The 115,343-nt window shown below is 35.9% G+C and carries 98 protein-coding genes, 3 rRNA genes, 3 pseudogenes, 1 riboswitch and 2 other annotated features (2 of these 107 cut by a window edge); of the genes and pseudogenes, 30 read left to right on the forward strand and 74 right to left on the reverse strand.

Annotated features, from left to right (window positions below; translation table 11 throughout):
- A protein-coding gene (locus tag DM447_RS13115) for a hypothetical protein (RefSeq protein ID WP_112181649.1) crosses the window boundary here: on the forward strand, positions 1-534 show its 3' portion. Its footprint begins 126 nt before the window's first position; 534 of the gene's 660 nt are visible here — the last part of the coding sequence; its start codon lies off the left edge, out of view; it ends in the stop codon at positions 532-534.
- A 73-nt stretch (positions 535-607) separates the two neighbouring features.
- On the opposite strand, the gene ligD is transcribed toward DM447_RS13115, so the two are convergent.
- The gene (ligD, locus tag DM447_RS13120) at positions 608-2,365 is read right to left on the reverse strand and encodes a DNA ligase D (protein WP_157967405.1); all 1,758 of its coding nucleotides are present in this window, start codon (positions 2,363-2,365) and stop codon (positions 608-610) included.
- An 86-nt stretch (positions 2,366-2,451) separates the two neighbouring features.
- Between ligD and ku the strand changes: the two genes are divergently transcribed.
- Entirely contained in the window at positions 2,452-3,291 is an 840-nt protein-coding gene (ku, locus tag DM447_RS13125) for a non-homologous end joining protein Ku (protein WP_112181651.1), read from the forward strand.
- 140 nt (positions 3,292-3,431) lie between these two features.
- Positions 3,432-4,691, forward strand: coding sequence for a YeeE/YedE family protein (locus DM447_RS13130; protein WP_112181652.1), 1,260 nt, complete (start codon positions 3,432-3,434; stop codon positions 4,689-4,691).
- 45 nt (positions 4,692-4,736) lie between these two features.
- Here the strand turns inward: DM447_RS13130 and pfkA are convergent, their stop codons facing one another.
- Both pfkA and tyrS read right to left on the reverse strand, forming a co-directional pair.
- On the reverse strand, positions 4,737-5,693 hold the full coding sequence (gene pfkA / locus DM447_RS13135) for a 6-phosphofructokinase (protein ID WP_117161662.1): 957 nt from the start codon (positions 5,691-5,693) through the stop codon (positions 4,737-4,739).
- A gap of 173 nt (positions 5,694-5,866) precedes the next feature.
- On the reverse strand, positions 5,867-7,135 hold the full coding sequence (gene tyrS, locus DM447_RS13140; RefSeq protein WP_112181654.1) for a tyrosine--tRNA ligase: 1,269 nt from the start codon (positions 7,133-7,135) through the stop codon (positions 5,867-5,869).
- A gap of 63 nt (positions 7,136-7,198) precedes the next feature.
- Positions 7,199-7,406, reverse strand: a binding site (T-box leader).
- A gap of 133 nt (positions 7,407-7,539) precedes the next feature.
- On the opposite strand from tyrS, the gene DM447_RS13145 reads away from it, so the two are divergent.
- A complete protein-coding gene (locus DM447_RS13145; protein WP_112181655.1) occupies positions 7,540-10,512 on the forward strand; it encodes a transglycosylase domain-containing protein in 2,973 nt (990 codons plus the stop codon).
- Here DM447_RS13145 and DM447_RS13150 read toward each other — a convergent pair.
- The 5 genes from DM447_RS13150 to DM447_RS13170 form a co-directional block, all read right to left on the reverse strand.
- Positions 10,509-12,194 carry an IS1182 family transposase gene (locus DM447_RS13150; protein WP_112181656.1) on the reverse strand — a complete coding sequence of 562 codons (1,686 nt, stop codon included), beginning with the start codon at positions 12,192-12,194 and terminating at the stop codon, positions 10,509-10,511. The genes DM447_RS13145 and DM447_RS13150 overlap by 4 nt on opposite strands.
- 251 nt (positions 12,195-12,445) lie before the next feature.
- Positions 12,446-13,246 (reverse strand): flagellar motor protein MotS, encoded by an 801-nt coding sequence (gene motS, locus DM447_RS13155; protein WP_112181657.1) that lies wholly within the window; start codon positions 13,244-13,246, stop codon positions 12,446-12,448.
- The gene (gene motP, locus DM447_RS13160; RefSeq protein ID WP_112181658.1) at positions 13,233-14,057 is read right to left on the reverse strand and encodes a flagellar motor protein MotP; all 825 of its coding nucleotides are present in this window, start codon (positions 14,055-14,057) and stop codon (positions 13,233-13,235) included. Before motP ends, motS begins: the two co-directional genes overlap by 14 nt.
- 84 nt (positions 14,058-14,141) lie before the next feature.
- Positions 14,142-15,143: a catabolite control protein A gene (gene ccpA / locus DM447_RS13165; RefSeq protein WP_112181659.1), complete on the reverse strand. Its 1,002-nt coding sequence runs from the start codon at positions 15,141-15,143 to the stop codon at positions 14,142-14,144.
- Between the two features lie 224 nt (positions 15,144-15,367).
- Positions 15,368-16,435 carry a bifunctional 3-deoxy-7-phosphoheptulonate synthase/chorismate mutase gene (locus tag DM447_RS13170; RefSeq protein WP_112181660.1) on the reverse strand — a complete coding sequence of 356 codons (1,068 nt, stop codon included), beginning with the start codon at positions 16,433-16,435 and terminating at the stop codon, positions 15,368-15,370.
- Between the two features lie 170 nt (positions 16,436-16,605).
- On the opposite strand from DM447_RS13170, the gene DM447_RS13175 reads away from it, so the two are divergent.
- Positions 16,606-18,735: a cell division protein FtsA gene (locus DM447_RS13175; protein WP_112181661.1), complete on the forward strand. Its 2,130-nt coding sequence runs from the start codon at positions 16,606-16,608 to the stop codon at positions 18,733-18,735.
- A gap of 618 nt (positions 18,736-19,353) precedes the next feature.
- Here the strand turns inward: DM447_RS13175 and DM447_RS13180 are convergent.
- The 9 genes from DM447_RS13180 to DM447_RS13220 form a co-directional block, all read right to left on the reverse strand.
- Complete coding sequence (locus DM447_RS13180) at positions 19,354-19,800, reverse strand: YtxH domain-containing protein (RefSeq protein WP_112181662.1); 447 nt, start codon at positions 19,798-19,800, stop codon at positions 19,354-19,356.
- A gap of 44 nt (positions 19,801-19,844) precedes the next feature.
- The gene (locus DM447_RS13185; RefSeq protein WP_112181663.1) at positions 19,845-20,252 is read right to left on the reverse strand and encodes a DUF948 domain-containing protein; all 408 of its coding nucleotides are present in this window, start codon (positions 20,250-20,252) and stop codon (positions 19,845-19,847) included.
- 215 nt (positions 20,253-20,467) lie between these two features.
- Positions 20,468-21,760 (reverse strand): UDP-N-acetylmuramate--L-alanine ligase, encoded by a 1,293-nt coding sequence (gene murC, locus DM447_RS13190; RefSeq protein ID WP_112181664.1) that lies wholly within the window; start codon positions 21,758-21,760, stop codon positions 20,468-20,470.
- Between the two features lie 90 nt (positions 21,761-21,850).
- Positions 21,851-22,960: a nicotinate phosphoribosyltransferase gene (locus DM447_RS13195; RefSeq protein WP_112181665.1), complete on the reverse strand. Its 1,110-nt coding sequence runs from the start codon at positions 22,958-22,960 to the stop codon at positions 21,851-21,853.
- A gap of 101 nt (positions 22,961-23,061) precedes the next feature.
- Positions 23,062-25,185 (reverse strand): DNA translocase FtsK, encoded by a 2,124-nt coding sequence (locus tag DM447_RS13200; RefSeq protein WP_232824314.1) that lies wholly within the window; start codon positions 25,183-25,185, stop codon positions 23,062-23,064.
- A 133-nt stretch (positions 25,186-25,318) separates the two neighbouring features.
- The gene (gene ytpR, locus DM447_RS13205; RefSeq protein ID WP_112181667.1) at positions 25,319-25,921 is read right to left on the reverse strand and encodes a YtpR family tRNA-binding protein; all 603 of its coding nucleotides are present in this window, start codon (positions 25,919-25,921) and stop codon (positions 25,319-25,321) included.
- A 2-nt stretch (positions 25,922-25,923) separates the two neighbouring features.
- The gene (locus DM447_RS13210) at positions 25,924-26,751 is read right to left on the reverse strand and encodes a DUF1444 domain-containing protein (RefSeq protein WP_112181668.1); all 828 of its coding nucleotides are present in this window, start codon (positions 26,749-26,751) and stop codon (positions 25,924-25,926) included.
- 78 nt (positions 26,752-26,829) lie between these two features.
- A complete protein-coding gene (locus DM447_RS13215) occupies positions 26,830-27,147 on the reverse strand; it encodes a thioredoxin family protein (protein ID WP_112181669.1) in 318 nt (105 codons plus the stop codon).
- Between the two features lie 38 nt (positions 27,148-27,185).
- Positions 27,186-28,226, reverse strand: a complete 1,041-nt coding sequence (locus DM447_RS13220) for a PTS sugar transporter subunit IIC (protein WP_112181670.1) — start codon at positions 28,224-28,226, stop codon at positions 27,186-27,188.
- 161 nt (positions 28,227-28,387) lie between these two features.
- On the opposite strand from DM447_RS13220, the gene DM447_RS13225 reads away from it, so the two are divergent.
- The gene (locus DM447_RS13225) at positions 28,388-30,625 is read left to right on the forward strand and encodes a methyl-accepting chemotaxis protein (protein WP_112181671.1); all 2,238 of its coding nucleotides are present in this window, start codon (positions 28,388-28,390) and stop codon (positions 30,623-30,625) included.
- 719 nt (positions 30,626-31,344) lie between these two features.
- Here DM447_RS13225 and DM447_RS13230 read toward each other — a convergent pair.
- The 3 genes from DM447_RS13230 to DM447_RS13240 all read right to left on the reverse strand — a co-directional run bounded on the left by DM447_RS13230 (position 31,345) and on the right by DM447_RS13240 (position 33,644).
- Positions 31,345-31,860, reverse strand: a complete 516-nt coding sequence (locus DM447_RS13230; protein WP_112181672.1) for a hypothetical protein — start codon at positions 31,858-31,860, stop codon at positions 31,345-31,347.
- 128 nt (positions 31,861-31,988) lie between these two features.
- A complete protein-coding gene (locus tag DM447_RS13235; RefSeq protein WP_112181673.1) occupies positions 31,989-32,504 on the reverse strand; it encodes a DUF84 family protein in 516 nt (171 codons plus the stop codon).
- Positions 32,505-32,576: 72 nt separating this feature from the next.
- Positions 32,577-33,644 carry a M42 family metallopeptidase gene (locus DM447_RS13240; protein ID WP_112181674.1) on the reverse strand — a complete coding sequence of 356 codons (1,068 nt, stop codon included), beginning with the start codon at positions 33,642-33,644 and terminating at the stop codon, positions 32,577-32,579.
- A gap of 146 nt (positions 33,645-33,790) precedes the next feature.
- On the opposite strand from DM447_RS13240, the gene DM447_RS13245 reads away from it, so the two are divergent.
- Positions 33,791-34,102 (forward strand): PepSY domain-containing protein, encoded by a 312-nt coding sequence (locus tag DM447_RS13245; protein ID WP_112181675.1) that lies wholly within the window; start codon positions 33,791-33,793, stop codon positions 34,100-34,102.
- Positions 34,103-34,159: 57 nt separating this feature from the next.
- On the opposite strand, the gene trmB is transcribed toward DM447_RS13245, so the two are convergent.
- A complete protein-coding gene (gene trmB / locus DM447_RS13250; RefSeq protein WP_112181676.1) occupies positions 34,160-34,795 on the reverse strand; it encodes a tRNA (guanosine(46)-N7)-methyltransferase TrmB in 636 nt (211 codons plus the stop codon).
- Positions 34,796-34,887: 92 nt separating this feature from the next.
- Between trmB and DM447_RS13255 the strand changes: the two genes are divergently transcribed.
- Complete coding sequence (locus DM447_RS13255) at positions 34,888-35,172, forward strand: YtzH-like family protein (protein WP_112181677.1); 285 nt, start codon at positions 34,888-34,890, stop codon at positions 35,170-35,172.
- Here DM447_RS13255 and DM447_RS13260 read toward each other — a convergent pair.
- The 4 genes from DM447_RS13260 to DM447_RS13275 all read right to left on the reverse strand — a co-directional run bounded on the left by DM447_RS13260 (position 35,156) and on the right by DM447_RS13275 (position 38,563).
- Positions 35,156-35,965: a phosphotransferase family protein gene (locus DM447_RS13260; protein WP_232824316.1), complete on the reverse strand. Its 810-nt coding sequence runs from the start codon at positions 35,963-35,965 to the stop codon at positions 35,156-35,158. The genes DM447_RS13255 and DM447_RS13260 overlap by 17 nt on opposite strands.
- A gap of 96 nt (positions 35,966-36,061) precedes the next feature.
- A complete protein-coding gene (locus tag DM447_RS13265; protein WP_112181678.1) occupies positions 36,062-36,982 on the reverse strand; it encodes a nuclease-related domain-containing protein in 921 nt (306 codons plus the stop codon).
- A gap of 12 nt (positions 36,983-36,994) precedes the next feature.
- Positions 36,995-37,555, reverse strand: a complete 561-nt coding sequence (gene thpR / locus DM447_RS13270; protein ID WP_112181679.1) for an RNA 2',3'-cyclic phosphodiesterase — start codon at positions 37,553-37,555, stop codon at positions 36,995-36,997.
- Between the two features lie 18 nt (positions 37,556-37,573).
- Positions 37,574-38,563, reverse strand: coding sequence for an ion channel (locus tag DM447_RS13275; RefSeq protein ID WP_241964523.1), 990 nt, complete (start codon positions 38,561-38,563; stop codon positions 37,574-37,576).
- A gap of 188 nt (positions 38,564-38,751) precedes the next feature.
- Between DM447_RS13275 and DM447_RS13280 the strand changes: the two genes are divergently transcribed.
- Positions 38,752-38,970, forward strand: a complete 219-nt coding sequence (locus DM447_RS13280; protein ID WP_112181681.1) for an HTH domain-containing protein — start codon at positions 38,752-38,754, stop codon at positions 38,968-38,970.
- Between the two features lie 68 nt (positions 38,971-39,038).
- Here the strand turns inward: DM447_RS13280 and DM447_RS13285 are convergent, their stop codons facing one another.
- Together DM447_RS13285 and DM447_RS13290 are read right to left on the reverse strand one after the other, a co-directional pair.
- Positions 39,039-39,761 (reverse strand): pseudouridine synthase, encoded by a 723-nt coding sequence (locus tag DM447_RS13285; RefSeq protein ID WP_112181682.1) that lies wholly within the window; start codon positions 39,759-39,761, stop codon positions 39,039-39,041.
- Between the two features lie 11 nt (positions 39,762-39,772).
- Positions 39,773-41,407, reverse strand: coding sequence for a putative polysaccharide biosynthesis protein (locus tag DM447_RS13290; protein ID WP_112181683.1), 1,635 nt, complete (start codon positions 41,405-41,407; stop codon positions 39,773-39,775).
- Between the two features lie 310 nt (positions 41,408-41,717).
- Here DM447_RS13290 and DM447_RS13295 point away from each other — a divergent pair, with 310 nt between their 5' ends.
- Positions 41,718-42,974, forward strand: coding sequence for a BaiN/RdsA family NAD(P)/FAD-dependent oxidoreductase (locus DM447_RS13295; RefSeq protein WP_112181684.1), 1,257 nt, complete (start codon positions 41,718-41,720; stop codon positions 42,972-42,974).
- A 175-nt stretch (positions 42,975-43,149) separates the two neighbouring features.
- Here DM447_RS13295 and rrf read toward each other — a convergent pair.
- From rrf to DM447_RS13330, 7 genes are all read right to left on the reverse strand, one after another.
- Positions 43,150-43,265 (reverse strand): 5S ribosomal RNA (gene rrf, locus DM447_RS13300).
- Positions 43,266-43,477: 212 nt separating this feature from the next.
- Positions 43,478-46,424 (reverse strand): 23S ribosomal RNA (locus DM447_RS13305).
- 356 nt (positions 46,425-46,780) lie between these two features.
- Positions 46,781-48,348 (reverse strand): 16S ribosomal RNA (locus DM447_RS13310).
- The 16S, 23S and 5S rRNA genes sit together here, the layout of an rRNA operon.
- A 330-nt stretch (positions 48,349-48,678) precedes the next feature.
- The gene (leuS, locus tag DM447_RS13315; protein ID WP_112181685.1) at positions 48,679-51,099 is read right to left on the reverse strand and encodes a leucine--tRNA ligase; all 2,421 of its coding nucleotides are present in this window, start codon (positions 51,097-51,099) and stop codon (positions 48,679-48,681) included.
- A gap of 82 nt (positions 51,100-51,181) precedes the next feature.
- Positions 51,182-51,410 (reverse strand) — a binding site (T-box leader).
- A gap of 87 nt (positions 51,411-51,497) precedes the next feature.
- The gene (locus DM447_RS13320; RefSeq protein ID WP_112181686.1) at positions 51,498-53,147 is read right to left on the reverse strand and encodes a methyl-accepting chemotaxis protein; all 1,650 of its coding nucleotides are present in this window, start codon (positions 53,145-53,147) and stop codon (positions 51,498-51,500) included.
- A 10-nt stretch (positions 53,148-53,157) separates the two neighbouring features.
- Positions 53,158-54,129 carry a BMP family lipoprotein gene (locus DM447_RS13325; protein ID WP_232824334.1) on the reverse strand — a complete coding sequence of 324 codons (972 nt, stop codon included), beginning with the start codon at positions 54,127-54,129 and terminating at the stop codon, positions 53,158-53,160.
- Between the two features lie 92 nt (positions 54,130-54,221).
- Positions 54,222-54,497, reverse strand: a complete 276-nt coding sequence (locus DM447_RS13330) for a DUF2524 family protein (protein ID WP_112181687.1) — start codon at positions 54,495-54,497, stop codon at positions 54,222-54,224.
- Between the two features lie 138 nt (positions 54,498-54,635).
- Here DM447_RS13330 and mnmL point away from each other — a divergent pair, with 138 nt between their 5' ends.
- Together mnmL and mnmM are read left to right on the forward strand one after the other, a co-directional pair.
- Entirely contained in the window at positions 54,636-55,595 is a 960-nt protein-coding gene (gene mnmL / locus DM447_RS13335; RefSeq protein WP_112181688.1) for a tRNA modification radical SAM protein MnmL/YtqA, read from the forward strand.
- Positions 55,592-56,173, forward strand: a complete 582-nt coding sequence (gene mnmM / locus DM447_RS13340) for a tRNA 5-(aminomethyl)-2-thiouridylate-methyltransferase MnmM (protein ID WP_112181689.1) — start codon at positions 55,592-55,594, stop codon at positions 56,171-56,173. Before mnmL ends, mnmM begins: the two co-directional genes overlap by 4 nt.
- 2 nt (positions 56,174-56,175) lie before the next feature.
- Here mnmM and DM447_RS13345 read toward each other — a convergent pair whose 3' ends face one another.
- The gene (locus DM447_RS13345; protein ID WP_112181690.1) at positions 56,176-57,255 is read right to left on the reverse strand and encodes a tetraprenyl-beta-curcumene synthase family protein; all 1,080 of its coding nucleotides are present in this window, start codon (positions 57,253-57,255) and stop codon (positions 56,176-56,178) included.
- Positions 57,256-57,903: 648 nt separating this feature from the next.
- Between DM447_RS13345 and DM447_RS13350 the strand changes: the two genes are divergently transcribed.
- Positions 57,904-58,776: a C39 family peptidase gene (locus DM447_RS13350; RefSeq protein WP_112181691.1), complete on the forward strand. Its 873-nt coding sequence runs from the start codon at positions 57,904-57,906 to the stop codon at positions 58,774-58,776.
- Here DM447_RS13350 and asnB read toward each other — a convergent pair.
- Positions 58,760-60,676 (reverse strand): asparagine synthase (glutamine-hydrolyzing), encoded by a 1,917-nt coding sequence (gene asnB, locus DM447_RS13355; RefSeq protein WP_112181692.1) that lies wholly within the window; start codon positions 60,674-60,676, stop codon positions 58,760-58,762. The genes DM447_RS13350 and asnB overlap by 17 nt on opposite strands.
- Positions 60,677-60,919: 243 nt before the next feature.
- On the opposite strand from asnB, the pseudogene DM447_RS13360 reads away from it, so the two are divergent.
- A pseudogene (locus tag DM447_RS13360) lies at positions 60,920-62,634 on the forward strand (IS1182 family transposase).
- Here the strand turns inward: DM447_RS13360 and metK are convergent.
- Both metK and DM447_RS13370 read right to left on the reverse strand, forming a co-directional pair.
- The gene (gene metK / locus DM447_RS13365; RefSeq protein WP_112181693.1) at positions 62,608-63,810 is read right to left on the reverse strand and encodes a methionine adenosyltransferase; all 1,203 of its coding nucleotides are present in this window, start codon (positions 63,808-63,810) and stop codon (positions 62,608-62,610) included. The pseudogene DM447_RS13360 and the gene metK sit on opposite strands and share 27 nt — an antisense overlap.
- Positions 63,811-64,037: 227 nt before the next feature.
- Positions 64,038-64,418: a thiol-disulfide oxidoreductase DCC family protein gene (locus tag DM447_RS13370; protein WP_162632654.1), complete on the reverse strand. Its 381-nt coding sequence runs from the start codon at positions 64,416-64,418 to the stop codon at positions 64,038-64,040.
- A 138-nt stretch (positions 64,419-64,556) separates the two neighbouring features.
- Here DM447_RS13370 and DM447_RS13375 point away from each other — a divergent pair, with 138 nt between their 5' ends.
- From DM447_RS13375 to DM447_RS13385, 3 genes are read left to right on the forward strand one after another with little or no spacing between them, the layout of a single operon-like run.
- Positions 64,557-65,546, forward strand: a complete 990-nt coding sequence (locus DM447_RS13375) for an ABC transporter substrate-binding protein (protein WP_112181695.1) — start codon at positions 64,557-64,559, stop codon at positions 65,544-65,546.
- Between the two features lie 13 nt (positions 65,547-65,559).
- The gene (locus DM447_RS13380; RefSeq protein ID WP_112181696.1) at positions 65,560-66,342 is read left to right on the forward strand and encodes an ABC transporter ATP-binding protein; all 783 of its coding nucleotides are present in this window, start codon (positions 65,560-65,562) and stop codon (positions 66,340-66,342) included.
- Positions 66,317-67,126, forward strand: a complete 810-nt coding sequence (locus tag DM447_RS13385) for an ABC transporter permease (protein WP_112181697.1) — start codon at positions 66,317-66,319, stop codon at positions 67,124-67,126. Before DM447_RS13380 ends, DM447_RS13385 begins: the two co-directional genes overlap by 26 nt.
- Positions 67,127-67,171: 45 nt before the next feature.
- Here the strand turns inward: DM447_RS13385 and ytkD are convergent, their stop codons facing one another.
- From ytkD to DM447_RS13440, 11 genes are all read right to left on the reverse strand, one after another.
- Entirely contained in the window at positions 67,172-67,645 is a 474-nt protein-coding gene (ytkD, locus tag DM447_RS13390) for an RNA deprotection pyrophosphohydrolase (protein WP_112181698.1), read from the reverse strand.
- A gap of 14 nt (positions 67,646-67,659) precedes the next feature.
- Positions 67,660-68,286 carry a hypothetical protein gene (locus DM447_RS13395; RefSeq protein ID WP_112181699.1) on the reverse strand — a complete coding sequence of 209 codons (627 nt, stop codon included), beginning with the start codon at positions 68,284-68,286 and terminating at the stop codon, positions 67,660-67,662.
- A gap of 754 nt (positions 68,287-69,040) precedes the next feature.
- On the reverse strand, positions 69,041-70,759 hold the full coding sequence (locus DM447_RS13400; RefSeq protein WP_112181700.1) for an IS1182 family transposase: 1,719 nt from the start codon (positions 70,757-70,759) through the stop codon (positions 69,041-69,043).
- 166 nt (positions 70,760-70,925) lie between these two features.
- A complete protein-coding gene (locus DM447_RS13405) occupies positions 70,926-71,765 on the reverse strand; it encodes an ABC transporter ATP-binding protein (RefSeq protein ID WP_112181701.1) in 840 nt (279 codons plus the stop codon).
- Positions 71,766-71,948: 183 nt separating this feature from the next.
- The gene (locus tag DM447_RS13410) at positions 71,949-72,305 is read right to left on the reverse strand and encodes a YolD-like family protein (protein WP_112181702.1); all 357 of its coding nucleotides are present in this window, start codon (positions 72,303-72,305) and stop codon (positions 71,949-71,951) included.
- On the reverse strand, positions 72,306-73,547 hold the full coding sequence (locus DM447_RS13415) for a DNA polymerase IV (protein WP_112181703.1): 1,242 nt from the start codon (positions 73,545-73,547) through the stop codon (positions 72,306-72,308).
- An 84-nt stretch (positions 73,548-73,631) separates the two neighbouring features.
- Positions 73,632-75,116 (reverse strand): o-succinylbenzoate--CoA ligase, encoded by a 1,485-nt coding sequence (locus DM447_RS13420; RefSeq protein WP_112181704.1) that lies wholly within the window; start codon positions 75,114-75,116, stop codon positions 73,632-73,634.
- A 133-nt stretch (positions 75,117-75,249) separates the two neighbouring features.
- Positions 75,250-76,068, reverse strand: a complete 819-nt coding sequence (menB, locus tag DM447_RS13425) for a 1,4-dihydroxy-2-naphthoyl-CoA synthase (RefSeq protein WP_112181705.1) — start codon at positions 76,066-76,068, stop codon at positions 75,250-75,252.
- Between the two features lie 2 nt (positions 76,069-76,070).
- Positions 76,071-76,883: a 2-succinyl-6-hydroxy-2,4-cyclohexadiene-1-carboxylate synthase gene (gene menH, locus DM447_RS13430; RefSeq protein WP_241964524.1), complete on the reverse strand. Its 813-nt coding sequence runs from the start codon at positions 76,881-76,883 to the stop codon at positions 76,071-76,073.
- Positions 76,861-78,615, reverse strand: a complete 1,755-nt coding sequence (menD, locus tag DM447_RS13435; RefSeq protein WP_112181707.1) for a 2-succinyl-5-enolpyruvyl-6-hydroxy-3-cyclohexene-1-carboxylic-acid synthase — start codon at positions 78,613-78,615, stop codon at positions 76,861-76,863. The genes menH and menD overlap by 23 nt, the downstream gene beginning before the upstream one ends.
- A gap of 3 nt (positions 78,616-78,618) precedes the next feature.
- Positions 78,619-80,010 (reverse strand): isochorismate synthase, encoded by a 1,392-nt coding sequence (locus DM447_RS13440; protein ID WP_112181708.1) that lies wholly within the window; start codon positions 80,008-80,010, stop codon positions 78,619-78,621.
- Between the two features lie 310 nt (positions 80,011-80,320).
- On the opposite strand from DM447_RS13440, the gene DM447_RS13445 reads away from it, so the two are divergent.
- Positions 80,321-81,268 carry a 1,4-dihydroxy-2-naphthoate polyprenyltransferase gene (locus DM447_RS13445; protein WP_112181709.1) on the forward strand — a complete coding sequence of 316 codons (948 nt, stop codon included), beginning with the start codon at positions 80,321-80,323 and terminating at the stop codon, positions 81,266-81,268.
- 73 nt (positions 81,269-81,341) lie between these two features.
- Entirely contained in the window at positions 81,342-81,731 is a 390-nt protein-coding gene (locus tag DM447_RS13450; protein WP_112181710.1) for a hotdog fold thioesterase, read from the forward strand.
- A gap of 133 nt (positions 81,732-81,864) precedes the next feature.
- On the opposite strand, the gene DM447_RS13455 is transcribed toward DM447_RS13450, so the two are convergent.
- The gene (locus DM447_RS13455; protein ID WP_232824100.1) at positions 81,865-82,452 is read right to left on the reverse strand and encodes an ECF transporter S component; all 588 of its coding nucleotides are present in this window, start codon (positions 82,450-82,452) and stop codon (positions 81,865-81,867) included.
- 149 nt (positions 82,453-82,601) lie between these two features.
- Positions 82,602-82,742: riboswitch (FMN riboswitch) on the reverse strand.
- Positions 82,743-82,841: 99 nt separating this feature from the next.
- Positions 82,842-83,900 (reverse strand): M20/M25/M40 family metallo-hydrolase, encoded by a 1,059-nt coding sequence (locus tag DM447_RS13460; RefSeq protein WP_112181712.1) that lies wholly within the window; start codon positions 83,898-83,900, stop codon positions 82,842-82,844.
- Between the two features lie 95 nt (positions 83,901-83,995).
- Between DM447_RS13460 and DM447_RS13465 the strand changes: the two genes are divergently transcribed.
- Positions 83,996-84,994 carry a potassium channel family protein gene (locus DM447_RS13465; RefSeq protein WP_232824102.1) on the forward strand — a complete coding sequence of 333 codons (999 nt, stop codon included), beginning with the start codon at positions 83,996-83,998 and terminating at the stop codon, positions 84,992-84,994.
- A 39-nt stretch (positions 84,995-85,033) separates the two neighbouring features.
- Here DM447_RS13465 and DM447_RS13470 read toward each other — a convergent pair whose 3' ends face one another.
- On the reverse strand, positions 85,034-86,380 hold the full coding sequence (locus DM447_RS13470; RefSeq protein ID WP_112181713.1) for a glucose-6-phosphate isomerase: 1,347 nt from the start codon (positions 86,378-86,380) through the stop codon (positions 85,034-85,036).
- A gap of 206 nt (positions 86,381-86,586) precedes the next feature.
- Between DM447_RS13470 and DM447_RS13475 the strand changes: the two genes are divergently transcribed.
- Complete coding sequence (locus DM447_RS13475; protein WP_112181714.1) at positions 86,587-86,826, forward strand: DUF378 domain-containing protein; 240 nt, start codon at positions 86,587-86,589, stop codon at positions 86,824-86,826.
- Between the two features lie 48 nt (positions 86,827-86,874).
- Here DM447_RS13475 and yugI read toward each other — a convergent pair whose 3' ends face one another.
- Positions 86,875-87,285, reverse strand: coding sequence for a S1 domain-containing post-transcriptional regulator GSP13 (gene yugI / locus DM447_RS13480; protein ID WP_112181715.1), 411 nt, complete (start codon positions 87,283-87,285; stop codon positions 86,875-86,877).
- A 409-nt stretch (positions 87,286-87,694) separates the two neighbouring features.
- Here yugI and DM447_RS13485 point away from each other — a divergent pair, with 409 nt between their 5' ends.
- Positions 87,695-88,864, forward strand: a complete 1,170-nt coding sequence (locus DM447_RS13485) for a MalY/PatB family protein (protein WP_112181716.1) — start codon at positions 87,695-87,697, stop codon at positions 88,862-88,864.
- A gap of 26 nt (positions 88,865-88,890) precedes the next feature.
- Here the strand turns inward: DM447_RS13485 and DM447_RS13490 are convergent, their stop codons facing one another.
- The 4 genes from DM447_RS13490 to DM447_RS13505 form a co-directional block, all read right to left on the reverse strand.
- A complete protein-coding gene (locus tag DM447_RS13490) occupies positions 88,891-89,463 on the reverse strand; it encodes a superoxide dismutase family protein (RefSeq protein ID WP_112181717.1) in 573 nt (190 codons plus the stop codon).
- An 83-nt stretch (positions 89,464-89,546) separates the two neighbouring features.
- Positions 89,547-90,749, reverse strand: a complete 1,203-nt coding sequence (locus tag DM447_RS13495) for a cation:proton antiporter (protein ID WP_112181718.1) — start codon at positions 90,747-90,749, stop codon at positions 89,547-89,549.
- 7 nt (positions 90,750-90,756) lie between these two features.
- Positions 90,757-91,245 carry a cation:proton antiporter regulatory subunit gene (locus DM447_RS13500; protein WP_112181719.1) on the reverse strand — a complete coding sequence of 163 codons (489 nt, stop codon included), beginning with the start codon at positions 91,243-91,245 and terminating at the stop codon, positions 90,757-90,759.
- A gap of 104 nt (positions 91,246-91,349) precedes the next feature.
- Positions 91,350-91,613, reverse strand: coding sequence for a phosphocarrier protein HPr (locus DM447_RS13505; RefSeq protein WP_112181720.1), 264 nt, complete (start codon positions 91,611-91,613; stop codon positions 91,350-91,352).
- 262 nt (positions 91,614-91,875) lie between these two features.
- Between DM447_RS13505 and deoD the strand changes: the two genes are divergently transcribed.
- The 3 genes from deoD to DM447_RS13520 all read left to right on the forward strand — a co-directional run bounded on the left by deoD (position 91,876) and on the right by DM447_RS13520 (position 93,909).
- Complete coding sequence (gene deoD / locus DM447_RS13510) at positions 91,876-92,583, forward strand: purine-nucleoside phosphorylase (RefSeq protein ID WP_112181721.1); 708 nt, start codon at positions 91,876-91,878, stop codon at positions 92,581-92,583.
- Positions 92,584-92,705: 122 nt separating this feature from the next.
- Complete coding sequence (locus tag DM447_RS13515; RefSeq protein WP_112181722.1) at positions 92,706-93,296, forward strand: biotin transporter BioY; 591 nt, start codon at positions 92,706-92,708, stop codon at positions 93,294-93,296.
- A 139-nt stretch (positions 93,297-93,435) separates the two neighbouring features.
- Entirely contained in the window at positions 93,436-93,909 is a 474-nt protein-coding gene (locus DM447_RS13520) for a divergent PAP2 family protein (protein WP_112181723.1), read from the forward strand.
- 756 nt (positions 93,910-94,665) lie between these two features.
- On the opposite strand, the gene DM447_RS13525 is transcribed toward DM447_RS13520, so the two are convergent.
- Positions 94,666-95,352 (reverse strand): 3D domain-containing protein, encoded by a 687-nt coding sequence (locus DM447_RS13525; protein ID WP_112181724.1) that lies wholly within the window; start codon positions 95,350-95,352, stop codon positions 94,666-94,668.
- A gap of 83 nt (positions 95,353-95,435) precedes the next feature.
- Positions 95,436-96,650 (reverse strand): NAD(P)/FAD-dependent oxidoreductase, encoded by a 1,215-nt coding sequence (locus DM447_RS13530; protein ID WP_112181725.1) that lies wholly within the window; start codon positions 96,648-96,650, stop codon positions 95,436-95,438.
- 191 nt (positions 96,651-96,841) lie between these two features.
- Between DM447_RS13530 and DM447_RS13535 the strand changes: the two genes are divergently transcribed.
- Complete coding sequence (locus tag DM447_RS13535; protein WP_112181726.1) at positions 96,842-97,831, forward strand: NAD(P)/FAD-dependent oxidoreductase; 990 nt, start codon at positions 96,842-96,844, stop codon at positions 97,829-97,831.
- A gap of 141 nt (positions 97,832-97,972) precedes the next feature.
- Positions 97,973-98,539 carry a CBO0543 family protein gene (locus DM447_RS13540; RefSeq protein ID WP_112181727.1) on the forward strand — a complete coding sequence of 189 codons (567 nt, stop codon included), beginning with the start codon at positions 97,973-97,975 and terminating at the stop codon, positions 98,537-98,539.
- A 59-nt stretch (positions 98,540-98,598) separates the two neighbouring features.
- Here the strand turns inward: DM447_RS13540 and DM447_RS13545 are convergent, their stop codons facing one another.
- The 3 genes from DM447_RS13545 to DM447_RS13555 all read right to left on the reverse strand — a co-directional run bounded on the left by DM447_RS13545 (position 98,599) and on the right by DM447_RS13555 (position 100,288).
- A complete protein-coding gene (locus DM447_RS13545) occupies positions 98,599-98,958 on the reverse strand; it encodes a HesB/IscA family protein (protein WP_112182750.1) in 360 nt (119 codons plus the stop codon).
- A gap of 78 nt (positions 98,959-99,036) precedes the next feature.
- Complete coding sequence (dapF, locus tag DM447_RS13550; protein WP_112181728.1) at positions 99,037-99,894, reverse strand: diaminopimelate epimerase; 858 nt, start codon at positions 99,892-99,894, stop codon at positions 99,037-99,039.
- A 73-nt stretch (positions 99,895-99,967) separates the two neighbouring features.
- Complete coding sequence (locus DM447_RS13555; protein WP_112181729.1) at positions 99,968-100,288, reverse strand: YuzD family protein; 321 nt, start codon at positions 100,286-100,288, stop codon at positions 99,968-99,970.
- 166 nt (positions 100,289-100,454) lie between these two features.
- On the opposite strand from DM447_RS13555, the gene DM447_RS13560 reads away from it, so the two are divergent.
- Positions 100,455-100,679 (forward strand): NifU family protein, encoded by a 225-nt coding sequence (locus DM447_RS13560; RefSeq protein WP_232824104.1) that lies wholly within the window; start codon positions 100,455-100,457, stop codon positions 100,677-100,679.
- Between the two features lie 2 nt (positions 100,680-100,681).
- Here DM447_RS13560 and DM447_RS13565 read toward each other — a convergent pair.
- The 6 genes and pseudogenes from DM447_RS13565 to DM447_RS13590 all read right to left on the reverse strand — a co-directional run bounded on the left by DM447_RS13565 (position 100,682) and on the right by DM447_RS13590 (position 109,717).
- Positions 100,682-102,374 (reverse strand): annotated as a pseudogene (locus DM447_RS13565) (IS1182 family transposase).
- Positions 102,375-102,537: 163 nt separating this feature from the next.
- Positions 102,538-104,577, reverse strand: coding sequence for a methyl-accepting chemotaxis protein (locus DM447_RS13570; protein WP_241964525.1), 2,040 nt, complete (start codon positions 104,575-104,577; stop codon positions 102,538-102,540).
- A gap of 804 nt (positions 104,578-105,381) precedes the next feature.
- On the reverse strand, positions 105,382-106,269 hold the full coding sequence (gene thrB / locus DM447_RS13575) for a homoserine kinase (RefSeq protein WP_112181731.1): 888 nt from the start codon (positions 106,267-106,269) through the stop codon (positions 105,382-105,384).
- Entirely contained in the window at positions 106,266-107,327 is a 1,062-nt protein-coding gene (gene thrC, locus DM447_RS13580) for a threonine synthase (protein WP_112181732.1), read from the reverse strand. The genes thrB and thrC overlap by 4 nt, the downstream gene beginning before the upstream one ends.
- 4 nt (positions 107,328-107,331) lie before the next feature.
- Positions 107,332-108,624 carry a homoserine dehydrogenase gene (locus tag DM447_RS13585; protein WP_198671300.1) on the reverse strand — a complete coding sequence of 431 codons (1,293 nt, stop codon included), beginning with the start codon at positions 108,622-108,624 and terminating at the stop codon, positions 107,332-107,334.
- 118 nt (positions 108,625-108,742) lie between these two features.
- On the reverse strand, positions 108,743-109,717 hold the full coding sequence (locus DM447_RS13590; protein ID WP_112181733.1) for a protein kinase family protein: 975 nt from the start codon (positions 109,715-109,717) through the stop codon (positions 108,743-108,745).
- Positions 109,718-109,870: 153 nt separating this feature from the next.
- Here DM447_RS13590 and DM447_RS13595 point away from each other — a divergent pair, with 153 nt between their 5' ends.
- Positions 109,871-110,380: a phosphatidylglycerophosphatase A family protein gene (locus DM447_RS13595; protein ID WP_112181734.1), complete on the forward strand. Its 510-nt coding sequence runs from the start codon at positions 109,871-109,873 to the stop codon at positions 110,378-110,380.
- A 181-nt stretch (positions 110,381-110,561) separates the two neighbouring features.
- Here the strand turns inward: DM447_RS13595 and DM447_RS13600 are convergent, their stop codons facing one another.
- Positions 110,562-111,314: a class I SAM-dependent methyltransferase gene (locus DM447_RS13600; RefSeq protein WP_112181735.1), complete on the reverse strand. Its 753-nt coding sequence runs from the start codon at positions 111,312-111,314 to the stop codon at positions 110,562-110,564.
- A 509-nt stretch (positions 111,315-111,823) separates the two neighbouring features.
- Positions 111,824-112,420, reverse strand: coding sequence for a molybdenum cofactor guanylyltransferase (gene mobA / locus DM447_RS13605; RefSeq protein ID WP_112181736.1), 597 nt, complete (start codon positions 112,418-112,420; stop codon positions 111,824-111,826).
- A 26-nt stretch (positions 112,421-112,446) separates the two neighbouring features.
- On the opposite strand from mobA, the pseudogene DM447_RS13610 reads away from it, so the two are divergent.
- Positions 112,447-112,923, forward strand: a pseudogene (locus DM447_RS13610) (Crp/Fnr family transcriptional regulator); the annotation flags it as partial.
- A gap of 8 nt (positions 112,924-112,931) precedes the next feature.
- Here DM447_RS13610 and mobB read toward each other — a convergent pair.
- The 4 genes in view from mobB to DM447_RS13630 are tightly spaced (at most 19 nt apart) and all read right to left on the reverse strand, a layout consistent with a single transcriptional unit that may run on beyond the window.
- Entirely contained in the window at positions 112,932-113,429 is a 498-nt protein-coding gene (gene mobB / locus DM447_RS13615) for a molybdopterin-guanine dinucleotide biosynthesis protein B (protein WP_157967324.1), read from the reverse strand.
- Positions 113,430-113,448: 19 nt separating this feature from the next.
- Positions 113,449-114,717: a molybdopterin molybdotransferase MoeA gene (locus tag DM447_RS13620; RefSeq protein ID WP_112181739.1), complete on the reverse strand. Its 1,269-nt coding sequence runs from the start codon at positions 114,715-114,717 to the stop codon at positions 113,449-113,451.
- Between the two features lie 5 nt (positions 114,718-114,722).
- Entirely contained in the window at positions 114,723-114,953 is a 231-nt protein-coding gene (locus DM447_RS13625) for a MoaD/ThiS family protein (RefSeq protein ID WP_112181740.1), read from the reverse strand.
- On the reverse strand, positions 114,950-115,343 hold the 3' portion of the coding sequence (locus DM447_RS13630; RefSeq protein ID WP_112181741.1) for a molybdenum cofactor biosynthesis protein MoaE. It continues 83 nt past the right edge of the window; the window shows 394 of its 477 coding nt (coding positions 84-477); its start codon lies beyond the right edge, outside the window — the gene reads right to left on this strand; the stop codon is at positions 114,950-114,952. Before DM447_RS13630 ends, DM447_RS13625 begins: the two co-directional genes overlap by 4 nt.

The raw sequence follows: 115,343 nt of genomic DNA on the forward strand, positions 1-115,343 counted from the left end.
TTCGCTTCTTACTTACAAGAAGCAACTGAAGCAAGTTCAACTTCTTCTCTAGATACATTATTACAAACGCGTACTGATTTATTAACACAACAAACAAGTACAACAGATGAAACTACGCTTGAGACTATACAAGAAGAGCTTGCAAGTATTAATGCTGAACTTGCTAACGTCTTATTAAATGAAGAAAGTACCGAGACGAATTATTATAATTACAGTAATAGCTCAGCTACAACAGATACAGCTACAGATTCACTCTCAACTTTCTTGCAAACAAGCTTTCAAGTTCAACAACTTCAACTGTTAACAGAAGCTAAGGAAAGACTTCAATCACAAGTTAGCAGTTATGAATCAGAAGTAGATGAAACGAGCTCAGAATCAGAACAACAACGTCTTGAAGATTTAACGAACAACCTAAGTTTAGTTGACTCATACGTGACAACAAAAACAGATGAGCTCTCTATAGAAAGTAGTTTATTATCGTCAATGTCTGCTTCGTCTGCACTAACAAAATATTTGATTACTAATGAAGCATAACAAATTGTGAATAAGAAACACGGATTAGATTAGCTTTCTTTAGACGAAAGCTAACTGATACGTGTTTCTTATTTTATTCCCAGGGGCAGCCTATTTCTAACAATCGCTTAGGAATTGTTTTCATTGTAAATGCTTGAGGGTCTAACTGTTCATTTACTTCGTTCCAGTATAAAGGTGTGGCTATTGTTGCTTTATTTGTTGCTCTTGGTGAATAAGCTGCAATAATTGTTTTACCCAGGGCATGTTGTACATAATCGATATATAAACGGTTACCGCGATTCTTTTTTAGACGTTCAACGGTAAATAACTGCGGATAGTTATCTACAAGAACAGTGGCCACTGTTTCCATAAAAATACGTGTCTCAGTAAAAGACATACTTTTTGGTTGAAGTGGAATATGAACTTGAAGTCCTGTTCTCCCTGATGTCTTCACAAACGGGATAAAACCTTGATGCTCTAACATCTCTTTAATTAATTGGGCAGCTGTTACTGCTAGTGGAAATTCCGATAAAGTTGGTGGATCTAAATCAAATACTATCTCATCTGGGTAGTCTGAATTTATTGTGTGAAATGGAATATGAAATTCTAAGGAAGCATGATTTCCAAACCAGAGTAAACTTCTTAAATCATTACATAAAATGTCTTCATCATTATCTTCCCCATTAACTGTTTGAATAAAATTTGGTGCATAGTCAGGTAGATGTTTCTGATAAAAGGAATGTTTTTCTATACCATCAGGATAACGAATCATCGATAATCTTTTATTTTTTAGTTTTGGTAAAATAAAAGGTGCGATAAATCGTAAATATAAAAGATAATCTTGTTTACTTACTTCCGGAAAAAGCAACTTTTCCGGTTTGGATATTTCGATCTCTTCTGGTAATTGCGCTAATCCAATTTGAACACTATTCATCGTACAATCTTCGGGTGATAAATCAAAACGAAACTTTCGAAATGAAGGTTCTCTTAATTCTCCATCTTTTGCTTCTAAACAGTTAATATCTAGGCATACGCTCGGTGTAACTTCCCATGAGAATCCATTTATCTTTTTACCGTTCTCTTGAATAAATGCAGTTAATGTTTTTTTATCATCATCTGAAAATCCATTTTTGACTTTTCCTAATGTTTCTATTTGATCATGGTGAAAAACTTTCAGGTCAAAATAGTCATTATCTATATTCCAACCGGAGATAATACCTTGTATGATGCGATAGTTTTTGACTTTAAACCAATTTGAAGTTCTTTTACCGGATAGATATGTACTGGATTTCTTTTTTGCTATAATCCCTTCACATTGATGAAGCATTACAGTTGCCATAATTTCGTCTAATGCTTTAAATGATTGTACAAGGTTAATCCTACTATTCAAATCATATTTAGCTATCTTTAGTCTTTTCGCTATTATTTCCAACTGTTTACGGCGTTCTTTTAACGTTTTTGATTCAAGTGCATTTCCTTTTAATTGAATCATATCAAAGACCATCAAAGAGGCTGGACGTTTTTGACTAGCAACTTTTATTTTATCTTTTGATTTTAATCTTCCACGTTGTTGAACAAAAGAAAACAGGGATGTAAATTCTGTATGTAATACTACAATTTCACCATCTAATAATAATGGTAATTGATCTTCTACAAGATGTTGATTCTTTTTACACCAGGCAACAATCTCTGGAAAAGATGCCGTTAGTTCATTACCATTCCTACTCCATAGCTTTACGGTTTTCTTTTCCCATTCCAAACCACAACGAAAACCATCATACTTGACTTCATATAACCAATTATCAGCTATAGGTGGGTCCTCAACTAATGTTGAGAGCATAGGCTTCCACATGATGATCTCCTCCATTCCATATTATTCTTTCTAATTATTGAATTATTATTAGTACGATGCAAAAACTATATCCGAGAGGTGATAAAATGCACACAATGTGGAAAGGAACAATAAGTTTCGGCTTAGTAAATATTCCAGTTAAATTACACTCTGCAACTGAGGACAAAGATGTGAAACTACGCAATCTGCATAAGGAATGTAAGTCCCCCGTAAAATATGAAAAAGTATGTCCAGTCTGTGAAAAAGAAATTGGGAATGATGATATTGTTAAGGGATATGAGTACACCAAAAATAAATTTGTTATTTTAGAAGATGAGGATCTTGAATCGATTAAAGATGAAAAAGATGATAAATCGGTTGAAATAGTCGACTTTGTAAAATTAGACGAAATTGACCCGATCTATTTTGACCGAAGTTATTATTTATCACCAGATGATGGCGGTGGTAAAGCTTATGCACTATTGAGAGAAGCGTTAAAGGATACAGAAAAAATAGGATTAGCAAAGATTACTATTAGATCAAAAGAACAGCTTTCAGTTGTGAGGATTTACCATAACACTTTAGTAATGGAGACTATTCACTATCCAGATGAAGTTCGCAGCTTTCAAGAGGTACCTAATGTACCTGAAGAAGCAACCGTTGTTAAAAAGGAATTAGAAACCGCAAAAATGTTAATTGATCAACTAACTGCTTCATTTGAACCAGAGAAATATACAGATGACTATCGAACAGCTTTATTAGACTTAATTCAAAAGAAAAAAGATGAAGAAGCAGTTTCTACTGCCAAAGAACCTAAAAAACCAAGTAATGTTACTGATTTGCAAGATGCATTAGAAAAGTCTTTAAATAGAACGAAAAAAAGTAAGAAAAAAGCCACACCTGTTAAAAGAAAAACTGCGGCAACGAAGAAAACATCCACAGGTTAATCAAGCACTATGAATAAGGATATTTGCTCATAATGAGTGAATGTCCTTATTTATGAGTTAAGATTCTTGACTCATAACATAATGCCCGATATTATTAACAATTGTAATTACTACTAAATTTATCGGGAAAGGATGTTTTTATGGATACAGTAGCAAATGTTCAACCTATTAATGATGTAAAGGATCCAGTAAAAAGACAAGGTACTGGTTTAAATAAACCTCAAATTAAGTTAATAGTTGCTGGGTTAATTATATCAGCGATATTAATGATTTATCTGATGGCTACGCAAAATATTGTTCAACCTTTATTACTTGTAATAGGACTTTTAATTGGTTATACGTTATTTCATGCACGATTTGGTTTCACTTCAGCATTTCGCAGATTAGCTTCAGTAGGTAACGGGCAATCCCTACGTGCACATATGTTAATGCTAGCTGTTGCAGTTACATTATTTGCTCCAATTTTAGCTTTTGGTTATTCATTTTTTGGAGATGGTGTCTCTGGTTATGTCTCACCTGTTGGGGTAAGCCTTTTGGTAGGCGCTTTTCTATTTGGTTTAGGCATGCAACTAGGAGGTGGCTGTGCTTCTGGTACACTTTACGCACTAGGTGGCGGTCGTTCTGTCATGTTTATCACGCTACTCTTTTTCATTGTTGGTTCCACAATTGGTGCTTATCACCTACCATTTTGGACCGAAGACTTACCAGCATTTGAACCTATTTCACTAGCAACCTCCACAGGTTTAGGTTATGGTGGTGCTTGGATATTATCAATTGCTTTATTTGGACTAATTGCATGGATTACCTTAGTAATTGAGAAAAAGAGAAAACCACCTAAAATGGCACCGATACCTTCAGAAATAGGTTGGAAACGTATTTTACGTGGATCTTGGCCACTATTTACTGCTGCTATTGTATTAGCAGTATTAAACGCTATAACATTAATGACTCGAGGTGCTCCTTGGGGTATTACTTCAGCTTTTGCTTTATGGGGTTCAAAAGTTGCTCAATTTGTTGGGTTCGATGTAGCGAATTGGGGTTATTGGCAAGGTGCAAATGCTGCATCACTCGATGCTTCTATTTTTGCAGACTCAACAACAGTATTGAACTTTGGCGTTATCTTAGGTGCATTTCTAGCTTCTGCAGCTGGGGGTCTTTTCAAATTCACTAAAATCACTGGCAAGAATGCCGCTGCATCTGTTATAGGTGGCTTATGCATGGGATATGGTGCTCGTCTTGCCTTTGGCTGTAATATTGGTGCTTACTTTGGTGGAATTGCATCATTTAGTTTACACGGCTATATATGGGGAGCACTCGCATTAGCAGGAACGTTTGTAGCATTATTCCTCCGCCCAATGTTTGGCTTATCTGTACCAAAAATAAAAGATACTTTTTGTTAAAAAAAGGCTCACCACAAATGTGGTGAGCCTTTAAAATTCCTTCATTCAAACTAAATCTTGAAAAATTTGATACAATTTCTTATCTACTACATTTTCAGCATTAAAAATTTCATCAAACGTGTGATAAGTGATTTCATTTTTCTCCATACCCAATGCAACACCAGTAATGTCCGCTTCAATTAATTGAATTACCTTATGTCCCATTCTGCTTGTAAATAACCGATCAAATGCTGTTGGTGTACCGCCACGTTGGATATGACCTAGAACAGTAGGTCTTGTATCTAATTTTGAATGTTCCTTTATTAATCGAGCAACTTCTTCTGCTTTTCCTGCCCCTTCAGCGACCATAACGATACTATGTGTTTTTCCTCTTTGAAAACCACTAGTAAGTTTTTTTGAAATTTCTTCAATATCCCACGCAAACTCGGGTATTAAAACAGCGTCAACTCCACTAGAAATACCTGCCTGTAATGCAATATCACCACAACTTCTACCCATCACTTCAATCACACTGACACGTTCATGACTACTCATTGTATCTCTAAGGTTGCTTATCACATCTGTCACTACATTTAATGTAGTATCAAATCCAATTGTATAATCTGTTAACGGGATATCATTATCAATCGTTCCTGGTAAACCATATGTTTTAATTCCACGTTTAGCAAGTGCCTGTGCACCGCGATAACTACCATCTCCACCAATTACAACAAGGGAATCAATTCCTTGTTCCTTTAAGTTACTTATCGCTTTATTTTGTCCCGCTTCTGTTTTAAATTCCTCAGAACGTGCAGATTGTAAAAATGTTCCCCCCCGATACAGAATATCACTCACATCATGTGTTCCTAAAGTTATAAAGTCATTTTCCATTAGACCTTTAAATCCTCTTTTTACACCAATCATCTCAAATCCATTGGCAATACCAGTACGAACCACAGCACGTATGGCACTATTCATTCCTTGTGAATCGCCACCAGAAGTCAAAACAGCAATTTTTTTCATTATACCCAACCTTTCTTTATGTATCTATACCCTACTTTATCTATAATGCTTATCTATCATTGATTCTATTATAACATGAAGTAATTCTATACAATAAACAAAGTATTGACTTATTTTTTTCCACAAATATATTCAAAAAACCACTATTCTAGTAAGAACAGTGGTTTTGATAATTATTTAAATCGTATTAAAAAGTATTTCTTCTTACCTCTACGAATAATAGTAAACGTATCATCAATACGGTCATTTTCATCTAGATTATAAGTTAACTCTTGCTGACGATCGCCATTAATGTATACAGCACCATTTTGAATATCTTCGCGCGCTTGACGTTTAGATGGTGAAATGTTTGCTTCAACTAAGACATCAATTAATGCTTTTTCTTCTTTAACTAAATCAACTGTCGGTACATCTTTAAAACCTTGTTCAATTTCTTTACCATTTAATGCTTTAATATCACCACTAAATAACGCGGCGGAAATTTTTTGTGCCTGAGCTAATGCTTCTTTTCCATGCACTAATGTTGTCATTTCTTCTGCTAGTCGAATATGCGGCACTCGTTTTTCTGGAGCTGCTTCTAATTCCCTTTCCAATTCTTCCACTTCAGTAATCTCTAAGAATGTAAAGTATTTTAAAAACTTGATAACATCACGATCATCTGTATTAATCCAGAATTGGTAGAACTCATATGGAGAAGTTTTTTCTGGATCTAACCAGATAGCACCACCAGCTGTTTTACCGAACTTTGTACCGTCTGCTTTTGTGATTAACGGTACAGTCAAACCAAATACTTTTGTTTCATCTTGTTCGGTTCTAGACCTTCGAATCAATTCCATTCCAGCAGTAATATTTCCCCATTGGTCGCTTCCTCCAATTTGCAAGGTGCAATTCTCTTTCTCATAAAGGTTTAAAAAGTCAAATGATTGAAGAATCATATAGGTGAATTCAGTAAATGAGATACCATTTTCTAAACGTGATTGAACGGAATCTTTCGCAAGCATGTAATTAATACTGAAATGTTTGCCTGTATCTCTTAAAAATTCAATTAACGTCATATTGCCAAGCCATTCTGCATTATTACGTGCTACCGCACCATTTTCATCATTACCGAAATCTAAAATAGTTGCTAACTGTCGTTTGATTTGATCACTAAAATGTTGAACCGTTTTTTCATCATTTAATTGACGTTCTGTTGACCGACCACTTGGATCACCAATCATACCTGTACCACCGCCGATTAATGCAATCGGTCTATGGCCTGCTTGTTGGAATCTTTTTAACATTAGCGCTGGAACTAAATGTCCAATATGCAAACTATCAGCAGTTGGATCAAATCCACAGTACAATGTAATGACATTTTCCTTTAACTGCTTTTCTAAGCCTTGATCATCTGTAATTTGTTGAACCAATCCACGTTCTTTCAAATCTTTTAAAATATCCATAACCCTCACTCCACTTCTTATTAGTAAATAATTGCAAACAAAAACGAGCATATCTTATCCCTAAGAAGGGGCGAGATATGCTCGCGGTACCACCCTCGTTGCAACAGTTAGTTGCCACTTCATTTCATAACGATGCATGGTAGCACCGTCTTCTATTAAAGAAGAAACTCCGGAACGTAATTCATAAGGTAATTGTGTACTGACTTACACCAAACGTCAGCTCTCTGTAACAGGGAATTATCTTACTACTGCATTCTTTCATAGCGTTAATTATTTATCATTGTGTTACATTAATATCACAGATTTATTACAATTGCAAGAGAAAGCGTTAAACTTTTGGACATATTAATTCTTAATTAAACATTTATGCTATAATATAGATTGGAATTTTAGGAGGGCTTATTATGGATTTTAAACGCATTTTTCATAAAATATATACATCCATTAGCAGTTGGTGGAAGAAAGGAGAGTTTCAGCGTATATCACGTATTGGTTATGATATAGTCTGGAATATCACACTTTTCTTCATTATTATAGGAGTTGTTGGCTTCTTTTTTGCAGGGGGGCTTGGAGCAGGATATTTTGCATCTTTAGTAAAAGACGAGCCTGTAAGAGCAGAGGCAGATATGAAAGAAGACATTTATAACTACTCAGAAACTTCAGAAGTTTATTTTGCAGATGAAGTTTATATGGGTGAAATTAGTTCTGATTTATATCGAGAAGAAGTTACCCTAGATCAAGTCTCAGAAAATGTAAGCAATGCTATTATTGCAACTGAGGATGGATACTTTGAAACACATAATGGCGTCGTTCCAAAAGCAATATTGCGTGCACTATTTCAAGAAGTAACTAATTCAGCAACAAAAACTGGTGGAAGTACTTTAACACAACAGATCATTAAAAATCAAATATTAACAAATGAAGTGTCATTTGAACGTAAAGCTAAAGAGATATTACTAGCGATGCGCGTTGAAGGATTTTTAGAGAAGGACGAAATTTTAGAAGCATATTTAAATATTGTACCTTTTGGTAGAAATGCAAACGGTCGTAATATTGCTGGTATTCAAACAGCAGCAGAAGGCATCTTTAATGTAGATGCAATAGATTTAAATATTGCACAAGCTGCATTTATAGCTGGACTTCCTCAAAGTCCAATTACTTATACGCCATTTACTAATAATGGTCAGATAAAAGATGAAGAGAGTCTGCAGGCAGGTATGGATCGAATGAAAACTGTTCTTACAAGAATGCTTGAGGAAGAATATATAAGTGAGGCAGAATATAACGAAGCGCTAGAATATGATATTGTCGCTAACTTAGCGGAGCCAACACCTACAAGTTTTTCTGAGTATCCTTATTTAACAAATTTAATTCGGGATAGAGCTACAGAAATATTACGAACACAATTAGCAGAAGCAGATGGCTATACAGAAGAAGATTTACAAGATGAAACATTGCAAGAGGATTATCAAATTAAGGCAGAAAGAGAATTAAGTCAAGGTGGTTATAAAATCCAAACCACAATTAATAAAGAAATTTATGATGCACATCAAGATCTTGCAGCAAATTTCAATAACTATGGACCAGAAAAAACGGCGATAAATCAAAATACTAAAAAAGCAATCATGACTACAAATGAAGAAACTGGAGAAGAAGAACCACTTGTTCAACCTGTTCAAGTTGGTGGTATATTAATCGATAATGCTACCGGTAAAATTATTAGCTTTGTTGGCGGAAGAGATTTTGATATATCAAATAAAAACTATGCCACTGATGTACCAAGATCCATTGGTAGTACTGCGAAGCCATTAATAGATTACGCACCAGGAATGGAAGAAGGAACGGTTCAACCTGGATCAATCATTGCAGATGTTGACTTACCAACAGATGAAGAATTCCCAGGAAACTATTCAAAAGGTTATCACGGACTCGTTACTGCAAGACAAGCGTTAACACAGTCATACAATGTTCCTGCAACAAGAGTATTTCTAGATATATTAGATATAGGTGTGAATCCTATCGAGAAGTATTACAAAAAAATGGGCTTTAGTAATGTTCCAGAAGCAACATACAATTCACTAGCAATTGGTACAACAGAAGCTAGTGTGGAGGAAAATGTAAATGCATATGCGACATTTGGAAACAACGGCAACTTTACTGATGCATTTATTATTGAAAAGATTGAGTCAGGCGAAGGTGAAGTAGCCTATCAACATGAAAGTGAGTCAGTAAAAGTATTTAGCGAACAAACAAATTATCTTATGATCGATATGATGCGAGATGTCGTGACACAGGGTACTGCGACTACAGCAAGATCAAATCTAACTAATCAAGGGGTAGATTGGGCAGGTAAAACAGGAACAGGTGATGAATTTAAAGATACCTGGTTTGTCGCAACCAATCCAAATGTTACGGTTGGAACTTGGATGGGCTATGATTATAATCAATCTTTAACAGATGGCTATAGTGGTCGCAATCAAGTTTTCTGGGCACAACTCGTTAATCTTGCCACCGAAATTGATCCAGACCTAATGGCTCCAAGTTCTAGCTTTGAACGACCAGACGGTATTGTATCAAGTTCTTATTGTAAAACATCTGGACTTTTACCTACTAGTATATGTAGTGATTTAGGGTTAGTAGGATCAGATATATACAATTCGAAATTTGTTCCGACTGAAAAAGATAATAGTCTAATTGGTGGACGTTATGTGATCGTGAATGAAGAGGCAGTTATTGCTGGGGAAAATACGCCAGAGGAATTTACAAATGAAAATGGGGTCGCCTTTAATCCCGATTGGCTTAAAGATAATGGTTATGATAACTTAAGTAATATTACTGGGACATTATTACCCAATAATAGTGCGCTTGGTTCGGATGTTGAAGTTCCTAGTACAGATGAAATAGAGAATGATGGTAAAGCACCAAACGCACCAAGTTCTGTCTCTAAATCAGGAAGTGCATTAACTTGGAACAAATCGTCCAGTAATGATGTTGTTGGTTATCGCATTTATCGTGCCAATGATCCAGACAGTAATTTCAGGCTAATTGGTAGTACAACTGACACTAATTTAAACGTCGGAAATTCAGAAGCTGTTTATCAAGTTAAAGCTGTTGATTACTTTGGTCAAGAATCCAAAGCTTCCAATGAGCTAGAGGTTGGCGATTTCAGTGAACCTGAACCTGAGCCTGAGCCAGAAAACGATAATGAACCAGAAGAAGATACTTCAGAAGATAATGAAGCAGAAAATGAGAATAGTGAGCAAGAGCAAGAGGAAAATAACGAAGAAGAAGAATCTGATCAGGGTAATTCCGAAAATAATGAAGAATCTACTCAAGATAGCAGCAACGAGGCTGATAGTAACAACAATGAGGATTAACAAAAAGAGGCTGGGACATAACTAGCCAAAATAACGAAAAAGATTCCGATCATCTTAGGAAGATGGTCGGAATCTTTTTTTGTTGGATTATTTTCAGGATTTGTTGCACCATGCGCATGCTTAGCCGTGTACTTTCTCAAGTTCACCGCCATGAATGCAAATCCTAATTCATTTTCCACTTTCTTCTTGCCTCTTACTGACATACGAGTGAAACGCAAATTAGCCTTCAAAAATCCGAAGACTGGTTCTACATCTATTTTTCGTTTGCCATAGATTTTACCGGTTTCTTTTTCTGAAAGCTGCTGTTTTGTGTATGCTTTTTGTTGTTCCCATTTTTCATTATAATAAATTTTTCGATTATTTCCTTCCTTTGCTTTTGTACAGTGGGAACGCAACGGACAATCCGAACAGTCTTCACATTCATAGACTTTAAAGGATCGGGTGAAGTTATCTTTACCTGTTCGATTAGATAGATACTGGAAAGCCACTTTTTTATCATTTGGACAACGGAAAGAATCACTCGCTTCATCATACGCCCAGTTCATTGTGTTAAAAGGGTCTTGCTTATATTTCTTTGTCTTCTCTTTTCGATACATATTGTATGTAATCAGCGGGATGCGCTCCCGATTAATGCGGACATCTTCATAATTCTGTTCACTTCCATACCCTGCATCAGCTACGATATATGTGGGAAGTTCAAAGAAGCTTTCCTCGATTTTATCTAGAAAAGGAGTGAATGTGCGTACATCAGTTGGATTGGGAAATACGTCATATGCGAGTGTATATTGTCCTTCGGTCGCAATTTGTACATTGTAACCTGCTTTTAATTGGCCATTCTTCATATAATCGTCTTTCATGCGCATAAAGGTGGCATCATGGTCTGTCTTTGAATAACTATTGCGCGCTTCAAATATAAGCCTATCCTTTTCGTATTTTTGTTTGCGTGCTACGTAATCTTTAAACTGTTTGCGGTATTTTTTTGGTGTTTTCCTTGCAGAGCGAAGCTGCTTCCGTTTGCTGACATCTTTACTTTCTTCGATCTGTTTGTCGTATCCTTCAACGGTCTTCTCTAGTTTCTCAACTACTTTTTCGAGTTCTTTAGTGGATAGTTCTTCCGTACTTTCGCGTTCTATTTCTGGAATAATTTCGTTTGCCAATAATTCATCGTACAGTTGATTTGATTTCTCCACCAAATTCGCACTGTATTTTTCAATCGCTTTTCGCCAAACAAACGTAAATTTATTGGCATTTGCTTCTATTTTGGTGCCATCAATAAAGATCGCTTCCTGGTCAATCAGCTCTTCTTTCACCAGTTGGCATCGAAATTGTACAAAACATTGGCGTAACAGTTCTTGTACTTCTTCATTGACTCGAAAACGATTAATCGTTCGATAGCTTGGCTCATAACCTTGCGCTAACCACATCATGCGTACACTATCTTTCAGTAATGATTCAATTTTTCTTCCAGAGAAAACAGATTGCGTGTAAGCACATAAAATAACCTTCATCATCATGCGTGGATGATAAGCAGGACAACCTGTTTCATGTAAGAAAACAGAAAATGCTTTATCAGGTATTTGTTCTACTAAGTCATGGATCGTATAGGCAATATCATTTTTTTGTAATTTCATTTCAAAATCTAACGGCAGAATTACTTGATTCATGTTATAATCTTTAAACATAAGGATACCTCCGATTGTTATTGTGTGGTACTTTAATTTTATCAGAAGGTATCCTTTTTTACTTACTAAAATTTTCGATTTTATAAAAAAGTTGCATCTTCCAACTACCGTTGGAAGATGCAACTTTTTATTGTTTATCTGAGTTTTGTCCCAGCCTCTTTTTGTTTCTTCACATAAAAATAGCTCCATCTCATTTAGATGGAGCCATTACTAAATTTAATATCGATCTAAGCATTCGCGATGCACGCAAACTACTCAAAATCCTGATTTAATTCTAAAATAACCATTTCAACACGTCGGTTTCTACTCCAATTTTCTTCAGAGTTATTCTCGACTATTGGTTTTGTATCTCCATAACCAACTGCCATGAATCTACCCTCATCTAAATCACTCGAATCAATAATCTTACGTATAACACTACTGGCTCGCGCACCCGATAGTTCCCAATTTGAAGGATATTGCAAAGTAGATATAGGACGATTATCTGTGTGACCTTCTACTCTTACATTATTAGGTATATTTTCAAGTAGTAAGCCTACTTTATCTAGAAATGGTTCGCCTGAAGCTTTAATTTCAGCTTCAGCTGAATCAAATAAAACTCTTTCTTGTAAAATTAAAACAACACCTTGATCAGTTCGATTTGCTGTAATCGTATTTTGTAAATCATTCTCGTTTAAAAAGGCTTGAATCTCTGCTAACAATTCATCCAGTGTATCTTGATTATCTTCTAACATTTCACTATTGGTTTGCTCATTTGAATCAATTACTTCCGTTTCTGATTCAGATAGATTATTATTCGTTTCTTCTGCTCCCTCATCTTCTACTTGCGGTTCAGCATTTTCCGTTGGATTGTCCATTTCTAACGTAGAAGGAAAGGTATCAAAAATCATACGGTTACGGAAAGATTCTGCCACAGCTTCGAATTTGACTAGATCAATTTGTGACATAGAGAAAAGTAATATGAAAAACACTAAAATGAGCGTTACTAAATCGGCGTAAGTTACCATCCACTTCGGAGAGCCTTTATCTATCCGTTTTTTACGACGCTTCATTTGCTACATCCTCCGCACCCTCATCTATTCCTTCTTCTTGTTTTTTCTTCATATTTTCAGATAGGAAAGCACTTAATTTCTCTTTTAGAATTCTTGGATTCTGGCCAGATTGAACACCGATGACTCCTTCTATAACAATTTGTTTCATGAATATTTCTTCATCTGTTTTTATTTCTAGTTTTCCTGCCATGGGTATGAATACTAGATTTGCCAAAACAGATCCATAAAACGTTGTTAATAACGCTACAGCCATATTTGGACCGAGTGTGGTTGGATCGGTTAGGTTATTCAGCATTAATACTAAACCAATTAATGTTCCAATCATTCCCCATGCCGGGGCATACTCTCCAGCCTTTTCTAGAATAATACGACCCTTTAAATGCCGATCTTCCATTGCTGTAATCTCAGCATTCATAATATCATTAATTACTTCTGGCTCAATACCATCTATTGCTAATAATACACCTTTTTTAATAAAAGGATCTTCTACACTCTCTAACTCATTCTCTAGCGCTAATAAACCTTCGCGTCTTGCTCTTTCTGATAACCGTTCAAATAATTGAATTAGATCACCAAGGTTCTGCTCATTTCTGTTAAATGTTTCTTTTAATACGCTACCTGTTAACTTTATTTGCTCTAAATTGAAATTAATCAATAGAGCGGCAACTAAACCACCTAATACGATGATAATGGAAGCGACCTGTATAAACGAAACAAATCCACTAGTACCACCACTTGAAATAATACCAAAAATTATCATAATAAAACCTAATGTTATGCCAATTGGGGTTAAAATATCTCTTTTTTTCATATGCCCTCTCCCTAACTTACGTGCAAACTTGTATGACTTAGCCTCATGCCAAGGATTTGCAATTTGATATTTTATATATCGGCATTAATTTGATTTTGTTGAGTTCCTTTCGATAATTTGGTGTGGTAAAATAACATTTGATTCTTGAACTTCTTCTTTATTCATATACTTAGTTAATAAGCGCATTGCTACAGCTCCAATATCATACATAGGTTGAACGATAGTAGACAATGTAGGTCTAACCATTGTTGCAAGACGCGTATTATCAAAACCAAATACTTCAATATCTTCAGGGACATTCAGTCCTTTATCTTGAATACCGTGTATAACACCTAATGCCATTTCATCCGAAGCAACAAATATTGCTGTCGGCTTACTTTCTAATGCAACAAGTTGTTCTGCCGCTTCTATTCCAGAATCGTACGTGTAATCACCTTTAATGACGAAGGATAGATCTACTTCTTGTTTTGACTCTACTAAAGCACGCTCATACCCTTTGTACTTCAATTCATTTATTGGTGTTTCTTCAAGAGCAGATACAAAAGCAGGTTTAGCATGTCCTTTTTCAATTAAAAATTGGGTTGCTTCATAAGCTGCATGTTCATAATCAATATTTACCGAAGATATCGTTTCTGTTGGATCGATAGTAGCGGCCAATGTTACTGGTACTGGAGATGTTTTAAATTGTTGTACATGTTCTTCCGTTATTTTTCCACCCATAAAAACAATACCATCTACTTGTTTTTCTAACATAGTGTTAATTAGTTTTATTTCTTTGTCTACGTTTTGATCGGAGTTACTTAAAATAATATTATATTTATACATATTTGCAATATCATCAATTCCTCTAGCTAATTCAGAGAAAAATATACTTGAGATATCGGGAATAATAACACCAACAGTTGTTGTCTTTTTACTTGCAAGACCACGTGCCACTGCATTTGGACGATACCCTAATTCTTGAATTGTATTTAACACCTTTTTACGTGTTGCGGGTTTCACATTCGGATTGCCATTAACCACTCGTGAAACTGTTGCCATTGATACATTTGCTTCCCTTGCTACATCATATATTGTTATATTCATCTTAATTCTACCTCCGTATATTCCTTTTAATTAGCCTGACACTCTTTATTTAATCATACGTTACTATAAGTTATTGCGCAATGATTCACTATGTATTAAAGATTTATCACATGCATGTGTTATATTATATCAAATTTTAAGTTTTTTTGTTATGAAAAGAATATATATATCTTATTTACAAAGTTTTGCCCTCTTGATTAGACTACAAACAAGAGGGCTGTTTATTATTTATAATTTGCTACTTCCTTCATAAATCGATCAAACATCTCAAAGTCCATTTGTTGTGCTGCGTCCGATAAAGCAACTGCTGGATCAGGGTGTACTTCTGCCATCACACCATCAGCTCCTATTGCGAGCGCAGCTTTTGCAGCAGGAATTAATAGATCTCGTCTTCCTGTAGAATGTGTTACATCAACCATAACAGGTAAATGTGTTTCTTGTTTTAAAATAGGTACAGCTGTTATATCCAATGTGTTACGAGTTGCTGTTTCGTATGTTCTGATACCTCTCTCACAAAGAATAATATTCCCATTCCCTCTAGAGTTAATATACTCTGCTGCATTAATAAAGTCCGCAATAGTGGCAGACATTCCCCGTTTTAATAAGACGGGTTTATTTACTTCACCTGCTGCCTTTAATAATTCAAAGTTTTGCATGTTACGTGCACCGATTTGTATAACATCAATATAGTCTAAAGCTTTTTCAATATCTGCTGGATTTACAATTTCACTCACAACTGCTAAACCATACTCATCTGCAACACGCTTTAAGATTTCTAATCCTTCAAAGCCTAGACCTTGGAAATCATAAGGAGATGTTCTTGGTTTAAACGCACCACCACGTATTAGCTTGAGACCTTTCTTTTTAACCTGCTCTGCAACTTGAGCAACTTGTTCATAACTTTCTACTGCACAAGGACCGAATATGAAATGTTGGTTTCCATCACCAAATTTTTCACCGTTTATTTCAATAATAGTATCTTCCGGTTTTTTCTTTCTAGAAACTAGTAATGCCTTGCTATGATTATCTTCTTGTAAATCTAAACCAGCTTTAAAAATTTCTTTAAAAAGATGAATTATCGTAGCATTTTCAAATGGCCCTTTATTATTTACCTTAATTAATTCAAGCATATCACGTTCACGAACTGGGTCATAACTATGATTTGCACCCTGTATTTCCTTTACCTCTCCAGATTTTTGAACTAATTCTGCGCGTTTATTGATCAATTTTAATATTTCTAAATTAATTTGATCAAGTTCTTGTCTTAATTGATCGAGTTCTTGATTACTCAATTGGACTACCCCCTGTTTTGATTTCACGTTATAATAGATATAAGACGTTTTTTTAATTAGTCACAATTATAGCTAATATTTTAATACTTGTCATTATTATGTTTAAATATTTAGTATATTCTTTATCTTTCATCATATGTAACCATGTAGTATAGAAAGGATTAAATTTTATGAATGAGTATATTTTCGCATTAGATATTGGAACACGTTCTGTTGTCGGATTAATTTTGGAACAAACAGATGAGCATTACAAACTAATTGATTATGTTATGCAAGAACACGAGGAACGTTCGATGTTAGATGGGCAAATCCATGACGTAGTTGCTGTAGCAAAGGTAATTCATCAGGTGAAAGAGAAGCTAGAACTTAAGCATACTATTAAGCTCACTAAAGTATGCGTTGCTGCTGCTGGAAGAGCTCTTAAAACAAAGCGAACGACAATTACTAAAAATATTGAACAGCACCCACTAATAGAAAAAGAAGACATTCTCTTTTTGGAACTCAGTGCCGTACAACAAGCCCAACATGATTTAGCTTTGGAGGAAGCAGATAATTTGAGTACGCATTATTATTGTGTAGGATATTCCGTTATACAATATAAATTAGATAATGATATAATTGGCTCTCTCATTGATCAACAAGGTAGTAAGGCTGAAGTTGAAATTATCGCCACCTTCTTACCAAAAGTAGTTGTTGAATCATTATTGTCCGCATTACAACGTGCGGATTTAGAAATGGAAGCACTGACACTAGAACCTATTGCTGCAATCAATGTCCTTATTCCCACTTCTATGCGAAGACTTAACGTTGCTTTAGTTGACATTGGAGCTGGTACGAGTGACATTGCCTTGACTGATAGTGGTACAATTGCTGCTTATGGCATGGTACCACGTGCAGGTGATGAGATAACAGAAGCTATTAGTGATCACTATTTGTTGGATTTTAAAGAAGCAGAACGTGTTAAGAAAGAAATTACGGGAAATAATGAATCCATTATTACCGATATTTTAGGATTTGAAGAAAAGATTCTTTTTGATGAACTTGCACAAGCAATAGATGGTGCAATTGAAAAGCTCGCAGATGCGATAGCACAAGAAATTTTAGAGTTAAATACAAAGGCCCCTAAAGCAGTTATGTTAGTTGGGGGTGGAAGTTTAACACCTAATTTGACAATCAAATTGGCTGAAAAGTTACAGTTGCCAGTAAATCGTGTTGCCATTCGTGGAACAGATGCTATTCCGAATTTAAAATTTGCTGCTGAAGTTCCTGCTGGTCCTGCTTTCATTACACCGATCGGAATTGCAATTGCTGCAAAACAAAATCCAGTTCATTATATAAGTGTAACAGTAAATGATCGAGCCGTTCGATTATTCGATATGAAACAATTAACTGTTGGTGATTGTTTGCTAGCTGCTGGTATCCATATTGATAAATTATATGGTCGTCCTGGAATGGCTTATATTATAAGTTTTAATGGACAGAGTATCACTTTACCTGGCACTTATGGCAAAGCCCCCTCTATTCTATTGAATGGACAACCTATAACAATAGAAGAACCTATTAAACATGGGGATATCTTACATGTTGAAAAAGGGGAGAATGGTAAAAACCCTATCGTTACAATTGAAGAGTTAGTCGGTGAAGTAAATACATTTACTGTTTATTTGAATGAAAGAAAACAGTATGTAAAACCTTCTATTGAAGTCAACGGAGTAAAAAGCAATTTAGATTATGTATTAAAAGATCATGATAAGGTAAATGTGATTGAATCAAAAACTGTAGAGGATTTTTTAATAAAACACAATAGACAAGACATTTTAACTGAATTATACACTTTTAAAATTTATATTGATGGGGAAGTAAAAGAATTAAGTGATTTCTCAACTAAACTTCTGGTCAATGGAAAAGTAGCAAAAAACAAAACAGTATTACAACCTGGAAATAAAATCGAGGTAGTGAATAGACAAGTTCCCACTATAGGAAATGTATTGCATGCTTTATCAATTGAATTAGATCAATCGATGTCAATAACATATAATGGGGAGCCTATCCTATTAAATAAGCAAACAATACGTGTTTTTCAACAAAATAAAGAGCGGGATATAGATGATCTTTTATATCATGGGGACAAGTTAGAGCTTAGATCAACAGAAGAAACTGGCTTTATATTTCAAGATATATTCCGACATATTTCTATAGATTTATCAAAAGTAAAAGGTAGTGTAGATATCAAAAAAAATGGTAAACCAACAACCTTTTTCGAACCGTTAGAACCAAACGACGAAATTACAATTAACTAACAGGGCCTTTTCACCATCGTTATTACTTTGTAAAACGTCACAGAGAAAAACTACGACATAACATACCTTGTTGGAAATATACTCCGCTTTCCGTGGGCACGGCTTCAGCTAACTTAGTAAAGCAACAAACGCTTTACTAAGTGGATCTTCAGCCCGTGCTGTTCCCACAGGAGTTTACGTATATTTCCAACGCTAGGTATGCATTTCTTTCATGAGTTAAAAATTACAATTATGAAAGAGAGACAATCGGTTTATTGCTATTTTAGTTACATACACTTTAGCAATAAACAAGCTTATCAATTGTTTGTATTTTAAATTATAGAGTGATCTTAAAAGCTAGCAGAGGATGGTTGAGATTCCTGTGGGAATAGCAAATGTTTTCAATGGGATGATCAATCCCACGAACCGAACATTATTTATAAAAGCGTTCTTTGCTTCTATAGAATGCTGAGTTCGTGCCCACGGAAAGCGAAACCATTTCCTGATGTAGCGAGTAAGACCAGAATGTGACGTTGCAGTTGATGATAATAACTAGGTAGTTACGTTTGAATTTATTGGTTTAGTTAAAGACAAAGAAAAGGGTTGTAGCTATTTTTCAGCTACAACCCTTTTTATATATTAGCCTTGTTTTTTTACGTCTTTTGCTGCTTCATCAATTGCTTCTGCAACTTCTTCAGCTGCCTCTTCTGCCGTTTCTTTGACAACATCAGCATCTTCTTGTGCGGTATTGATCTTTTCTTGAATAGTCTTAGTTGTTTCTTTAAACTTATCGCCTAATTCTTGTGATTTTTCTGTAACATTCTTTTGTACCTGTGCAGATGTTTCTTTTGCATAATCTTTCCACTCTGTTCCTTTTTCATATGCAACATCTTTCCAATCGCTTGCACGTTCTTTAATAGTGCTAGCTCCTTGGTTTAACTCTTCACGCAGTTCTTTACCAGCCTTAGGTGCAAATAGTAAAGCGACCGAAGCACCTACAATACCTCCGATTAATGAACCGATTAAAAAGTCTTTGCTATTAATATTCTCGTTCTGTGCTTGATTTTGTTCTTCTTGATTACTCATTCCTATTCCTCCCTATTTTCTATTTCTTATCTATATAAACTACATTATTCCCTTTTTCGTTTTTTGAACATTTCCATTGCAATCGTTCCCCATTTAACTGCTTGAGCAGTTTCTTCCTTATTCTCTTCAGCAACTCTTGTAATACTAGTGGAAACATTTCGAATCGACTGGTTAAAACCTTGTACAGTCTCACCAATACCTTTAATTCCATCAACTAACGTATTTAAACGTTGTGACTTATCATTGACATCTTCTGCAAGCTTATTAGTTTTATTTAATAATTCAGTTGTTTCTGTTGTTATACCCTCCATTTGTTTTTCTAAACCTTCTAAGGTATCTGCTACATTTGACATTGTACGTTGCGTTGCTTTAAGTACCTTAGCTAAATAAACAACAAGTACTGCAAATGCAACTGCGAATATTAGTGCTGCGATGTAAAGTAAAATAATCATCTGCTACCAGTCATCTCCTTTATATGTATTTATTATTACCATGTTTATATACTTATTTACCCGAAATATATTCTTGTAAAACATATCATTTAAATTTTACAATATAGATCAAATTTATTCGTGATAAATTTCTATCTATTTAATTAATAGTAAAGAGAAGGCATAAAATCCTTCTCTTTACTATTTCGATATATAAGCTAAATATACCTGTTTATTTAAATTTTCTTTTCGTAAGCATCTTGGAATTTTTGAATATCACCAGCACCCATGAAAACTAAGACACCGTCTTTATATTGTTTTAATACTTCTGTGTTTTCAATATTTAATAATTCACTATTTGTAATAAGCGATTTTAAATCTTCAATAGTCAGGTTTCCTTTTCCTTCTCGAGCTGAACCAAATATATCACACAGATATACATGATCTGCTGCTTGGAGCGTTTCTGCAAACTCATGTAAGAACATTTTTGTGCGTGTGAATGTATGTGGTTGAAAAATAGCTGTAACAGATTTATTCGGATATTTTTTACGAACTGAATCCAAAGTAGCTTCTACTTCTTTAGGATGATGTGCATAGTCATCAATTAAAATTTGATTCCCAACTTTTTTCTCAGTAAACCGACGTTTCACACCAGAAAAAGTATCCATTTTTTTAATATCTTCTGCCTTCATTCCTTCATAATGACAAATAGTAATTACTGCTAACGCATTTAATATGTTGTGATCACCGTACATAGGAATTGAAAACGTATCATAGTAATTATTTCGAACAAATACATCAAAACGCATACCATTAGATGTATCTGTTACATTTTTGGCTTGAAAGTCATTGTTTTCAGAAAAACCGTAATAAAGAACTGGAACTTTAGCATGTATTGCTTGAAGATATTCATCATCACCACAAGCTATAATCCCTTTTTTTACGTTTTTAGCCATTTCTTCAAAAGCATTAACTACGTCCTCAACATCAGAAAAATAATCTGGATGGTCAAAATCAATATTCGTCATGATGGCATAATCCGGCTCATACGCTAAAAAGTGACGACGATATTCACATGCTTCAAAGACAAAATAATTGCTATCAACATGTCCTAAACCAGTTCCATCCCCTATCAAATAGGAGATAGGATAAGTTTGCTTTAGCACATGTGCTAATAATCCTGTAGTTGATGTTTTACCATGTGCACCTGTAACAGCGATACTTGTATACTGTTTTAACCATTCGCTAAGAAAGTCATGGTAGCGATAAAATGTTAAACCCATTTCATGTGCAGCTTTAATTTCCTCATGATCATCTGAAAAAGCATTACCTGCTATAATAGTTAACCCGTCTTTGATATTGTCTTTTGAAAAAGAATAGATTGGAATATTTTTATTTTCTAATGCTGTCTGTGTAAAAAAGACACTATCTACATCAGAACCTTGAACGGACTCACCTGAGTCGTGCAGAATTTGTGCCAATGCACTCATTCCTGTACCCTTTATACCAATAAAATGGTAGATAGTCATAAATTTGAACCTCCAAAAAGCTTAATCTGTATATACTCATTATTTACTCAACATCGTAGTTTAACCTAAACAACCAAAAAAGTAGCATTTTTATTTAAGATAAGCTACTTTTTCTAGTCTAGGATTAGGATGATATTTTCTACCTTCTTTTGACTGGTGGTTACCATTTAATAAAACATTATCTCCGGTAAAACCAATGTGAACATTTAATAAACTTCTACCGATTCCATACATGTCAACTGGAACATCTTGTTTTTCGAATGTACGAATACGTTCCTCTGTAAAGCCACCACTTGCTATAATTTTAACATGCTGATAACCCTCTTCGTCTAAAGCATGCCGTAAAGCAAAAATTAATTCGGGATTAACGCCTCTTGGATCGAACGTTCCCATTAAATGCTGATTTCTAAGAAAATATTTATCTACCATATGATTCGAAGTATCTAAACGAACACCTTTTAAATCTTTACCAAATTCACGTGCCACTTTCAAAGAATCTGTAATAACATCATTATTGTAATCCACTAGTACCATCAATTCGTCTTCTGGATACGTCTCCTTGTATGCTTGAGCTGCAGTGACAATATCTCCTTCAAACATTTGAATCATGGCATGTGGCATTGTACCCATTCCTGTCTTACCCCACCATTCATTCATCGCATGTGTTGCTTGTGCAGTAGATCCACCAATAAAGGCGGCGTAGCCATCTCCAGCTTGTTGTGTATAGTGATCATCACGATCTCCCATAAAAATAACTGGTTTTTGTTTACCAGAGGTTCTTGCCGCTTTTACCACATTATATACATTTGTTGCTACAGACGTTCGCCTAGCAAAGACACCGTCTATAATCCCTTCTAAGAATCCAAAAGATTGATATGGTCCTTTAACAGTTAATACTGTTTCATAGGGACTTATTTTATCACCATCTTTTAATGAAAAGATCTCTAGTTCTTGTGGATTATCAGCAAAAGTATGTATTAAAGCAATTGCCTCATCAGAACCACAGAGTACTGCATTACTTTTCTGAAAAAATTGCATTGTTACTTGATTATTCGGAATAAGTTTTTCTGCAATTTCTTTTGTTTTTAAAAAATAAACTGCTGAAAACCAACCATCTTTAATTCGATCATCAAATTTAAAAGTCTTGTTTGTTAATCTTTCTATTTCACCATTAAGTTTCCTTGTAATTTCTTTTTTCATGATACTTAACCCCTCGTTGCGTTCTAATAAGTTTATATACCATTTTCTATCATATAAGATTAAGATAACTTGCACAAGTTATTTAGTTTGATTAATTGGATTTATTGAATACGTTCTGTGTCCATCTCATTAGCCGAAACTAATACATCACGTGGTTTGCTTCCCTTTTGAGCGGAAATAATTCCGTTATGCTCTAATGTGTCAATTAATCGTGCAGCACGGTTATAGCCAACCTTAAACCGTCTTTGTACCAAAGAAGCACTTGCTCCATTTTGTTCTAGTACAAAAGATAATACTTCTGGGTAAAGATCATCTTCCGTTTCTTCTGTATCGATTTGTTTTAACAACTGTTCTTGTTCAAATAGATAATTAGGAGGTGCTAACTGTTTAACATAACTTGTCACACGTTCAATTTCATCATCTGAAACAAAAGCCCCTTGAATTCTCACAGGATTTCTAGCACCATTTTCAACAAATAGCATATCTCCTTTACCAAGTAAACGATCTGCACCATTTGTATCAATGATTGTTCGGGAATCTACTTGTGAAGAGACACTAAAAGCAATTCTTGTAGGTATATTGGCTTTAATCAAACCTGTAATAACATCTACCGATGGTCGTTGGGTCGCTAACAAGAGGTGAATTCCACATGCCCTCGCTTTTTGTGCAATTCTACAAATGGCATCCTCAACATCTTGTGGTGAAACCATCATTAGATCAGCCAACTCATCAATTACGATGACGAGGTATGGCATTTTTTGATCATACTTATTTTGCGTCTTCATTTTTTCATTATAGCGATCGATATCACGTGCACCTTCTTGTGCGAATTTCTGATACCTTTCTTCCATTTCAGCGACTGCCCATTTTAATGCATGAGTAGCGGCTTTCACATCTGTAATGACAGGCGATACTAAATGTGGAATGCCATTATACGGTGCTAATTCCACCATTTTAGGATCAATTAAAAGAAAACGAACATCTTCATGACTTGCTTTATACAACAGACTAATCAAAATAGAGTTAATACAAACACTTTTTCCTGATCCCGTTGCACCTGCAATCAGTCCATGAGGCATTTTCTTTATATCCGTTATAACCGGACTACCTGCAATATCTAACCCCAAAGCAACACTTAATGCAGATGAACTGTTGTGAAATGATTGATCTTCAAATATTTCCTGTAAGCCAACAGCTTGTGGATCTGCGTTTGGTATCTCAATTCCAATTGCATGTTTACCTGGAATTGGTGCTTCCATTCGTATATCTTTCGCAGCCATGTTTAATTTAATGTCATCACTCAAATTCTTAATTTTACTCACCTTCACACCAGCTTCAGGTTGAATTTCAAACCTTGTGACAGAAGGTCCTTGCATTGTATTAATTACTTTTGCGTTGACATGAAATTGTTTTAAAGTTGTTTCTAATAATGTTGCTTGCTCCTCAATCCATTGTTGATTACCTGCAGACCTTTTAATTGGATCATTTAATAGATAAAGTGGAGGTGCAGCGTTTTTTTTTGATTGTTGCTGTTGTATCTGATTGTTTTTTTGATGATAACGTTTTTTATCACTTGGACGCATTCTTACATTAAATGGTACTGCATTACGTTCTCTTACTTTCCTATTATTAAATTCAACTGTTTTTTGTTTCTCTTCAAACCGTGCAGCCTCAACGTTGTCAACTTCTATTTCATTTACTTGTTCAACTTGAGAGAAGTTTTCAAAAGCTACTTCTTTTTCTTCTATAACCTGTGGCTTAATATAGGGGTTATCCTCATGTAATTTATTCAACTTATCATCAGATAGCGTTTCATCTAGTAAATCTTCCGTTGTTGAAAATGTTAAATTAGATTGTTGATGAATTTTTTCTTTACGCAAAAACGCTGGTGTATCTGTTTCAATTGTTTTTCCTGGTCTTTTACCAAAACCGTATATTGGTGATGGAACTTCAGTAGCCGAGAATTTTCGTTTAAAAACCTTCTCCTCAGGGAGTTGTTTATCTTTAAACTTTGCTACATTAGTTTCTAATTCTGAAACAGATGGCCTTCTTGAAAATTCCTTTTTCGGTTTATCTGGAATAATAGGAAAATCAAATTTTCTATTGGTAGGATATTCATATGATACCTTTGTTTCTACATGATTGTTACTTGTATGATTTCGTCTCGTTTTAGGTGGTTCAATCGTCTCTTCTGTATCTAGTAATTGTTTTATTTTATTTTTCATTTCTTCCCACATATTATTTTCACACTTCCATATCATTAGTTATTTCTTATTTTAACAGGTTTTCATTAAAATTGAACACTTTACGTAAAAGAAAAACGCAAAAGAGTATTTACTCTTTTGCGTTTTCTTTTATTTAAAATATGAAAGCTTGTCCAGCTTTTACATCTTCTGTTAATACATAGATACCTTTTTCTTTAGGAGCATCCGGAAGACCAAGCTCTTTTTGAGAACAAATCATCCCAAAAGAATCAACACCTCTTAGATTAGCTGCCTTTATTTCCATACCACTCGGCATAATCGCTCCTACCTTTGCCACAACTACATATTGATCAGCTTCCACATTTGGTGCACCACAGACAATTTGAGTGGTTACATCACCGATGTCGACTTGACAGACATTTAATTTATCTGCATTTTCATGTGGTACTTTTTCTTTTACATAACCAACGACAAATTTAGGAGAAAGATCGATATCTAAGGAATCTGAGACATTATTTTTCGCAAAAACATCTTTGATATTATCTAGAAGATCTTCCGTTAAAGGAATTTGACCATTACCCAATGTAAAGTATGTCGATGCTCGAAAAATATTATAACCTAATACTTCTTTTGTTTTTGTATCTATTATACGTACAACATCACCAAATTTCTCAAATGATGTTTGATAGCGATCTCCTTGTTTAAAAGGAATTAATAAGCAATCGCCTATCCCTTTTTCATTGTAATAAACGTTCATATTTATTCATCCTTTTTTGTTTCATTTTCATTAGTAGGTTTATTTTTAGCTAAGATAAAAATAGGTTCTAAATGTTTATTTTCATATATAAATGATAACGATGTAATCGGAACACGTCCCTCAGCGAAATATTGCATCGTCATTTGTGCTAATATATCATAACCCATTTCATTTTGTACATCAACCAAAATTAATACATCTTGATGTGGAACTGCAACCGCTAGCTCTCCTACCGCATTTAGTCGCATTTCTTCCAAAAATGCTTCGTTTAAAATACGACTAGCATCATAGCCGTCTCTTGTTGCAATAAAGTAAAAATTATTACCTGCAACTTGGTCCACTTTGGTCTCCGTTGATAAAGAACGAACATTAAACATAGAAATTTCTTTTAATCGCTCCAATGTCCAACCTTCAGTGTCTAACATTTTTTGATCAATTAACTGGTAAGTATGTCCTAAATCAAGCGCATAGTAGATCCGTGTTTCTGCTGTATGATCTGAATATACCATTTTTACACCAGCTTTTGTTTTCTTAGGAAACGAGGTTGAACGAATAACTGGATATATTTGTTTTTCTTTTCCTTCTAATTCTTGTTTAACATGCATCATTTTTAATGATTCTTCCACATGATACACTAACTCATCAATTGCATTTTCACCACTTTGTTCATATTTCGCTATAACATTTGGAACTGTAATGGAAATTCCTTGATGTGTGTCTTGCCATTCCACTCGATATACATCTTTATCCCGGTTAAACGAAGTTCGCCATTCCGGATTATTAAATCTATCATCTAATAGTTTTTTCATTTTTATGCTGTTCATTGCCATTTGTTATTCCTCCTTCAAGGAGTCTTTAATCATAGATATCATTCATTGTATCAAATAGTATTTTAATCAGCTATAATTTTAAAACTTATCTAAGAATGATTCAATTTCTTCTTTTGTTTTTCGATCCTTGCTAACGAAACGGTCTACTTCCAATCCATCTTTGAATGCTAAGAAACTAGGTATTCCAAAAACATCATACTGTACACATAAATCAATAAATTTATCGCGATTCACATATATAAATGTAATACCTTGGTACTTATCTTCTAATTCAGGCAAAAGAGGATCAATAAAACGACAATCTGGACACCAGTCCGCTGAAAATAACAGAACTGTTTTACCTTTTTCTTCTGCTAGTATATTTGCTAGTTCTTTTTCTGATTCAAGTGCTCTCATTTCATATTCCCCCTACATAATTATAGTCATTTAATCAATTAATCATAATCAATTCGCATATCGCCTGGTTTAATTAAGCCTCTATTACGAAGAAACTCTGAAATAAGTAAGCTTAAGATTGCAGGGCCAATAATATGTACAGCTAATACCATCCAAAATACTTCCATTGAAAAGCCCATTGTATTAAAGGCCATAATCTGACCCACAAATCCTGCAGTACCCATTCCAGCACCTGAAGCATTATTTGTCATTTCAAACCAGACAGAGGCAAATGGTGCCATAATTGCTCCTGCTAGCGTTGGCGGTAACAAAATAATTGGTTTTTTAATAATATTAGCAACTTGCAGCATAGATGTCCCAATACCCTGTGCAATTAACCCACCGACTCCATTGTCACGATAACTTGAAACTGCAAAACCAACCATTTGGGCAGCACATCCTACGACAGCTGCTCCAGCTGCTAATCCATCTAATGAAAGCATAAGAGAAATAGCAACGCTAGAAATCGGTGCAGTTAACGCTAACCCCATAATTACAGCAACAATAATCCCCATAATAAAAGGTTGTTGTGCCGTAGACCAATTAATCACGCTTCCTATTCCTGTCATAAATGAATCTATTGGTGGTCCAATAAATTTACCCATTAGATACCCTACCATAATTGTTAAAAGAGGTGTTAATAAAATGTCTACTTTTGTTTCTTTATAAATAAGTTTGCCAAATTCTACAGCAAATAATGCACTAATATAACTACCAACTGGTCCACCAAGTTCATATCCTAATGCACCGCTAAACACTGCCGAAAATAAGACTAAAGGTGGTGCTTTTAACCCGTAAGCTATTGCTACACCAATTGCTCCGCCCACTACCTTATTATCCATTGCAAATGTTCCAATTTCTTGTAACGATGAAGTTAATGCAATGGTACCTAATGAGTTTTCTAATTGTTGTCCTAAGGTATTAATAATCAAACCGATAATAAGAGAAGAGAATAGTCCTAATGCCATATAGCTAAGTGCTGTAATAAAGTAAGTACGAGCTGATAGTGTAACACCTTTCTTAGCCAAAAAGTCTTTCATAACTTATCACATCCTTTTATTTGTTATCTTACACAAACCTGGCAATAAACTCAAGATTAGCATATTTTATAGTAGGCCATTATAACTAGTTGTAATGTCAATTAACTATAGCTATAATATTAATTATGTGAAAATTATAGAAATTTCTAGGGGGAGTCATATTGAAAACGATACGAGGTCGCATGCAAGCTATTATTCTCATATCTATTTTAAGCATTATAGTATTAAGCGGCTTAACACTTTACTTTTTTAATCAACAAAATCAAGCGACGAAAGAAAGCGAAGAACTTCAAAGTGCATTACTTGATAGTGAGCGAATAAACTATCAAGTTGCTTTAACTAGTGAAGCTGAAGAGCAATTTTATGCCGATCCATCCGAAGAACATGCTGAATTAATCAAGCAATCTATTACTACGATTCAATCAGAGGCTGTTCAACTTTCCAATTCGTATGCAGCTTATCCAGAAATAGCTAGTGATTATGCTGCAATTTCTGAAAATGCTACTACATATGTTAATCAGTTAGATTCAATGGTTGGTATGTATCGTACGATTGGTTTTTCCGAAGAAGACGGTTTAATAAAGACGATTACTGATTACTATGAACAATTCTATCAATTAGTTTCTGAAAAAGACAATCCGGAACTTATGCGTGCATTATTAGAAGTTAAAATTCTGGAACAGAACTATTTTAACCAAACAGAAAATGCTGAAGGTGAAATTGACAATAAAATTAATAATTTAAAGGATGTAATCAGTGCTGCTGATTTTTCAAATGAAGATAATGACACCTTCACTACTGGTTTATTACGATACCAACAATCCTTATCAACAGTTTCACGAACAAAAGCACAAGCCGAGGCAATTAAAGCTTCATTTGAAGATGTTACAAACGAAGTAACCAATCAAACACAAGCTGTCGGAAGTAATGTTGAAGTAATAAACGATGGGATAAAAATTGAACAGCAAAATTCTTATCGGAATATGTTTATCATATTTGGGATAACGGTTTTACTTACTTTAATTGCTATTATATTTAGCGGAAGATACTTATTAAAAATAATTACTAATTCAATACAAACAATTAAAAATGGTGCTGAACAAATTGGTAATGGAGATTTAGCTCACCGCATTCCCATTACCACTAAAGATGAATTAGCAGATTTAGCTATTACCTTTAACAATATGACTGACAAAATGGAACAATCCATGGTAAAAGTACAACATGCTTCACTTGTTTTAAATGATTCTTCTGCAAATTTAGCAGCAAGCTCAGAAGAATCTGCTGCACAAACCGAACAAGTCAATACCGCAATTAACCATGTTGCATCGGGAGCACAAAAACAAGCGGATCAAATAGAAGAGAGCATGGTATTAATTAAAAATGTTTCGCATGCATTGGCAAATACAAATACTGCATCTGAGGGAATTGCAAAAGCATTAGAGGATGCGAAATTAGAATCTAACCTAGGTTTACAAACAGTAGATACACTAGAACAAACTTCTACTTCCTTTTTGCAATTAGCAGGACACTTAACAGAACAAGTACAGTACACAGCTGAACAAACAAAACAGATTACGTCTATTGTTTCAGCCATAGAGGATATTGCAGATAGTACAAATTTATTAGCTTTAAATGCTGCCATAGAATCTGCACGTGCAGGTGAAAGTGGTAAAGGGTTCTCTGTTGTTGCACAAGAAGTTCGAAAGCTTGCTGAACGCTCGAAAAAAGAAGCACAAGAAATTAACCAGATGATACATCAAATTAATGGGCAAATGGTAAGTCTATCTGAGGATGCTGCCAAATTTGACACTTACCAAGAAACACAGGGTAATGCAGTGAATCAAACAAAACAAGCATTCAATAAAATTACTAATCAAATATATGACATTACTAATACTTTAGATGATGTTCAAGTATCATTAGGTGACGTTGATAAGTTAAATACAAACTTAGATGAGAAGTTACAAGAAATAAGTGTTATATCTGAGGAATCTGTTTCAAGTGCGGAAGAAGTTGCCGCCTCAAGTGATTCTCAAGCACAGGCGATTGATGATGTAAATCACTCAGCCTTAGATTTACAAGAGTTATCTCAATTGCTTGCCGCAGAAGTCGAACAATTTTCGATTCGAGCAAATCCAAATGAAGAAAATGAGACTATACAAATACCAGACGTGGAAACAGAAACAGAGGCAGAACCTGTACAAGAAGATTACAATCAAGATATGCCTGATGATGATGAATTTAACGGTGACCATAGAGTTACAACTGCTTTTGATGAAGAATTAGAAGACAGAATAGAGGAAGAAGATCCAAATCAGCCTGAAGATGAACTACTTGAAGAACCTTCCGAGGAATCAATTAATTATCAAGACAATGATCAGGCTGATAAGAATTAACCATTTATATCGCTCTGTCACAAAATTTATAGTAATGCATATTTGAGAGAAACTGCGATGTAACATACCGCTTAGGAAATATACTCCGCTTTCCGTGGGCACGGCTTTAGCTAACTCGGATAAGCAAAGACCGCTTTCCGAGTGGATCTTCAGCCCGTGCTGTTCCCACAGGAGTCTACGTATATTTCCAAAGCTAGTTCAGATTCTACATGATGATTGCGTATGGAATAATGACACTATAGTGGGAACAACAGCACATGTTTTCGATGGGATGAGTAATTGAATTGCAGTACCACAAGCCGAAGATCTAATCGGTAAAGTTTTTTTCATTACCAATGGAAATTAAGGATGTGCCACAGAAAGGGAACCCACTTGCTTCATTCCCTAGATAACCTAATTCTTCATAGTGAATATTGTTGTTTATTTCTCCTTACTAGCGGATCAAGTGAAATTGGCGACACTCCTGCAGGAACAGCGCGATCTGAAGATCCACTTCGTAAAGTGCTTTTTCTTTAAGAAGTTAGCTGAAGACGTGCCTGCGGAAAGTGTAGTGGATATTCAGAGCGTAATAATTTTATAAGTTATGTCGCAGTTGATGATAATTCTAACGCGAGGAAGGGTACGTAATAGTTTATTGGTATTTTAAAACAACCTTACAAAAAATAGCTTTTATTAAAAACCACAGGATGTTCTTCATGTTGAAGAATATCCTGTGGTTTTTACTCTTGATTAGTATAGGCTATCGATGTTGCCATTTGCATCATTTCAATTGTATCATCTTCAAGTTGACGAATTGATGTCTGCGTCGTTACTTTAACTCCACCTACACCAACTTGTAGCTCATATTGATCTTCTCTCTCTGACACTCGTACAAAAGCAAAACGTTCTTCATCCTCAAAAGACTGTAACAATGCATTATTTCCATTTGCTTCTGCAGCTTGATAATTCAATTCACTTGTCGTATCTTCTAACGCATTATAAAAAAGAATAAACGTTTGATCATCAGATTCTAAAAGGAGATTACTTTGAGATTCTTCAATAATCTCATAATCACTAGGAAGATATAAAGAAAAATTATCTAACGTATTATTTGGTTCTATTATGTTATCCTCAAAAACTGTCCTTGCTGCTGATTCAGTTAATTCAAGCGCTTCATCTTCTGTAGGAGCGCAAGCACTAAGAAAAAGTAGACTAATTAATGGCAACGACATTGATAGTCCCATGATCTTTCTCATTTCGTATCTTCCTCCTGCTTATTATAGTTCTAATACCTATTCTAATAATATACTATGAATTCGAGATTTTACAAGAATGGATTTACATTTCACAAATTCGTCAATATTTTTAGTTAGTCATATGAAGTTTATTCACCTTTATTTTTTAAATATAAACTGTATTGTCCATTTAAAAGCTCTAATACGTGAATAAACATATCTTTTCTACTTACTAAATCATTTGTAAGAATTCCAATAGCACCTTGCTTTTTTCTAACGTTTTTCTTTTGCGCATAAAAATCCATTACATCTCCAAGTTCTTTACCTTCTTTTAATGTACTTATTATTTCTTCTGGTAATGGTATTCTAGCACCACTTGCAATAAATTCAGCACCATTACGATCTACTAATGCTCCCCAATTGCAAAGATACATATTGTTTTCAATCTCCATTACGCCACCTTCTAAACCAATACCTATTATTGCTTCATCTACTTTAACAGCTTGTCTCGCTCGAATTAATGCACCAGTTAGAGTCTCCTGATCTGATAAAGGCTGATTAGAAACGTGTGAGGGAATATCTTTAGCATGAACTAGTTGATTTATAAAGACTTCCTTTACTGCATTAACTTTTGTTGGATTTTTAGAGGCTATTACGATTGTCATTTTGGCATTTCTCCTTTTATTCATCAAATATAATAGAAAAGGTGAGGGGCCAGAAGCAACCCTCACCTTTTGTTAACTATTATTACGAATTTGTTCAACAGTGTTATTATCTGTATTTTTTACTAATTCAACGATCAATGCCTTCGCTGCTGCATAATCATCAACATGTATAATTGACGCATGCGTATGGATGTAACGAGAGGCTATCCCAACAACAGCAGATGGAACTCCTTCATTGGATAGATGAACACGTCCTGCATCTGTTCCTCCTTGAGAAATAAAATACTGATATGGTATTTTATTTGACTCTGCTGTATCTAGCACGAACTCTCGCATACCACGATGTGTGATCATAGAACGGTCAAAAATGCGAAGCAATGCTCCTTTTCCTAGCTGTCCAAACTCTTTATCGTCACCAGACATATCATTTGCTGGCGAGGCATCTAATGCATAAAAAATGTCAGGTTTAATCATGTTAGCTGCAACTTGTGCACCTCTCAATCCAACTTCTTCTTGAACAGTTGCTCCAGAGTATAACTGATTCGGGATTTCAATCCCTTGTAATTCCTTCAATAATTCAATGGCTAATCCACAGCCATATCGATTATCCCAAGCTTTCGCTAAAATTTTCTTTTCATTTGCCATTGGTGTAAACGGCGTAATAGGCACTACTTGTTGACCAGGTTTAATTCCAATCTTTTTCGCATCTTCTTCATCATCTGCACCAATGTCAATTAACATATTTTTTTGATCCATTGGTTTTTTTCGCTGTTCTGGTGTTAAATTATGTGGTGGAATAGAACCTATCACACCTGTAATTGGTCCTCTATCAGTCATAATCTGTACCCGCTGTGCTAATAATACCTGTGACCACCAACCACCTAAAGGCTGAAAACGCAACATACCGTTTTTGGTGATTTGGGTAATCATGAAACCTACTTCATCCATATGGCCTGCAACCATAACTTTCGGTCCCTTACCTTTTTTCACACCAAATACACCACCAAGATTATCTTGGATAAGCTCATCGGCATATTTGTCTAACTCGTCACGCATAAACTTGCGTACAAATTGTTCATTTCCAGCTGCACCTTGTAATTCTGTCAATGTACGAAATAATTGTTTTGTCTCTTTATTCATATGTATGACCTCCCAGATATTCATTAAACTACCTATATTGTATCTAATTTATTTAGCCATTACCACTTTTTCGTAAAGTCATGGTTTTCTAAATAGAACTAAATCAGTTATACTAGTATTAAATTTAACACACGAGGTGAAATAAGATGAATTGGAAACCAGTAGCATATGCAGCAGGAATAGGAGCACTAGTAGGTTTTATGGTTAAAGATCAACTAGACAAGCAACCAATAAAACCTGAGAACGCGTTAAAGCGGGCTAAAGAGGCTTTTAAACAACACGGGCCTGTTAGTGGATCGTGGATCTATATGAAACCTGAATCCTTTAACAAGAATGATTTAAACTATACTGTGTACCGTGGTGGTATTACACGAACAATAGATAGTACGAACAAGCAATTTGAGTTTTACGTAGATGCGAAGACAGGTTCAATCATTGAAGTTACACAAACAACATAATACTTACTATAAATAAAAAACAGAGACAATGGATTTAGCCATTGTCTCTGTTTTTTATTAAAATTGGGCACGACATCGATAGATAGGTTGTCCTTTTGAAGAAAACTTCTCTTCGTATTCTGTCATAACATTGGTTTGGTCCTTTACTTCATGTAAATCTAATAAAACTTCTTCTATTTTCATCCCAAACTGAGAGAAACTTTCAACTGAGTAATCAAACAATTGTCTATTATCCGTTTTTAAAACAATCTCGCCACCCGTTTTCAATACTTGCTTATATTGTTCTAAAAATGACTCATGTGTTAAGCGACGCTTAGCATGACGTGCTTTAGGCCATGGATCTGAAAAATTTAAATAGATCTTATCTATTTCATTATCTCCAAACATTGTCCTTAAGTCTTTCGCATCTTCATTAATAAAGCAGACGTTTTCAGGGTTAGTTTCCACCGCTTTTTGCACTGCACTTACTAAAATACTTTCAACTACTTCTATCCCGATAAAATTCGTATTTGAAAATTGTTTTGCCATACCCATTAAAAATTGACCTTTTCCAGTACCAATTTCTAAATGTAAAGGATGGTTATTTTGGAATACAGTTTCCCATTTATTTTTCCATTCACTCGGATTTAATTTGACAAATTTCTCGTTTTCTTTTAAAAAGTCTAGTGCCCACGGTTTATATCTTGCACGCATGCTGTGTTTCTCCTTTTAAATAATTATTTCGTATTTATTAGTATATTTCACATGTCTATGTGAAAAATACACGTAAAGGTGGTGGATAATTAATGGCATTAAATACCTACGATCAATTGAATGTTTTAGTTGATTTGCTTAGTGAACAGGCAGAAGATGCAACAGGTAGTATAGCTGAATGCCAACAAATAAAAAGACTTGTCCAATCTCTAATGGCAAATCAAGCAGTAGATGACCAACGTTTGACTCAGCTGTTACCTGAAATATATAATTACGGACACCAAGGAGAAATCGCCCAAAATCTTGAACAACATATAACGACAAATCAAACAAATATTAAAAATTGGCTTCAAAATATCCCTACTTCTTATAGCTAAGCGCTCTATCTAATAGTCGCTTCAACTCTTGTAGTCGTTGAGCGGCTTCTTTTTGATGCTGATTATAACTAGAAATTACTTCAAGCATCATATACCAATGCATACGTGTAATAAGCTCCTCATTATTTTCAACACCATAGTTTTCTAACCAACTATCCCAATCTGATTCAGGAATATACCAATGTAGAAGCATACCTAAATCAATCGCAGCATCTCCAATTTCTGCATTATCCCAATCAATTAAATATAACTGGCCAAGATCAGATAATAACCAATTATTATGATTTAGATCACAATGACAAACCATTTGCTTTACACCGTACATATGATCAAGTTTATCCTCTAAATACTTAAATACTTGGTGTATAACAACAGGTATAATTGTCTCTTGTTGATTTGTAAATTGGCTCTTTGTATCCTGTAAAAGCTGTTTAGGATCTATCGGTTTTTTCCCCATTCTGGTTAACATATCTAATAATTCAGTAGAATAATGAATTGTACTCAATAAGTTTGCTACTGTTGGATGTTGCATTTCCTCTGGATTTAATTCTTTACCTTCCAACCAATCCTGAGCAGTAATAACATCACCATTTTCCAAACGTTTTGTCCATACCAATTTAGGTACGATTCCTTGAGCCGATAAAACAGCTAGAAAAGGAGATGAATTACGCTTTAAAAAAAGACGTTTATTCTTATTTTGCGCATAATAGGCTTCACCAGATGATCCACCAGCCGATGCGATTATCCATTCTTCACCAAGAATATCTTGCACGTCTTTCACCTTCCATTCCATCAAACTTTCACTTTTTCTTTGCACGTTCAAAAAAAGACGGTAAACATAGATTAACGCATAAAGGGGTAAAATATCAAGCAAAAAATTTTGGAATGATTAAGTTGAAAAATCATCAGACTCTTTAATATCCCACTCAGGTCTTCTAACCGCAGCTGTATCGCAATATTGTAAGATTGCTTCAGCTACTTTCAATTGGTTGTGTTTTAATGGTGAAACAAAATTTCTTCTTTCACTCAACCACTCCTCATGTTGTTCTTTCCCTATATAATTTGTTAAGTATGGTTCCGTAAAAAAATCAATATTATTTGTTCTGGATAAGACTATTTTTTTTATCGGAAAGCTCACATCACTTGCAGATAAAATACTTCTCACAATCTTCTCCGTTCGCTTTAAAGAAAGCATTGGACTTAAAAAACGACTTTGAATATTATTTTCTTCGGTATACCACGTTCGGTCATCTCCGGCAACTATACGTTCTGTTGTACCTTTTTCCACTAAATGTATAATATCAATTCCTACTGGCGTTATTAATATAATATCTCCATCTAATGTTGCATTTTTTAGTTGAAATACTGGGTGATATAATAATAAAAATGTATCAGGAAATCGTTGTAAAAAATATTTTAAGATTAAATCATCATGATAAGCACGATCTAAAAAAGACATCTGATTAATAGTTGTAGAAGCCCATTTTAATTGAAATGGTAATAAAGTATCTAAATAATATTGTTTCAAATCTGTTTTGGATTTCGGTAAAATATCCTCTTGTTCATCACTTAGTAAATCATCATCGAATTGCTCTCTTCTTTGAAAAAAACTCTTCCATTTCGAAAAGTTAGTGTTATCATCTAGTTCTTCTATCTCATTATCAGAAGTTGGTTGTTCTAATTGATATTCCCATGTTTGAACAAGCTTACGCCAATTTTCTTGTTTTAACCGGATAAACTGTCCTGGATAATGAAAGGTATCTCTTTGATATCTTGATATGTAATTTTCTATTTTAATTAATTGTGCCACTACTTCACCCCATCACAGCTTAAATTCGCTCACAATTTGATATCTTGGTATAAGATCTAGATTAATTTTATATAAAACAAAATGATCAACTTTGACTGTTTTTTGTTCAGACATCACTGTTTGCAATTCTTCAAGTTGTTTTTCTTCAATTGTACCAGTACGCCATTTTTTAGCTATAGTAATATGTGGAAAATAAGCTCGACTCTCCTGTTTGAAACCATTTTGTTTTGCGATGGTAGAAACTTGTTTCTGTAACATTAGTAAAGATGGTGATTTCTTAACATCAATCCATAATACTCGAGGTTTACTATTCAAACCAAACCAACCTAAATCTCCAATTATTAATTCAAAATTAGATAGACTTACCTTTTCCATGGATTTAATTAATTCGTCTTTAGCTTTTTCATTTATAGGGCCTAGAAATGATAATGTAATATGAAAATCTTCAACTGCTGTCCAATTATGATAAGCAATATTTTTTTGGCCTTGAAGTTCTTTTTGTTGCTTATACAGCCATTTCTTTATTTCATATGGCAAAGGAACAGCAAAAAAATAATGTGCGTTAGTTGTCATATATGATTCAAACTCCTTTTAACGAATAATCTTCGCTATTGTTGCTCGATCACAAATAACATACAATTCAGCTTCAGCTGGAATATCGTGATCTAGCATCCGGTTAACACCCAAGTTATCACGATCTGCAATCAATGTAGCCCCTTGTTTTAATAATGCATCAAATGCATCCCGGTATATTTTCCATTCAGGTAACAATGGTACAAAATATAAATCATCTCCATATTTTCTTCTTAGTAACTGTCCATATACATTCGAAATTCCATTACGAAATGCTGAACGTACAAATAATGATGAAATAGTTTCGTTCGATATAATAAACTCATCAACTTTCATAAATTCAAAACTTTTAATATGTTCTTCTTCCATTACTTCAACAATCGTATGGACATCAGGTGCAAATGATTCTATTGCTGAGGCAATTAATAGTGTTTTACCATCTGCTAATTGGTCATTATTTATCGTATCATCAGCAAATATTAACACAGCTTTTGCTTTTGATATATTCGCTTTCATTAAAGTTTCACTTTCAGATGCTTGGCCCCTAATATAATGAATATTTTCTGCTAAGATTGGTGCTTTATCTAAATCATCTATGATAACAATTTCGATCTTCTCGGCTGTATCTAACATTTCTTTAATAGCAAATTTTGCTTTTTGTGACCATCCAATAATAATATAGTGATTGCTATCATTGTACACAATATCACCCTCTTCTTTTTTTCTACGGAAAATAGCTAAACCATCAACAACTTTTCCTATCGCAACTCCAATGATACCTATTCCAAATATGTAAAGAAATAAAGCAACCGATCGTCCTCCAAGTGTTACAGGAAAGTAGTCACCATAACCGACTGTTGTTACTGTTGTCATTACCCACCAAAATCCATCGATAAAAGTTGGAAAAGTTTCTTTCTCAACTAGGACAATTAATATTGAAGCGAATAGGACTAAGCCCACACTAGCTATTAATAGTGTAACATTACTAATATGAATCATTTTTCGCATGATTTTCTTTATGATAAACACCTATTCATCCCCTCTCTTTAAAAAATTGTTCGTCCTGTTTTCTAAATTGTTTGTAAATTCATTTTGAAATACTAGCATTTTTAAATCAAAAGGTGTAAAATACAACTATAATATATTCAAGGTTCAGGTTCACCACAAGTCTAATGATATCATTAAGGAGTGGTTTTTTGAATCATTCAACAACCCGAATGCTGACACGAGTAAAGGCTGTCTACCTATTTATTAGAGATAACGGACCTGTTACGACTACAGAGATTGCCGAAGAATTCGGTATCACTGATCGTACAGTTCAACGAGACCTCAATGTATTGGAGTATAATGGCCTTGTGACAAGTCCTAACCGGGGGAGATGGAAAGTAACGAAAAAGAAAGTCAAGATTTCGTAAAACTTTATCATTATATTGAAAATGCTGACTATATTATATGTCAGCTTATTTTTTTGTTTAGAATAATTCTACTTTTTTACTGTTAACGACTGCAAATATTCCAACTCTTCTACTGACAATTCCCGATATTCCCCTTTATCTAAATCGTTATCTAATTGCCAATCTCCCATTGAAATTCGTTTTAAATATGTAACATATTTATCAACTGCTTCAAACATTCGTTTTATTTGATGAAACTTCCCTTCTGTAATCGTAACATGTATTTCAGATTCTGTATCACTTTTTAAAATTGTTAAGATAGCAGGCTTCGTTAAATATCCATCATCCAACGTTACTCCCTCAGCAAATGCTTCAACATCGTCTTCCGTTACTTTCCCTTCAATAATGGCATAATAAGTCTTACCTACCTCTTTCTTAGGCGATAACAACTGATGCGCAAGTTTTCCATCATTTGTTATCAGTAATAATCCTTCTGTATCTTTATCTAACCTTCCTACAGGAAATGGCTCAAGAACTAAATCATCGGCTTCTAATAAATCGATAACAGTTGATTCACGACTATCCTCTGTTGCTGTAATAACACCAGCTGGTTTATGAAGCATAAAATAGACAAAAGGTTTATAAATAACTTGTTCACCAAATACAGTGATAGTATCTTTTTCAGGATCTACTTGTTTCTTGCCATCTTTTATTACGATATCGTTCTGATTTACGCTACCTTTTTTTAATATCTGTTTTACTTCTTTTCGACTACCATATCCCATATTTGCTAATAATTTATCAATTCGCATAACTAACTCCTTTATGAATGTTTTCTTCTCTTAAATTTATCGATAACTCGTATTCTCCCACCTAAAACACGTTCTAATAATGTTGATTGATAGCTAAGCCATAAATAAACAAATCCCCCAGCTGTTACCGTAACAAATAATATAAAAACATTTTCTAGTCTTCCATCTTGATAAGTAATCCAAAAACTAAGAATCCATTTACTAATTAAAACAATAATAGCCATAACTACCGTAAAAATAGATATGAGCATGCTACGCTTAATAAGTTGACGAAGTGGAAATTGAATCGAACCTTTTATACGCCACATATTTAAGATAACTGTTCCAAGCGATGCAACCAACGTTGCAATTACAGCACCTTTTGCACCCATAAGATGTAGGAAGGGAATAGTTAGTAATACTTTCAGAATAATACCTGCCGTCAAACTAATAACTGCATAATTCTGTTGATTAATACCTTGTAAAATAGAGGCGGTGACCGTAAAAAGAGCAAAAAACAAGGCCACAGGAGCATACCAGCTTAATAGTGATCCATTTAATTCAATAAATTTACTTACACCATAGAAAGCTCCCCATATCTCATTACCCAAGAAAGACATACCGACTACAGCTGGCAAAATCAATAACATTATAATTTGCAATGATTGATTAATTTGTTTAAACACTTCACCTTTCTTATTATCTACAAATGATTTTGTTAATACGGGTAATGTTGCTAAAGATAAACCAGTAGCCAATGTTATTGGTATCATAACGATTTTATGCCCGTACAATGTTATTGTAGCAATAGCATTACTTCGTACTAATTCATCAAAATCAAGCGATGAAAGCGTTCGGTCTATCATTATTAAATCAATTTGTTGATATAGAGGAATTGCAAGCCCTACTAATACAAATGGTCCTGCATAACGAAATAATTCTTTAAATAGATCTTTTGTAGAAATATCATATGTTTTTACTTGCTGGCTCATTTCCTTATCTAAGTAAGGTTTTCTTCTCTTCCAATACCAGAATAAAACAAGCGCAGATGCGATTGCACCAATGAAGGCAGAAAATGTTGCAAAGCCTACAGCTGTAGCAGTAGTTCCACCTATTACTTCTATAATGATAAATACAGCTCCTAATAAAAAAACAATTCGTACAATTTGCTCTATAACTTGAGAAATAGCAGTTGGGCCCATTGATTGATGCCCTTGAAAAAAGCCCCTAGTGATACTCATCGCAGGTATTATTATTAAAGCAAAACTTATCATCTTGATAACAGATGTAGCATCTGCTACTGTTACTTCTGAGTCCTTAGAAAGTGATATTTTTGCTAATATTTCCGCACCAAAAAACATCACTAAGAATGCGATTATACCCATTACTGCCATAAAGCGTAAACCGAGCTTATACATCCTTCGACTTGTTTGGTAATCGCCTAATGAATTGTACTTAGAAACAAATTTTGAAACTGCCAATGGTATTCCCACTGTAGATAAGCTAATAAATATACTATATGGTACATATGCAAGACTATATAGTTGACCACCAGCAGGTCCTACCAAGCTTTCAAACGGAATTGTATAGATCATTCCAATAAGTTTTGAAAAGAATGTGGCAGCTGTTAATAATATTGTTCCACGTAATATAGTTGACTTTGACATGACTTCACCTTAATTTCTTATATAATCGAATGTTACTATTTTATCATAGATACAAAAATCTGATAGTATTTGACACTAAATTTTAATTTCGAATAATAATGGAGGTTCACAAATGTCACTATATCAGCTAATATGAAGTATGTTCTTACATAAATTAAAACTTCTTATCAGTGGTGGTTTCACACAGCTTCGTTTTGTTTTACTTACTATTTGAAATAGGAGTCATACGTAGCGGTTCACCGGGGTAAGTTAGTTAAAATAGATAGAAATACACACCTAGAACGAGTTATTCGGAGAAAGGATGAATGATATGACATACCATGTTACTGTAATTGGAGGGGGGCCTTCTGGCTTAATGGCAGCTATTGCTGCAGCAGAAAATGGTGCTACAACCCTATTAATTGATAAAGGTAGCAAATTAGGTAAAAAACTTGCAATATCTGGTGGAGGACGCTGCAATGTAACAAACAGATTACCTCAAGACGAATTAATTAAACATATTCCAGGTAATGGACGTTTTTTATATAGTGCTTTTTCAGTTTTTAATAACTATGATATTATTGATTATTTTGAGAACCTTGATGTGCCTTTAAAAGAGGAAGATCATGGTCGTATGTTTCCTGTGAGCAATTCTGCTAAGGATGTCGTAAATTCTTTGTTAAAACAATTAGATGACTTGAAAGTTACGGTAAAGAAAAATACTCCTGTCTTTTCTGTTGAATATGGTGATGAAGCACATACAATCACACTAGAAACTGGAGAAAAGATACAATCTAAAAGCGTCGTAATTGCTGTAGGAGGAAAAGCAGTGCCATATACAGGTTCAACTGGGGATGGTTACAAATGGGCTGAAGAGGCTGGACATACCATCACAGATCTATATCCAACCGAAGTTCCACTACTTTCGAATGAAACTTTCATAAAAGAAAAACTCCTTCAAGGATTAGCATTACGCGATATTAATTTATCAGTCTTAAACCCAAAAGGTAAAAAGATTATTACACATCGTATGGACATGCTCTTCACACATTTTGGTGTCTCAGGTCCCGCTGTTTTGCGTTGTTCACAATATGTTGTGAAAGAATTAAAAAAAGGAGCGACAAACGTAATAATGGAAATTGATGCTTTACCTGATCAGAAGGAAGAAAAAATAATAGATCAAATATCCTCTGATTTAAATGATAACTCAAAAAAATCTGTCCGGAATATTTTAAAAGGGATTGTACCAGAGAGATACTTGGATTATTTACTTTCTAAAAATGATATTGAATCTGATATAAAAGGGGCCAATATTTCCCGGGAAAAGATAATTTCATTTGTACACGATCTAAAATATTTTCAAATCCAAATATATGATAGCCAACCAATTGAAAAAGCATTTGTAACTGGTGGTGGTGTTTCTATTAAAGAAATAGTACCAAATACGATGCAGTCCAAAATTATGCATGGGTTATATTTTTGTGGTGAAATCTTGGACATTCATGGTTACACGGGTGGTTATAATATCACTTCTGCTCTTGTGACAGGTAGAGTTGCTGGTATGCATGCAGCATGGGAATCTATCTAATTATAAACAATAGCTTTCGAATCATATATAATGCAACTTCTTGACCTTTGGTTATTTTTTAGTTAACGAAAGTATAGGAGCTTGCATTTTTTTGATGTTTTTTTACATTCTCAATACATTTATTTCAAAACAAAAAAACACCCATTACAATAAAGTAATAGATGTTTTATATCTGGCTTAGCGACGTCCTACTCTCGCAGGGGCAAAGCCCCAACTACCATGAGCGCTGAAGAGCTTAACTGCTGTGTTCGGCATGGGAACAGGTGTGACCTCTTCGCTATTGTCACTAAACCATTTTGAAGTTAGTGTACCTTCAAAACTAGATAAGAATTACAACAAGACAACATATATCAATCCAGCTCCAGCGTCCAGCAACTGGGTGGCTTCATCAATTTCCCTACGATAAGTCATCATCGATTCACTTACGTTCATCGTGATTCCTTTATCTCAGTCAATTCATTCCATCCACTGCGTTGCTAAACGGACGCTTACGCTTCTTTTTTATAGTTAAGTCCTCGATCTATTAGTATTCGTCAGCTACACGTGTCACCACGCTTCCACCTCGAACCTATCAACCTCATCGTCTCTGAGGGATCTTACTCTAAAAAGATGAGAAGTCTCATCTTGAGGGGGGCTTCATGCTTAGATGCTTTCAGCACTTATCCCTTCCACACGTAGCTACCCAGCGATGCTCTTGGCAGAACAACTGGTACACCAGCGGTGTGTCCATCCCGGTCCTCTCGTACTAAGGACAGCTCCTCTCAAACTTCTTGCGCCCACGACGGATAGGGACCGAACTGTCTCACGACGTTCTGAACCCAGCTCGCGTACCGCTTTAATGGGCGAACAGCCCAACCCTTGGGACCGACTACAGCCCCAGGATGCGATGAGCCGACATCGAGGTGCCAAACCTCCCCGTCGATGTGGACTCTTGGGGGAGATAAGCCTGTTATCCCCGGGGTAGCTTTTATCCGTTGAGCGACGGCCCTTCCATACGGTACCGCCGGATCACTAAGCCCGACTTTCGTCCCTGCTCGACTTGTAGGTCTCGCAGTCAAGCTCCCTTCTGCCTTTACACTCTTCGAATGATTTCCAACCATTCTGAGGGAACCTTTGGGCGCCTCCGTTACTCTTTAGGAGGCGACCGCCCCAGTCAAACTGCCCACCTGACACTGTCTCCGAACCGGATCACGGTTCTGGGTTAGAAGGTCAACACAGCCAGGGTGGTATCCCACGGGCGCCTCGACGTAAGCTAGCGCTCACGCTTCAACGGCTCCCACCTATCCTGTACAAGCTGTGCCGACATTCAATATCAGGCTACAGTAAAGCTCCACGGGGTCTTTCCGTCCTGTCGCGGGTAATGCGCATCTTCACGCATCGTATAATTTCACCGGGTCTCTCGTTGAGACAGTGCCCAAGTCGTTGCACCTTTCGTGCGGGTCGGAACTTACCCGACAAGGAATTTCGCTACCTTAGGACCGTTATAGTTACGGCCGCCGTTTACTGGGGCTTCGGTTCAGCGCTTCGCCCGAAAGCTAACGCATCCCCTTAACCTTCCAGCACCGGGCAGGTGTCAGCCCCTATACTTCGCCTTACGGCTTCGCAGAGACCTGTGTTTTTGCTAAACAGTCGCTTGGGCCTTTTCACTGCGGCTTCTCGTAAAAGAAGCACCCCTTCTCCCGAAGTTACGGGGTCATTTTGCCGAGTTCCTTAACGAGAGTTCTCCCGATCACCTTAGAATTCTCTTCTCGCCTACCTGTGTCGGTTTACGGTACGGGCACCTCTTTCCTCACTAGAGGCTTTTCTTGGCAGTGTGAAATCCGGAACTTCGGTACTTAAGTTCCCTCCCCATCACAGCTCAACCTTACATTGGACGGATTTACCTATCCAACAGCCTCACTGCTTGGGCGCGCATAACCAGCAGCGCGCTTTCCATATCCTACTGCGTCCCCCCGTTGTTCAAACGGAAAGGAGGTGGTACAGGAATATCAACCTGTTGTCCATCGCCTACGCCTTTCGGCCTCGGCTTAGGTCCCGACTAACCCTGAGCGGACGAGCCTTCCTCAGGAAACCTTGGGCTTTCGGTGAAGAAGATTCTCACTTCTTTTTCGCTACTCATACCGGCATTCTCACTTCTAAGCGCTCCACCAGTCCTCACGGTCTGACTTCGCTGCACTTAGAACGCTCTCCTACCAATCCAAGAAGTGCAATACTTCTTGGAATCCGTAGCTTCGGTGATACGTTTAGCCCCGGTACATTTTCGGCGCAGCGTCACTCGACCAGTGAGCTATTACGCACTCTTTAAATGATGGCTGCTTCTGAGCCAACATCCTGGTTGTCTATGCAACGCCACATCCTTTTCCACTTAACGTATACTTTGGGACCTTAGCTGACGGTCTGGGCTGTTTCCCTTTCGACTATGAACCTTATCACCCATAGTCTGACTCCCAAGGCAATATGATTGGCATTCGGAGTTTGACTGAATTCGGTAACCCGGTAAGGGCCCCTAGTCCAATCAGTGCTCTACCTCCAACATACGTTCCTTGAGGCTAGCCCTAAAGCTATTTCGGAGAGAACCAGCTATCTCCGTGTTCGATTGGCATTTCACCCCTACCCACACCTCATCCCCGCATTTTTCAACATGCGTGGGTTCGGGCCTCCAGTCAGTGTTACCTGACCTTCACCCTGGACATGGGTAGATCACACGGTTTCGGGTCTACGACCCTTTACTATCACGCCCTATTCAGACTCGCTTTCGCTGTGGCTCCACCTGTGCGGCTTAACCTTGCAAAGAATCGTAACTCGCCGGTCCATTCTACAAAAGGTACGCCGTCACTCATTCTTTTTCCCGAAGGAAAATATCGAGCTTCGACTACTTGTAGGCACACGGTTTCAGGATCTCTTTCACTCCCCTTCCGGGGTGCTTTTCACCTTTCCCTCACGGTACTGGTACACTATCGGTCACTAGGGAGTATTTAGCCTTGGGAGATGGTCCTCCCGGATTCCGACGGAATTTCTCGTGTTCCGCCGTACTCAGGATCCACGCTGGAGGAAACGTCCTTTTCATTACAGGGCTCTTACCTTCTTCGGCTGATCGTTCCAGATCGATTCATGTAAAACGTCTCTTTGTAACTCCGTATAGCGTGTCCTACAACCCCAAAAAGCAAGCTTTTTGGTTTGGGCTGATTCCGTTTCGCTCGCCGCTACTCAGGAAATCGCATTTGCTTTCTCTTCCTCCGGGTACTAAGATGTTTCAGTTCCCCGGGTCTGCCTCACTTTACCTATGTATTCAGTAAAGTGTCCTACTCCATTACGAGCAGGGGGTTCCCCCATTCGGAAATTCCTGGATCAATGCCTACGTACGGCTCCCCAAGACATATCGGTGTTTGTCCCGTCCTTCTTCGGCTCCTAGTGCCAAGGCATCCACCGTGCGCCCTTTCTTACTTAACTATATTAGTTAATAAAAGCGTTTGGTTCTTCTTACTTTGATATGATGTCTTGTCATATGTTAGGCTCACGTTCTGTTTTGTACTGAAAGTACAATCCTTCTCGCTTCCTAACTTCTTATCTAGTTTTCAAGGTACATAAAATGAAAGATACTTGATCTCTCAAAACTGAACCAAACAACACAGTATGTTTTCCTATATGTCCAGCTTCTAGCACGCAACGACTAGTAAACTTCCTTCTCCTCCGTACGATAAGGCAACATCAACTCACTTTCGTTCGTTGTGTTTTCTTTATCTCCTTCGGTTCAGTCCAGTTCATACGTCGTTAAACGCGTGCTTACGCTTTTCATTTATCCTTAGAAAGGAGGTGATCCAGCCGCACCTTCCGATACGGCTACCTTGTTACGACTTCACCCCAATCATTGGCCCCACCTTCGGCGGCTGGTTCCTGTAAAGGTTACCTCACCGACTTCGGGTGTTGCTAACTCTCGTGGTGTGACGGGCGGTGTGTACAAGACCCGGGAACGTATTCACCGCGGCATGCTGATCCGCGATTACTAGCGATTCCGGCTTCATGTAGGCGAGTTGCAGCCTACAATCCGAACTGAGAATGGTTTTATGGGATTTGCTTCACCTCGCGGCTTCGCTGCCCTTTGTACCATCCATTGTAGCACGTGTGTAGCCCAGGTCATAAGGGGCATGATGATTTGACGTCATCCCCACCTTCCTCCGGTTTATCACCGGCAGTCACTTTAGAGTGCCCAACTAAATGCTGGCAACTAAAATCAAGGGTTGCGCTCGTTGCGGGACTTAACCCAACATCTCACGACACGAGCTGACGACAACCATGCACCACCTGTCACGCTGTCCCCGAAGGGAACGCCCTATCTCTAGGGTTATCAGCGGATGTCAAGACCTGGTAAGGTTCTTCGCGTTGCTTCGAATTAAACCACATGCTCCACCGCTTGTGCGGGTCCCCGTCAATTCTTTTGAGTTTCAGCCTTGCGGCCGTACTCCCCAGGCGGAGTGCTTAATGCGTTAGCTGCAGCACTAAGGGGCGGAAACCCCCTAACACCTAGCACTCATCGTTTACGGCGTGGACTACCAGGGTATCTAATCCTGTTTGCTCCCCACGCTTTCGCGCCTCAGCGTCAGTTACAGACCAGAGAGTCGCCTTCGCCACTGGTGTTCCTCCACATATCTACGCATTTCACCGCTACACGTGGAATTCCACTCTCCTCTTCTGTACTCAAGTTCCCCAGTTTCCAATGACCGCTTGTGGTTGAGCCACAAGATTTCACATCAGACTTAAAGAACCGCCTGCGCGCGCTTTACGCCCAATAATTCCGGACAACGCTTGCCCCCTACGTATTACCGCGGCTGCTGGCACGTAGTTAGCCGGGGCTTCCTCGTTAGGTACCGTCAAGGTACCGTCCTGTTAGAACGGTACTTGTTCTTCCCTAACAACAGAACTTTACGATCCGAAAACCTTCATCGTTCACGCGGCGTTGCTCCGTCAGACTTTCGTCCATTGCGGAAGATTCCCTACTGCTGCCTCCCGTAGGAGTCTGGGCCGTGTCTCAGTCCCAGTGTGGCCGATCACCCTCTCAGGTCGGCTACGCATCGTCGCCTTGGTAGGCCATTACCCTACCAACTAGCTAATGCGCCGCGGGCCCATCTGTAAGTGACAGCTCAAAGAGCCACCTTTCAACTTCCCTTTAGGTAAAGAAAAGTGTTATCCGGTATTAGCCCCGGTTTCCCGGAGTTATCCCAGTCTTACAGGCAGGTTGCCCACGTGTTACTCACCCGTCCGCCGCTCAATCCATAAGTTTCACCCCGAAGGGATTCACTTATTTCATGCGCTCGACTTGCATGTATTAGGCACGCCGCCAGCGTTCGTCCTGAGCCAAGATCAAACTCTCCATAAAATGCGAGCTTGCTGCTCAAATACTTAACTAGCTTGTTGTTTCTACTTACTTAACATACTGTGTGTTTCGTTCAGTTTTCAAAGATCAATTAAATTGCCCAGTTCTTTGCGACAACAACTAAATATTATCATCAATACTGCCGTTTGTCAATAACCATTTATTGCTAAAAATTAATATAAATGAACTGTGACAGCGAGATTAATAATACAGGTTAAACACAAAAAAGTCAACAGTAATATTAAACAACATAAAAAGGTATTTGAATGGCTCATACGCACATTCAAATACCTCTCTCATAAATACTCTAGTTAGAACTAGCTACAAGAACTTTTAATTAGCTACAATATTAACAAGTTTGCCAGGTACAGCAATAACTTTTCGAACTGTAACACCTTCTAAACGCTCTTGAATAGATTCATTAGCCAAAGCTTTCTTTTCTAGTTCTTCTTTCGTTGCATCTTTATCAATAAACATTTTTGCTCTTACCTTACCCATTATTTGAATAACAATTTCTACTTCGCTCTCTACAAGTTTAGATTCATCAAATGCTGGCCACGATTGATAAGCAATTGATTCTTCATTACCCAGTTTACTCCATAGCTCTTCTGCTAAGTGTGGTGCTACTGGTGATAACAACTTAACAAAGCCTTCTGCATAATTCTTTTGAATTTCTTCGGCTTTGTATGCTTCATTAATGAATACCATCATTTGTGAGATTCCTGTGTTATATCGAAGATCCTCAAAATTCTCTGTGACCTTTTTGACCGTTTCATGATAAACCTTTTCAAGTGAATCATTTTTTACATTTTCTATTATTTTATTAGATAATGTAGTTTCTTCGTCTGCAATAAACAAACGCCAAACGCGATCTAAGAAACGACGCGAACCTTCTAAACCATTAGTTGACCAAGCAATTGAGGCATCTAATGGCCCCATAAACATTTCGTACAGGCGAAGCGTATCTGCTCCATGACTTTCTATAATATCATCAGGGTTTACGACATTACCTTTTGATTTACTCATCTTTTCATTATTATCACCAAGGATCATTCCTTGATTATATAATTTCATAAATGGCTCTTTTGTTGGTACGACACCAATATCATAAAGGAATTTATGCCAAAAGCGAGCATATAACAGATGTAAAACTGCGTGTTCGGCACCACCAATATAAACATCAACTGGCAACCATTTTTTCAGCGTGTCAAAATCCGCCAGTTTCTCTGTGTTATCTGGATCAATAAAGCGTAAGAAATACCAGCAACTACCTGCCCATTGGGGCATCGTATTCGTTTCACGACGACCTTTCATTCCTGTTTCTAGATCTTCAACATGTACCCAATCAGCAATGTTTGCTAATGGTGACTCACCTGTTCCTGAAGGCTTTATTTCTGTTGTCTTTGGAAGTACTAGAGGTAATTCTTCTTCAGGTACACCAGTGGTCGTACCATCTTCCCAATGAATAATCGGAATCGGTTCACCCCAATAACGTTGTCGACTAAATAACCAATCACGTAGGCGATACGTTACTTTTTTCTCACCTTTTTTGTTATCTTCAAGCCATTCAATTGCTTTCGTTATACCATCTACTTTGTTTAAACCATTAAGAAAATCCGAATTAATATGTGGACCATCTCCAACAAATGCTTCTTCTTGAACATTTCCACCTTCGACAACTGGGACAATCGATAAATCAAATTTAACAGCAAACTCATAGTCACGTTCATCATGTGCAGGCACGGCCATAATTGCACCAAATCCGTATGTCATTAACACATAATCCGCGACCCAAATCGGGAGTCTTTTTCCGTTAATTGGATTAATCGCATAAGCACCAGTAAATACACCTGTTTTATCTTTTGCCAAATCTGTACGTTCTAAATCACTTTTCAATTTAACTTGATTTATATAGCTATCGACTGCAGATTTTTGCTCAGTAGATACAATTTTATTTACTAATGGATGTTCCGGCGCTAAAACGGCATAAGTTGCACCAAATAATGTATCTGGTCTCGTTGTAAAGACATTAAATTCCTCTTCGAAATCAGCGATACTAAAAGTAACTTCAGCACCCTCTGACCTTCCGATCCAATTTCGTTGCATGTCTTTAATACTCTCTGGCCAATCTAACTCTTCTAAATCTTCTAGTAGGCGATCAGCATAAGCAGTTATTTTTAACATCCATTGTTTCATCGGCTTACGTTCTACTGGATGTCCACCACGTTCACTTTTCCCGTCAACTATTTCTTCATTTGCAAGTACTGTTCCAAGTGCAGGACACCAGTTAACTGCTACTTCATCAACGTAAGCTAGGCCCTTATTAAATAACTGTAAAAAGATCCATTGTGTCCATTTATAATAATTTGGATCTGTCGTGTTAATTTCTCGTTCCCAATCGTATGAAAAACCTAACTCTTGGATTTGACGACGAAAAGTATCTATATTATGTTTCGTGAATTCAGCTGGATCATTTCCCGTGTCTAATGCATACTGTTCAGCTGGTAACCCAAATGCGTCCCAACCCATTGGATGTAGCACTTCAAACCCTTGCATCCGCTTCATTCTAGCTATAATATCTGTTGCCGTATAACCTTCTGGATGCCCTACATGTAAACCAGCACCTGAGGGATATGGAAACATATCCAACACATAAAATTTTTCTTTATCTGTTTTAGTGTTAGTTTTAAACGTTTTATTATCTAACCAGTAATTTCGCCATTTTGTTTCTACTACTTTATGGTCAAATGTCATCTTCCACCTTACCTCCTCTTTCTTTTTACAAAAACCTATGTAAGAACCTATGTTCTGTCGTATAGAAAAACTCTCATCCCAAAACTAGGACGAGAGTTTATTTCCCGCGGTACCACCCAAGATTAACGTTTACTTCTATAACTAGTAAAACGTCCACTTTACTTCTTTAACGCAGAGTACGGCAGCAACTACTCTATTTCATTACTGCAACATCCAAGGTGAGTTCATGAAGGACAAGAATAACTTTCACCAACCGTTATCTCTCTTTCACTTGTTTTCCCTTCATTACTAGCCCTTATCATTGTCATTCTACTTATTGTATTCGTATTTTAAAAAAACCGTTACAATTTGTCAAGTTTTCCTATACTCACACTGATCATACTAATATATAAAAACTATTATAACGTAAATTCTTCAACAGTTCCATTTAATTCATCAGTTAACGCACGTAATTCTGTTACTTTTTCAACAACATTCCTGAAAGCGCCTAACTGTTCTTGTGTAGAAGCAGCTATTTCTTCATTTCCAGAAGCTGTTTGTTCTACTACTGCACTTATACTTTCCACATTTTCCAGGACATTACTTCCTAATCCTTTTGAGTGTTCAATTCCTTTGAGTAATTCCTTTAATTTATCAGTAATAGCTTTTACCTTTTCATCAATCGCACTAAATGACGTATTTGTTGTTTCCATTGATACTTTTTCCTTTTCAGCGATTGAAACACCCTGATCAACAGCTGTAGTAATGTCTCCAATTCCGGTTTCAATTGAGGTTACCATGTCAAATATTTGCGTCGTCGCAACCGTTGTTTCTTCTGCTAATTTTCGAACTTCATCGGCAACAACGGCAAATCCTTTACCAGCCTCTCCTGCACGTGATGCCTCGATTGCAGCATTAAGCGCCAGTAAATTTGTTTGTTTTGCTATCTCAGATACGGTGTTTGCCATCGATTCTATTTTTTTCGTAGAATCAATAAAGGACTGTGTGGCAGCTTGAATGTTTTCAGTTGTTTTTGCGTTAGCTTCTATTAATTCACGTTGCTCATTAATAGCTTCTAATCCAGCTCTAACTGCGTCCATCGCTTCCTTTCCGAAATGAACAGATTGCTCTGTATATTGAACATTAGTAGTAAAAGCACTATCCATTTGTTCTACTTTAGTAACTGCATCCTGTAAATCTGATGAAATTGTTTGTGTTCCCTGCGCTAATTCATCGGTTGATGCTGCTACTTGTTGATTGATTTCTGTTACAGTTCCATTCTCTTTTTCAATGTCTATCGCAAATCCTTCCACCTTTTTACTGACTGTTCCGATTGAAGATAGTAGTGTACGAATTTGTTCAATCATTTGTGTGAATGATTGATTTAATCTCCCTAGTTCATCTGACTTTTCGTAGCGAATAGCTTCAATTGCTAAATTACCTTGTGCTACTTCATTTGCATTCTCTGCTAGACGTTTGAGGGTTTTCGTAATTGGCCCTGTTATACGATTTGATACAATTAATGCAATCACAAGTAAGATAATAACACTAATTACTGAAGCAATAATGATAAATTGCACTTTTTGTTCTAAGCTAACTAGTGAATTTTGATAATCCTCTTCTGCATTTAGTTGTAGCATGTAAACATCATTTTCAATCCCCGCTAGTCGCGCTGCTTGTTTATCAGCTGTGTTACTTTCTCTGGCTGTTAAAGCCTCAATTGTTGGTGTTTTCCATCTTTCAAATTTATCGGTTATTTTATTTATATATTCTTGAATTTGGTCATCAATTGCAAGTTCATTTAATTGCTCGATTAATCTTTCACTTTCTTCTATTGTGTAAGTAGTTTCTTGTGCTAAAGCATTCGAACGTGTTGTTGAGAAACTATTTAGATTCTGTTGTGTTGAATGAATTTCTGATTTAAATCTCTCAATAGTAACCAATGCATCAACTTGATTTTCATTTGAAGATTGTATTTGTAACATATTTATAATGATAAACGCTATAATAGCTGTTGCTAAGACAACTGTTGTCATTGTATTAATCAGTAATTTCTTCTTAATCGACATAATACCCCTCCTATTGCTGTGCTAACTCTTCTGTTGCTGATTCAATTTCTGCCTGTATGTTTTCTGGAAATTCAGCGATACGTAAAGGTGCTAGACCAACACCTTCATTACTAAGCCCGAATTCAAGTGTGCCTTGTTCGATTGTTTCTCCGTTTACTAATTGCTCTGCTAATTGATAAATTGCACGGTCAATATTTTTCATTACAGACGTTATGACTGAACCTTCCGCATGAAAGAATTGATCAGTATCCACTCCAACAGCGTAAACCTCTTGATTTTGTGCTTCTTTTAATACACCAACACCAGTAAAACCTGCTGCAGCAAAAAGGACATCCGCATCTTGATCAATCATTTCTTTTGCTAAACTTGCCCCTAGCTTATCATCACCATATGTACCAGCATAAGCTTTATCTATTACAATATCTGGATTGACTGATTTTGCACCAGCTTCAAATCCATTATAAAAGTTTTGAATTAACGGAACATCTTCTCCGCCTATAAAACCAATATGATCAGTTTCTGTTGTATGTGCAGACACGATACCTGCTAAATAACTAGCTTGGTCAACTTTAAATGTGACAGATGTTACATTTTCGAGTTCCGACACAGAATCAATTAAAATAAATTGTTGTTCTGGGTACTCCTCTGCAACTAATTCTAAATCCTCTTGTACCATGTATCCTAGTCCAATAATCAAATCATTATCTTGCGCTACTAACTCACGCAAACCTTGTTCATAAGTTTCTGTAGTTTCAATTTCACGGTAATCAAAAACGACACCTAACTCATCCCTTGCTTGAACTAAACCATTAAAAGCTAAATCACTAAATGATTGGTCACCTAACCCTACATCTGATAGCATAATTCCAATTTTTATTTTACCAGTACTCGCATCTGTTTCCTCTTGTTGTTGACATCCCAATAATACGATTAAACCAACTATTACCAGTGCTAACATACTAAAAAAATTCTTGTTGCGCATTACTTTTCCCCCTACACGATAAAATTTCGTACTAAGTTATATCGGTAGAAAACAAAAAAAATAAACCCTTTCTATGAGAAAGGGTTTATTTTTTAGTTGTGTAAATCATTCTCATCAAGAATCATATCGTTCCAATAATCTGTAACTTGGAGATGGATTCGATGTAATTGCTCTTTTTGTTGATGATTAGCACTTAACATCATTTTTTCAATCTCTGTATCCATATTCGATAGCTCTATTTGGGCTTCGGCATACTCATTGTCAATCCGATAACCATTTCGATTCGCCTTATCTAATTGCTGTTTTGCTTCTTCGAGTTTTTCTGCTGCTTTTGCTATTAAATCATCCATCGACTGTCTTGTTGCCATACCATCACCTCCTGATTATTGTGTTCGAAACACTATTAAATAATACAAAAGTTAGGACATGCCGTGACCCAAAATATCACTTCATGCTACAATAAGAAATGATATTCATTATTGTACCAACACAAAGGAGTTTTTATTTTGCAAAACCCGTTTCCCTATTCATTTGATCAGAAACGTTATCATGCATGGAATTATCATTTGAAAAACACTTTTGGTGAAAAGATATTTAAAGTGCCTCTTGATGGAGGATTTGATTGTCCAAATCGCGATGGTACTGTAGCGCATGGTGGATGTACATTTTGTTCTGCCGCTGGAAGTGGTGACTTCGCTGGAGATCGTGTAGATGATTTAGAAACACAATTTAATGAAATCAAGGAAAAGATGCACGATAAATGGAAAGACGCAAAATACTTAGGGTATTTCCAAGCCTATACTAATACCCACGCACCAGTAGAAGAACTACGTGAAAAGTTCGAAGTCATTTTAAAACAAGATGGTGTTGTCGGTCTATCTATCGCGACTCGTCCAGATTGTTTACCAGAAGATGTCGTCGAATATTTAGCTGAATTAAATGAACGTACCTATTTGTGGGTGGAATTAGGTATGCAAACTATTCATCAGAAAACATCTGACTTAATCAATCGTGCACATGATATGGAAGCTTATTTAGAGGGTGTTGCAAAATTACGTAAACATAACATTCGTATTTGTACCCATATTATTAATGGTTTACCTGGCGAAACGTATGAAATGATGCTAGAAACCGCAAAAGCTGTTAGTCAAATGGATGTGCAGGGCATTAAGATTCATCTGATGCACTTATTAAAGGGAACACCTATGGTGAAACAATATGAAAAAGGTCAACTTAAATTTTTGAATAGAGAAGATTATGTCAAGCTTGTTGTTGATCAGTTAGAAATGTTACCCGAAGAGATGATTATACATCGTATCACCGGAGACGGCCCCCCAGAATTATTGATTGGCCCGATGTGGAGTATGAATAAATGGGAAGTTTTAAACGCAATTGATGCCGAATTAGTAAAGCGAAACACTTGGCAAGGCAAATTCTATGACCAGCAAACCAAGGCGATCATATGATCAAACGCGTTTTATCATATGGACATGAATTAATTCGTCATGCAATTCAACCTGGAGAGAGCGTTGTGGATGCCACCTGCGGAAATGGTAATGACACAGTTATGCTCAGTCAAGCAACAGGACCAACTGGTCAGGTCTATGCTTTCGATATTCAGTCACAGGCGATTGCACAAACAAAGAAAAAATTAGAAAAAGATAAGATCTCAAATGTTACTTTAATTCATGATGGCCATGAACATGCAGACAACTATTTACCAAAAGAATTAGTAGGTAAGTTAGCTGGGGCAATTTTTAATCTTGGTTATTTACCTGGGAGTGACAAACAAGTCATCACAAAACCAACACATACTATTACAGCAATAGATAAACTAATTCATTATCTTAAACCTGAGGGAATCATTGTCTGTGTTGTGTATTATGGCCACGAGGGTGGTAATGATGAGAAGGACGCCTTACTAGATCATTTATCCAATTATGATCAAAAGTATTTTCAAGTATTACAATATGGATTTGTTAATCAAAAAAATAACCCTCCTTTTATTCTTGCCATCGAAAAAAAACAAACTGCACAGAAGTAGCGTCATACTTCTTGTGGTTTGTTTTTGAATCGATTATATACTTTTATATTTAAATGAAAAAAAGCTGATCTCATACCACTTGCCTGTAAAAGTAATTTAGTAATTTCTTTTCCGTTCTTCAGTTGTTTCACTTTAGGATCTGCTAAATACAACCCAACTAGACCATTGTGAATCATTTCGTGAAAATGGTGATGCGGTAATAACTGGACACTTTTATTTGTCTGACGAATGAAATATATTAAGCGATCTTTTAAATGCGACTCGTCTTCGTAGTAATTACAAAAGTTTAAGTCACCTTCCTCCAAATCTTCTTGTTGATCAATGTAATAATCCAACAAAATGTGTAGCCCCTGCATGAAAGGAAAATAGCTATCAAATATTTTTTTTGCTAATACTTCATCCATCTCTTCATTCATGGCATAAGAAACCATACAGAATATTCCTAATGTGGACCCACTTGAAGCTGAGAATTCATACCAACTTAATGATGGTGACATCTCCTTAAACGTTTTAAACCAGTTTTCTAACCTAGGAATACGTTCTTCTTTTTTGACATGTTTATGTACTTGTAAGTCGCTATATAGCTGTTCCAACTGTAAAAGGTAATCTTTCATGAGTGGATATTGTGGTAATACACGCAATGAATTCTGACATGTCTTTACTAAGTCAACTAGATAATCGTCATCGTTTTGATCTTCACGGTGACAATAGTAATTTTTCACTTCACTATCTGGTGTTAAAGCATCTGCCATTGCTTGATGTAACATGCGAAAATCAACTGGATCTAATGATGTACTGCGATCACATAAATTATCTAAGTAATCACTAATTGTTTGATAAGCAACAATAAAACGAACGGATTCATTCCAATTTGATCCTGCTAAAATGCTATAAACACTACCACCTTGACAATGGAACTTCTTAGCACTAATGCTTGCTAATGCTTGCTCACGTAATTCTGCATTAGGAATACGCTCCGCTCTTTCTTTCCAATATGTTAACTCCTCGTTTACCTTAGGAAAAATCTTTCTGAAGACCGAGCGCATTAAAAATGGTGCTGACCGCGGAATATGATAACCCATTTTGCCACTCCTCATTTCTTTATTTCTTAAACTCATTTCATAGTTACTTTTAAACATTGTAGTAGATAGAAATTGCGACGGAGTTAGACTGACTTTATTACCGCTTCGCTCCACAAGTAAAATGGGCTCGCTTTCCGTGGGCACGGCTTCAGCTAACTCGGATAAGCAAAGACCGCTTTCCGAGTGGATCTTCAGCCCGTGCTGTGCCCACAGAAAGGGAATCCATTTGCTTCCGTAGCGAGTATGTTACACAGTTGATGGAAACTGAAACTGCGACTTATTGAAGCTTTCTTACCTGCTATGTCACGTTTTCTTATGCACAGCTTCAACTCCCGCTGTTCCCGTTGGACAAGGAAAACTTCGACAGACAGCGATACATCGCACGAAACATCCAAGGCTAAGCTCCACCTAGCCATTAACTAGCAAAGCCTTTGCTGACGCAGCGGGTATCAAGCACGTTACGCCACAGTTTAGAGTTTTTCCGAAAAGCAACAATCTAAATTTCTTAGCTGCGTTTTTTACATTATATCATCAATTTTTACCCTATATTTTCAGTCTTAGACAAAATTCTTAATTTTTTTAAATATATTGATAAAGTTTGACGATACTAACAGTATACGTACGCTTTATTTGAAGGAGAAAATTATTATGCTGTTTGTTGTTCTTCTTATTATAAGTTTAAGTTTAACAGTATTGTTGGTCTATTATGCAAAACAAACACGTTCTCAGATTCACTTTTATGCTTTTCGAATTTATGGTATTTTATTCGGATTATGCAGTATTACACTTGTTTTTATGTTATTTAATACAAATAAACTCGAGCTAACTACTTGGTTAGAACTACATACCACTTCAAGAACCTACGCTCATGAAAAAGAAAGCTTGATTGTAGAGCCTATAGTAGAAAATGAGTTTAATCATGAAGCATTTCAAATCGAGGTGCCAGTCATAGGTCAATATCCACAGTTACCGCGCGGATGCGAAGTCACAAGCTTAGCAATGCTTTTAAACTATGCTGGTATTGATGTAGATAAAATGGAATTAGCGAATAAAATAAGAAAAGACTCAACACCATACAAAGAAACAAAACAACAGATTTATTTTGGTAACCCTAATCAAGGATTTGTTGGTGATATGTATGATTTGTCTAATCCTGGTTATGGCGTATATCATAAACCCATTGCGGATTTAGCAAAAACATATCTTAAAGACAGTGTTCATGATTTTAGTGGTTCATTGTTTGATCAAATTCTTTATTATATAAGTCAAGGACAGCCTGTTTGGGTCATTACAAATGCAACGTTTGAAAAATTAGCTCCTAATGCGTTTCAAAAATGGGAGACACCTCAAGGTCCTGTTACTATTACGATGCGAGAACATTCCGTTTTGGTTACTGGTTATGATCAAGAGTATATCTATTTTAATGATCCACTAAATGCAACAAAAAGAAAAGTATCCATTACCTCTTTTGAAGAAGCATGGATACAAATGGGAAGGCAAGCTATTACGATTCTACCGTAATAAGCTTGCTTTTATTTTTAGTACCTTCTTGAAATTTTTCTACGTCATACTTTCCTTCAACATAGATTTGGTGCCACAGCATAAAAATGAGTACAGTCCAAATTTTTCTACTATAATCCGCTTTTCCTAAACAATGATCTTCTAGTAACTGTAATACATAATCTTTCTTTAGTAGATGATCTGTTTGGCTATCTTTTATTAACGTTTTTGCCCAATCATTTAATTGATTTTTTAACCAATGACGAATTGGTACTGGGAATCCAAGCTTTTTGCGGTTTAATACATCATCAGGTACAAACCCTCTTGACGCAACGCGTAATATCTGTTTTGTTGTCCCATTTGCAATCTTAAGATCTACAGGTAGTTCGCTCGCCACTTTAAAAACTTCCTTATCTAGAAATGGTACGCGAAGTTCTAACGAATTTGCCATCGTCATCCGATCTGCTTTTAATAATATATCACCGCGCAACCAGGTTTGAATATCAATATATTGCATTTGATTAACAGGATCTTGTTCTCTTACATCATCATAAAAGGGTGCTGTTATTTGTTGATACGTACTATTTGGATTATAATTTTGTAACAATACACTTTTTTGATTATTTTCAAACATTTTTGCATTTCCTATATAGCGCTCTTCTAATGGTATTGTCCCTCTTTCCAAATAACTTTTCCCACGTACTCCTTCTGGTAATATACCTGCCAATTGATTTAATAATCGATTGATTGTATTAGGAAGATATTCAAAGCCTTTTAGTGCTTTTGGTTCCCTATAAATATTATATCCACCAAATAACTCATCGGCGCCCTCACCAGATAGAACAACCTTGACATGTTTACGTGCTTCTCTTGCAACAAAGTATAGCGGTACACATGCTGGATCTGCTAGTGGATCATCCATATGCCAAATAATTTTCGGTAAATTACTAACATATTCTTCAGGTGTAATCATGTATGAAATATTCTCTACATTTAGTTTATCTGCTGTTTCCTTTGCCAGATCAACTTCTGAATAACCTGCTTGTTCAAAACCAACTGAGAACGTTTTAATATTTGGATTGAATTGTTTAGCAATCCCAACTATTAGAGAAGAATCAATTCCACCAGATAAAAAGGATCCTACAGGAACGTCACTGCGCATATGCACACCAACTGAATCAATCATTGTATTCTGAATACGCTCAATCCATTCTGATCGTTCCATACTTACTGGTTGGAAATTAGCTTTCCAATAACAATAAGAACGCATTTGTTCATTTGGCTTTTTAATAAAATAATGCCCAGGTTCTACTTTATAAATATCTTTCGTCATCGATAAGGGCTCAGGCACAAATTGAAAACTAAGATAATGTTGCAAGGCTTCTGGATCGACTTCTTCCTGATCATTATAATACGTTAGGCTTTTCTTCTCTGAAGCAAAAAAGGTTCCTTCGTTTGTATTTGTATAATACAGTGGTTTAATTCCAAATGGATCCCTAACACCATATAATGTTTCTACTTGCTTATCCCAAATTAATAACGCAAACATACCCCTAAAGTACTGAAATGCTTCTTCACGATAAGTTGAAAACATTGCAATCACTACTTCTGTATCTGAATCTGTCTGAAAAGTATAGCCTTTTTCAATTAACTGATTACGTAGTTCTACATAATTATAAATTTCACCATTGTAGACCATACAATACCTATCATTATCGTAAGTAAAAGGTTGATGTCCATTATCAATATCAATAATGCTTAGACGACTAAAACCAAATGATATATAGTCATCATGGTAGTATCCTTCATCATCTGGACCTCTATGTTGTATTAAAGAATTAGCTTGATTAAAAAATTCTTTATTTTCTTCTACTGTTATACTTGTTCCATTATTTCGAACCATTCCGATAAATCCACACATATCGTTCCCTCTATTCTCCTATTTAATTGTATATATATAGTAGACGAGGTGATTTAGAATAGGTTACATTTTTTAAAAAATAAAAGAGGCTGGGACAAAACTCAGATAAACAATAAAAAGTTGCATCTTCCAACGGTAGTTGGAAGATGCAACTTTTTTATAAAATCGAAAATTTTAGTAAGTAAAAAAGGATACCTTCTGATAAAATTAAAGTACCACACAATAACAATCGGAGGTATCCTTATGTTTAAAGATTATAACATGAATCAAGTAATTTTGCCGTTAGATTTTGAAATGAAATTACAAAAAATGATATTGCCTATACGATCCATGACTTAGTAGAACAAATACCTGATAAAGCATTTTCTGTTTTCTTACATGAAACAGGTTGTCCTGCTTATCATCCACGCATGATGATGAAGGTTATTTTATGTGCTTACACGCAATCTGTTTTCTCTGGAAGAAAAATTGAATCATTACTGAAAGATAGTGTACGTATGATGTGGTTAGCGCAAGGTTATGAGCCAAGCTATCGAACGATTAATCGTTTTCGAGTCAATGAAGAAGTACAAGAACTGTTACGCCAATGTTTTGTACAATTTCGATGCCAACTGGTGAAAGAAGAGCTGATTGACCAGGAAGCGATCTTTATTGATGGCACCAAAATAGAAGCAAATGCCAATAAATTTACGTTTGTTTGGCGAAAAGCGATTGAAAAATACAGTGCGAATTTGGTGGAGAAATCAAATCAACTGTACGATGAATTATTGGCAAACGAAATTATTCCAGAAATAGAACGCGAAAGTACGGAAGAACTATCCACTAAAGAACTCGAAAAAGTAGTTGAGAAACTAGAGAAGACCGTTGAAGGATACGACAAACAGATCGAAGAAAGTAAAGATGTCAGCAAACGGAAGCAGCTTCGCTCTGCAAGGAAAACACCAAAAAAATACCGCAAACAGTTTAAAGATTACGTAGCACGCAAACAAAAATACGAAAAGGATAGGCTTATATTTGAAGCGCGCAATAGTTATTCAAAGACAGACCATGATGCCACCTTTATGCGCATGAAAGACGATTATATGAAGAATGGCCAATTAAAAGCAGGTTACAATGTACAAATTGCGACCGAAGGACAATATACACTCGCATATGACGTATTTCCCAATCCAACTGATGTACGCACATTCACTCCTTTTCTAGATAAAATCGAGGAAAGCTTCTTTGAACTTCCCACATATATCGTAGCTGATGCAGGGTATGGAAGTGAACAGAATTATGAAGATGTCCGCATTAATCGGGAGCGCATCCCGCTGATTACATACAATAGGTATCGAAAAGAGAAGACAAAGAAATATAAGCAAGACCCTTTTAACACAATGAACTGGGCGTATGATGAAGCGAGTGATTCTTTCCGTTGTCCAAATGATAAAAAAGTGGCTTTCCAGTATCTATCTAATCGAACAGGTAAAGATAACTTCACCCGATCCTTTAAAGTCTATGAATGTGAAGACTGTTCGGATTGTCCGTTGCGTTCCCACTGTACAAAAGCAAAGGAAGGAAATAATCGAAAAATTTATTATAATGAAAAATGGGAACAACAAAAAGCATACACAAAACAGCAGCTTTCAGAAAAAGAAACCGGTAAAATTTATGGCAAACGAAAAATAGATGTAGAACCAGTCTTCGGATTTTTGAAGGCTAATTTGCGTTTCACTCGTATGTCAGTAAGAGGCAAGAAGAAAGTGGAAAATGAATTAGGATTTGCATTCATGGCGGTGAACTTGAGAAAGTACACGGCTAAGCATGCGCATGGTCCAACAAATCCTGAAAATAATCCAACAAAAAAAGATTCCGACCATCTTCCTAAGATGATCGGAATCTTTTTCGTTATTTTGGCTAGTTATGTCCCAGCCTCTTTACATTTCTTATTATTTAATTTTTACATAGGATTGTAGTGCTTCTACTTTATCGGTTTTCTCCCAAGGAAACTCAATATCTGTTCGACCAAAATGTCCGTATGCTGCAGTGTCTCGATAAATAGGTCTGCGCAAATCAAGCATCTTTATGATACCTGCTGGACGTAAATCAAATAATGCTCGAACAGCTTCTACTAATTTTTCCTCGCTAACTTGTCCACTATTAAACGTATTAATAGCAATTGAAACTGGGTCTGCGACACCAATAGCATAAGCTAGCTGTACTTCACAAGCATCAGCAAGTTTTGCTGCTACAATGTTCTTTGCAACATAACGCGCTGCATATGCTGCAGAACGATCTACTTTTGTTGCATCTTTCCCACTAAATGCACCACCGCCATGACGGGCGTAACCACCGTATGTGTCCACGATAATCTTTCTACCTGTTAGCCCTGCATCACCCTGTGGTCCACCGATAACAAATCGACCAGTTGGATTAATAAAATACTTTGTGTCTTCATCTAATAATTCAACTGGTACGATTGGATTAATAACATGCTCTTTTAAATCAGCCTGAATTGTTTCCAATTCTATATCTGGATGATGTTGTGTTGAAATAACAATGGTGTCAATTCGTAATGGCTTATCTTGCTCATCATACTCTACTGTAACTTGTGTCTTGCCATCTGGACGTAAATAGTCAACAGTTTTATCTTTTCTTACATCTGCAAGACGTTTAGAAAGCTGATGTGCTAGAGCTATTGGTAAGGGCATCAATTCAGGTGTTTCATTATTGGCATAACCAAACATAAGACCTTGATCCCCTGCTCCAATAGATTCAAGCTCGTCATTCGTCATATTTCCTTCTCTTGCTTCTAGAGCTTGGTCAACTCCACCAGCAATGTCAGGTGATTGTTCATCAATTGCTGTTAGTACCGCACATGTTTCAGCATCAAAACCATATTTAGCTCTTGTATAACCAATTTCTTTTATTGTTTTACGTACAATTTGTGGAATGTCAACGTAAGTAGAGGTAGTTATTTCCCCCGCTACTAAGACTAAACCTGTTGTTACAATTGTTTCACACGCTACACGTGCATTTGGATCATGTGTTAAAATCTCATCAAGAATCGCATCAGAAATTTGATCACTTATTTTATCTGGGTGCCCTTCTGTTACTGATTCCGAGGTGAATAATCGACGATTTGCAGTCATTCTGCTAAATCTCCCCTTCCTAAATCACTTGCCCGACCATTTTTATGTCGAATAGATATATTTTACGTCTTCCTTTTTTGAACTGCAATAGTTATTTCAATTTTATAATTGCTAGATATCCATTATGAAGCCATTATAAATTTAATTTTGCTTTTTATTTAATGGAAGGTGCTCGAATGTTATCGTAACGGAACCAATAACAGTTGTCAATAAAACATTCTAAAATACTAGTGAATTCGACAGGTGCCATTTTCACATTTATTTTTAAATAAATGATAACGATTCTTAGCGACCCAACGATATAATGGATTTCCAATTAAATCTGCCTTTGGTAAATAGGCTAGTACTCCCAACAAAAATGTTAGAACACAACGAAGCAAAACAAAACGAACTGCATAAAAGCCTGTTAAAGTTTCACCATTTTTCTTTCTTAAATGAATCTCTCCTACTAATTCTTGTTTCTCTTCCTCCGATAGCTTGTTTGTTGCTTGATAGGACTGTAAAGATTTCCATTCAAAGACATTGAACCAGTCCAGTGCGGTTATGATCTTTTTACTTTGTTGACAGAGGTAACAAAATTGATCATATAAAATAATATTCTTAGCCACTTTTAGCCTCCTTATTTTACTTTTCCACTACTATACCATTATTAATCCTATTTTTTAAAAACTTATACTTATAGGCAGGCACACATTTTCCGCCCATGAATAAAGTAAAGAAAGACAAAATAAAAAGGGGATAAAATAATGAAAAAATGGCTTGTTTGTCTTATATTACTTTTATCACTAGCAGTATTTAGTGCCTGTTCAGATAATTCTTCGATTACAAAAATTAAGGTTGCAGAAGTTACACGTAGTATCTTTTATGCACCGCAATATGTTGCACTTGAAGAAGGGTTTTTCGAAGAAGAAGGACTAGACGTCGAATTACAAACAATTCCTGGTGGAGATAAAGTAATGACCTCCATTTTATCTGATAACTCAGATATCGGCCTTGTAGGATCAGAAACATCTATCTATGTAGGCGCCCAAGGTTCCGAAGATCCTATTATTAATTTTGCACAGTTAACACAAACAGATGGAACTTTTCTTGTAGCTAGAGAACCTAACGATGATTTTACGTTTGAAGATCTAAAGGATACTGATTTTTTAGGGCAACGAAAAGGCGGCATGCCACAAATGGTTGGAGAATACGTATTGAAACAGAATGAAATTGATCCACAGAATGATTTGAATTTAATTCAAAACATTGACTTTGCTAATATCGCTAGTTCTTTCCTATCTGGTACGGGTGATTACGTTCAACTATTTGAACCAATTGCTAGTCAATTCGTCCAAGATGGCAATGGTCATATTGTTGCATCTTTTGGTGAAGAATCTGGTCATGTCCCTTATACCGTATTCATGGCTAAGCAAAGTTTTCTAGAAGAGAATGAAGAAGCTGCAATTAAATTTGCTCGCGCAATATACAAAGCCCAACAATTTGTGCAAGAACATGAAGCCGAAGAAATTGCTGAAATAGTTCAACCATATTTTGAAGAAACCGACATCGCGTTATTAGTTTCTTCCGTAGAACGCTATAAAGCACAAGGTTCTTTTGCTGAAAATCCACTTTTAGATGAAGAAGAATGGAATAACTTAAAATCTATTATGGATGAAGCTGGTGAATTACCAGCAGATATTATGCATGATGAATTAGTAAACACGGAAATAGCCGAAGAGGTCATGAACGAATAAGGAGGTTTTATGCTTGAGCTTTTTGCAAATAAAGCAGATCTCACATTATTACTTTAACCGAGAAAGTTATACAAAAGCACTAAATAATATCTCATTTTCTGTTGAAGAGGGCGCATTTATTTCCTTGTTAGGACCGAGTGGTTGTGGTAAAAGTACCCTTTTATCTATTATAGCAGGTATTATTGCCCCAACTCACGGTGCTATTACGCTTCAACAACAGAACTTAATTAAAAACCGCTCAGAAATCGGTTATATGCTTCAACAAGACTACCTTTTTCCGTGGAAGACCATTCTTGAAAACACATTAATTGGACCAAAAGTACAGCAAAATCAAGATAAGGCAACCATTGAGAGGGCTAAAGGTCTTTTGAAAGAAATGGGTCTAGAAGATGTTACAGATGCTTATCCAAGTAATCTTTCTGGTGGAATGCGTCAACGTGTTGCACTCATTCGTACGCTATTAACAAATCCACAACTACTTTTACTTGATGAACCATTTTCTGCACTCGATTTTCAATCAAAATTAAAACTAGAAGATTTGGTTTCTAACTTATTAAAAAGTTATCATAAAACATCTATCCTGGTCACCCATGATATTGGAGAGGCAATTGCCATGAGTGATCGAATTTATCTCATGCGTGCAAACCCAGGTGAGATTCACCAACAATTCGAAGTTCCAGTTGAAGTTCGAAATTTAACGCCATTTGAGGCAAGAAAACACATCAAATATCAAAACTTATTTGATCGGATATGGGAGGAGTCGAATAGCCTTGAGTCAAAAGCAACAGTCCGATAACAGTCTGTTTCTAAACCATATTAAAAAGTTAAAATCCGATCGAAGGAATACGCTATATTGGCAGCTGTTTATTTTTATTGTTTTCATCATAACGTGGGAAACAACTAGCAGATTAGCTTGGATAGATCCGTTGATTTTTAGTTCACCTTCCAAAGTTGCAAGTTTATTTTTATCGAATTTAGTTGATGGCTCACTTTGGTTTCATTTACGAATCACACTTCTTGAAACAATTGCCGGGTTCGTTGTCGGAACAGTACTTGGAATATTTTTAGCGTTTTTGTTGTGGAATTCTAAGAAACTTTCTGACGTTCTTGATCCGTATCTTGTTGTACTAAATGCTTTACCTAAAGTAGCTTTAGGTCCTATTATAATTGTGGCTCTAGGTCCTGGGTATGTCTCTATTATTATGATGGGTGCGATTATCTCTTTTATTATTACAGCACTCGTTGTATACAGTGCTTTTAGGGAGGTTGATCCTAACTATTTAAAAGTTCTTCAAAGTTTTGGTGCAACAAAATGGCAATGCTTTAAAGAAGCAGTCTTTCCAGCTTCTTTCCCCGCAATGATTTCAACTTTCAAAGTAAACGTCGGTTTGTCATGGGTGGGTGTCATTGTAGGTGAGTTTCTTGTTGCCTCAAAAGGACTAGGTTATTTAATCGTTTACGGATTTCAAGTGTTTAACTTTACACTTGTGCTATACAGTCTTGTTGTTATAGCTATTTTAGCTTCACTTATGTATCAGGGGGTAGAGAGATTAGAGAAGTGGTTAATCAAACAAAATTAATTAAGTAAAAGCCGTCCTGATTGCTGAAAAGCATCTTGGACGGCTTTATGAGTCAACTAATTCTTGCACTCGTTCTAAACTATACGGTAATACTTTATCCTTCATCATAAAACTAAAAGCGGGATTTGTTCGCAATTTTTCGGGGAGTTCTTTGAATAACACTGGCCCCTCTGTTTCAAAATAACTGGCTTGTTTTGGTAATGAGTCAATCACGGCAAAATAAATATTCTTTACTACATCTTCACTTTTTCCCTTTACATAATATTGACCAATATAAGTTAGAGAATGAACCCGACCACCAGTTTCTTCTTTTACTTCTCGAATTGCAGCTATTTCAGCAGTTTCTCCTGGTTCGACTTTCCCGCCTGGAAACTCAATTCCTCTTTCCTTATGCTTGGTTAACAACCACTGTGTTTCCCATCGACAAATTACCCAGACATGTTTCGGTTCCTTTTTGAATGGGTGATCATCGAATGATAATTTAACTTCATTATGATAATAATCGTGAAATATCTTCATACTTACCGCTACCTTTATACTTGATTTCCTTCTATTGTATCATTATTTTGATCACTATGATCAATATTTGTTATTTTCCAACCTTTCTCACTGTATGTTAATTCGATCTCAATTGTATATGCACCATACAGATCACTTTCATTCTGTTGTGTGATTTTCACTTTATTTTCTTCGATACTTTCCTTTTCATACGCTTCAGATTCCATAAACCATGGTGGCGTTTCTGTTGGTATGATATATAGTCCATCTTCTTTTTCTTCATAATAATATGACACATATTCTTCTGCAATTTCTGCTGTTGTAATAGCTGTGAATTTATCGATTAATTCCGCTTTGGTCTCTATTCCATTAACTTTATATTGCTGATTAACATCTTGAACAAGAATGTCCATAAATTTATTGGTAATATCAATAAGTTCATTATGCTCTAAAACGGGTGTTTTTATTTCTTCTTGAGAACTTGCTAATCGATTCGTTTCAACATTCGTTAATATTTGCTTTTTTTCTATCTGATTATTGCTTAATTCTTTTGATGTAAGTGATTCTTTTACATTCCCATTAGTTTGTCCTTGATAAGAAAATAATAGCAGTGGAATAATTGCTGTAAAAGCAAGTATTATCTTTACTTTCTGCTGCTTCATTTTCTAACCCCCCATCTGTTGTTACTATACCTTTCCTTTTTATATGTTATATCAAACATTTTTATTCAATTAATTTATTTGCTCTTATATACTATATAAACGGCTCGCATGATGGAATAGTTTCATTTATTTTAAAGGTTGTTTTTAAAAGCTTATTGTTTATGACTAAATTAACATAGACTACGACGTAACGTTCCTTGCGCCGGAATTATCATCAACTGTGACATAACAGAATCTCCTAACCGACCCGCTACTCAAGTGAAATTGACTCCCTTTCCGCAGGCACGGCTTCAGCTAACTCGGAAGAAAAAACGCTTCCGAGTGGATCTTCAGCCCGCGCTGTTCCTGCAGGAGTCTCGCCAATTTCACTTGATACGCTAGTTTTGAAACACTGTAATAATAAGAGTATAGATTGCCTTGTTATTAATTGAAACGACAGTTAGAAAAACTAACAATTATAATACATAAGTACGTCGAAAAGATACGCTAACCAGCGAAGGAAGCAAATGGATGACACTCCTGTGGGAACAGCAAATGTTTTAGGGTGGGATGAGTAATCGCAATCCCACAAGTTGAAGATCCACTCGGAGAGCGACCTTTGCTTATCCGAGTTAGCTGAGACTGTGCCCACGGAAAGGGAATCCATTTGCTGACATAGCGTGTAAGGAAGTTTCACTATGTCACAGTTTCTATCAAATTCGTCTATTGTAAAGTAAAATATTTGCGAAAAGAGTTATTTTTAATAAGACTAATCTTAACAAGAGCGTCTTATATTTTTAGATTTCCCGCAAAACAAAGAGGCTGGGACATAATTAGCCAAAATAACGAAAAAGATTCCGATCATCTTAGGAAGATGGTCGGAATCTTTTTTTGTTGGATTATTTTCAGGATTTGTTGCACCATGCGCATGCTTAGCCGTGTACTTTCTCAAGTTCACCGCCATGAATGCAAATCCTAATTCATTTTCCACTTTCTTTTTGCCTCTTACTGACATACGAGTGAAACGCAAATTAGCCTTCAAAAATCCGAAGACTGGTTCTACATCTATTTTTCGTTTACCATAGATTTTACCGGTTTCTTTTTCTGAAAGTTGTTGTTTTGTGTATGCTTTTTGTTGTTCCCATTTTTCGTTGTAATATATCTTTCGATTCTTTCCTTCCTTTGCTTTTGTACATTGTGAGCGTAATGGACAATCCGAACAATCTTCACATTCATAGACTCTAAACGCTCGAGTGAAGTTGTCTTTACCTATCCGGTTGGAAAGATACTGGAACATTACTTTTTTGTCATTTGGACAGAGGAAGGAATCAGTCGCTTCATCATACTCCCAGTTCTTTGTGTTAAAAGGATCTTGCTTATATTTCTTTGTCTTCTCTTTTCGATACATATTGTATGTAATTAGTGGAATGCGCTCCCGATTAATTAGGACATCATCGTAATTTTGTTCACTTCCATAACCTGCATCAGCGACAATATATTTAGGAAGCTCAAAGAAGCTTTCCTCGATTTTATCTAGAAAAGGAATGAATGTGCGTACATCGGTTGGATTAGGAAATACATCATAAGCGAGTGCATATTGTCCTTCTGTCGCAATTTGGACATTATAACCAGCTTTCAATTGGCCATTCTTCATATAATCGTCTTTCATTCGCATAAATGTGGCATCATGATCTGTCTTTGAATAACTGTTACGCTCTTCAAATATGGCCATATCATTTTCGTATTTTTGTTTGCGTGTTGCATAATCCTTAAACCGTTTGCGATATTGTTTTGGTGTTTTGCGTTCAGAACGAAGTTGCTTACGTTCGCTTACATCTTCACTTTCTTCGATCTTTTTGTCGTATGCTTCAACCGTCTTCTCTAGTTTCTCCAAAACTTTTTCGAGTTCCTGGGTGGTTAGTTCTTCCATACTTTCACGTTCGATTTCTGGGATAATTTCGTTTGCTAGCAATTCATCATACATTTGATTTGATTTTTCCACCAAATTGGCACTGTATTTTTCAATCGCTTTTCGCCAAACAAACGTAAATTTGTTGGCATTTGCTTCAATCTTGGTACCATCAATAAAGATCGCTTCTTCATCAATCAGTTCTTCTTTCACCAGCTGGCATCGAAATTGCACAAAACATTGGCGTAACAGGTCTTGTACTTCTTGATTGACTCGAAAACGGTTAATTGTACGATAGCTTGGCTCATAACCTTGCGCTAACCACATCATACGTATACTATCTTTCAGTAATGCTTCAATTTTTCTTCCAGAGAAAACAGATTGCGTATAAGCACATAAAATAACCTTCATCATCATTCGTGGATGATAAGCAGGACAACCTGTTTCATGTAAGAAAACAGAAAAAGCTTTATCTGGTATTTGTTCAACTAAGTCATGGATTGTATAGGCAATATCATTTTTTTGCAATTTCATTTCTAAATCTAACGGCAAAATTACTTGATTCATGTTATAATCTTTAAACATAAGGATACCTCCGATAGTTATTGTTTCGTCACTTTAATTTTATCAGAAGGTATCCTTTTTTGCTTACTTAAATTGTTTCAATTTTATAAAAAAGTTGCACCCTCCAACCATAAATTTGGAAAGGTGCAACTTTTTATTGTTTATCTGGGTTTTGTCCCAGCCTCAATTATTGTGCTTGCGCAGTTTTCTTTTGGGATTCTGCTACTACGTCTTTTATTAAACAACGACCACGTCCATGTGGGATACACATTGGTGTACCAAACATTGGATCATAGGTTACGTCACATTTCATTTGAAATACATCATGAACCATATTGCAACTAATGATTTCTTCTGGTTTCCCTTGTACATGGACCTTTTTATCTTTAATTGCAACGATATGGTGAGCATAACGACAAGCAAGATTCAAATCGTGCAATACCATTACAATGGTACTATTATGCTTTTCATTTAATTCAAACAACAGATCGAGGATTTCAATTTGATGGGTCATATCTAAGTAAGTAGTAGGCTCATCTAATAAAATAGTATCCGTTTTTTGCGCTAAAATCATTGCAATCCAAGCACGCTGTCGCTGTCCGCCTGATAGCGAATCAACTGCCCGGTATTTTAAGTCCATCATATTGGTTGATTCTAATGCTTCATTTACTGCATCATCATCTTCACTCGACCATTTATTAAAAATGCTTTTATATGGATGGCGTCCTTGTTTAACTAAGTCTTGTACTGTCAAACCTTCTGGACTTATCGGACTTTGCGGGAGAATAGAAAGTTGTCTTGCCACTTCTTTTGTTGGCATTTTCGCAATGTTTTCTCCGTTAAGCACGACGCCACCTTCTTTTGGCTTTAAAAGTCTTGCCATTGAACGAAGTAAGGTAGATTTACCGCAACCATTTGCACCGATGAAAACTGTGATTTCACCTTTAGGTACAGTCATATTTAAATCCTCTATAATAACATCATCACCGTATCCTAGTGTTAAATCTTTCGTAGCGATCGTTTCCATTTGCAATCTCTCCCTCACGAGCGTTGCTGATTTATATCAGAAAAATAAGTAACTGTATTTCAAACTATATTGTAAGTAGTAATATTTTTATCAGTAACTCTAGTTTATTGGCTATTAACTAATTCGTCAATGATTTTGAGAATCTTTATCAATTAATTTTATCACTCGCTTCGGGAAATCCGACTACATATTACCATTTTCTAATGATAAATCAAGTATGTTATGAAGCGACACCCAGTGGATTCCATCGGTTGTTTCTAATTTAATTTGTTGTTGCATTCCATCTATTTTTTTTACTTTCCCAATAATATATAGTGGTTGATAAGGGTCAAACACTTTAATTTTAATTGTTTTGTCAAAATACGTAGCTTCTGCAACTAACTCAGAAAAAAGCATTATTTGTTGTTCATCTAAAATGGGTTTTACCTGTTTTTTTAATTCTTTTTGATGTGCTTGTAAGACTTGTTTATGTTCAGGGAGCATCATTCTGCTTGATTCCCACATCAGATTGTATCCAGGTGTTAATTTATTTGGCTTCATCTATAATCCCGCTCCTTTATCATGTCCGCCAATCTTGCCCGCTCGTACATGTGCTTGCCCTGCCTCCATAAGAGATGAAGCTCGCACAATCGCTGTAGGTCCATATTTTTGATAAATACCGTCCATCGTTTCATTTAATCTAACTTTTTCTAAAGTATCATCGAATAAAGATAACTGATAAGCATCTGCTATTTCTAACTGCGATAAAGTTATACCAATACTCCTGACAGGTAGACCGTCCCAATACTTGTGAAATAACTGTAAAGCTACTTGATAAATATCGACACCAAAGGATGTTGACGTAGCTAACTTCTTTTGACGATTAAATCCAGTTGATACTTCCGAAGCACTACCTTGTACATGGATTGAAACAGTCTGTCCTATATAGTGGTGTGCACGTGCTCGACGTCCAACTTCTTCACTTAGTTCTAGTACAATAACTTTAATCTCATCTAGTTTTTGATAGTCCCTTGGTAGTGTCATATGATGTCCTACTGCTTTTTGTTCTTGATGGGTAGTGGGTGTAACGGGACTTTCATCGATACCATTTGCTGTACGCCATAACAATTCTCCGTTTATTCCCCAGCGCTTTTGCAACCACTTCACAGGGTGATTAGCTAAATTACCAATCGTATGTAGCCCCATCTTCTGCAAATGTGCTTCCATTCTTCGTCCCACACCAAATAAATCACCAATTGGAAGTGGCCATAATTTTTCTTGTAAATTACTTTGATCTAATCGAAATATTCCGTTCGGGGATTTTTTTGCAAATGCATCACAGGCCATTTTAGCCAACACTTTGTTCGGTCCTATTCCTATTCTTGCTTTTATCCCAACATCCTCAAAAATAGTTTGTTGGATTTTTTCCGCTATTCGTTGTGGTGTACCAAATAAATGTTGACTACCAGTAATATCAATAAATTGCTCATCAATAGAGTACACTTCAATACAATCAGTAAATTGTTCTAAAATCTTTGTGATTTGATAGGAGACATCAATATACAACTGCATACGCGGTCTTACAATTATTGCTTCTGGACATTTAAGTTGTGCTTCCCATAATGTTTCAGCTGTTTTAATCCCATATTCTTTTGCAATTGGGCATGCAGCTAAAATAATGCCGCTTCTTCTGGATGGATCACCAGACACCACAAGTGGCTTATTCTGATAGTCTGGGTTTGTTGCCTTTTCAATGGAGGCGTAGAAAGATTGCATATCAACCAAAAAGATAACTTTAGACATTCTTAACATCTCCCAAAAAGAACCTACGTTCGTATGTATAGTATATACGAACGTAGGTTCTTTTATCAATGGGAATTGTTTACTCTATTCTTTTATGTAACGATCAAGTTGCTTCACTAATTGATGGCGGAGCAGCTTATTAGAGGCATTACGAGGCAAACTTTCTACTATATAAAAAGCCTTCGGGACTTTATACTTTGCTAATAATTCTCTACACTGTTGTTTTACTAAATCTAAATTCAGTTTATCTTCAACTATAATAAAAGCTACGGGAACCTTGCCCCACTTGGGATCTTTTTGACCAACAACTCCAGCCTCTTTAATTCCATCTATACTTCCTAAAACGTTTTCTATTTCAGCAGGATAAACATTCTCCCCACCAGAGATGATTAAATCCTTTCTTCGATCAACAACATATAAAAAACCTTCCTCATCAAGATAACCTAGATCACCAGTGGCAAGCCAACCTTGACGTAAGACAGTTTGATTGGCGGATTCGTTTTGATAATAACCCTTTGTCACCATTGGGCCTTTCACAAAAATTTCACCAATTTCTAATGGATTGGCTTCTTGCTTGTCATTCATCACTTTCATTTGCGCGGTAAAAAGAGCCTTTCCTGCTGATCCAATTTTTCTTAATGCTTCATTCGGACTTAAGGTTACAACTTGCGAACTCGTTTCGGTCATTCCGTAAGTTTGAAAAACTGGAATGTGTTTTTTTCTTGCCTTTTCTAACAAATAAGCGGAAGCTGGTCCTCCACCAAGTAACATACATCTAAATTCTTCTGGATAGCTTTTAGTAGCCAATTTCTCCATTAAGCGATCTAACATAACGGAAACAACAGAAACGATTGTAACACCTTTAGCCATAATCGCTTGATGAATATCCTCCACTTCAAACTTCTCTAGTAAGTAGATTGGCATACCATAAATAACGCTCTTCATTAGTAACGAGAACCCACCAACATGGAATAACGGTAAAGTTGCTAGCCATTTATCTTGCTTATCAATACCTAAATTTAAAGCAGAAGCAATTGCACTCGACCAATGATTACCATATGTATGGACAACACCTTTTGGTTTTCCTGTCGTTCCAGACGTATAAATAATTGTAAATATATCATCGAGATTCAGTTCTTTTTTTAAATCACTAGCCATTTCTGGTTGTTTTTCTACTGTTAAAAACGAGAAAACTTTTACGATATCTGAGTTCACTAACCCTTCCAAATAAGGTTGATCTTCGGTTGTAGTTATAAGATACCTAGCGTTTGCATCATCTAGTTGAAAAGCTAATTCACTTTTAGAAAGACGTGTATTGAGTAAAACAATAACTGCACCCAAATACGATAAACCATGAATAGCTATAATCATCTCAAGACTATTTTTAGAATGAATAGCAACATGTTCACCCTCTTGTACACCGAGAAATCGAAGCTTTTTAGCGAATTTTTGTGCACGGTCTCGAAGAATAGAAAATGTGACCGGAGCAATTAAAGGTGATTCAATTGCGATTTCATTTGGTGTAAGAGTTGCTTGTTTGTCTAACCAATGAGGCGTTTTTTCAATCATTACTCAATATCCCCTATCTCACGTAGTCGCGTAATTAAATCTTTTTAACACCGGCTACTTGCATAATTTCCCTTTATGTAAGAAAGAGACGAACATTTTCTTTCTCATGCTCGTCTCTTGTTTGATTAATATATTAAGGAAAACGTGGAAACTGTTTAAAGTCTGGATCACGTTTCTCTTTAAATGCGTCACGGCCTTCTTTCGCTTCGTCTGTTGTATAATAAAGCAAGGTCGCATCTCCACCCATTTGTTGCATACCTGCTATACCATCCGTATCTGCATTTAGAGATGCTTTAATAAAACGTAGCGCAGTTGGAGATTTCTCTAACATTTCTTGACACCATTGCACAGTTTCAGCTTCCAATTGGTCTAATGGAACCACTGTATTAACTAAGCCCATATCCATTGCTTCTTGGGCATTGTATTGGCGACATAGAAACCAAATTTCTCTTGCTTTCTTGTGCCCAACGATACGTGCTAAATAGCCAGCACCATAACCAGCATCAAAACTACCTACTTTAGGACCTGTTTGACCAAAGATAGCATTATCAGCTGCAATTGTTAAATCGCAGACAATATGTAAAACATGCCCGCCACCAATTGCATATCCTGAAACCATTGCTACAACAGGCTTTGGAATAACACGAATTAAACGTTGTAAATCTAAAACATTTAAACGTGGAATTTGGTCATCGCCTACATAACCACCGTGGCCTCGAACCTTTTGGTCACCACCTGAACAAAATGCATCATCTCCAGCACCTGCAAGAACGATAACACCTATATTTGAATCATCTCGTGCATGTGCGAATGCATCAATAAGTTGATGCACCGTTTGTGGACGAAATGCATTGCGTACCTCTGGTCGATTAATTGTTATTTTAGCAATTCCATCATATGTGTCATATAAAATATCGCTATATTCTCTTACACTTTCCCATTTTACTGTCATCGTTATTCCTCCATATCATTAATAAAATCTTTTACTATTGTATCAAACTTTTCCTTTTGTTCCACATGAACTGCATGACCTGCATCAGAAACAATATGTAGCTGTATTCTTTTTGAACGCTTTGCCATCTTTTTAGCAATTGTAACAAATTTATCATCTAACGCGCCCACAATGACCGAAACTGGTACAGAAATCGTTGCTAATTGATCCCACCATGAAGGTTGCTTGCCTGTTCCCATACCACGTAATGACGATGCAAGTCCCTTTTTAGATTGTGCTAAACGCTCGGTTCTTATTTCATTTTTCACTACATATGGTAACGCTTGTTGTGTAGCAAACAATGGCAAGCTCTCCCATTGATCAACAAACGCTTGGACGCCATCTCTTTCTATTTTCCCTGCCCAGCTATCATCTTTTGTTTGTCGAGCTACTTGTTCATTTGGTGAATCGAGGCCTGGTGAAGTACTCTCTAATGTTAGCGAGGCAACCTTTTTAGAATGTAAAAGTGTAAATGATAAAGCTGCCCTACCACCCATCGAATAACCAATCAGATGAACTTTCTCTATCGCTAATTGATTAAGGATCAAGGCCAAGTCTTCACAAAAGTCTTCCATACGGACAGGCTCATTGCATTTTGTTTGACCATGACCAGGTAAATCAATCGCAATACAACGATAAGAAGAAAAAGATTCAATCGTATTACGCCATGTTTTATGACTTCCAGTAAATCCATGTAAAAAAAGAAGCGGGATGCCTGTGTCTTCACCATATTCTTCTATCCAATAAGATCGATCATTTACGGTTAGGTCCATCATACTCTCCCTCCAAATGGCTAGCAATAGTTTGCCATTTTTCTTCATGCCAAGCAACATTATCGCTGCGATCGGTTTTTAATTCAATAACCGAAAGACCTTCTGTTTGATAGCTTTTTTCTAATGCTGACTGAAAGGTTTGCCAATCAGTTGGGCTTTCATATAGTCCTTCATATAACTCTACCACATGAGAAAAGTCCAAATCCATCGGTGTACCAAATAACTCTTCATAATGCGGTACGTCTTGTTTAGCCTGTGGTAAAAAGGAAAAAATACCGCCACCATTATTATTGATCAAAACAATCGTTATGTTCAAGGAATAGCGCTTTGTCATTAACAAGCCATTTTGATCATGAAAAAAAGATAAATCACCTAGCAATAATGTTACGCGCTCAGCAGAAGAAGCTGCACCTAGAGCACTAGATGTCACACCGTCAATTCCATTAGCACCCCGATTGGCTAAAATACGAATTTGTTTGTCCGTATTAAACCAAAAAGTATCCACATCACGAATCGCCATGCTGTTTCCAACGAAAAAGGTGCTATTATTTGGTATGATTTCTTCAATGTACTGGACAACATCTCCCTCTGTTATTACTTGAGAAGCACTTTTTCGCAAAACCTTTTTTGCCACACTGTTTCCTTTTTGCCACTCCTTCAACCAATTTTGATCAAAATCTGGGACAGGATTTGATACTAATCCTTGACAAAAAAGTTGGGGATCCGCGTATATCACAGTAGATTGATGACCAATAGGTTCACGATATCCTTCTGCTTCTTCTACTACGTAATGATCAATTTGCGGATTTTCCTTTAACCACAATGTATAAGGTTTCGATACAGGTTGAGCACCGAAACGAATAACAAAATCTGGTCTAAATAGATCTCTTGTTTGTTTATGCTTTAAAATAGCATCATAACTCTCAATCACATTACTTTTATCATAATCACCTGAACGTAATTGTGATAATGGATCAGCTAATAATGGTAATTGCCACGCATTTGCTAGTGCAATGATTTCCTTTTGAGCCTGTTGGTCTTCCATAGGCCCACACACAATAAGACCTTTTTGCTTCGTTAAAAATTGTTTATGTAAAGCTATTAACTGTTCCGCTGAAAGCTGTTTCTTCCCTTGTTTCACTTCCAGATGTGCTGTTTCTTTATTTTCACCCCACAAATTATCCAATGAAAAATCTGGCACTAAAGGCTCTCGAAAGGGGAAGTTGATTTGCACCGCAGCACGATTAGCTGTATTTGCAATTTTATATGCAGCTGCCGCCTTTCCTCTCACATAATTTCCCTGCTGATCTGTTAATTCAGGTAGACTCATATCATGAAACCATTTTACATAATCGCCATATAAATGTATCTGATTAATGGCTTGTGGGGCCCCTACATCTCTTAGTTCATGAGGACGATCCGCCGTTAGTATAAGTAATGGCACCCTACTGTAGAAAGCTTCAATAATTGCTGGATAATAGTTAGCTGCTGCTGTACCAGAAGTACAAACAAGTGCAACAGGACGTTTCGTTTGTTTGGCTATACCAAGTGCAAAAAAAGCAGCAGAGCGTTCGTCCATATTAATCCAATGCTTGACAGACCGATAGGCCGCAAAAGTCATGGCAAGTGGTGTTGATCGAGAGCCTGGCGAAATGACTACATCTCTCAATCCATTTTGATAAAGTTCATCAACAAAACTGGTAACGTAGCGTGTTAAACTTTCAGTATGATTCATGCATTACAAACCTCCCAAGGCTGTCAGCATCGGTGTGAACTTCATCATTGTTTCTTCATATTCCTCTTCTGGAATTGAGTCTTTTACAACACCGCACCCAGCAAACAATGTTGCTTTTTTATTCTTAACGACTGCAGAACGAATTGCTACAGCAAATTCTCCATTTGCATACGCGTCCAACCAACCAATCGGAGCGCCATACCAACCACGATCCAATGATTCAAATTCCCGAATAAAAGTCAATGATGCTTCTCGCGGTAAACCACCTAATGCCGGTGTCGGATGAAGATCACTTAAAACATCAAATATCGTGAAGCCTTCCTTGAGTTTTGCTACCACGGGTGTATATAAATGTTGTAAGTTCTTTAATGGATAAACAACTGGTTCATCGGGAATATCAATTGCTTCAGAGTAGGATTCTAATGCTCCACGAATCATATGAACAACATGATTATGCTCTTCTCTATTCTTCTTATCTTCCCATAGCGCCTGTCCAATTTTTTCATCTTCTTCTTTTGATTTGCCACGCGGTGCAGTTCCTGCTAAACACGCTGAAAATAACTGTTGATTATCAATACGTACTAATCTTTCTGGTGTCGCACCGACAAAACAATCCTGTTCTTTTTCAATCGCAAAAACAAAACTTAATGTTTGATTACTTGTTAATTCTTTTAAAATAGAAACAATAGCTGGCGCTTCAGCAAAGTCCACTTCCATTTTTCTTGCTAATACAATTTTAACCGCTTGTCCTTGATTAATTTTCTCTGTCGCTTGTTTCACCAGTTGTTTCCACATTACTGCATCGCTCTCCAATTTGTTTTTAAGAATTGGTAGCTCATGTTCTAGTTTACGTGGCGAAATAAGTATATCTTTTTGTTTTTCAATCTCGTCTCGTAACTGTTGATTCTGATCTGAGTCTTTTATTTGCAAATTAACCGTGAAATAAAAATCATCTTTGTCTTTCGTTAACAAATAAGTAGGCACGCGAAAATAGCTACCATTAAAATTATCCCATAGTGGTGTTTTGCTACTGGTAGTATCAAACGGAAAAGCACCAATCGCGATTGGACCTGTGCCAGGCTGTTCATACTCATTATAAATAATAGCTTCTTCTAAAAGCTTTTTCCATTGATTTTCAGTATTTTGATAATAATCATCATCTGCATGCATAGAAATTGCTGTTCCAGCACCAACTAAATAAAAATCGTCTGGTACGCTAGCCCAAAATAAACGATTTCCTTCTAGATACTTTGCTTGTTCAAAAAAAACATGCGGATCAACTGGATCAATTTTTTCTGTGAAACTTAGCATTTGTACAGTATTGTTATTTATCTTTGCTTTTTTTATTGCCTCATCTAATAAAAGATCTAGTTGTTTTTTTTCTATTTCAATCATGTGTGCTTACCCTCCAATAATGATAGGGGTTATCTATTAAGGCATTGATCCATAATATTACGATATATCTATTCACTATTTTTATTAACTTAAAACTTTCCCCTTTTATATTTTATGCTGTTTTTCAATCTTTCTCAACAATCATGATTATTTACCAATAATTTATTATTCAATTTGATTGACACGACTTCTTTCCTTCTCTAAACTTATAATGATATTATAGATTATATTAGCGTAATTATCAGGTTTAAAGACAAGATAATAAAAAGAATTTGTGCGTTAAACGTTAGTTAGGAGAGAAATAAGGATTATGCAATCATTACAAAATAATACCATAAAATCAACTTTGAACGAAAAACCAGGTTTTCATGTATGGTGGAGGCTACTTCGTCCACATACTTTAACTGCATCTTTTGTTCCAGTATTTATCGGGAGTATGTTAGCTATACTAGATGGCTCAATTAATTTCTTGCTTTTTTCTGCAATGCTTTTAGCTGCCATGCTTATTCAAGCAGCAACGAATATGTTTAATGAGTATTACGATTATGTACGCGGACTCGATAACGAAAACTCTGTTGGAATCGGTGGAACAATCGTCCGTGATGGAATTGCAGCCAAAACTGTATTAACTCTGGCTTGTAGTTTCTTTGCATTCGCCATGTTATTAGGTGTTTATATTTGTTTAGAATCTAATTGGTGGGTTTGTGCTGTCGGTCTGTTTTGTATGTTAATTGGTTATTTATATACCGGTGGGCCATATCCAATTGCGTCCACACCGTTTGGAGAAATTGTTTCTGGATTTTTCATGGGTACAATGCTAATCGGATTTAGTTATTTCGTACAGACAATGGAAATATCAAGTGACATGCTTTTAATTTCCATTCCTGTAGCGATATTTATCGGGCTAATTATGCTTTCTAATAACATTCGTGATTTAGAAGGTGATAAAGCGAATGGTCGTAAAACAATCGCTATCTTACTTGGGCATGAAAAAGCAGGCAAATTGCTTGGCTCATTATTTTCTATTAGTTACCTTTTAACTATGCTATTTATTGGTGTTGGACTTTTACCATTATGGTCAATTATTACATTACTGAGCATAAAGAAAGCGAAGCAAGCTATAAATGGATTTAAAGGGAAAACCACAAACGTCGAAATGATTCCAGCTATGATAGCAACGGCACAGACGAATACAATTTACGGCTTTCTACTAGGTTTATCTTTGTTAATACAGATCTTTATTCCTTTTTCTTTATAACAAGTAGTAAATATTAAACAAAAGCAGACATTGAAATTGTGTCTGCCTTTTTCATAAGAAAGGTGGTATTTAAATGGATTTAAATGGAACATTAATGCAAGCATTGGAAATGGAAGTTATGGTAAGTCAGGCAGATCTAGTTGAAATTAAAATGCCTGTTAACGAAAAAACACGCCAACCAATAGGTTATTTACATGGCGGTGCAAGTGTGGCACTAGCTGAATCAGCGGCAAGCATCGGCGCCTTATTAAATGTTGATGCGAGTAAATATAACATTTTTGGAGTTGAAATAAACGCTAATCATATAAAAAGCAAGCAGAATGGTTGGGTGATTGCTCGAGCAAAACCTGTACATATTGGTAGAACAACGATGGTATGGCAAATTGATATTATAGATGAATCAGACCAATTAATTGCTACCTCACGCTCTACAATAGGCATTGTAGAGAAACGTAATTTTTGATTGATTAAATTATTACGCTTTATTCGATTATCTGCGCTTTCGCTCGATTCGAGCTGTGTTCGCCCGATTACAGTATACAACTGAAAAAGCTGGCCTCCCTTTTCAGGGAAAGCCAGCTTTCATTTTATATTTTTTATCCTATCATTGCCTTTTTCTGATCAATCCATGGTTTAAGCTTAATAAATAACGGAACAAAAAGCACTGCTAGAATAATTCCCTTCACGACGTTAAATGGTAAGACACCAACGATAACTGTACTTAACTTCACTGTACTACTCATTGTTTCCCAGCCCATAAACCAGCTATACGCTGGTAAAATAACAAAGTAATTTAGGACACTCATGCCTAAAGCCATCACGACAGTACCAGTTGCCAAACCTGAAACGAGACTCTTATTTCCTTTAAATTTATGATATAACATCGATACAGGAACAACGAATAACACGCCAGCGATAAAGTTTGCAACTACTCCAATTGGATCTCCAGCACCTGTAAAGATTAAATATAATAAGTTTTTAATTGCTTCGACAATTATCCCAGCCATAGGTGTAAACAATAGTGCTGCGATTAATGCTGGAACTTCACTAAAGTCAATTTTTAAATATGGTGGTAAAAAAGGTAATGGAAAGTTAATAAATAATAATACTAATGAAATTGTACCTAATAGAGCAAGAATAATTAATTTTAATAAGTTTGATGATTGCGATTTAGTTGTTTGCAATCTCAATTCCTCCTTCATCTTTATCGATTCTAATCTTGATGAAGGCAGAGCAATCCTTTAGACATTATAAAAACCCTAAAACCAAATGGGGGCTTTTAGGGTTTACACATATCAAGAAATAAAGGTATATAAATATACCAAATTTTGCTCCTTATCTTCTCCCATCCAGACTTTAACTGTCGGTCCCGGATTTGCACCAGGTCCACCACTATGAAAGTGGGTCACGGACTAAAAGCGATTTAACGCTTATCACCGTCGGTCGGGAATTACACCCTGCCCCGAAGATAGAATCGATATTTAATTAATTATATTATACAATAAGTTAAAAAGTTTGTGAAGTGTTTTACATGTGTTTTTTTTCACAAAGTTCATATTTCATAAAAATACTTTTATTCATCCAAGGGATTTAAGCTTTCTTTCCCTGTCATACCTGCAATCATCGCAACTAATAAATCAATTTCTTCATCGATATCTTTAATACTCGCCGTTTCAACGGGAGAATGCATATAACGTAGCGGTAAGGAGACTAGACTCACTGGTACTCCACGACCAGTTAAGCGCATTTTGTCAGCATCTGTTCCTGTCATGCGGGGAGTCAGCTCATACTGCACGTCCATATTTAACTGTTTTGCAGTTTTCTCTAATAAGATATTCATTTTACGATTAATTGGTGCACCTTTCGCTAAAACTGGGCCACCATCTAACCGGATATCGCCATGTTTGTTTTTATTAACACTTGGATAATCAGTAGCGAACGTTACATCACAAGCAATTGCCATCGTCGGTGAAATTCCTGCTGCTGCAAAATAAGCACCACCCATGTTCGTTTCTTCATTCACTGTACTAGCCGCATAGACACCTACCTTTAAATCTTTATCAGAAAGTCTACGCAATACCTCAGCAACGATAAATGCACCTGTACGGTTATCTAAACCTCGTCCCGTTATGTACCGATCCATCAATACTTCTGGTTCGCGTTGATAAACCGCAAGATCACCAATTTGCACAAATGCTGCGATTTCTTCTTTTGATTGTGCACCACAATCTATAAAAAGATCTTCCACATCAAAGTCACCTTTTATACCACCATGATGTTGAGCGTTAACACCGATAACACCAGTGATTTTCTTGCCATAACCTAAAACATCTACCTTCATGCCAACAGCCGCTTTTGGATTAATTCCACCCATTTTATCAAAATATAAAAAACCTTGTTCATCTAAACGATTGATTACAAGTGCAATTTCATCACTATGACCAGCTAATAAAATTTTAAAATCAGCTTCTTTATTCAACACACCTATTACGTTACCTGCATGATCTGTCATGATCTCATCAGCAAAAGGCTCAACATAACGCATCCATTTTTTTTGAATCTCCATTTCCATACTTGATGGAGATGGTGTTTGTAATAGTTCCATTAAAAACTGTTGTCTCTCTTTTTCCATTTTTGTATGACCTCCTAAATAATCTATTATCATCATATCAAATTTTTTGGTAAATACTAATCTTTAACTTTAATTTTTGGATAGGAAGTGAGAAATTGCACCTTTATAAATTTTGGCAGTATTATTTTCGTTTACCTAGTTTACTACGATTACTAGCGACAGTATTCGTACTAATGTTTAGCTTTGGGCTCCTTATACACTTAATCGAACCCGAGCACTTCACTACTATTTTTGATGGGATTTGGTGGGCATTTGTAACAGGATCAACGGTTGGTTATGGTGATTATATCCCATTAAGCACATTAGGAAAAACACTTGGCATTCTTTTAATTCTAACTGGTGGAGGGGTTGTAACTTTTTATATGGCAACCATTTCGGCTACAACAATCAAACAAGAAGAGTCCCTTTCAAAAGGTGATATTACATTTAAAGGAGAAAATCATATTATCTTCATCGGTTGGAATGAACGAACAAGACAGCTACTCGAAATGATGCATAAACATCATAAGAAGGAGGAGTTTGTCTTAATTGATCATTCGCTAAATCAACTTCCCTACAAAGACCATAACCTTCATTTTATTCATGGTGATCCAACAGCTGATGAAGTCTTACAAATGGCTAACGTGCAGGCTGCTAAATATGCAATTGTGACAGCTGATCCTGCAAAAAAGGAACGTCAAGCAGATCAAACAAGCATCTTAACAACAGTAGCATTACGTGGAAACAATTCAACTATTCAAATCATCACAGAAATACTTACAAAAAGCCAGATTTCTAATGCGAAACGTGCTGGTGCAGACGCAATTATACGTTCCAATGACTTTATGAGCACCTTGTTTTATCATGAAATCTTTCGAACATCATCAGTACAACCATTCGAATTATTACTAGAAATACTATCGAATCAACAATTTTCTCAATGTGCTTTACCTGAAAAATTAGTAGGAAAAAACTTTTTAGAAGTATCCGATTACTATGTTTGCTCAGAACGCTTACTTATCGGAATAATTTCTAATGGGGAAGTGCAATTAAATCCATCTTTTGAACAACCTTTAACTGAAAAAGACACACTTCTTTTGTTAGAAGGCATGTAAAAAGGCTCTCAATTTAATGAGAACCTTTTTTACTATACCTTATAATCTTTTCTCTAGTTCTTCTTTTTCTTTTTCAAACCCTGGCTTTCCAAGCAATGCGAACATATTCTTTTTATATGCCTCAACACCTGGTTGGTCAAATGGATTAACACCTAGTAAATAACCACTAATTGCACATGCTTTTTCAAAGAAATAAACAACATACCCAAATGTATAAGCATCTAATTTAGGTAAATGAACAATTAAGTTTGGTACTTGACCATCTGTGTGTGCAAGCATCGTACCCTGGTAGGCTTTTTCATTTACAAAATCAACTGTTTCACCAGCAAGATAATTTAAACCATCTAAATCTTGTCCATCTTTTTCAATCGTAATTTCAGATGGAGATTCAAGTACATGTAAAACTGTTTCAAAAATATCACGGCGACCTTCTTGTACGTATTGTCCTAATGAGTGCAAATCAGTTGAGAAGTTTGCTGAAGAAGGATAGATCCCTTTAAAATCTTTTCCTTCACTTTCACCAAATAATTGTTTCCACCATTCAGAGAAGTACTGTAATGATGGTTCATAATTAATTAACATTTCAATTGTTTTCCCTTTATTATATAACACATTACGAACAGCTGCATATTGGTAAGCAGGATTCTTATCCATATCTGGTTCACTTAAGTCCTGCTGCGCTGCTTGTGCACCTTTCATCATTGCATCGATATCAACACCACTTGCAGCTATTGGAAGTAAACCTACAGCTGTCAAGACAGAATAGCGACCGCCAACATCATCAGGAATGATAAATGATTCATACCCTTCTTCAGTAGCCAATGTTTTCAAAGCACCTTTTGCTTTATCTGTTGTTGCATAAATACGGCCTTTTGCTTCTTCCACACCATATTTTTCTTCTAAAAATTTACGGTAAATACGAAAAGCTAAAGCAGGTTCTGTTGTTGTACCACTTTTTGAAATAACATTAATCGAAACATCTTTATCTTTTAATAAATCAAATAAGTCATTCATATATTTTGAACTAATACTATTACCAACAAAAATAATCTGAGGCGTATCTCGTTGTTCTTTAGGCAACGCATTATAAAAAGAATGAGTTAACATTTCAATGGCAGCACGTGCACCTAGGTAAGAACCACCAATTCCAACTACTAACAAGACGTCAGAATCTGATTTTATTTTTTCTGCAGATTTTTTAATTCGTGCAAATTCTTCTTTATCATAATTTTCCGGAAGATCTATCCATCCAAGAAAATCACTTCCAGCTCCTGTCTGGTTATGTAACATATCATGCGCCAATTTTACCGGTTCTTTTAAATAATCTAATTCATGTGTACCGAAGAAAGATAACGCTTTATCATATTCAAAACTTACATGTGTCATTCTTAACCCTCCATTTTTTATTAACTTTTACTATACTAAATGTACCTAAAGATACCAGTTAAATCAAGTAAGAATAATAAGTAAGTGTTAGGAATGGTGACATTGTAAAGAAAAATATCTTTTATTCATTAAAAAATACTTCGCTTCGCATATTTTCGGCAAAATTAGTTAGGCTATAGAAGAATTAAAAAAAAGGAGGAGTTTATTTGAACACGATACAACGTATTACATTACTTCTTATTATAGTTGGTGCAATTAATTGGGGACTTATCGGATTGTTTCAGTTTGATTTAGTCGCTGCTATTTTTGGAGGCGGCGAACAAAGCGGTGCATTTGCACGTGTAATTTATACGCTAGTTGGTATTAGTGGGCTAGTTTGTATATCATTGTTATTTAAACCATCTGAAGAAACAGTTGGTGCTAGAAGTCCCCAACCCGAAAAATAAATATTTAAAAAAAGCCTTTCAGAATTCTGAAAGGCCTTTTTTCTTATTTTACTTTTTGTTAAAAGATTGTGAGCGTTCTTCGGACTGTTCAATCCACTCGTTTAATTTATCTTTTAATGTGTTAAAACCAGCTTCGTCTTGTTGTTGTTGCTGATATTGCTTAAAGTTTCCACCTTGAGCTTGTGCTTTACTTGGTTTTTCCTGCTGTTTCGGTGCTTCTTCTGTAGCGCGAATAGATAGTGAGTATTTATTTTTAGCTTCATCAATAGATAAGATTTTAACTTTCACTTCATTACCTACTGCAATAAACTCATTAATGTCTTTAACAAATCCGTGTGTTACTTCAGAAATATGAACCAACCCTTGAATCTGATCATTTAATGCTACAAAAGCCCCGTATGGTTGAACACCGGTTACTTTTCCATCTACTACTTGACCTTCTACAAACTTCTCTGACATGCTAACAACTCCTATTTTTTAATCTCATTGCATCTACTATTTAGACTTATGCTTGTATTTACTATTTTCCTTACACGCAATTATTAATTTTAACATAACTGTCATAAATAGCACAATATAATTTTTATAAAAATAAAAAATGAGGTTTAATATACTTATATTAAGGTAATAATAATCTATGTAAAGGTAAGACTTTCTCGTATTCCCCCTGTAAAAGCAAAGCGCTCGTTTAGGCTTTGCTTATTTTTTTGTTCACCTCACTTTAAAAACTTTTCGCAAAGTAGACCCTATGTGTAATTTAACGTGACTACTTTTCATTTTTAAATGATTTTTAAAGAATCGAAGTTTTTTCCTAATCATGATATAATTTGTAAAATATCGATATCTTTTTAAAAGGAGGAAGTTGTATATGTCATCATTATTTGAAAAGTTGCCCAAAAGAGAAAATACCCGCTCGGTAAAATGGGATAGTGTCAAAGCATTGTACGGAGCAGAAGATGTACAACCAATGTGGGTGGCCGATATGGATCTTCCCATTGCTGAACCAATAAAAGACGCATTGGTAAACAGAGCGGAACATGCAATATTTGGATACACGCTTACCGACGATAAACTAAACCAAACAGTAAAAGATTGGCTCCTTCGTCGACATAATTGGGATATTAAAAAAGAATGGATTATTTACAGTCCTGGAGTAATTCCCACTTTACATATGGCGATCTTAAACGTAACAAATCCAGGAGACAGTGTGCTAATTCAAACACCTGTTTATCCACCTTTTTATGATATTGTTAAAAGTCATGACCGCAAGTTAGTGACAAATCCACTCCAATACAAAAATGGAGCCTACGAAATTGACTTTGATGATTTAGAAACTAAATTCAAACAAGGAGTAAAAGCGTTTATTCTTTGCAACCCACATAATCCAGTAGGAAAAGTTTGGTCAAAACAGGATTTGGAAAAAATAGCTGCACTTTGTTTACAATATGACGTATTCATTTTATCAGATGAAATACATGCTGATTTAATTTATGATGGTAACGAGCATATTCCAATGGGCACTCTTTCAAAAGAAGTCAATAATCGCACAATCACGTGTATGTCACCTACCAAAACGTTTAATTTAGCTGGATTAAATGTTTCTTATGCGGTAGTTCCAGATAAGGATATTCGAGTGGCAATGCAAAAGGAATTCAGAAAATACGGCATGACAATGTTAAATGCTATGGGAATAACTGCACTCGAGGCTGCTTATACAGATGGTGAGGAATGGTTAGAGGATCTACTGACACTCTTACAACATAATCGCAACATTCTCATAGAAGCGTTTCAAGAGCGATCAGAGATAACCGCAATCCGCGCTGAGGGTACTTACCTCATTTGGCTTGATTGTACGAATATGGGGCTTACTCATACGGACTTAAAGAAATTCATGCAAGATGAAGCCAAAGTTGGTTTAAACGACGGGATTTCATTTGGTGAAGAAGGTGAAGGGTTTATGCGTATGAATATTGCAAGCCCAACAGCTTATGTACAAGAAGGTATTAACAAAATTATAGCCGCATTAGATAAAAGATAAAGAAGAAGAGTAGTACATTGGATGTACTACTCTTCTTCTTTTTTGTTTTCTGTTGGATCTGTAGGTGCTTCATCATTTTTTGCTTCTTCTACAGTAATCAATCCACAGGCAATCCGTTCTCCTGCATCACCTGCTGGTTGCGTTACACCATCATCTTGTTTCGCATGAATAATAAGTGATGTTCCATCACCTTCGAGTAAAGATTTCTGACCCTCGACTAAAGTAGCGCCACCAATAAGTAATTCAGCTTCAACTAAGCCATCATCTTCAGCCTCAATATTAGGCATATCACCTAAATGTGCACCTTCTGGAGACATTAGTCCATGCTCTTTGTTTTCTGGGTTATAATGATTTCCCGCAGATTGGAAATCAGGTGACTCACATTTAGCATATTCATGAATATGTATTCCATGTAAGCCTGGTTCTAAACCTTCTACAGAGACTTCAACTGAGACACCTTCTGGCTTTTCGGTGAGTATCGCCGTACCTATCGCATCATTTGAGCTATTATACATTGTCACTGTCAGAGGAGAATAATCATCCTGTTGACAAGCCACTAAAGCAAGTATGCAAATCAAAAATAAACTGGATTTTTTCATCTAATAACAGCTCCTTTTCATGAAATTCGCTGATTATCAGTATATCCAGGTATGGTATTCTCTAATCAAATTGAGTTAGAAAATTAATAGATTTGTTTCTCATCTTTTGAAGTAGGAACACGTAAATCTTTTTTCTTTGGTAGCGGTTTTCCATACACCTTATTTGTTATTTTCGGAGCCCAATCAAACAAAAGCATGCCAATAAAAGCCGCACCTATAATATAAATTCCGCTTAATATTTGAGCTGTTCCTGTTGCAACTGTAGCAATAACTACTGAAAATTCACCCCTTGCGCATAAAGAAAGACCGGCTCGCAATGATACTCTTTTTGATAAGCCATACCATCTTCCACCAATTACACCGACAAGCACCTTAGAGAATACGGACCATATGAGTAAAGTCAGTAATAAAAGTGGCATCGGAAATCCTGCACCTAATTCAATAGATGTTCCAAAATATAAAAAGAAAGTCGGTAGTAAAAGATTTCGAATTGGAATAACTGCATGTTCCACTCTCTCAATCTTGCCTATTTCAGCTAACATCATGCCTGCTAAAAATGCACCTAATACTTCTGAAAGATCAAGCAATAATGCCAGTCCACCAAATGAAACAGCAATTCCTATTAGTAATGCGAATTTAAAGTCCTCGTCGTCTATTCTTTCAATAAATGTTCCAAAACGTTTGAAGAGCGTTTTACCAAGTAAAATTGCAAGTACAATAAGTCCAATAACTTTTAATAGGATAAAGGCTAAATCCGATGGAACAAATTCTCCGCCACCTACACTCATTCCAATTAAAACCGCAATAATAATTGGGGCAACTAAATCCTCAAAAATCAAGACAGCTAAAATAAATTCCGTTTCCTTATTTGCCATTCTACTTTTATCATCTAACAGTTTGGCTGTAATTGAGGAGCTTGTTGCATAAGCCACCCCACCAACTAAAAAGGCGTTAAATAAACTCATTCCAAATCCAAATGCTATAAGTGTAGACACACCAAGGCTTAAAACTACATCCAATAAACCCGATGTCCAGATTTTTTTCGCAATACTTCCAAGCCTATTTATACTAAACTCTAATCCTAATATAAAAAATAAAAGAACAATTCCAATTTCACTAACAAAGTGCAAAATTTCATTATGACTCAATTGATCAGCCAAAAGTACGCCAAATAAAATATAAAGAATAACACTTGGAAAATTTATTTTTAAACTTAAATAACCCAAATAGAATATGCCAAGTAAAACAAGACCTGCTACTAGTAAAGTTGGAAAATCACTTAGCACAACCGAATCATTCCTCTCCTTTACACAATGCTTCTAACATTGCTAATTGATCTTTTTTACCAATTGCCATCAGCACATCTCCTGGTTCTAGGATATGGTCTGCTTCCGGGATTGCAATCATCTCATCCCCTTGGACAATTCCAATAATTGTTGTACCTGTTCTATTTCGGATTTCTGATTCTTCAATTGTTTGATGTGTAATCGATGCTTTATCTGTTAAGGTGATGTAATCAATCACAATTTGTTTTTTAAACATCTTTAATTGATGTGCATTAACAGGTTGGTATGTTGCCCCCAACAATTGGGCTCCTAATTCTCTTGTTTCATCTGAAGTAAGATCCATTGCAAAATCCGCTTCATCACCGTCCACATCATCAAAAAAATATAATTCGCGCTTTCCAGTATGATGTACAATAACCACAAGCATGCTATCTTCAGCAGTCTTCAATGTGATTTTTTGGCCAATACCTGGAAGCTGCGATACAGAAACATTCATATCTCACACCTCTTATATTTTCAAAGTTATCCTTGGTTATTAGTATACCATATCAATTATTTCCCAAACAAAAAAGCTAGAATATACTCCTAGCTCCAAGTTTCTTACTCACCTAAGTGTTCTTTAATTGTATCTGAAATCCCTTGAATCGCTTGCTCTTCATCCGTACCATCTGCAGTTATTGTAACTTCTGCACCTTTAGGAACACCAAGTGACATAACACCCATAATCGACTTTAAGTTAACCGCTTTACCATTAAAATGCATTTCAACATGAGACTCATATTGTCCAGCTTTATTTACTAATAACGTTGCAGGTCTAGCGTGGATACCTGTATCATCTGTAATTTTAAATTTCTGTTCTTTCATTCTTTTCTCCTCCAATTTATAAACGTTTTCATTTATCTTTATACAAAATATTCCACTAATTAAAAACTGTGGAAGTGTTACTTAAATATATTATATACGAAAACACAATCGGAAGAAACAAAAAAACGCAATATTTATAAAACGATTTCATTTTTATTCCTCTTATATGATTAGCATAGTCACTTTTGCGAAATTTGTATTCGACTTATTGTTACGTTATTATTAATATTATATAGTGAAATGATTTATAGGAGGCAGAAAAATGAGTGTACATATTGGAGCAAAACAAGGTGATATTGCAGATAAAATCCTATTGCCAGGAGACCCATTACGCGCTAAATATATTGCAGAAACATTTTTAGATAACGCGTTTTGTTATAACGAAGTCCGTGGAATGTATGGCTATACTGGTACATATAAAGGAGAAAGAATTTCCGTACAAGGAACTGGTATGGGAGTGCCTTCAATATCTATTTATGCCAATGAATTAATGCAAAGTTACAATGTACAAAAGTTAATTCGTGTAGGTACATGTGGGGCCATTCAAAAAGATGTAAAAGTCAGAGATGTTATTCTTGCTTCAACATCTTCAACAGATTCACAAATGAATCGTATGGTGTTTAACGGCATTGATTATGCACCTACTGCGAATTTTGAACTACTTAAGAACGCATATGATACTGGTATAGAAAAAGGCTTGCATTTACGTGTAGGAAATGTCTTCACAAGTGATAGTTTTTATCGCGATAACGCTCCAGAACTATTAGAACTATTAGCAAAGTATAATGTACTAGCGATTGAGATGGAAACTACTGCATTATATACACTAGCAGCTAAATTTGATCGTCAAGCTCTTTCTGTTTTAACTGTTTCTGACCATATTATAACAGGGGAAGAAACGAGTGCAGAAGAACGTCAAACAACATTCAATGAGATGATAGAAGTTTCACTTGACGCAGCAATAAAATAGAAATCAGAAAAGGATTACGTCGTTCTCTCACGTAGTCCTTTTTTATTATCTATCGTTAACCACATAAAATTCAGGTTGACAATAGGTTGTGGATCTTTTATGATCTGTGCAGGAGGTGTCGTATGAAAAGATTAACTGCACTTGATATTACATATGGTAGTGTTTTTGTTTGTTTAATGGCAATTGGCGCAAACATAGCTATTTGGTTCCCCTTTTTAGCAATTCCGATTGGTGGCGTTTCTGTACCATTGTCATTACAAACCTTTTTTGCAATTATGGCTGGACTCTTATTAGGTAGAAAACTAGCAGTGTTATCGATATGCGCTTATATATTAATTGGTATTGCAGGTGTACCTGTATTTGCAAATATGCATGCTGGATTATTTGTTTTATTTGATTATACTGGTGGTTTTATATTATCTTATATTTTTGTAGCTTATGTAACTGGTTGGTTAACGGAAAGACAAAAAACAGTGCGATTAGGATCATCATTTAAAATTGCACTTATTGGTGTAATTATTAATTATTTAATTGGCGTTCATTACATGTATCTAGCCATGAACACCTGGCTAGGGTTAACCATTTCCTATTCGATAACTTGGCTAAGTATGATACCGTTTTTCGTAAAAGATATAGGAATAGCAATTATTGCAGCTTTTCTCATTATTAAAATAATAGATCGTATACCTAAACCAACTATTCGATCTGCCTAAAAAGCAATGCTTCTTTCTTATACAAAAAAACAGATTGATTCCGTTCAATTAATTGCTGTGCTATAATAATAGTTATAAATTTGTTAACAGCTATGAACAAATTTAAACTTAAAGGTACAAATGAAAGGATGAATATCGGTTGGCTTTGTTTGAAAATTTCCCATTGTGGGCAGCCTTAATTTCAATTATCTTCGCACAAGTGGTTAAGATTCCAATTCATTTTATTGCAACAAAAGAATTTAATCCAGGTTTAGCCTTTAGTACTGGTGGGATGCCGAGTAGTCATTCTGCAGCTGTTGCTGCTGTTACAACTGGAATTGGTATAGAGCACGGTGTGTCTTCCGGTTTGTTTGCTGCAGCTTGTGTTTTTAGTATTATTATTATGTTTGATGCTACTGGAATAAGAAGACAAGCTGGTGAACAAGCTATTATTTTAAATATGCTCGTCAAAGATTTTAATTATTTTATCGAAGAAGCTAAGGTCTGGTCAAAAAAAGAAGAATACCAGAAAAAAGAAGAGTTAAAAGAATTACTCGGGCATCAGCCCATTGAAGTTTTCTTTGGTTGTATGACAGGTATTATACTTGCACTAATAATTTATCCACTCTTTTAAAGTAAAAAGAGGTTACCTAGTATTAAATGTATAAATGTAAGGCTTAAAGATAGTTGGGATAATTATCCCAACTATCTTTTTTTATAATTTCGTAAATTTTGCAGAGTGAATTAAGAAATATTCCTTTTTAAGCAAGAAAGCCTCGCATTCAAAATTGAAGTTGATTTAGTGCTCTTTTCGTATGCATCATTGCATTTTACCTTACGTACTTGAGAGAAACTGCGACGTAACATTCTTTATATAAATTGCAATACAACAGAATTCATGCCCCGCTCCTCAAGCGAAATGGGTTCCCTTTCCGCAGGATATGCGTTAAAAGTAATACGTGGTCTACTGATCATAAATTTTAATTGTGCTTATGACAACAGCTATTCAGGTTATGCTGATTGATTGTAGCGTAGGACAGTCGACTCCTGCGGGAAAAGCAACAGCTGAAAATCCCGCAGGAAGTGCTTTTTGCTTCCGAGGAAGTTGAAGCGTTGGGTCTGCGATTACTCGACCCATCGAAAAGACTTGCCCGCGGAAAGCGACTGACCGAAGCGAAAATCAACATGGCGGTTTACGTCACAGTTGATGGTTATATCGTCGTAAGATTATTTCTGAGAAGTTGAATCATCCAGTTGAGTTAAATAATTAGTTCATTATGAAATTCCGCCAAAAAAGCCTGTATCGTAGATTCTCAAGTAATCATTGATACAGGCTTTATCTATCGATAGCTCGTTTCTCTTACTTGAAAATTCTAGCCACCGATATTCTTTAACTCTCTTTTACTTGATCTCTGAAAACTTGTAAAGATTCATTTTCATTTAAACTTTTAAGTGTTTCTTTAGCAAGTACCCCTGTTCCTTTTTCAATCAAATAAACTTCTACATCTTTCTTACCCCACTTTTGATACACATCTTCAACTGTAGGATAATATAAGTCAATTTTATTTCCCTTGATTGCTCCACCTTTATCAGCCACAACACCATATCCATAACCAGGTATATAAAGAATAGATCCTATTGGATAAACTGTTAAATCTGCAGCAATAGTAGAATATAAGTCTCTCGTTACTTCGACACCAGAATAAGTTATCCCATATTGTGGATGATCTGAAGTTTTACCAGTCGACTCAACTCCTGCTGTATAACCCGTAGCTATAACGGTTTCGCTTGGGTATGCCTCAAGATCAATCGTATCTTCTAATTTATCAGGAATTACTACCTGTTCACTAGATATATACGATTGTTTTGGTTGTTTATTATTTAATTCTTTTTTTGTTAATTCTACTTGTTTAACAGGCTGTTCTGTGATGGTTCGTGTGAGTGAATTATCATCTTCCATTCCCTCTAAAAATTCTTGTGCGGAAACATTCGTCATTGCTGTTAGCGTTGTGAGACATGCCGCAAAGAAAACAAATGTCATGCCAAATCGTCTTAAACAGGTTTTAAACCAAACCATTTTTATTACACCCTCTCTGGGTGTCAGCTTTACCAAAATGATTTGATTTTATACATTGTTTCAAAGAAAACCAGTTTATTTACTTAATGAAAGAGTTTAAACTTTCCTTTTTTGAATAAGAGCGACCAACCACCAATTTGATATAAGACTCGATTATCAATAATCTGCTTTAAAATTATTGCTTCCTTACCAAATATTTTTCTGTTATTCAGTATACTTCCGATCGCATCTTTTCTTCCTAAAGAAGCAATTGTTCCGCGGTCCTTAAAATAAAATGAATCTAATTTGGAATCACCTTTTAATAATTTCACTAAATTACTTGCACAAAGTTTAGCTTCTTGTATTGTCATTTGGGCAGTTGGAGGATATATATCACCGTCCTCAGAAAAAATCAGTGCACAATCACCTATCACAAAAACATTATCATAGCCTGGTGCTCTTAAGTCTACATTAACTTTAACACTACCCTTTTCATTTGAAATACCCGATTTCTCCATCAGTTTATTCGCACGAACACCTGCTGACCACACAAAGGTGGAAGCTGGTATCTCTTCCACTGCCCCTGCTTTTTCCACAACAATATAATCACGTTTAACCATTTTCACCTTTGTTCCTAACCGAAATTCAACACCACGCTCTTCTAAATAGTGCATCGCATATTCTCCAAGTTCAGGATCAAATCCTGGCATAACAGTCTGTTCAGCTTCAATTGCAATGATTTTTACGTTTTCCTGATCTACATCATATGTTTTACATAAAGTAGGTAGTTGATCTGTTAACTCTCCTAAATACTCTACACCTGTAAATCCACCTCCACCAACAATAATTGTTAATGGATACGTATTTGTTCCAGTGTGTGTGTATGTAGCAAACTGACTTTCTACCTGTTCTCTTAATACTCTAGCTTGATTAGCAGTTCCCATTGAAAAACTATACTCTTTTAATCCAGGTATTTGGAACGTTTCCATCTCAAATCCTAATGCCACAACAAGATAATCATAGTTCAATTCTGTCTGCAGTAAATTAATTTTCTTTTGATCTACATCAATATGCATTACAGTATCTTGAATAAATTCAATCTTACGTGGATCAATCAACTGATCAATGGCTATTTTTGTTCGCTCGTCAGCTAAGGTACCAGCTGCGTTTTCATGTAACCATGTTGTCTGATAATGATAGGCATGTTTATTAATTAATTGAATAACCGCATCATCTTTTTTTAACTGCTTTTGTAGTGTTACTGCGGTCATAATTCCTGCGTAACCTGCACCTAATATAACTATTCTCGACTTTCCCAATGTGTCACTTCCATCCTATACATTCCTTGTCACATTTTCGTAATATTTAATCTAAACTCATCTTAGATGGTTTTAGTCGATTTTTCAACCCACCTAATCACTTTATTTAAGAACTGAGATTTCTATTTTAACAATAAAGTATGTTAAAATATTTATGTCTACATATGTTTTCAATATAGGAGGAATCAGGAATGACTGATCAACACGTTTATGATATTACTATTATTGGTGCGGGACCTACCGGGCTATTTACTGCCTTCTACGGTGGACTTCGACAAGCCAGTGTTAAAATAATTGAGAGCTTACCACATATTGGCGGGCAACTTAGTGCACTATATCCAGAGAAATATATTTATGATGTGGCTGGTTTTCCTAAAATTGGAGCGCAAGAACTTGTAAATAATTTAAAGGAACAACTTGATATGTTTGATCCTTCTATTGTCTTAGATCAAGAGGTACAAGAAGTTGAACGACAAGAGGACGGATCGTTTAAATTAACAACACAGACAGAAATACATTATACAAAAACCATTATCATTACAGCAGGAAACGGTGCATTTCAGCCACGCAAATTAGCTTTAAAAGAAGCAGAGGCATATGAAAGTCGTAATCTACACTATTTTGTTGATAACATGATGAAATTCAAAGGAAAACGTGTGGTATTATTTGGTGGTGGAGATTCTGCAGTTGATTGGGCATTGATGTTGGAATCAATCGCAGCTGAAGTAACACTTATTCATCGTCGTGATAAGTTTCGCGCACATGAGCATAGTGTTGAAAAATTAATGAATTCAAATGTTCGTATTTTAACTCCTTATGTACCTGAAGCACTTATTGGAACAGATTTGATCGAACAAGTTAGAGTAAGCGAGGTAAAAGGCGATAATGAAGTTATCATTGATGTCGATGATGTAATAGTTAATTACGGGTTTATTTCGTCACTGGGTCCAATCAAGAGTTGGGGAATGGATATTGATAAAAATAGTATTGTTGTTAACCCAAAAATGGAATCAACTGTTGAAGGTATTTATGCAGCTGGTGACATTTGTACATATCCAGGAAAAATCAACTTAATAGCAACAGGATTTGGTGAAGGTCCAACCGCCATTAATAACGCGAAAGCTTATATAGAACCAGACGCTCGTGTCCAGCCAAAACATTCAACTAGTTTATTTGAATAAATAATGCCACCCATGTGGGTGGTATTTTTAGTTTGACAATGCTCTAGTTCAATAATAATGCGTGATACAAGGAAATAAATGAATAGTATGCTTCTTCTTGGATAATTTATAAAAAAGAGTTGTATCTAAGGAGGGCATACAGTGCAAGCACAAATTGATAATTTTAATAAAATAAAAACATTGCAAGAAGAAGTAGCAAAACTCCAGCATGAATATTGGATTACCTATAGTAGTATTGACACATGGCAATTTTGGTTAATGGTTATGATGCTTATTCTACCATTAATAGTACTACTTATCGCAATTGATAAAACTAAGCTATTCCTTATTTTATTCTTTACATTTAATATCCATGTTTGGTTTGCCTATATCGATTCCTTCGGTGTAAGAAGAGCTTTTTGGGAATATCCATATTCTCTAACACCATATTTTCCGTTTAGTCTGTCACTAGATGGCTCATTAGTTCCTGTCGCATTTATGCTAGTTTATCAGTGGTCGCTTAATAAAATGAAGAACTTTTATCTCTATTCGACTGGTTTGGCTGCGCTCTTTTCATTTGTCTTTAAACCCTTTTTGGTAAGCATAAACCTTTTTCATCTAAATAATGGTTTTAATTACTTTTATCTATTCCTCCTCTATTGTTTACTTTTCTTAGTTTCGATAGCTATTACAAACTTCTTTATAAAACTAAAAAAACTGCCTAATTAATAGTGTTAGTAACAATCACTATCGATTAGGCAGTACTTTTTGTATTGGACTCGTTCATATTAACAGTCTCCTGGTGTACCTTCTCGGTCTTTGGCTTTAAATGAAGAGCCACAACCACAGGATACAATGGCGTTCGGATTATCGATCGTAAATCCGCCACCCATCATGTTTTGCTTGAAGTCAATTGTTGTACCTTCAATTACAGCTATGTCCTGTTTAAAAATAGTTAATGGTATACCGTTAACTTCTTCTGTTGTATCTAAATCTTTATTAATATCATAATCAAAACCTAGAGAATAAGAAAGACCACTACATCCCCCACCTTTAACTCCAAAACGAAGGCGAACCGTTTCCTGGTCCTCTTCTTTTAACATCTCTTCTATTTGTAAACGAGCATTATCTGTAATGTTTAAGACCATTTTATTACCTTCCTTCTCCATAATCATTATCTTCAAGTATACTAATAAATAGTGATTGATTCAAATATAGTGAATGATTCACCTATTCCAAATAAATACACCTTCAATAGTAGTCTCTGCTTTTCCTTTCATCCATACATGGTTATCCAATCCCCAACGAATAAATAAATCACCACCACTTAAGTGGACTGTCACGACTTCGTCTTTAGTAGCATGACCATTAAGAATTGCAGCAACTGCTGCAGCACATGCACCTGTACCACAAGCTTGTGTAATTCCCGATCCACGTTCCCACACACGAAAGTGCATTTCTGTTTGATTTATAATTTCCACAAATTCTACATTAACACCTTCAGGAAAGCGATGATCATGTGTAATAATCGGTCCAAGATCACTTAATGGTGCTTCCTCAATATCATCTACAAAAAAGACTGCATGTGGATTCCCCATTGATATAGCAGTTAATTGTAAAGGATGATGACTAACTTGAAAATCTTCTAATACAACTTGTGCATCGTCCTCACCTATCATTGGGATTCTTTTACGGTTTAAAATAGGCTCACCCATATCAACCGTTACTTCTTCAACTAAATCTTTGGTTCCATGAACTTCAGCAGTTACATTGCCTGCTTTTGTTTCTATCTCAAATGTTTTTTGCTTAACTAATTGATTTTCAAAGGCATATTTTGCAACACAGCGAATGCCATTTCCACACGTTTTTCCCTCTGAACCATCTTTATTAAAAATACGCATACCAACCGGTGCTTGTTTACTAGGATGAATTAAAATCAAACCATCTGAACCAATTCCAATATCCTTATTTGCAACAGTAATTGCCAATTGTGGTAGACTCTTTTCATCAAGTTGTGTATCAAATGTATTAATAAATATATAGCTATTGCCTAATCCATGCATTTTCGTAAATGGTATTCTCATCGTTACCTCCACTGTTGGCTCATCATGCACCAAAGTATTTATATCTTATTATACAAACATATTCAGTGTTATGCTATGCATGTGCATTAATTCGTTGCTCGATTTGCTGATAAACCACTTTAATCCGTGGATCACCTTCACATACAAACTGATCATCGATAACAATAATAGGGTAAAATAAATTATCCTTTTGTATCTGATCAATCCAGTTTTGCTCTTTGCTATTATTTGTCTGCTTAAATATATCTACATATACATATTCAAAATCATCAAAGTTAGGAAATTTTCTAGGTACTGCTGCTTTTATCCAATCAAATGTCTCTTTAGAACTTGGGGCATTTATGCAACTCGAACATATTTTTTCTGCACCATATACTGCTATTGTAATTGACATTTCTCTCGCACCTCACTGTAACAAATTTCAATTAAAATTATTAATTCTATTTTACAAAACATTATTAAAAAGGTAAAATAGATATAACTAAAAAAGTAAATCTCCAGAATAGATTTTTGATAAAAACATGTTATACTGTTAATGAAAGTAAGAAAGGGGAAGATGGATGATGCAAGAGCAAGTACAAGAAGTATTAAACAAATTACGTCCATTTTTACTACGTGATGGTGGCGATGTTGAATTAGTAGATGTTGATGAAGGTATTGTACGTCTTCGTTTAATGGGAGCATGCGGGAATTGCCCAAGTTCAACAATCACATTGAAGGCTGGTATAGAGCGCGCATTAATGGCTGAAGTTCCAGGCGTAGCAGAAATTGAACAAGTATTTTAAAACTATAGATGATAAAAAAGAGGCTGGGACATAACTAGCCAAAATAACGAAAAAGATTCCGATCATCTTAGGAAGATGGTCGGAATCTTTTTTTGTTGGATTATTTTCAGGATTTGTTGCACCATGCGCATGCTTAGCCGTGTACTTTCTCAAGTTCACCGCCATGAATGCAAATCCTAATTCATTTTCCACTTTCTTCTTGCCTCTTACTGACATACGAGTGAAACGCAAATTAGCCTTCAAAAATCCGAAGACTGGTTCTACATCTATTTTTCGTTTGCCATAGATTTTACCGGTTTCTTTTTCTGAAAGCTGCTGTTTTGTGTATGCTTTTTGTTGTTCCCATTTTTCATTATAATAAATTTTTCGATTATTTCCTTCCTTTGCTTTTGTACAGTGGGAACGCAACGGACAATCCGAACAGTCTTCACATTCATAGACTTTAAAGGATCGGGTGAAGTTATCTTTACCTGTTCGATTAGATAGATACTGGAAAGCCACTTTTTTATCATTTGGACAACGGAAAGAATCACTCGCTTCATCATACGCCCAGTTCATTGTGTTAAAAGGGTCTTGCTTATATTTCTTTGTCTTCTCTTTTCGATACATATTGTATGTAATCAGCGGGATGCGCTCCCGATTAATGCGGACATCTTCATAATTCTGTTCACTTCCATACCCTGCATCAGCTACGATATATGTGGGAAGTTCAAAGAAGCTTTCCTCGATTTTATCTAGAAAAGGAGTGAATGTGCGTACATCAGTTGGATTGGGAAATACGTCATATGCGAGTGTATATTGTCCTTCGGTCGCAATTTGTACATTGTAACCTGCTTTTAATTGGCCATTCTTCATATAATCGTCTTTCATGCGCATAAAGGTGGCATCATGGTCTGTCTTTGAATAACTATTGCGCGCTTCAAATATAAGCCTATCCTTTTCGTATTTTTGTTTGCGTACTACGTAATCTTTAAACTGTTTGCGGTATTTTTTTGGTGTTTTCCTTGCAGAGCGAAGCTGCTTCCGTTTGCTGACATCTTTACTTTCTTCGATCTGTTTGTCGTATCCTTCAACGGTCTTCTCTAGTTTCTCAACTACTTTTTCGAGTTCTTTAGTGGATAGTTCTTCCGTACTTTCGCGTTCTATTTCTGGAATAATTTCGTTTGCCAATAATTCATCGTACAGTTGATTTGATTTCTCCACCAAATTCGCACTGTATTTTTCAATCGCTTTTCGCCAAACAAACGTAAATTTATTGGCATTTGCTTCTATTTTGGTGCCATCAATAAAGATCGCTTCCTGGTCAATCAGCTCTTCTTTCACCAGTTGGCATCGAAATTGTACAAAACATTGGCGTAACAGTTCTTGTACTTCTTCATTGACTCGAAAACGATTAATCGTTCGATAGCTTGGCTCATAACCTTGCGCTAACCACATCATGCGTACACTATCTTTCAGTAATGATTCAATTTTTCTTCCAGAGAAAACAGATTGCGTGTAAGCACATAAAATAACCTTCATCATCATGCGTGGATGATAAGCAGGACAACCTGTTTCATGTAAGAAAACAGAAAATGCTTTATCAGGTATTTGTTCTACTAAGTCATGGATCGTATAGGCAATATCATTTTTTTGTAATTTCATTTCAAAATCTAACGGCAAAATTACTTGATTCATGTTATAATCTTTAAACATAAGGATACCTCCGATTGTTATTGTGTGGTACTTTAATTTTATCAGAAGGTATCCTTTTTTACTTACTAAAATTTTCGATTTTATAAAAAAGTTGCATCTTCCAACTACCGTTGGAAGATGCAACTTTTTATTGTTTATCTGAGTTTTGTCCCAGCCTCTTTTTTTATGTTCTGAATTTCTCAATTAGTTTTTCTAACTCTTCACCAGTTTCTTGAAGACTTTCTGCTGAAGTTGTTATTGTTCTTAGAGCCGTCAACTGTTCTTCTGACGAGGCGTCAACCTCCTCAGCTGCTGCCGCACTATTCTCAAGAATACTTGCTATATAACTAATAGCTTCTACAACACTATCTTTATACGTATTAATATTTTCAATATCATTTGAAATTTTTTGAATTGATTCAACCATTCGATCATTTTCATTTGAGATTGCTTTAAATGCTTGAGAGGAGTCCTCAGCTGCTTTGTTTTGTGCTTCTGACATTTCTCTTGATGACGAAATTTGTTTAACTGCATCTTTTGACTCCAGTTGAACACTTTTAATTGTACTACTGATATTTTCTGTTGCGGAAGACGTTTCATCCGCTAGTTTTCTTACCTCTTCTGCGACAACAGCAAAACCTTTACCATGTTCTCCTGCTCTTGCAGCTTCAATGGATGCATTTAGAGCTAACAAATTAGTTTGTTCTGAGATAGCACTAATTGTGTTAACAATTTCATCAATTCGATTCATCTTTTCAGAAAGGTTCTGAATTACCTTTTCTACTGACAAAATAACAACATTAGATTGATCTGATGTATCCTTTAGAATCTCTATCTGATCCACACCGTGAAGATTAAGTTTTTGAACCTCGCTAGAATTCTCTTTTAATTGGTTTGTTTGATTTACTAAACTAGACAATTGATCTGATAAGGCTGCGGTTTGTGTATTCGTCTTTTCCGCATAACTTGAGGCCTCTGTAGCGCCATTAGCAGCACTATTCATTGCACGACTTATTTCTTCACTAGACGCCGTTGTTTCTTCAGAGACCGCACTTAATTGTCCTGTTGATTCTGAAACCGTATAAACCGAAGACCTTACGGAAGTTACTAATTCTTTGATATTTTTGACCATACCATTAAAATTTGTAGTTAATTCGCCAATTTCATCATTCGTGCTCGCTTCCATAGTCGATGAGAAATCCCCTGTGGCAACTTTACTAACCTCTTCATTAAGAAATTTAATTGGTTTTGTGAGTCTTCTGGCAAGAATTAAAGCAAGAATTACAAATAAAATTATTATAACTATTGACACAATGACAATCTGGGTTAATAATCCATCTAAAGAGGCATATGCTTCATTATCCGGAATAACTAAACCTAGTGTCCAATCCGTTCTTGGTATATGTTGATAATAAACATGTGCATCCCCATCTTCTAAGGTTACGATATCAACACCTGACTCTTGTTGTTCAATAGCACCATTTAAAGATTGCAATGTCTCATCTTCTGCTAGCGTCCTATCTAGACTATTCTCTTCATTAGGATGAACAAGAAATTGCTGATCTGAACCTGTTAAGAACGCCCATCCTGTTTCACCTGTGTCAATTGTTTTAACCATCTCTTGGAGATTACCTATATCAATATCGCTTGAGATTACGCCTTCCAGTTCTGCCGATTGATTGTAAAATGGAATACTAGTCGTAATTAATGTCGTATTAAGTGCTTCGTCAAAATAAGGTGCTGTCCAAACTATTTCACCAGCATCTGCACCTGCCGTATACCATCCTTGATTAGGATAATCATACTCCGGCGTTTCATATTCATCGGTAAAGATTACATCGTCTCCGTCTTTGTATCCATAAGGACCAAAATACTCTTGATCTTCATCATATTGAAACGGTTCATACCAAACACCCATTCCAAATGTATCCGGATTTAACGCGAGTAATCTTTCAAATAAGCTTGCATACTCTTCTTCCGTTATATTCGTACCACTAGTTCCTACTATTTCACTTAAAGATTCTCCTAAACGTTGATGACTAATTAGTTGTCCATCAATATCGTTAACAACCTCTTCTGATAAATAAGACATCTTTTCTGATATTTCCGATTGTAATTCTGTTTTTGCAAACGAATAGCTAAATAATGATAATATGATAATTGCTATTAATACAACTGGAACAAAAATCAGAATCTTCATCTGTATACTACTTTTTCTTTTCAATCTGCAACCCCCCTATTTCCTCTAATATCGACATTAATCTACAAGAATAAAGCGATTTTCGGAATTCTAATATTGATTTCGCTTTCATATAATTAATCGATTTGTAATCTTTTCTTAATACAATGATTTTTTATGAATTTTAATAATTTATTAGACTGTTTGCTAAAAGATTGTACTTTATGAATAAATTTTATGAACTCAAACATAACGTTCCTTGCGTCGGAATTATCATCAACTGTGACATAACAGAATCTCCTGAACCGCTACTCAAGTGAAATTGACTCCCTTTCCGCAGGCACGGCTTCAGCTAACTTGGAAGCAAAGAACGCTTCCAAGTGGATCTTCAGCCCGCGCTGTTCCTGCAGGAGTGTCGCCAATTTCACTTGATACGCTAGTTTTGAAACACTGTAATAATAAGAGTATAGATTGCTTTGTTATATGTAATTGAAACGACAGTTAGAAAAACTAACAATTATAATATATAAGTACGTCGAAAAGATACGCTAACCAGCGAAGGAAGCAAATGGATGACACTCCTGTGGGAATAACAAATGTTTTAGGGTGGGATGAGTAATCGCAATCCCACAAGTTGAAGATCCACTCGGAAAGCGACCTTTGCTTATCCGAGTTAGCTGAGACTGTGCCCAGGGAAAGGGAATTCATTTGCTGACATAGCGTGTAAGGAAGTTTCACTATGTCGTAGTTTCTCTCAAGTCCGTATATGGAAAAGCAACAATGTTTATGAAAAGAGTTGTTCATTAAAAAATCCCGATTTCAGTTTGGGGACTGAAATCGGGATTTTTATCATTGCTGTATTGTTAGTACACCTTTATTTTCAACTGCTAAAGGTAGCCAGTTCATTTCAGGCATAGATGCTTGCCATTCCATTAATTTTCGATCGATTACCTCTTTAGTTGTTAATGCGATCATTGTAGGACCAGCACCACTTAAAAATGTGCCATATACATCCTCTTTTAATAAATTAACAAGCTGATCATAATGTGGTATTAGCTTCTTTCGATAAGGCTGATGAAAATAATCCTTTTCCATCATCTTACCAAGAAGTCTCCAATTCCCTTGACAAATAGCAGCAACACTGACATTTGCAACACTACTAGCTTGAACACTTTCCTTATAAGCAAATTCTTCTGGTAAAACTGCTCGCGCTTCTTTTGTTTTTAATTGAAAAGAAGGGATGATTGCTAAAAATACCAAATCATGAATTGGAACGTTAATCCAATCCAAATTCTTATCATAATGTCCAATGACACAGCCACCTAATAAGGATGGTGCGACATTATCAGGATGACCTTCAATTGCCGTTGCAAGTTCTAATTTATCTTCCATTGAAAGATTTAATTGAAGTAAACAATTCGCTAGCTCAATTCCTCCCACAATAGCTGTTGCACTACTTCCAAGTCCACGTGCTAAAGGGATATCACTTGTCATTTCAACCCGAGAAGTTGGTAATTGAGCATGTCCAAATTGATTTGCAGTTTGTAATGCAATTTGATAAATTAAATTTTCTTCATCAAGTGGTAGATCATCCATTCCATCTGAACATGGAATAAACTCCCATTTATCCGCTTGATCAACTTTTAAAGATAAATATAATTGTAAAGCAACACCAATCGAATCAAAGCCAGCACCTATATTTGCAGTTGTTGCTGGCACTTTGATTAGCCAACTCATACCGATACACTACCTAAGATTACTTTCATCACAGTTTCTTCTTCATTTGGAAGTACACGTGGTTTGATATCATTATAGTCAATTGCAGTGTTAGGATCTTTTAATCCATTCCCTGTCATGACACAAACAACTTTTGAACCTTTAGGCACTTTTCCTTCTTCTAATGCTTTAAATAATCCAGCTACAGAAGCATTCGATGCTGGCTCAGCAAAGATACCTTCATTTCCAGCCATCCATTGGTAGGCTGCAATCATTTGTTCATCCGTAATTTCGTCAATAGTACCTGCTGATTCATCACGAGCTTTTAAGGCCTTGTCCCAGCTTGCTGGGTTACCAATTCGAATAGCAGTACCTACTGTTTCTGGATTTTCAAATACACGATCATGGACAATTGGTGCAGCACCACTTGCTTGATAACCCATCATTTTCGGTAAACCAGTTTGTTTCTCTTCATTGTACTCTTTAAAACCTTTCCAATATGCCGTGATATTACCAGCATTACCAACAGGAATAAATAGGTAATCAGGTGCGTGTCCTAACACATCACAAACTTCAAATGCACCAGTCTTTTGACCTTCAATTCGATAAGGATTAACAGAGTTAACTAATGTAATACCATCTTGTTCGCCAAGTTTTCTAACAATACGCAGGGCATCATCAAAGTTACCTTCAATAGAATAAATTTCTGCTCCATACATAACTGCTTGAGCTAATTTACCTTGCGCAATTTTCCCCTCTGGTATAACAATAATACAACGTAAACCTGCTCTTGCTGCATAGGCAGCCGCTGATGCGGAAGTATTACCAGTCGATGCGCATATAACAGCTTCTGCTCCATCTTCAATTGCCTTAGCCATCGCCATCACCATACCGCGATCCTTAAAAGAACCAGTTGGATTAATTCCTTCTACTTTAGCATATCCTTCAATATCATACTTTTTTGATAAGTTTTCTAATTTTATTAAAGGCGTATTACCTTCATGTAAACTAATAAGTGGTGTTTGATCATTCACTGGTAAATACTTTTTATATTCTTTTAATAAACCTTCCCATGCCATTTCTTTATTCCTCCCCATCTACACGATAATGACTAATTAAACGTTTCACAACATCTAATCCTTTTAAATTAGCTAAGCTTTTTAATAGTTGCTCTCTACTAATTTTATGTGTGACCATGACTATCTCAGCTATTTTCTCACGATCACCTGGTAATTGTAGTATTTTTGCAAAACTAACTTTTTCATCAGAGAAAACATTTGTGATTTCCTGGAACGCACCTGCTTGGTCTTCAACTTCTAATCGAATAAAATGACGCGAGAATTTTTCGCTATCACTCTTTAAATGATGATCAAATTGAGGATCAATGTACGTGTTTCCACTAATGCCAAGACGAATATTCTTAACTACTTCCATTAAATCAGATACCACAGCAGTTGCAGTTGGTAAACTTCCTGCTCCTGGTCCGTAAAACATTGTCTCACCGACAGCTTCTCCATATACATACACCGCGTTATACTCATTTTTCACTAAAGCTAATGGATGGTCTTTAGGTAGTAATGTCGGTTCTACTGTTACCTCTGCCTTACCATCTTGCATCGAAGCAATACCAATCAGCTTAATTGTGTAATCTAAGCTTTCAGCAAAATTTATATCTTCCTGTGTAATACCGCGAATACCAACCATACGAACGTCTTCTAAGTTAAGCTCCATTCGAAAAGCAATATTAGCTAACAGCGTCATCTTACGTGCAGCGTCAAGTCCATCCACATCAGATGTTGGGTCCGCTTCTGCAAAACCTAGAGCTTGAGCTTCTTCTAGGACCTCATCAAATGGCAGTCCTTCATCGGTCATTTTTGTCATAATATAATTAGTTGTACCGTTCACGATTCCCATGATTTTCTGAATATGATCAGATGCTAGTCCATCAGATAATGAACGCAAAATTGGAATACCACCAGCAACACTTGCATCATATAAAATATCACATTTATTTTCTTTTGCTAATCTTAACAACTTCTGACCATGTACAGCCATAAGGTCTTTATTAGCTGTTACAATATGTTTTTTGTTTCGAATTGCACGTTCTAACAATTGGTTCGTATCTTCAATTCCACCCATTACTTCAATGATAACATCAATCTCAGGGTTATCAACAAGGTCAGCAGGATCAATTGTTAGCCAATCTTGTTTAATGACAACATCTCTCGTTTTTTCAAGATTACTAACTAGGATTTTTGAAATTTCAATTTCACAACCTACCTTATGCTTGATCTGTTCTTGATGATCCTCTAATACTTTTACAACACCCGTTCCAACTGTGCCTAATCCACATAAACCTACTTGTATCTTTTTCAAATTAAACGCCTCCCCCTGTGTTTTTAAAAAGCACATGTGTATATCTATAGTGGACATTATACCGCTCTCCATGTACTTATTCAAGATGCAATTGCCTAAAGTTTCTGAAAAAACAGTCTTACCACTCTAAGAAAGGAATTTGATTGGAATTCGGATCAATCCCGAGACGGAAAAAGAAGCCTTTTAATTGTCTCTCATAGTTGCTTTGTTTTTCAAGTAAATCCTGATATGCATAAAAAGTTTCTTCCTTATCTGTTACGTCCATTGATGCCTCAATGAAGTCAAATAAGTGAATTGGACATAAAAGCCGAGCAAATAGTAATCGCCAACTAAAAACAGATAAAGGTTGACGTTTTTCGTATTCCGTTAAAAATAGATATACTGGATCGTTCGCTTTTGTTTGCTTCTCGTTATTTAATAAATAAGGCCGTACGTATTCTGCTAAGTCTCTTGTAGGATGATCGTAAACGAATTGATCAGAGAAAATGACATCTCGTTCAAGTTGATTGTTATACCTTTGAAATGTGATACACCCTTGATCCACCCTATCAAATCGGTGTTCTTGATTGGTTTCTTGTACATACTGTATTGCATTTTCTGTTAAACCAATCAAATAGGGAAACGTATCGATAAATAAACGGAGATACCTTGAGACAGGCCGAACTTCTATTTGCTTCTCATAATAGGCTTCAAACGTGCCTAACCTTTCTGCCCATAATGATTGCCATATACCATAGGTTGAAATATAGTTTGGGGTATAAGGATATAATCCTCCTGTTTGGTGAAATTCTGCAAGCTGTGCTGCATCTAATTCGTTATTTCTTTGTGTTTTCTTTGCTTTTAGAACAATATAGTTTTTACCGTTTTCAACAGTAATTAATTGCTCTTGTAGATTTTGAATCGGCTTCGCTATTCGAAGATAACCTTTATTAATCAAATAATCTGCACACCAACCTTGTTCCAAATGTACCACTTCTGGTTGAGTCGTTGGCACAATAAAGTATGTGTGATCCGCTGTCTGATAACCATAATAATTATCAATTCTTATCTCTTCACCATGAAAATTAGCTAGGTAATGGTTTATTATTGACATATCAATAAATCCTCTCCTTCATGCATATATATAATTAGTTACCTTAGTCTATGTAAAGGAAAGGTAGGGTTGAACTAAATCAGCTTCTTAGTTTAAGGAAATATCTGATGGGTATAGTATATAGAGATACTTTTAGAGAATGGATGGGATTTCATGAAAGATGAAAAAAATAAAACAACACTAGAAACAAAAGCTAGAGAATGGCTGATAGAAAGAGGGGTCACAATTAAAGACATAGCCGACCTTGTATATTACTTACAAAATAGTTATCATGATGACTTATCTTTGGAAGTGTGTGAGCATAATGTAGAGAAAGTATTAGGTAAACGTGAAGTTCAAAATGCAATCTTAACTGGTATTCAACTTGATGTTTTAGCAGAGCAGAAAAAACTAGTTTCTCCTTTGCAAGAAACAATTGAAGTCGACGAAAGCTTGTATGGTATAGATGAAGTTATAGCTCTTTCAATTGTAAATGTCTATGGCTCAATTGGATTTACAAATTACGGTTATATTGATAAGCAAAAACCAGGAATACTTGAAAAACTAAATGATAAATCACGCGGAGAATGTCATACCTTTTTAGATGACATTGTCGGTGCAATCGCAGCTGCTGCTTCCAGTAGATTAGCACATTCAGCAGCAAACGATGAAGATTTGGATTAAATAAAAAAATCACTCACTTGAGTGATTTTTTTATAGGAGTAAAAGTCCATCTAGATTCAGTATTTCAAATTGTTTATGTTCCAATTGTAAGTAGCTTTTTGATTAAATAAATTGACCTATATCAAGTTTTAAAATTACACAGAAAAAAACACCTCTTTCTAATAAAGGGTGTTTTGAAAAATTAGTGTTTTCTACTACAAACAGCAATGAAATGTAATGTGTCTTTTTTAGTTTTAAATGTATGAAACATTTGAAAGAACATTGGTCTATTTTCTTTTCTTATTGCATTTCGAAAAATTTTAAACGTACCAGCAAAACCTTCATCCCTAATCATTCCTTTCGGTGAAAGAAGTGTCATTGGTCCAGAGATATTATTCGTAGCGTTAAAATGCTTTTCAAATGTCTCCTTCCACTCTTTTTTTGTGAGTGGCTGAACATTAACATTTATCACTTTACGTAATTGCTCCACTACGGCATCATCTTGTTTCGTTAACATAACGTCATGTGTAAGTAAACATCCACCAGGTTTTAAAACACGATAGTATTCCGCAATCGCTTTTTCCTTCGCATTGTTTTGAAGCATTGTTAACATCGCTTCATTAATAACAACGTCAAAATGGTTATCAGGAAATGGTAGTTTCATTGCATTACCTTGTAAAACACTAATCTGCCGCTCCAAACCATGTTTCGCAATATTTAAAGTAGCCTTGTCTAAAGCTGCTTTATCCAGATCAATACCAATAACATGACAGTTATACCTTTTAACAATATCAATCATCGTTGTCCCCATATTACAAGCAACTTCAAGGACATTGCTGTCAGATGATAAATTCGATTCTTTAATTAACCACTCTGTTGCATTCTTCCCGCCTGGACGTAATCTTTTTTTCCCTAGACGAGCTAAAAACGTATGACCAACTTCTTTCTTTGACATAAGTAACACTCCTCCAATTTGATCGATTTTTTAATATCTTGTTAGTTTAATTGCATTATATTGATAATGATTATCATTTTCAATATAACATGTTAATCGTAAGCTAAAAGTGATTTAAATCACTACGAATTATTATCTGAAAAATTAAAATATAAAACAAATTCAATTAATTCATGAACAAGCAACGATTCATGCAGTTTACGGTTATAGCAGAGCAACAGGGAATGTCGGTATTGCCTGAATAACTTCTGAATATGGCCTAACAAATGTAATTACAGGCATTGGAACAGCACAACTTGATTCTGTTCCAATGCCTGTTTTCATTGAACATCAAACAGATTTGGTCGACCAACAATTGATGTAGAAGGTCTTTCAAAAACTAGTGTTAAATATAATTTTTCAATAAAATCATTGGAAGAGCTAATAGGACTAACAAAACGAGGGATTAAAATTGCGGATAGTGGCCGAAATAAGAAATACAAAGAAAACACGTAATACCATATGCATAATTACGTGTTTTCTTCGTTCTTAATATAGTTGTGATAATCACTGCGATGATTAATATTTAGAAAGGGGCGATCATCATCAAATTTGCATTCTTTTACAGTAATTTGGTTAAGAAGGTTAAAAACAGAACGCTGATCATTTTCTAATAAGTGTAATATGACTTTTTGAGTGGAATGATGGTACAAGCCAATAAGCGGTTGCAAATATCCGTTTACGTTAGGAATGATGGCCTGCTTATCATTTTCTCTTTTGTCCAATAGCTGTTTAATTATCGATTTTTCTATAAACGGTGTGTCAGTTGGAACAACCAAATACCAGTCAGCTGGTTCAGACACCATCCCTGATAATATGCCCGCCAAAGGGCCTTGGGATTGGAATGCTTCTAAATCTGTTATTATCTTAACGTTCTGATCTAAATGGAGAAACGCTTTGCACTCGGAAGATAGTGATACAATACACGTTTTCGAAACAAATGGGGCTAAAGCTTGTAAACTATGTTTAAAAAAAGCAATACCATTTCTTTCGGCAAACATTTTGGGTGAACCAAATCGTTTTGATTGTCCGCCAGCTAACAAAACACCCATAATTTTTTCATCCATCTTATTCACCTCAAGTTTTAATACTTATAAATGGTGCTTTAACTTCATTGGCAGATGACCCGAGGTTTTTATTAAGTTGTAACGTATTCACCGATGGGGAGGTAATTGCCATTAAGAAGGATCTACTTGAGAAAGAATTATTGTCTAATAGTATACTAACTCTTGAATTCATGCGTTGGGAAAATGCTCACATGCGGAAATTCCAATCTAAATTCCGGGATCTATTATTAAATGGGAAAAAGGGTGCGCTCTATTCTACACTAATTCGATTTTCTAATAGTTATGGGGTAGAAAAAAATAATGGAATTTTAATCAATATTGTTATAACAAACCAAGAGCTAGGAGATTTTTGCGCCACAACTAAAGAAAGTGTTAATCGTATGTTAAGTGAGCTTAGTCAAAAAAACGTGCTCTCAATTGATGTTAATTCCAAAATTACCATACACAATATTGCATTCCTACGAGAAACAATTGGTTGTGAATATTGTCCAATTGAAATTTGAAATATCGACTAGCTGAACCATTCCTCATTTAACTTTCTGGCTAATAGTAACCAATCATCTGGATGATAAATTGGGAAGGGATATTTTTTTTCTTGTATTGGCAGTATGGTTATTACTGCCTTTATATGTGTTAGCTGGTCAAGTAAAGCAATCTCTTCCTTTTTAGAAATCATTACTATTTTATCTTTCTTCTCCTTTTTATAACCTTCAATAAGAACAATATCTATTGGAAGGGGTGCATAAAAGGTAAGCATTTTCTCTAAACTCCAAGCCTCATCACCTACAATTTGAAAGACATTCTCACCTTGGACACCAGAAAGCATTGCGCCAGCATGTTGTTGTCGAACGCTATCTGTCTTTTCCCATCCGACAGGCATGCCACCATGACCATGATGTTTTAAAGTAGCAACCTGTTTACCTTTTTCACAAAAGTAATCAATTAACCGCAGCATCATCGTTGTTTTTCCACTATTTTTATAACCAACTACCTGTAAGTAAAACGGCAATTTTACGCCCCCTTCTATATTAACGTGGATTTTGATAGGAAGTGTCTCCATCAGGATCATCTAATAATAATATCCAGACTTTTTCTCCTGCTTGATATCCCTTTGTTCCACCTGGAAGAACAATCAAAACAGTCGCACTTCCAAGAGACGAAACAACATTAGATTTATCCAAACCGACTGGGGTAGCAACTAATTGTGTATCTTGATATGTTGTGCTAGCACGCACGTATCGATCAAATGGGTTTGGTTTTAAGAAATCTGCGCCTAGAACTGCTTTCACTGTCTTTGGAAATGGCTTTGGGTCTGATAAAAAAGTGCGGATAATTGGTCGAACAAACAGTTCAAATCCAACAAAACATGCTGATGGGTTTCCAGATAAACCAAAAAGTAATTTCCCTTCTACTTCAGCCACTGTGGTAACACTTCCTGGCCGCATTCCAACTTTGTTAAATAAAACAGTTGCTTCTAATTTACGATAAATAGCTGGTAAATAATCGTAATCTCCGACAGATACGCCACCCGTTGTAATCAAAAAGTCAAATTGGTTCAATGCCTCTTTCATCTGTTTAAAACATACTTCAATATCATCACTAAACTTTCCAAAATAAGCAGCCTTTGCTCCAACCCGCTTTAATTGTGCTTGAATCATATACGAATTACTATTACGTATTTTCCCAGGCACGAGCGGTTCATCAACTGTTAATAATTCACTACCTGTTGCAATAACACCAACTTTTGGTTGCACACTTACTGGAACATTCTTATAGCCAAATGTAGCTAATAAAGCAACCATACCAGGGTTTATTACTGTTCCTTTTTTTGCAATAACTGTCCCTTTTCCGGTATCTTCCGCTTGAAATGAAATGTTTTCATTTGGTTTTATCTTTCGTTTGATCCTAATTATAGCTTCCGTTCGTTGTTCCTTAACTAGTTCGAGCATAATCACAGCATCGCATCCAGTTGGAATCTGCGCACCTGTCATAATCCTTACCGCTTGATTATGTTGCACATGTTGCTTAAAAATACTGCCAGCACCAATTTCTCCAACAACAGATAATGTGACTGGATTATCTCTAGATGCTTCTTTCGTATCACAGGAGCGGATAGCAAAACCATCAAAAGGAGAACGATCAAATCGTGGAACATCATGATCTGCAATTATATCTTCTGCTAAATAACGTCGGTAGCTATCTTCAATTGCGACATATTCCTTCTTACCATGATAGCTATATCCCATCATTTTTTTAATTGCTTCTGATACTCGTATTAAGTCTCTTTTATTGACCATATAAATTATCCACCACTTACTGGTGGGATTAACGCAACAACATCTCCTGGTTCAATAATATCTGTATCCATTGCATACGATTCATTTATTGCAATCATAACCTGATCTAACCCTGTTACATTATACACCTCTTTAAATTTAAGCTTGAATGCCTCAACAGACTGGGGTTTCCAATCTAATTCTACTTCTGCTGTTCCTAATGACTCCTGTAAATGAGAAAACAACAAAACTTTCATCCATTAAACACATCCTTTTTAGTTGGAGCTCCTTCTGGATAGGAAACCTTACCTGATTGATCACCAATCCACGTTTCACCGTCTTCCCAGTGTTCTTTCTTCCAAATAGGTACAACCTGCTTCATTCGCTCAATCACATATTGATTAGCCCTATAAGCCGCTTCACGATGGGGTGAAGATACAGCAATCACAATTGCAACGTCAGATATTTCTAATCTTCCAATTCGATGTGTTACAGCTATTTTACTGTCTGGCCACTTTTCTAATGCTTCGTTAGCGATTTCTTCCATCTTTTTAATAGCCATCGGTATATATGCTTGATACTCAAGATAGAGTGTTTGTTTTCCTTTTGTCCACTCTCTTACCGTTCCAATAAATGTAGTAATTGCC

The organism is Paraliobacillus zengyii (assembly GCF_003268595.1).
Classification (GTDB): domain Bacteria; phylum Bacillota; class Bacilli; order Bacillales; family Amphibacillaceae; genus Paraliobacillus_A; species Paraliobacillus_A zengyii.

Excerpts from the sequence above, each read along its gene's own strand:
- mobA (WP_112181736.1), bottom strand. The coding sequence starts at position 112,420 with ATGGATGAAAAAATTATGGGTGTTTTGTTAGCTGGCGGACAATCAAAA.
- pfkA (WP_117161662.1), bottom strand. The coding sequence starts at position 5,693 with ATGAAAAAAATTGCTGTTTTGACTTCTGGTGGCGATTCACAAGGAATG.
- DM447_RS13285 (WP_112181682.1), bottom strand. The coding sequence starts at position 39,761 with ATGCGAATTGATAAATTATTAGCAAATATGGGATATGGTAGTCGAAAA.
- DM447_RS13535 (WP_112181726.1), top strand. The coding sequence starts at position 96,842 with ATGACTGATCAACACGTTTATGATATTACTATTATTGGTGCGGGACCT.
- tyrS (WP_112181654.1), bottom strand. The coding sequence starts at position 7,135 with ATGGATATTTTAAAAGATTTGAAAGAACGTGGATTGGTTCAACAAATT.
- deoD (WP_112181721.1), top strand. The coding sequence starts at position 91,876 with ATGAGTGTACATATTGGAGCAAAACAAGGTGATATTGCAGATAAAATC.
- DM447_RS13150 (WP_112181656.1), bottom strand. The coding sequence starts at position 12,194 with ATGTTTAAAGATTATAACATGAATCAAGTAATTCTGCCGTTAGATTTT.
- DM447_RS13405 (WP_112181701.1), bottom strand. The coding sequence starts at position 71,765 with ATGGAAACGATCGCTACGAAAGATTTAACACTAGGATACGGTGATGAT.
- DM447_RS13330 (WP_112181687.1), bottom strand. The coding sequence starts at position 54,497 with ATGGCAACAAGACAGTCGATGGATGATTTAATAGCAAAAGCAGCAGAA.
- DM447_RS13275 (WP_241964523.1), bottom strand. The coding sequence starts at position 38,563 with ATGCGAAAAATGATTCATATTAGTAATGTTACACTATTAATAGCTAGT.
- DM447_RS13470 (WP_112181713.1), bottom strand. The coding sequence starts at position 86,380 with ATGACACATGTAAGTTTTGAATATGATAAAGCGTTATCTTTCTTCGGT.
- DM447_RS13490 (WP_112181717.1), bottom strand. The coding sequence starts at position 89,463 with ATGAAAAAATCCAGTTTATTTTTGATTTGCATACTTGCTTTAGTGGCT.
- trmB (WP_112181676.1), bottom strand. The coding sequence starts at position 34,795 with ATGCGTGCAAGATATAAACCGTGGGCACTAGACTTTTTAAAAGAAAAC.
- DM447_RS13620 (WP_112181739.1), bottom strand. The coding sequence starts at position 114,717 with ATGGTCAATAAAAGAGACTTAATACGAGTATCAGAAGCAATTAAAAAA.
- DM447_RS13500 (WP_112181719.1), bottom strand. The coding sequence starts at position 91,245 with ATGAATGTTTCTGTATCGCAGCTTCCAGGTATTGGCCAAAAAATCACA.
- DM447_RS13290 (WP_112181683.1), bottom strand. The coding sequence starts at position 41,407 with ATGTCAAAGTCAACTATATTACGTGGAACAATATTATTAACAGCTGCC.
- mnmM (WP_112181689.1), top strand. The coding sequence starts at position 55,592 with ATGATCAAACGCGTTTTATCATATGGACATGAATTAATTCGTCATGCA.
- menB (WP_112181705.1), bottom strand. The coding sequence starts at position 76,068 with ATGACAGTAAAATGGGAAAGTGTAAGAGAATATAGCGATATTTTATAT.
- DM447_RS13350 (WP_112181691.1), top strand. The coding sequence starts at position 57,904 with ATGCTGTTTGTTGTTCTTCTTATTATAAGTTTAAGTTTAACAGTATTG.
- DM447_RS13295 (WP_112181684.1), top strand. The coding sequence starts at position 41,718 with ATGACATACCATGTTACTGTAATTGGAGGGGGGCCTTCTGGCTTAATG.
- DM447_RS13400 (WP_112181700.1), bottom strand. The coding sequence starts at position 70,759 with ATGTTTAAAGATTATAACATGAATCAAGTAATTTTGCCGTTAGATTTA.
- motP (WP_112181658.1), bottom strand. The coding sequence starts at position 14,057 with ATGAAAAAAAGAGATATTTTAACCCCAATTGGCATAACATTAGGTTTT.
- DM447_RS13145 (WP_112181655.1), top strand. The coding sequence starts at position 7,540 with ATGGATTTTAAACGCATTTTTCATAAAATATATACATCCATTAGCAGT.
- ku (WP_112181651.1), top strand. The coding sequence starts at position 2,452 with ATGCACACAATGTGGAAAGGAACAATAAGTTTCGGCTTAGTAAATATT.
- DM447_RS13240 (WP_112181674.1), bottom strand. The coding sequence starts at position 33,644 with ATGAATAAAGAGACAAAACAATTATTTCGTACATTGACAGAATTACAA.
- DM447_RS13325 (WP_232824334.1), bottom strand. The coding sequence starts at position 54,129 with ATGCGCAACAAGAATTTTTTTAGTATGTTAGCACTGGTAATAGTTGGT.
- DM447_RS13440 (WP_112181708.1), bottom strand. The coding sequence starts at position 80,010 with ATGATTGAAATAGAAAAAAAACAACTAGATCTTTTATTAGATGAGGCA.
- DM447_RS13180 (WP_112181662.1), bottom strand. The coding sequence starts at position 19,800 with ATGAGTAATCAAGAAGAACAAAATCAAGCACAGAACGAGAATATTAAT.
- DM447_RS13195 (WP_112181665.1), bottom strand. The coding sequence starts at position 22,960 with ATGAAAAAAGAAATTACAAGGAAACTTAATGGTGAAATAGAAAGATTA.
- DM447_RS13200 (WP_232824314.1), bottom strand. The coding sequence starts at position 25,185 with ATGAAAAATAAAATAAAACAATTACTAGATACAGAAGAGACGATTGAA.
- DM447_RS13590 (WP_112181733.1), bottom strand. The coding sequence starts at position 109,717 with ATGTCAATAATAAACCATTACCTAGCTAATTTTCATGGTGAAGAGATA.
- DM447_RS13515 (WP_112181722.1), top strand. The coding sequence starts at position 92,706 with ATGAAAAGATTAACTGCACTTGATATTACATATGGTAGTGTTTTTGTT.
- DM447_RS13255 (WP_112181677.1), top strand. The coding sequence starts at position 34,888 with ATGGCATTAAATACCTACGATCAATTGAATGTTTTAGTTGATTTGCTT.
- ytpR (WP_112181667.1), bottom strand. The coding sequence starts at position 25,921 with ATGAACGTTTATTACAATGAAAAAGGGATAGGCGATTGCTTATTAATT.
- DM447_RS13525 (WP_112181724.1), bottom strand. The coding sequence starts at position 95,352 with ATGGTTTGGTTTAAAACCTGTTTAAGACGATTTGGCATGACATTTGTT.
- menH (WP_241964524.1), bottom strand. The coding sequence starts at position 76,883 with ATGATGGACCTAACCGTAAATGATCGATCTTATTGGATAGAAGAATAT.
- DM447_RS13450 (WP_112181710.1), top strand. The coding sequence starts at position 81,342 with ATGGATTTAAATGGAACATTAATGCAAGCATTGGAAATGGAAGTTATG.
- DM447_RS13460 (WP_112181712.1), bottom strand. The coding sequence starts at position 83,900 with ATGGAAAAAGAGAGACAACAGTTTTTAATGGAACTATTACAAACACCA.
- DM447_RS13445 (WP_112181709.1), top strand. The coding sequence starts at position 80,321 with ATGCAATCATTACAAAATAATACCATAAAATCAACTTTGAACGAAAAA.
- DM447_RS13230 (WP_112181672.1), bottom strand. The coding sequence starts at position 31,860 with ATGAGAAAGATCATGGGACTATCAATGTCGTTGCCATTAATTAGTCTA.
- metK (WP_112181693.1), bottom strand. The coding sequence starts at position 63,810 with ATGACTGCAAATCGTCGATTATTCACCTCGGAATCAGTAACAGAAGGG.
- ytkD (WP_112181698.1), bottom strand. The coding sequence starts at position 67,645 with ATGAAGATATTTCACGATTATTATCATAATGAAGTTAAATTATCATTC.
- DM447_RS13410 (WP_112181702.1), bottom strand. The coding sequence starts at position 72,305 with ATGAAGCCAAATAAATTAACACCTGGATACAATCTGATGTGGGAATCA.
- DM447_RS13175 (WP_112181661.1), top strand. The coding sequence starts at position 16,606 with ATGAATGAGTATATTTTCGCATTAGATATTGGAACACGTTCTGTTGTC.
- DM447_RS13625 (WP_112181740.1), bottom strand. The coding sequence starts at position 114,953 with ATGAAAGTTTTGTTGTTTTCTCATTTACAGGAGTCATTAGGAACAGCA.
- DM447_RS13235 (WP_112181673.1), bottom strand. The coding sequence starts at position 32,504 with ATGACAATCGTAATAGCCTCTAAAAATCCAACAAAAGTTAATGCAGTA.
- thrC (WP_112181732.1), bottom strand. The coding sequence starts at position 107,327 with ATGGCATGGGAAGGTTTATTAAAAGAATATAAAAAGTATTTACCAGTG.
- DM447_RS13220 (WP_112181670.1), bottom strand. The coding sequence starts at position 28,226 with ATGAAAGACTTTTTGGCTAAGAAAGGTGTTACACTATCAGCTCGTACT.
- DM447_RS13375 (WP_112181695.1), top strand. The coding sequence starts at position 64,557 with ATGAAAAAATGGCTTGTTTGTCTTATATTACTTTTATCACTAGCAGTA.
- DM447_RS13600 (WP_112181735.1), bottom strand. The coding sequence starts at position 111,314 with ATGTCAAAGAAAGAAGTTGGTCATACGTTTTTAGCTCGTCTAGGGAAA.
- DM447_RS13245 (WP_112181675.1), top strand. The coding sequence starts at position 33,791 with ATGAATTGGAAACCAGTAGCATATGCAGCAGGAATAGGAGCACTAGTA.
- DM447_RS13210 (WP_112181668.1), bottom strand. The coding sequence starts at position 26,751 with ATGGCAATGAACAGCATAAAAATGAAAAAACTATTAGATGATAGATTT.
- DM447_RS13395 (WP_112181699.1), bottom strand. The coding sequence starts at position 68,286 with ATGAAGCAGCAGAAAGTAAAGATAATACTTGCTTTTACAGCAATTATT.
- murC (WP_112181664.1), bottom strand. The coding sequence starts at position 21,760 with ATGACTATCTACCATTTTATTGGTATAAAGGGTACAGGAATGAGTGCA.
- DM447_RS13185 (WP_112181663.1), bottom strand. The coding sequence starts at position 20,252 with ATGATTATTTTACTTTACATCGCAGCACTAATATTCGCAGTTGCATTT.
- DM447_RS13545 (WP_112182750.1), bottom strand. The coding sequence starts at position 98,958 with ATGGTCTTAAACATTACAGATAATGCTCGTTTACAAATAGAAGAGATG.
- ccpA (WP_112181659.1), bottom strand. The coding sequence starts at position 15,143 with ATGAATATAACAATATATGATGTAGCAAGGGAAGCAAATGTATCAATG.
- DM447_RS13130 (WP_112181652.1), top strand. The coding sequence starts at position 3,432 with ATGGATACAGTAGCAAATGTTCAACCTATTAATGATGTAAAGGATCCA.
- thrB (WP_112181731.1), bottom strand. The coding sequence starts at position 106,269 with ATGAGTTGGCTAATCAAAGTGCCAGCAACAACTGCAAATATAGGTGCT.
- DM447_RS13555 (WP_112181729.1), bottom strand. The coding sequence starts at position 100,288 with ATGTCAATTACAATAGCAGTATATGGTGCAGAAAAAATATGTTCGAGT.
- dapF (WP_112181728.1), bottom strand. The coding sequence starts at position 99,894 with ATGAGAATACCATTTACGAAAATGCATGGATTAGGCAATAGCTATATA.
- yugI (WP_112181715.1), bottom strand. The coding sequence starts at position 87,285 with ATGTCAGAGAAGTTTGTAGAAGGTCAAGTAGTAGATGGAAAAGTAACC.
- DM447_RS13320 (WP_112181686.1), bottom strand. The coding sequence starts at position 53,147 with ATGTCGATTAAGAAGAAATTACTGATTAATACAATGACAACAGTTGTC.
- DM447_RS13260 (WP_232824316.1), bottom strand. The coding sequence starts at position 35,965 with ATGGAATGGAAGGTGAAAGACGTGCAAGATATTCTTGGTGAAGAATGG.
- menD (WP_112181707.1), bottom strand. The coding sequence starts at position 78,615 with ATGAATCATACTGAAAGTTTAACACGCTACGTTACCAGTTTTGTTGAT.
- DM447_RS13485 (WP_112181716.1), top strand. The coding sequence starts at position 87,695 with ATGTCATCATTATTTGAAAAGTTGCCCAAAAGAGAAAATACCCGCTCG.
- DM447_RS13560 (WP_232824104.1), top strand. The coding sequence starts at position 100,455 with ATGATGCAAGAGCAAGTACAAGAAGTATTAAACAAATTACGTCCATTT.
- DM447_RS13415 (WP_112181703.1), bottom strand. The coding sequence starts at position 73,547 with ATGTCTAAAGTTATCTTTTTGGTTGATATGCAATCTTTCTACGCCTCC.
- ligD (WP_157967405.1), bottom strand. The coding sequence starts at position 2,365 with ATGTGGAAGCCTATGCTCTCAACATTAGTTGAGGACCCACCTATAGCT.
- thpR (WP_112181679.1), bottom strand. The coding sequence starts at position 37,555 with ATGACAACTAACGCACATTATTTTTTTGCTGTTCCTTTGCCATATGAA.
- leuS (WP_112181685.1), bottom strand. The coding sequence starts at position 51,099 with ATGACATTTGACCATAAAGTAGTAGAAACAAAATGGCGAAATTACTGG.
- DM447_RS13345 (WP_112181690.1), bottom strand. The coding sequence starts at position 57,255 with ATGGGTTATCATATTCCGCGGTCAGCACCATTTTTAATGCGCTCGGTC.
- DM447_RS13215 (WP_112181669.1), bottom strand. The coding sequence starts at position 27,147 with ATGAGAGCACTTGAATCAGAAAAAGAACTAGCAAATATACTAGCAGAA.
- DM447_RS13505 (WP_112181720.1), bottom strand. The coding sequence starts at position 91,613 with ATGAAAGAACAGAAATTTAAAATTACAGATGATACAGGTATCCACGCT.
- DM447_RS13595 (WP_112181734.1), top strand. The coding sequence starts at position 109,871 with ATGAAAGATGAAAAAAATAAAACAACACTAGAAACAAAAGCTAGAGAA.
- asnB (WP_112181692.1), bottom strand. The coding sequence starts at position 60,676 with ATGTGTGGATTTATCGGAATGGTTCGAAATAATGGAACAAGTATAACA.
- DM447_RS13420 (WP_112181704.1), bottom strand. The coding sequence starts at position 75,116 with ATGATTGAAAAAACGCCTCATTGGTTAGACAAACAAGCAACTCTTACA.
- motS (WP_112181657.1), bottom strand. The coding sequence starts at position 13,246 with ATGAAGCGTCGTAAAAAACGGATAGATAAAGGCTCTCCGAAGTGGATG.